At 36.1% G+C, this 115,343-nt stretch carries 104 protein-coding genes, 2 pseudogenes, 1 riboswitch and 1 other annotated feature (1 of these 108 running past the window's edge); of the genes and pseudogenes, 82 read left to right on the forward strand and 24 right to left on the reverse strand.

Annotated elements, in window-relative coordinates; genetic code table 11:
* Positions 1–453: 453 nt before the first annotated feature.
* The 6 genes from HNP81_RS11035 to HNP81_RS11060 all read left to right on the forward strand — a co-directional run bounded on the left by HNP81_RS11035 (position 454) and on the right by HNP81_RS11060 (position 6,017).
* Entirely contained in the window at positions 454–2,229 is a 1,776-nt protein-coding gene (locus HNP81_RS11035; RefSeq protein ID WP_182502662.1) for an ATP-binding protein, read from the forward strand.
* Between the two features lie 243 nt (positions 2,230–2,472).
* The gene (locus tag HNP81_RS11040; RefSeq protein ID WP_182502663.1) at positions 2,473–3,276 is read left to right on the forward strand and encodes a GDSL-type esterase/lipase family protein; all 804 of its coding nucleotides are present in this window, start codon (positions 2,473–2,475) and stop codon (positions 3,274–3,276) included.
* The gene (locus HNP81_RS11045; RefSeq protein WP_182502664.1) at positions 3,273–4,190 is read left to right on the forward strand and encodes an ABC transporter ATP-binding protein; all 918 of its coding nucleotides are present in this window, start codon (positions 3,273–3,275) and stop codon (positions 4,188–4,190) included. The genes HNP81_RS11040 and HNP81_RS11045 overlap by 4 nt, the downstream gene beginning before the upstream one ends.
* Complete coding sequence (locus tag HNP81_RS11050; protein WP_182502665.1) at positions 4,183–5,163, forward strand: ABC transporter permease; 981 nt, start codon at positions 4,183–4,185, stop codon at positions 5,161–5,163. The genes HNP81_RS11045 and HNP81_RS11050 overlap by 8 nt, the downstream gene beginning before the upstream one ends.
* A gap of 231 nt (positions 5,164–5,394) precedes the next feature.
* A complete protein-coding gene (locus HNP81_RS11055; protein WP_028391369.1) occupies positions 5,395–5,577 on the forward strand; it encodes a YozQ family protein in 183 nt (60 codons plus the stop codon).
* 11 nt (positions 5,578–5,588) lie between these two features.
* Positions 5,589–6,017, forward strand: a complete 429-nt coding sequence (locus HNP81_RS11060; RefSeq protein WP_182502666.1) for a CBS domain-containing protein — start codon at positions 5,589–5,591, stop codon at positions 6,015–6,017.
* A gap of 379 nt (positions 6,018–6,396) precedes the next feature.
* Here the strand turns inward: HNP81_RS11060 and HNP81_RS11065 are convergent, their stop codons facing one another.
* The gene (locus HNP81_RS11065; RefSeq protein ID WP_182502781.1) at positions 6,397–8,388 is read right to left on the reverse strand and encodes a S9 family peptidase; all 1,992 of its coding nucleotides are present in this window, start codon (positions 8,386–8,388) and stop codon (positions 6,397–6,399) included.
* A 205-nt stretch (positions 8,389–8,593) separates the two neighbouring features.
* Complete coding sequence (locus HNP81_RS11070; protein WP_182502667.1) at positions 8,594–8,908, reverse strand: DUF2680 domain-containing protein; 315 nt, start codon at positions 8,906–8,908, stop codon at positions 8,594–8,596.
* Positions 8,909–9,343: 435 nt separating this feature from the next.
* Here HNP81_RS11070 and HNP81_RS11075 point away from each other — a divergent pair, with 435 nt between their 5' ends.
* From HNP81_RS11075 to HNP81_RS11085, 3 genes are all read left to right on the forward strand, one after another.
* A complete protein-coding gene (locus HNP81_RS11075) occupies positions 9,344–10,264 on the forward strand; it encodes a putative sodium/potassium/calcium exchanger (RefSeq protein ID WP_182502668.1) in 921 nt (306 codons plus the stop codon).
* Positions 10,265–10,994: 730 nt separating this feature from the next.
* Positions 10,995–12,089, forward strand: a complete 1,095-nt coding sequence (locus tag HNP81_RS11080) for a CotS family spore coat protein (RefSeq protein ID WP_182502669.1) — start codon at positions 10,995–10,997, stop codon at positions 12,087–12,089.
* A 2-nt stretch (positions 12,090–12,091) separates the two neighbouring features.
* Positions 12,092–13,741: a glycosyltransferase family 4 protein gene (locus tag HNP81_RS11085; RefSeq protein WP_182502670.1), complete on the forward strand. Its 1,650-nt coding sequence runs from the start codon at positions 12,092–12,094 to the stop codon at positions 13,739–13,741.
* 491 nt (positions 13,742–14,232) lie between these two features.
* Here the strand turns inward: HNP81_RS11085 and HNP81_RS11090 are convergent, their stop codons facing one another.
* Both HNP81_RS11090 and HNP81_RS11095 read right to left on the reverse strand, forming a co-directional pair.
* Positions 14,233–15,318, reverse strand: a complete 1,086-nt coding sequence (locus tag HNP81_RS11090; protein ID WP_312859673.1) for a glycosyltransferase family 4 protein — start codon at positions 15,316–15,318, stop codon at positions 14,233–14,235.
* A gap of 187 nt (positions 15,319–15,505) precedes the next feature.
* Positions 15,506–16,315, reverse strand: coding sequence for a UTP--glucose-1-phosphate uridylyltransferase (locus tag HNP81_RS11095; protein ID WP_051404918.1), 810 nt, complete (start codon positions 16,313–16,315; stop codon positions 15,506–15,508).
* Between the two features lie 315 nt (positions 16,316–16,630).
* On the opposite strand from HNP81_RS11095, the gene HNP81_RS11100 reads away from it, so the two are divergent.
* Together HNP81_RS11100 and HNP81_RS11105 are read left to right on the forward strand one after the other, a co-directional pair.
* Positions 16,631–17,920, forward strand: a complete 1,290-nt coding sequence (locus tag HNP81_RS11100) for a UDP-glucose dehydrogenase family protein (RefSeq protein ID WP_028391363.1) — start codon at positions 16,631–16,633, stop codon at positions 17,918–17,920.
* Positions 17,917–18,864, forward strand: a complete 948-nt coding sequence (locus tag HNP81_RS11105; protein WP_028391362.1) for an NAD-dependent epimerase/dehydratase family protein — start codon at positions 17,917–17,919, stop codon at positions 18,862–18,864. The genes HNP81_RS11100 and HNP81_RS11105 overlap by 4 nt, the downstream gene beginning before the upstream one ends.
* Before the next feature lie 30 nt (positions 18,865–18,894).
* On the opposite strand, the gene HNP81_RS11110 is transcribed toward HNP81_RS11105, so the two are convergent.
* On the reverse strand, positions 18,895–19,809 hold the full coding sequence (locus HNP81_RS11110; protein WP_182502671.1) for an NAD(P)/FAD-dependent oxidoreductase: 915 nt from the start codon (positions 19,807–19,809) through the stop codon (positions 18,895–18,897).
* A 165-nt stretch (positions 19,810–19,974) separates the two neighbouring features.
* Positions 19,975–20,295 carry a winged helix-turn-helix transcriptional regulator gene (locus HNP81_RS11115; RefSeq protein WP_028391360.1) on the reverse strand — a complete coding sequence of 107 codons (321 nt, stop codon included), beginning with the start codon at positions 20,293–20,295 and terminating at the stop codon, positions 19,975–19,977.
* Positions 20,296–20,478: 183 nt separating this feature from the next.
* Between HNP81_RS11115 and HNP81_RS11120 the strand changes: the two genes are divergently transcribed.
* Complete coding sequence (locus tag HNP81_RS11120) at positions 20,479–20,751, forward strand: YbyB family protein (RefSeq protein WP_034301003.1); 273 nt, start codon at positions 20,479–20,481, stop codon at positions 20,749–20,751.
* Between the two features lie 134 nt (positions 20,752–20,885).
* Here HNP81_RS11120 and HNP81_RS11125 read toward each other — a convergent pair whose 3' ends face one another.
* The 3 genes from HNP81_RS11125 to HNP81_RS11135 all read right to left on the reverse strand — a co-directional run bounded on the left by HNP81_RS11125 (position 20,886) and on the right by HNP81_RS11135 (position 21,821).
* The gene (locus tag HNP81_RS11125) at positions 20,886–21,059 is read right to left on the reverse strand and encodes a hypothetical protein (RefSeq protein ID WP_182502672.1); all 174 of its coding nucleotides are present in this window, start codon (positions 21,057–21,059) and stop codon (positions 20,886–20,888) included.
* Between the two features lie 57 nt (positions 21,060–21,116).
* Complete coding sequence (locus HNP81_RS11130) at positions 21,117–21,251, reverse strand: YuzL family protein (RefSeq protein WP_152534766.1); 135 nt, start codon at positions 21,249–21,251, stop codon at positions 21,117–21,119.
* Positions 21,252–21,371: 120 nt separating this feature from the next.
* On the reverse strand, positions 21,372–21,821 hold the full coding sequence (locus HNP81_RS11135; protein ID WP_028391359.1) for an OsmC family protein: 450 nt from the start codon (positions 21,819–21,821) through the stop codon (positions 21,372–21,374).
* A gap of 458 nt (positions 21,822–22,279) precedes the next feature.
* Between HNP81_RS11135 and HNP81_RS11140 the strand changes: the two genes are divergently transcribed.
* From HNP81_RS11140 to HNP81_RS11150, 3 genes are read left to right on the forward strand one after another with little or no spacing between them, the layout of a single operon-like run.
* Complete coding sequence (locus HNP81_RS11140; RefSeq protein WP_182502673.1) at positions 22,280–23,227, forward strand: ring-cleaving dioxygenase; 948 nt, start codon at positions 22,280–22,282, stop codon at positions 23,225–23,227.
* Positions 23,227–23,838: an alpha/beta hydrolase gene (locus tag HNP81_RS11145; RefSeq protein WP_182502674.1), complete on the forward strand. Its 612-nt coding sequence runs from the start codon at positions 23,227–23,229 to the stop codon at positions 23,836–23,838. The genes HNP81_RS11140 and HNP81_RS11145 overlap by 1 nt, the downstream gene beginning before the upstream one ends.
* Before the next feature lie 12 nt (positions 23,839–23,850).
* Positions 23,851–24,462, forward strand: coding sequence for a flavin reductase family protein (locus tag HNP81_RS11150; protein WP_028391356.1), 612 nt, complete (start codon positions 23,851–23,853; stop codon positions 24,460–24,462).
* A 234-nt stretch (positions 24,463–24,696) separates the two neighbouring features.
* Here the strand turns inward: HNP81_RS11150 and HNP81_RS24260 are convergent, their stop codons facing one another.
* Positions 24,697–24,822, reverse strand: a complete 126-nt coding sequence (locus tag HNP81_RS24260) for a hypothetical protein (protein WP_281384496.1) — start codon at positions 24,820–24,822, stop codon at positions 24,697–24,699.
* A gap of 166 nt (positions 24,823–24,988) precedes the next feature.
* Here HNP81_RS24260 and HNP81_RS11155 point away from each other — a divergent pair, with 166 nt between their 5' ends.
* On the forward strand, positions 24,989–25,414 hold the full coding sequence (locus HNP81_RS11155; RefSeq protein WP_028391355.1) for a S1 domain-containing RNA-binding protein: 426 nt from the start codon (positions 24,989–24,991) through the stop codon (positions 25,412–25,414).
* A 314-nt stretch (positions 25,415–25,728) separates the two neighbouring features.
* On the opposite strand, the pseudogene HNP81_RS11160 reads toward HNP81_RS11155, so the two are convergent.
* Positions 25,729–25,918: pseudogene (locus HNP81_RS11160) on the reverse strand (IS1595 family transposase); the annotation flags it as partial.
* Between the two features lie 109 nt (positions 25,919–26,027).
* Between HNP81_RS11160 and HNP81_RS11165 the strand changes: the two are divergent.
* From HNP81_RS11165 to HNP81_RS11245, 17 genes are all read left to right on the forward strand, one after another.
* Entirely contained in the window at positions 26,028–26,483 is a 456-nt protein-coding gene (locus HNP81_RS11165; RefSeq protein WP_182502675.1) for an SRPBCC family protein, read from the forward strand.
* Positions 26,484–26,815: 332 nt separating this feature from the next.
* The gene (cls, locus tag HNP81_RS11170) at positions 26,816–28,273 is read left to right on the forward strand and encodes a cardiolipin synthase (protein WP_312859674.1); all 1,458 of its coding nucleotides are present in this window, start codon (positions 26,816–26,818) and stop codon (positions 28,271–28,273) included.
* Between the two features lie 296 nt (positions 28,274–28,569).
* Complete coding sequence (locus HNP81_RS11175; RefSeq protein WP_051405015.1) at positions 28,570–29,646, forward strand: AI-2E family transporter; 1,077 nt, start codon at positions 28,570–28,572, stop codon at positions 29,644–29,646.
* A 110-nt stretch (positions 29,647–29,756) separates the two neighbouring features.
* Positions 29,757–30,512: a (S)-benzoin forming benzil reductase gene (locus HNP81_RS11180; RefSeq protein ID WP_182502676.1), complete on the forward strand. Its 756-nt coding sequence runs from the start codon at positions 29,757–29,759 to the stop codon at positions 30,510–30,512.
* Positions 30,513–31,088: 576 nt separating this feature from the next.
* Positions 31,089–32,354, forward strand: a complete 1,266-nt coding sequence (locus HNP81_RS11185) for a glycosyl hydrolase family 18 protein (RefSeq protein ID WP_182502677.1) — start codon at positions 31,089–31,091, stop codon at positions 32,352–32,354.
* 1,162 nt (positions 32,355–33,516) lie between these two features.
* A complete protein-coding gene (locus HNP81_RS11190) occupies positions 33,517–34,362 on the forward strand; it encodes an MBL fold metallo-hydrolase (RefSeq protein ID WP_182502678.1) in 846 nt (281 codons plus the stop codon).
* Positions 34,363–34,615: 253 nt separating this feature from the next.
* Entirely contained in the window at positions 34,616–36,331 is a 1,716-nt protein-coding gene (locus tag HNP81_RS11195) for an ABC transporter ATP-binding protein (protein ID WP_028391347.1), read from the forward strand.
* A gap of 579 nt (positions 36,332–36,910) precedes the next feature.
* Positions 36,911–37,633, forward strand: a complete 723-nt coding sequence (locus tag HNP81_RS11200; RefSeq protein ID WP_182502679.1) for a hypothetical protein — start codon at positions 36,911–36,913, stop codon at positions 37,631–37,633.
* A gap of 457 nt (positions 37,634–38,090) precedes the next feature.
* A complete protein-coding gene (locus tag HNP81_RS11205; RefSeq protein ID WP_028391345.1) occupies positions 38,091–38,369 on the forward strand; it encodes a CC/Se motif family (seleno)protein in 279 nt (92 codons plus the stop codon).
* A 212-nt stretch (positions 38,370–38,581) separates the two neighbouring features.
* Positions 38,582–39,568, forward strand: a complete 987-nt coding sequence (locus HNP81_RS11210) for a cation diffusion facilitator family transporter (protein WP_028391344.1) — start codon at positions 38,582–38,584, stop codon at positions 39,566–39,568.
* 110 nt (positions 39,569–39,678) lie between these two features.
* On the forward strand, positions 39,679–40,455 hold the full coding sequence (locus HNP81_RS11215) for a nucleotidyltransferase domain-containing protein (RefSeq protein WP_182502680.1): 777 nt from the start codon (positions 39,679–39,681) through the stop codon (positions 40,453–40,455).
* A gap of 123 nt (positions 40,456–40,578) precedes the next feature.
* Positions 40,579–41,334: a Cof-type HAD-IIB family hydrolase gene (locus HNP81_RS11220; RefSeq protein ID WP_028391342.1), complete on the forward strand. Its 756-nt coding sequence runs from the start codon at positions 40,579–40,581 to the stop codon at positions 41,332–41,334.
* 342 nt (positions 41,335–41,676) lie between these two features.
* A complete protein-coding gene (locus HNP81_RS11225; protein WP_246399318.1) occupies positions 41,677–43,338 on the forward strand; it encodes a peptide ABC transporter substrate-binding protein in 1,662 nt (553 codons plus the stop codon).
* A gap of 106 nt (positions 43,339–43,444) precedes the next feature.
* The gene (locus tag HNP81_RS11230; RefSeq protein ID WP_028391340.1) at positions 43,445–44,374 is read left to right on the forward strand and encodes an ABC transporter permease; all 930 of its coding nucleotides are present in this window, start codon (positions 43,445–43,447) and stop codon (positions 44,372–44,374) included.
* A complete protein-coding gene (locus tag HNP81_RS11235; RefSeq protein WP_028391339.1) occupies positions 44,374–45,303 on the forward strand; it encodes an ABC transporter permease in 930 nt (309 codons plus the stop codon). Before HNP81_RS11230 ends, HNP81_RS11235 begins: the two co-directional genes overlap by 1 nt.
* 55 nt (positions 45,304–45,358) lie before the next feature.
* On the forward strand, positions 45,359–46,396 hold the full coding sequence (locus HNP81_RS11240; protein WP_182502681.1) for an ABC transporter ATP-binding protein: 1,038 nt from the start codon (positions 45,359–45,361) through the stop codon (positions 46,394–46,396).
* A complete protein-coding gene (locus HNP81_RS11245; RefSeq protein WP_281384497.1) occupies positions 46,383–47,375 on the forward strand; it encodes an ABC transporter ATP-binding protein in 993 nt (330 codons plus the stop codon). Before HNP81_RS11240 ends, HNP81_RS11245 begins: the two co-directional genes overlap by 14 nt.
* 425 nt (positions 47,376–47,800) lie before the next feature.
* On the opposite strand, the gene HNP81_RS11250 is transcribed toward HNP81_RS11245, so the two are convergent.
* The 4 genes from HNP81_RS11250 to HNP81_RS11265 all read right to left on the reverse strand — a co-directional run bounded on the left by HNP81_RS11250 (position 47,801) and on the right by HNP81_RS11265 (position 52,699).
* Entirely contained in the window at positions 47,801–49,039 is a 1,239-nt protein-coding gene (locus HNP81_RS11250) for a multidrug effflux MFS transporter (protein WP_182502682.1), read from the reverse strand.
* Positions 49,040–49,466: 427 nt separating this feature from the next.
* Positions 49,467–49,991: a DUF2179 domain-containing protein gene (locus HNP81_RS11255; RefSeq protein ID WP_028391336.1), complete on the reverse strand. Its 525-nt coding sequence runs from the start codon at positions 49,989–49,991 to the stop codon at positions 49,467–49,469.
* 459 nt (positions 49,992–50,450) lie between these two features.
* Positions 50,451–51,413, reverse strand: coding sequence for a D-2-hydroxyacid dehydrogenase (locus HNP81_RS11260; protein ID WP_182502683.1), 963 nt, complete (start codon positions 51,411–51,413; stop codon positions 50,451–50,453).
* A gap of 245 nt (positions 51,414–51,658) precedes the next feature.
* Entirely contained in the window at positions 51,659–52,699 is a 1,041-nt protein-coding gene (locus tag HNP81_RS11265) for a lactonase family protein (protein WP_182502684.1), read from the reverse strand.
* Positions 52,700–53,139: 440 nt separating this feature from the next.
* On the opposite strand from HNP81_RS11265, the gene HNP81_RS11270 reads away from it, so the two are divergent.
* From HNP81_RS11270 to HNP81_RS11305, 10 genes are all read left to right on the forward strand, one after another.
* A complete protein-coding gene (locus HNP81_RS11270) occupies positions 53,140–54,042 on the forward strand; it encodes an AEC family transporter (RefSeq protein ID WP_182502685.1) in 903 nt (300 codons plus the stop codon).
* Positions 54,043–54,421: 379 nt separating this feature from the next.
* Positions 54,422–54,832, forward strand: a complete 411-nt coding sequence (locus HNP81_RS11275; RefSeq protein ID WP_028391332.1) for a hypothetical protein — start codon at positions 54,422–54,424, stop codon at positions 54,830–54,832.
* A gap of 875 nt (positions 54,833–55,707) precedes the next feature.
* Positions 55,708–56,436, forward strand: coding sequence for an amino acid ABC transporter ATP-binding protein (locus HNP81_RS11280; protein WP_182502686.1), 729 nt, complete (start codon positions 55,708–55,710; stop codon positions 56,434–56,436).
* A 21-nt stretch (positions 56,437–56,457) separates the two neighbouring features.
* The gene (locus tag HNP81_RS11285) at positions 56,458–57,276 is read left to right on the forward strand and encodes a transporter substrate-binding domain-containing protein (RefSeq protein WP_182502687.1); all 819 of its coding nucleotides are present in this window, start codon (positions 56,458–56,460) and stop codon (positions 57,274–57,276) included.
* Positions 57,277–57,340: 64 nt separating this feature from the next.
* Positions 57,341–57,979, forward strand: a complete 639-nt coding sequence (locus HNP81_RS11290) for an amino acid ABC transporter permease (protein WP_312859675.1) — start codon at positions 57,341–57,343, stop codon at positions 57,977–57,979.
* Positions 57,980–57,992: 13 nt separating this feature from the next.
* Positions 57,993–58,643 carry an amino acid ABC transporter permease gene (locus HNP81_RS11295; RefSeq protein ID WP_182502688.1) on the forward strand — a complete coding sequence of 217 codons (651 nt, stop codon included), beginning with the start codon at positions 57,993–57,995 and terminating at the stop codon, positions 58,641–58,643.
* A gap of 289 nt (positions 58,644–58,932) precedes the next feature.
* Positions 58,933–59,061, forward strand: a complete 129-nt coding sequence (locus tag HNP81_RS24265) for a hypothetical protein (RefSeq protein ID WP_268745188.1) — start codon at positions 58,933–58,935, stop codon at positions 59,059–59,061.
* Between the two features lie 858 nt (positions 59,062–59,919).
* Positions 59,920–60,396, forward strand: coding sequence for a VanZ family protein (locus HNP81_RS24620; protein WP_051404915.1), 477 nt, complete (start codon positions 59,920–59,922; stop codon positions 60,394–60,396).
* A 149-nt stretch (positions 60,397–60,545) separates the two neighbouring features.
* Complete coding sequence (locus tag HNP81_RS24270) at positions 60,546–60,668, forward strand: hypothetical protein (protein ID WP_268745187.1); 123 nt, start codon at positions 60,546–60,548, stop codon at positions 60,666–60,668.
* Between the two features lie 248 nt (positions 60,669–60,916).
* Complete coding sequence (locus HNP81_RS11305) at positions 60,917–61,396, forward strand: metal-dependent hydrolase (protein ID WP_182502689.1); 480 nt, start codon at positions 60,917–60,919, stop codon at positions 61,394–61,396.
* Between the two features lie 594 nt (positions 61,397–61,990).
* On the opposite strand, the gene HNP81_RS11310 is transcribed toward HNP81_RS11305, so the two are convergent.
* Entirely contained in the window at positions 61,991–62,731 is a 741-nt protein-coding gene (locus tag HNP81_RS11310; RefSeq protein ID WP_182502690.1) for a L,D-transpeptidase family protein, read from the reverse strand.
* A gap of 601 nt (positions 62,732–63,332) precedes the next feature.
* Between HNP81_RS11310 and HNP81_RS11315 the strand changes: the two genes are divergently transcribed.
* The 3 genes from HNP81_RS11315 to HNP81_RS11325 all read left to right on the forward strand — a co-directional run bounded on the left by HNP81_RS11315 (position 63,333) and on the right by HNP81_RS11325 (position 66,117).
* The gene (locus HNP81_RS11315) at positions 63,333–63,809 is read left to right on the forward strand and encodes a YueI family protein (protein ID WP_182502691.1); all 477 of its coding nucleotides are present in this window, start codon (positions 63,333–63,335) and stop codon (positions 63,807–63,809) included.
* Between the two features lie 341 nt (positions 63,810–64,150).
* A complete protein-coding gene (locus HNP81_RS11320) occupies positions 64,151–65,242 on the forward strand; it encodes a branched-chain amino acid aminotransferase (RefSeq protein WP_028391324.1) in 1,092 nt (363 codons plus the stop codon).
* A gap of 131 nt (positions 65,243–65,373) precedes the next feature.
* A complete protein-coding gene (locus HNP81_RS11325) occupies positions 65,374–66,117 on the forward strand; it encodes a YqcI/YcgG family protein (RefSeq protein WP_182502692.1) in 744 nt (247 codons plus the stop codon).
* Positions 66,118–66,285: 168 nt separating this feature from the next.
* Here the strand turns inward: HNP81_RS11325 and HNP81_RS11330 are convergent, their stop codons facing one another.
* Together HNP81_RS11330 and HNP81_RS11335 are read right to left on the reverse strand one after the other, a co-directional pair.
* The gene (locus tag HNP81_RS11330; RefSeq protein ID WP_182502693.1) at positions 66,286–66,837 is read right to left on the reverse strand and encodes an MFS transporter; all 552 of its coding nucleotides are present in this window, start codon (positions 66,835–66,837) and stop codon (positions 66,286–66,288) included.
* Positions 66,834–68,156, reverse strand: coding sequence for an FAD-binding oxidoreductase (locus HNP81_RS11335; RefSeq protein ID WP_246399319.1), 1,323 nt, complete (start codon positions 68,154–68,156; stop codon positions 66,834–66,836). Before HNP81_RS11335 ends, HNP81_RS11330 begins: the two co-directional genes overlap by 4 nt.
* Positions 68,157–68,423: 267 nt before the next feature.
* On the opposite strand from HNP81_RS11335, the gene pepF reads away from it, so the two are divergent.
* The 8 genes from pepF to HNP81_RS11375 all read left to right on the forward strand — a co-directional run bounded on the left by pepF (position 68,424) and on the right by HNP81_RS11375 (position 80,270).
* Entirely contained in the window at positions 68,424–70,220 is a 1,797-nt protein-coding gene (gene pepF / locus HNP81_RS11340) for an oligoendopeptidase F (protein WP_182502694.1), read from the forward strand.
* Between the two features lie 143 nt (positions 70,221–70,363).
* Positions 70,364–72,610, forward strand: a complete 2,247-nt coding sequence (locus tag HNP81_RS11345) for an AAA domain-containing protein (RefSeq protein ID WP_182502695.1) — start codon at positions 70,364–70,366, stop codon at positions 72,608–72,610.
* Positions 72,611–73,016: 406 nt separating this feature from the next.
* A riboswitch (SAM riboswitch) is annotated at positions 73,017–73,121 on the forward strand.
* Between the two features lie 45 nt (positions 73,122–73,166).
* Positions 73,167–73,766 carry an NADPH-dependent FMN reductase gene (gene ssuE, locus HNP81_RS11350; protein ID WP_246399320.1) on the forward strand — a complete coding sequence of 200 codons (600 nt, stop codon included), beginning with the start codon at positions 73,167–73,169 and terminating at the stop codon, positions 73,764–73,766.
* Between the two features lie 53 nt (positions 73,767–73,819).
* Positions 73,820–75,187: an LLM class flavin-dependent oxidoreductase gene (locus tag HNP81_RS11355; RefSeq protein WP_028391317.1), complete on the forward strand. Its 1,368-nt coding sequence runs from the start codon at positions 73,820–73,822 to the stop codon at positions 75,185–75,187.
* Positions 75,188–75,600: 413 nt separating this feature from the next.
* Entirely contained in the window at positions 75,601–76,623 is a 1,023-nt protein-coding gene (locus HNP81_RS11360; protein WP_182502696.1) for an LLM class flavin-dependent oxidoreductase, read from the forward strand.
* A 335-nt stretch (positions 76,624–76,958) separates the two neighbouring features.
* The gene (locus HNP81_RS11365; RefSeq protein WP_028391315.1) at positions 76,959–77,525 is read left to right on the forward strand and encodes an anthranilate synthase component II; all 567 of its coding nucleotides are present in this window, start codon (positions 76,959–76,961) and stop codon (positions 77,523–77,525) included.
* Positions 77,526–77,697: 172 nt separating this feature from the next.
* Complete coding sequence (pabB, locus tag HNP81_RS11370; protein ID WP_182502697.1) at positions 77,698–79,431, forward strand: aminodeoxychorismate synthase component I; 1,734 nt, start codon at positions 77,698–77,700, stop codon at positions 79,429–79,431.
* Between the two features lie 68 nt (positions 79,432–79,499).
* Positions 79,500–80,270, forward strand: coding sequence for a sporulation protein (locus tag HNP81_RS11375; RefSeq protein WP_182502698.1), 771 nt, complete (start codon positions 79,500–79,502; stop codon positions 80,268–80,270).
* 1,334 nt (positions 80,271–81,604) lie between these two features.
* On the opposite strand, the gene pdxR is transcribed toward HNP81_RS11375, so the two are convergent.
* Positions 81,605–83,005 carry a MocR-like pyridoxine biosynthesis transcription factor PdxR gene (gene pdxR / locus HNP81_RS11380; protein ID WP_182502699.1) on the reverse strand — a complete coding sequence of 467 codons (1,401 nt, stop codon included), beginning with the start codon at positions 83,003–83,005 and terminating at the stop codon, positions 81,605–81,607.
* A 122-nt stretch (positions 83,006–83,127) separates the two neighbouring features.
* Here pdxR and pdxS point away from each other — a divergent pair, with 122 nt between their 5' ends.
* Positions 83,128–84,015: a pyridoxal 5'-phosphate synthase lyase subunit PdxS gene (gene pdxS, locus HNP81_RS11385; protein ID WP_028391311.1), complete on the forward strand. Its 888-nt coding sequence runs from the start codon at positions 83,128–83,130 to the stop codon at positions 84,013–84,015.
* Positions 84,015–84,608, forward strand: a complete 594-nt coding sequence (pdxT, locus tag HNP81_RS11390) for a pyridoxal 5'-phosphate synthase glutaminase subunit PdxT (RefSeq protein WP_246399321.1) — start codon at positions 84,015–84,017, stop codon at positions 84,606–84,608. The genes pdxS and pdxT overlap by 1 nt, the downstream gene beginning before the upstream one ends.
* A gap of 491 nt (positions 84,609–85,099) precedes the next feature.
* Here the strand turns inward: pdxT and HNP81_RS11395 are convergent, their stop codons facing one another.
* Positions 85,100–86,434, reverse strand: coding sequence for a uracil-xanthine permease family protein (locus HNP81_RS11395; protein WP_182502700.1), 1,335 nt, complete (start codon positions 86,432–86,434; stop codon positions 85,100–85,102).
* A gap of 191 nt (positions 86,435–86,625) precedes the next feature.
* On the opposite strand from HNP81_RS11395, the gene HNP81_RS11400 reads away from it, so the two are divergent.
* The 19 genes from HNP81_RS11400 (at position 86,626) to HNP81_RS11490 (ending at position 105,870) form a co-directional block, all read left to right on the forward strand.
* Positions 86,626–87,603: a Rieske 2Fe-2S domain-containing protein gene (locus HNP81_RS11400; RefSeq protein ID WP_182502701.1), complete on the forward strand. Its 978-nt coding sequence runs from the start codon at positions 86,626–86,628 to the stop codon at positions 87,601–87,603.
* Positions 87,604–87,940: 337 nt separating this feature from the next.
* Positions 87,941–89,122, forward strand: a complete 1,182-nt coding sequence (locus tag HNP81_RS11405; RefSeq protein ID WP_182502702.1) for a GTP-binding protein — start codon at positions 87,941–87,943, stop codon at positions 89,120–89,122.
* Between the two features lie 30 nt (positions 89,123–89,152).
* Complete coding sequence (gene rpmG, locus HNP81_RS11410; protein WP_028391306.1) at positions 89,153–89,302, forward strand: 50S ribosomal protein L33; 150 nt, start codon at positions 89,153–89,155, stop codon at positions 89,300–89,302.
* Positions 89,303–89,361: 59 nt separating this feature from the next.
* On the forward strand, positions 89,362–89,631 hold the full coding sequence (rpsN, locus tag HNP81_RS11415; protein ID WP_182502703.1) for a 30S ribosomal protein S14: 270 nt from the start codon (positions 89,362–89,364) through the stop codon (positions 89,629–89,631).
* A gap of 219 nt (positions 89,632–89,850) precedes the next feature.
* The gene (locus tag HNP81_RS11420; RefSeq protein WP_182502704.1) at positions 89,851–90,576 is read left to right on the forward strand and encodes an ABC transporter ATP-binding protein; all 726 of its coding nucleotides are present in this window, start codon (positions 89,851–89,853) and stop codon (positions 90,574–90,576) included.
* Positions 90,573–91,628, forward strand: coding sequence for an ABC transporter permease (locus HNP81_RS11425; RefSeq protein WP_182502705.1), 1,056 nt, complete (start codon positions 90,573–90,575; stop codon positions 91,626–91,628). Before HNP81_RS11420 ends, HNP81_RS11425 begins: the two co-directional genes overlap by 4 nt.
* 31 nt (positions 91,629–91,659) lie before the next feature.
* Complete coding sequence (locus tag HNP81_RS11430) at positions 91,660–92,316, forward strand: TetR/AcrR family transcriptional regulator (protein ID WP_182502706.1); 657 nt, start codon at positions 91,660–91,662, stop codon at positions 92,314–92,316.
* A 193-nt stretch (positions 92,317–92,509) separates the two neighbouring features.
* The gene (gene mug, locus HNP81_RS11435) at positions 92,510–93,034 is read left to right on the forward strand and encodes a G/U mismatch-specific DNA glycosylase (protein ID WP_182502707.1); all 525 of its coding nucleotides are present in this window, start codon (positions 92,510–92,512) and stop codon (positions 93,032–93,034) included.
* 228 nt (positions 93,035–93,262) lie between these two features.
* Positions 93,263–93,994, forward strand: a complete 732-nt coding sequence (locus HNP81_RS11440) for an AzlC family ABC transporter permease (RefSeq protein ID WP_028391300.1) — start codon at positions 93,263–93,265, stop codon at positions 93,992–93,994.
* A complete protein-coding gene (locus tag HNP81_RS11445; RefSeq protein WP_182502708.1) occupies positions 93,985–94,311 on the forward strand; it encodes a branched-chain amino acid transport AzlD family protein in 327 nt (108 codons plus the stop codon). Before HNP81_RS11440 ends, HNP81_RS11445 begins: the two co-directional genes overlap by 10 nt.
* A 392-nt stretch (positions 94,312–94,703) precedes the next feature.
* Positions 94,704–95,717 (forward strand): glycoside hydrolase family 15 protein, encoded by a 1,014-nt coding sequence (locus HNP81_RS11450; protein ID WP_028391298.1) that lies wholly within the window; start codon positions 94,704–94,706, stop codon positions 95,715–95,717.
* Between the two features lie 364 nt (positions 95,718–96,081).
* Complete coding sequence (gene glgB / locus HNP81_RS11455; protein ID WP_312859672.1) at positions 96,082–98,031, forward strand: 1,4-alpha-glucan branching protein GlgB; 1,950 nt, start codon at positions 96,082–96,084, stop codon at positions 98,029–98,031.
* On the forward strand, positions 98,021–99,190 hold the full coding sequence (locus HNP81_RS11460) for a glucose-1-phosphate adenylyltransferase (RefSeq protein ID WP_220478560.1): 1,170 nt from the start codon (positions 98,021–98,023) through the stop codon (positions 99,188–99,190). Before glgB ends, HNP81_RS11460 begins: the two co-directional genes overlap by 11 nt.
* A gap of 28 nt (positions 99,191–99,218) precedes the next feature.
* Positions 99,219–100,325 (forward strand): glucose-1-phosphate adenylyltransferase subunit GlgD, encoded by a 1,107-nt coding sequence (glgD, locus tag HNP81_RS11465; RefSeq protein ID WP_182502710.1) that lies wholly within the window; start codon positions 99,219–99,221, stop codon positions 100,323–100,325.
* A 13-nt stretch (positions 100,326–100,338) separates the two neighbouring features.
* Entirely contained in the window at positions 100,339–101,763 is a 1,425-nt protein-coding gene (gene glgA / locus HNP81_RS11470) for a glycogen synthase GlgA (protein ID WP_182502711.1), read from the forward strand.
* Between the two features lie 611 nt (positions 101,764–102,374).
* Positions 102,375–103,877 (forward strand): cardiolipin synthase, encoded by a 1,503-nt coding sequence (cls, locus tag HNP81_RS11475; RefSeq protein ID WP_182502712.1) that lies wholly within the window; start codon positions 102,375–102,377, stop codon positions 103,875–103,877.
* 70 nt (positions 103,878–103,947) lie between these two features.
* On the forward strand, positions 103,948–104,706 hold the full coding sequence (locus HNP81_RS11480) for an exodeoxyribonuclease III (protein ID WP_182502713.1): 759 nt from the start codon (positions 103,948–103,950) through the stop codon (positions 104,704–104,706).
* Between the two features lie 54 nt (positions 104,707–104,760).
* Entirely contained in the window at positions 104,761–105,159 is a 399-nt protein-coding gene (locus HNP81_RS11485) for a cytosolic protein (protein WP_182502790.1), read from the forward strand.
* 261 nt (positions 105,160–105,420) lie between these two features.
* Positions 105,421–105,870, forward strand: coding sequence for a GNAT family N-acetyltransferase (locus HNP81_RS11490; RefSeq protein ID WP_182502714.1), 450 nt, complete (start codon positions 105,421–105,423; stop codon positions 105,868–105,870).
* Between the two features lie 40 nt (positions 105,871–105,910).
* On the opposite strand, the gene HNP81_RS11495 is transcribed toward HNP81_RS11490, so the two are convergent.
* Complete coding sequence (locus HNP81_RS11495) at positions 105,911–106,105, reverse strand: YwbE family protein (RefSeq protein ID WP_028391290.1); 195 nt, start codon at positions 106,103–106,105, stop codon at positions 105,911–105,913.
* Positions 106,105–106,308 (reverse strand): hypothetical protein, encoded by a 204-nt coding sequence (locus tag HNP81_RS11500; protein ID WP_182502715.1) that lies wholly within the window; start codon positions 106,306–106,308, stop codon positions 106,105–106,107. Before HNP81_RS11500 ends, HNP81_RS11495 begins: the two co-directional genes overlap by 1 nt.
* Positions 106,309–106,889: 581 nt before the next feature.
* Here HNP81_RS11500 and HNP81_RS11505 point away from each other — a divergent pair.
* The 5 genes from HNP81_RS11505 (at position 106,890) to HNP81_RS11525 (ending at position 110,975) form a co-directional block, all read left to right on the forward strand.
* Positions 106,890–107,102: a hypothetical protein gene (locus tag HNP81_RS11505; protein WP_182502716.1), complete on the forward strand. Its 213-nt coding sequence runs from the start codon at positions 106,890–106,892 to the stop codon at positions 107,100–107,102.
* 530 nt (positions 107,103–107,632) lie between these two features.
* A complete protein-coding gene (speD, locus tag HNP81_RS11510) occupies positions 107,633–108,442 on the forward strand; it encodes an adenosylmethionine decarboxylase (protein WP_028391287.1) in 810 nt (269 codons plus the stop codon).
* Positions 108,443–108,541: 99 nt separating this feature from the next.
* Entirely contained in the window at positions 108,542–109,111 is a 570-nt protein-coding gene (locus tag HNP81_RS11515) for a thioredoxin family protein (RefSeq protein ID WP_051404911.1), read from the forward strand.
* Positions 109,112–109,855: 744 nt separating this feature from the next.
* The gene (locus HNP81_RS11520; RefSeq protein WP_182502717.1) at positions 109,856–110,611 is read left to right on the forward strand and encodes a DUF2087 domain-containing protein; all 756 of its coding nucleotides are present in this window, start codon (positions 109,856–109,858) and stop codon (positions 110,609–110,611) included.
* A 22-nt stretch (positions 110,612–110,633) separates the two neighbouring features.
* Positions 110,634–110,975: a GIY-YIG nuclease family protein gene (locus tag HNP81_RS11525; protein WP_182502718.1), complete on the forward strand. Its 342-nt coding sequence runs from the start codon at positions 110,634–110,636 to the stop codon at positions 110,973–110,975.
* A 937-nt stretch (positions 110,976–111,912) separates the two neighbouring features.
* Here the strand turns inward: HNP81_RS11525 and HNP81_RS11530 are convergent.
* Positions 111,913–112,131, reverse strand: a complete 219-nt coding sequence (locus tag HNP81_RS11530) for a hypothetical protein (RefSeq protein WP_034300987.1) — start codon at positions 112,129–112,131, stop codon at positions 111,913–111,915.
* A gap of 472 nt (positions 112,132–112,603) precedes the next feature.
* Here HNP81_RS11530 and HNP81_RS11535 point away from each other — a divergent pair, with 472 nt between their 5' ends.
* Entirely contained in the window at positions 112,604–112,852 is a 249-nt protein-coding gene (locus HNP81_RS11535; protein ID WP_182502719.1) for a hypothetical protein, read from the forward strand.
* Between the two features lie 600 nt (positions 112,853–113,452).
* Here the strand turns inward: HNP81_RS11535 and HNP81_RS11540 are convergent.
* A complete protein-coding gene (locus HNP81_RS11540) occupies positions 113,453–113,593 on the reverse strand; it encodes a hypothetical protein (RefSeq protein ID WP_182502720.1) in 141 nt (46 codons plus the stop codon).
* Between the two features lie 241 nt (positions 113,594–113,834).
* Positions 113,835–114,073, forward strand: a binding site (T-box leader).
* A gap of 68 nt (positions 114,074–114,141) precedes the next feature.
* On the opposite strand from HNP81_RS11540, the pseudogene HNP81_RS11545 reads away from it, so the two are divergent.
* Positions 114,142–115,343 (forward strand): annotated as a pseudogene (locus HNP81_RS11545) (2-isopropylmalate synthase); it runs 351 nt beyond the window's last position.

The raw sequence follows: 115,343 nt of genomic DNA on the forward strand, positions 1-115,343 counted from the left end.
TCGGTACATCGGACTATCAAAAGTTGTTCAAAGAGCAATCTCGAACAAAAGACTAAAGCAGAGGGGATTTCCCTCTGCTTTAGAACGTTATCTAAAAGTACACACTGTAATATAAATTGAACCGCCGTATACGGAACCGTACGTACGGTGGTGTGAGAGGGGCGAAAATATATAAATTATCTTCCCCCTACTCGATTGTTAGTCCCGTTCTAGTGTCGCTAATAGCTCCGAGCAGTAAAGATAAAGAGACACTACGAGCTCGATTTCAGCTAATCCTCTGCGTAAGTCTCGGTAAGTTTCACTGTATCTGACCTATCGAATCTTTATGGGCAGTTGATCCCTAACTAATGTAATTTTGCATGTTCAGAATCTTGAGATGGGTTCTCGCTCCCTGTTAAGAGTGAGATAAATACATAACTAAGATTACTTTTTCTAGATAAGGAAGTGCATGGATTGGAGCAATATTTAGTATCATCAAATCCGATTCTTTTATTAGTCGCATTAATATTGACTTTTATGGCAGCTTATACGAGTTTAGATTTACTAGCATTGCTTAGAAGCTCTGCAAACCACAAAAAGTTTTTGTTATTCGGCGGAAGCTTTTCAATGGGGATTGCGATATGGACGTTTAATTTTTTTGGTATTTTGGCTTTTGAGAAGAACAGCGTAGTTACTTACAATTTATCTGTGATGGTGCTCTCAATCGTTCTTGGAGTGGCACTTGCATCGATGGGATTTCTTGCATTAACGATTAAGAAGCTCTCATTTATTAACATTGTTCATTGCAGCACACTTTTGACCGTCTCCTTATTATCTAACTATATAATTGGCTTATATGCCTTGAATCTTTCAATTAAGATTCATACAGTTTTGTTAATCGTTACTGTAATGATTACTTTAGTTATTTTTGTTATCGCATTTTTGTTATTTTTTTATTCGAATTATCGGCAAAAAGAAACACTCATCTGGTTAAAGCCGACGAGTACATTTATCGTCTCTGCTGCGATTATCCAAGGTCACTTCATGTTAGTGCGTGCACTGCCTGTTAAACAATCGGTTGAAAATGTAAATGAACTGGTCTATGATACTTCCTTTGTACCTTTTCTTGTATTGTTTGTATTTTTATTAATTGTTGGTGGCCTGATTACTTCAAGCTCCATTATTACGAAACGTTTGCAAAATAGTGATAAATATTTACAAGACTATCGATATGCACTGGATCAAGCTTCCATAGTGGCAGTTACGGATTCAAAAGGAAAGATCATTTATGTGAACGAGAATTTTACGGAAATATCGCAGTATACGGAAGAGGAACTACTAGGGAAGAATCATACAATCGTTAATTCTGGCTATCATTCTAAAGAGTTTTTTCAGGATTTGTGGCATACGATCCTATCAGGAAAGACATGGAAAGGAGAAATATGTAATCAAGCGAAGGATGGAAGCTTGTATTGGGTTTCAACGACAATTGTACCTTTTATTAATAAAAAAGGAAAACCTTACCAGTTTGTCTCCATCCGAAATGATATTACAGAGCGAAAACAATCTGAGCAGTTACTTCATCGTCAGGATAAACTAGCTGCGGTTGGTCAATTAGCTGCAGGTGTTGCTCATGAAATTCGAAATCCGTTAACATCAATCAGAGGTTTTGCAGAATTTCTTCAATTGGATGAGACGGACCCAGAAAGATTGGAATACTTTGATATTGTTTTGGATGAAATAGAACGAGTGAATGCGATTGTAGAAGAGTTTATGGTATTAGCGAAACCGCAAACAGTTCATCTTGAATTGAAAAACATCATCCCGATCGTCCAAGATGTACTTTCTTTAATTGGTTTCGAAGCAAAAAATAAAAATGTACAAGTTCATTTTGAAAATAATAATCAAGAAATTTTAGTGAAATGTGATGAAAATCGTTTGAAGCAAGTGATTTTAAACTTCGCGAAAAACGGAATAGAAGCCATGCCATCTGGAGGAGACTTGTATGTGAATGTTATGCAGCGAGGTGGCAAAGTAATTATTCGCATTAGAGATACTGGAATAGGAATTCCTGCTGATAAGCTGGCTCACCTAGGAGAGCCATTTTTTACAACGAAAGAAAAGGGGAATGGATTGGGATTGATGGTGAGCTATCAGATTATTGAAGGTCATAAAGGAAAAATTGAAGTAGATAGTGAAGTGAATAAAGGTTCAACATTTATCATAAAGCTTCCCGCTATTACTGTTTAAATTTGAATTTATTTTTCGGAATTTGACTTGAATCGGTGTTCTATTCACCAATCGACTCATTGTCGATGAAGAAATAAATTAAAACAGCCTAATTATTAATAAAGAAAGCTTGGTTTCTATAATAAAAAAGAAACCAAGCTTTTTTGAATGTTTTAGGTAAGTGTAATTATTCTTTAATATTGAATCTTCTGATTTTTAAAAGAACAAAGAGTGTGATTTAATAGAAAGAAAAAGAGAAGGAGTGTGATTGTACTGGGCAAAAAAAGTGTACGTTACATAACGATTATTGCTACGACCTTTTCAATTCTTTGGTTATTAAGTTTTGGGTGGGCCATTCAAAATTATTATGCGGGTGCATCAAACAATGAAATAAAAAAACAGGTCAATCCTAAAACAATAGAAAATAAAGATCAGGCTTTTACAATAGTTGCACTAGGTGATTCTTTAACAAGGGGGACCGGCGATGATTCTGGCAAAGGCTATGTAGGCTATGTAATCGATGATTTGAAACAGCGATTTAATGGTCATGTCATTGTCCATAATTTAGCCATTAATGGGCAAGTATCAAGTCAATTGAAAGAACAAGTTAAACAACAGAATATACAAAGACAGCTTGCTTTTGCAGATACCATTTTCTTAACGATTGGTGCAAATGATTTATTTCAGCAAGGGAGAACATTGGAGAATTTTGATTCAGCTGCTATAAAAATCATTAAACAGAATTTTATTGACAACATGAGAATAATTTTTGCCGATATTCGTAAGGTGAATTCGGATGCACCTATCTTTTTTGTCGGGCTTTATAATCCTTTTTTTGAAGCTGATCATACAGGGGTTACGAGTCCAACTGTACATGACTGGAACCGAACTGCTGAGGATATGAGCTCAAGCGATCCTAGAATTGTCTTTGTACCTACCTTTGACATCTTTCAGTTATTTGTAAATGATTATTTATATAGTGATAAATTCCATCCAAATCAACAGGGGTATCGATTAATAGCGAATAGAATTTCTCCGTTCATTAAATGGGAGGGGGAAGGCAAATGAGTGCTACGACTCTTTCTGTCAGAAATTTAACGAAGACGATAAAAAGACACAAAATCATAAAAGGAATTAGCTTTGATTTAAAGGAGGGAGAGGTTTTTGGCTTTCTAGGACCAAATGGAGCAGGCAAGACTACGACGATTCGGATGCTAGTAGGCCTAATAAGACCGACTTCTGGGACGATTGAAATATGTGGCTATGATGTGAAGAAAAATTTCACCAAAGCGATGGAGAAACTTGGGTGTATTGTTGAAAATCCTGAGTTATATCCTTATTTAAGCGGCAGAGAAAATTTACTTCATTTTGCAAGAATGCTTCCATCGATTGATGCCAAACGAATTGCGGAAGTTGTTGAAATGGTAAAGTTAACAGAACGAATTGATGATAAGGTGAAAACATATTCGCTCGGTATGAGACAAAGGCTTGGCATTGCTCAAGCTTTACTGAATCGACCAAAGGTACTTGTTTTAGACGAACCGACAAACGGACTAGATCCTGCAGGAATTCGCGAAATGAGGGTCTTTATTCGTGAACTTGCCGAAAATGAAGGATTAAGTGTACTTGTATCGAGTCATTTATTAAGTGAAATTCAGTTATTATGCGATCGAGTTGCTATTATTACAAAAGGAAACATCATTACTGTTGATACAGTCGAATCTTTGCTGTCGAGTCAGGAGCAAGCCATTTGGCAACTCGAGCCGTCCGTTAAAGGAAAAGAAATCTTGGAAAGTCTAACTGAAGTAACTACACTAGATGATGGTTGTATCGTAACAGTATATGATTCCTTCCAGATTCCTAAGTGGAATGCTGCTTTGGTTCATGCAGGAGTACAAGTGCTTCAACTAAATAGAAAGACCCCTGTACTGGAGGATTTATTCCTGCAATTGACGGATACAGGAGGTGCCCATATTGAATAAACTAATTGCTAACGAAATGATGAAGCTTGTTGCGAGAAAGCGATTGATAGTAATTGGGGCAATTGTGGGAATCTTAGTGATCTTGTTTACTTTTGCACAGTATAAGGAAGTGCAAACACAGCGGGAAAGGTTAGGGACGGATGATTGGCGCGATTCTCTTCAACAGCAAATTATTGATATGCAAAACAGGCTTGGGTCAAACCGAATATCAGATGAATGGCGTGAACAGATTCAAGTAAGTGTTCAGCAATTGCAATTCTATCTAGATCAAGATATTAACCCAAACGAACCAGGGGCCGTTTCTTTTGTTCGAATGTTCATCGAAAATTCTACTGATTTGTTCATTCCACTGCTAATCATGATTGTAGCAAGCGATCTTGTTTCTTCTGAGCACACTTTAGGTTCGGTAAAATTACTTTTAACAAGGCCTGTAAAACGATGGAGGATATTACTAAGCAAATATATAACTTTACTGTTGGCCACTTCATTTATTGTTGCGATGACCGGTCTGATATCGTACGTTTTATCAGGGATTGTCTTCGGCTATCATGGTTGGAAGGCACCAATAATTACAGGCTTTGTTGTAGAAGGAAGCAATGTAGATACAAGTCGAATTAAATTAATTAGTCAATGGAAGTTTTTGTTGATGGATTTTGGACTTGTTTGGTTTGTAGCTGTTGTAGTTGGAACTTTAACGTTTATGCTCTCTGTATTAATAAGAAGTACGGCTCAAAGTATGGGAGTTATGCTTGCTTCGCTTATATCAGGAGCTATTTTAAACAATATGGTGTCTTCATGGGAATCGGCCAAATATTTGTTTATGGTTAACTTAAAATTGACTAATTATTTAAATGGTATTTCACCACCGATACAAGGTATGACTTTACTTTCTTCTATGCTAGTTCTCCTCGTCTGGTGGGCTGTAGCGTTAATACTCTCGTTCATTGTTTTTACCCGTCAAGATGTTTATTAAAAGAATACCGATTTAAACCAGCAAGCGAGCTTGTTGGTTTTTTTGGACTGCAGAAAAAACTAGATCGATATTCGGTGGCATAATTCATTGTGTGGTGTAAATACTAACCAATAGAAGTGTGAAGCTTGGATGATTATTCTAATAAAAAAAATGTTTTCCAAGCCGTTAGTCTTATATTTAAAGGAGTTACAAATCTTATTTTTGGGTAATAAGAATATAGGGAGGGTACACATGATGACAAACGAAAATAAAAAACAATCAGAAATTGCCGGTAGACATTATCAAGTTGAAGATATGGAGAAGAATGATCAAATTTCATCCGGCTTTGCAGAAACCCATGAACAAGTGAGTGACCATTTCTTTTCCGGAACGGTAGATCAGCTGATCAATCATCAAGAAAACAAAACAGAGTAAGGGGGATTGTTTTGAAATCTATTAGAGAAATCATGACAACTAATGTAGATTACTGTACAACCCTTGACAATGTGTATGAAGCAGCTGTCAAAATGGCTGAAGGGGATGTCGGGGCTATCCCGATTTGCCAGGAAAGTAAATTAGTCGGTGTTCTGACTGATCGAGATATTGCAATCCGTTGTGTTGCTGGGAAGAAACCAGGTTCCACGAAAATTACCGATGTGATGACAAAAGTACCAATTACGATATCACCAGAAACTTCAGTCACAGAAGCAGAGGATTTGATGGCAGAAAAACAGATTCGTCGTCTATTCGTTGTTGAACAAGATTCTCTCATCGGAGTTGTTTCCTTAGGAGATCTAGCCGTTCATAAAGACACAAATATGGCTGCTGCACATGCACTTACTGAAATATCGGAAAATCAACATATTCAACATTGAAGTATTCAAAGGTAAGGATCAATGTCAAAATAAAAGATTTTTTTCGTAAAGATTGTTGTTTTTAGCTAGAAACCATTTCGAGCAGATGTTGATTGTAGTGGAAGGTGAGACTCCTGCTTAGAGAAGTGCGTTGAGAGAGATACCGTACGTGCTAAGCACTGAAGTGGCTCCTGAGACCGCCCGCTAATAGTGAGTACCTGTAACGGAATTAGCCCAAGATAGTAGTGTGAATTATTTAAAAGCAGCAAAGTATAAGAAAACAGACAAATAAAAAGACTATTAAATGAAAGGGTCAAAGCTGTCATACTCTATACTATTAATATTCGGTATAGAGTATGACGGTTTGATCTTTTTGCACATTCTGATTTTTGCTCTTTTCTTAATTAATATGTTTGGCAAACCAATTGCATATTTGCTCTGTATGCTGCATGCGCAGCCTTGGAGCTCCGCTTCTTGATACTTCATGGGTCTGGTTTGGAAAGACAACAAGTACGGCTTCTTTTTTCTGCCGTTTTAATGCAACGAATAATTGTTCTGCTTGTTCAATTGGACAACGATAATCTTTATCTCCATGCAATAACAACAAAGGTGTTGTAATATTCTTTACATATTTAAGAGGAGAGTGCTCCCACAGTTTTTCAGGGGATTCAATAATGTTGCCGCCTAATTCCCATTCAGTAAAGGAATAGCCAATATCGCTCACACCATAGAAGCTGAGCCAATTTGAAATACAGCGCTGTGTAACAGCTGCTTTAAAACGATCTGTATGCCCAATAATCCAGTTCGTCATAAAACCGCCGTAGCTTCCACCTGTTACACCTAAACGCTGTTTATCAACGAAATCAAACTCTAAAAGAACGTAATCAACTGCGGCCATTAAATCCTCATAATCCATGCCTCCATAATCGCCTCGTACAGAGTTGGCGAATTCTTGCCCATAGCCTGCACTTCCTCGTGGATTTGTGAATAGGATTGAATATCCTTGTGCAACAAGTGTTTGAAACTCATGAACATACGTATTAGCATACATTGCATGTGGTCCGCCATGAATTTCAAGAACCAATGGATATTTTTTACCTAGTTCAAGATTTATTGGTTTCATAATCCAACCATGTATTTCGAGATCATCTTTGGAGGAAAAAGTAATCGATTCAGCTTTAGATAAGGTTTTCTCATTTAGAAATTCATCATTTACAAATGTAATTTGCTCAATTTCGCCATTTGTTAAATTAAAGGAGTATAAGTCTCCAGGATGAGTAGGTGTACTGATCGCTACAATAGCCATATGTGTTTGGGGATCAATAGTTAATCCATAAACATGCTGTTTTTCAAGAAGTGACGGATACATAGCCCCTTCAATAGTTCCGTAATATACACCAGTGTTACCATGGTCACTTATTAAAAAATAAAAACCTTGACTGTCATTTGTCCAAAGGATCCCCGGATTGACCGCTTCAATATGAAAATCGCTTGCTACTACATCACCAACTTCAACATCCCAATCTGCAGTTAGGCATGTAAGGGAATTGGTTGCTAGTGTGTATAACCAGATTTTTGATATTGTTGCCCCTTCATATTCACGTTCATGCCCTATTAAGGTTAAATAATTGCCATCAGGCGACCATTTAGGAAGATAAAAAAGCCCATTAGTTGCCGTTATTTTTCTTGATGATCGAGCTTCTAATTGGAAAATAAACACATCGGAAGCGAGGTTATAATCAGCAGCCTCTATGTTATTGCTTACATATGCAAATTCTTTGCTGTTAGGTGCCCATGATGAGGGGATATAGGACTGTTCCCCTGAAGTCAATTGTTCAGCCCTACCGGAGGGTAAATCTAAGAGTATGAGCTGAGAAAATGACTGATCTAAATAGCCGCTTCCGTCTGATTTATATTTAATTCGGTCATATTCAATTGCTTCTTCGCGTTTTTTTACCAGCTCGTTTTCTTTCTCATCTATAGTGTATCCAGCTTTTATACGTGTTGATGTAAGTATTTTACGTGAATCAGGCGCCCATATAGGCGTTGTAGCCCCTTGAGCAAAATCTGTTAGCTGATTTGCTTCGCCACCAGTTGTATTCATTATGTATATTTGATTTTTTCCAGAACGGTTTGATAAAAACGCAAGATGGAGTCCGTCAGGTGACCATCTAGGTGAAAACTGGCGATGAAGTCCGTATGTCCATTGAATAGTTTGTTTCGATATAAAATTATATATAAATATATTTGAAATGTATCTCTCATCTTCCTTATCCACAGAGGTCTCGATATAGGCGACCATACTACCATCAGGCGAAAGCTGAGGATCGGTGACAGATTTTAAGTCAAATAAATCTCCTGCTAAGATACCTTTATTACCCAATATATTCATCCTTTCTTTTTGCACTACGAAACTAATTCTAACAAGCGATTGTTGATTCGACAAATATCAAGGAAACTTTTTCTTAATCGTTTGTTAGTTAAAATATCAATTGTAACTGAAGTGGAAAATGAATTAGGACGTCTTGAAGAAAGCCTTGCCGCTTTATTAGAGATAAAACCCTAAAAGTGGCAAGACATAATATGATGCTATTGTATTATTCTGCTGGTTTTTTTTTGTGATGAGGTTGGAATGGTTGAAATTTGTTTTCTTCAATTTTTTGATAATGTCTCTCCATATGTTTAACAATCATTGCCGCTTTTTCTTTAGAAATTACCCCATATTCTACATACTTTTGTACAATTTCTTTTTTCTTTTCCAGTATTTCCTTATGCAAGACTGCAAGTTCTTCTTGCTGTTTCTCGGTAAACACTATTTGTGGTTCTTGTTTATCGGTCTCAGCTAATGCCGTGATTTCAAAGTTAAAGGTTACGAAAGTAATGGTCAAAACAGCAATGAGTAATTTATTCATGATACATTCTCCTTTATGTTTTTTTAAAATGCTAAATAATCCTTTCTATTAAATTTAAGATACTGTTAGTTTTTTGTTAATTGAACCAGATTATGCATGTATATAAAATATTAATAGTTTTATGGGGAAGCTCGTTCATCAAATTGAGAATGTTGGAAAAGAGTATGTTACGTGAATATAGAGGAAGTAGCTTTAATGTGGACAAATCATGGTCAATTACTTGCTGTTTATATTTATGGAATAGTAATTGAGATAGTAACCTCAATGATTCAATTCTTGTTCTCTGATGTAGTATTTATTCGTAGGTAAAATAAACTATAAATAGGAAATTATCGTACTTTTATGTAAGGTCAACTAACTTTGTAAATATCCACTATTTCATTATAACAAGAAGTCAATTTTTGAATACTTTGTAATACAGAAGGAGGGATGAGTATGAATGCTGAAAGGAAAGAAATAATAAAAAGATTTCTCGAACAAAGGATTACTATAGATAATAATTTATTTAACGAAGGAGCACTTTCGCAACTAATAAATATATTTAAAAGTAAAGCTGAAGCACAAGAGTTAGATGCAGAAGATTCTGTCCTTGAAGACGAAATCTTAGACGAGATCTTAAACGAAAGTGGAGATGAAGGACTAGACGATAAAGGGGATGAAGGTACCGAGGATAGTGGAGATGATGGTGCCGACGAAAGCGGAGACGAAAGTGCTGACGAAAGTGCTGACGAAAGTGCTGACGAAAGCGGAGACGAAAGTGCCGACGAAAGCGGAGACGAAAGTGCCGACGAAGGTGCTGACGAAAGCGGAGACGAAAGTGCTGACGAAAGCGGAGACGAAAGTGCCGACGAAAGCGGAGACGAAAGTGAAGACGAAAGTGGGGATGAAGGTTTGAACGAGAGCGTGTATGAAAGTGCCGACGAAAGTGAGTATGAAAGTGCCGATGAGAGCGAGTATGAAGGTGCCGAAGAAAGTGTAGATGAAAGTGCCGAAGAAAGCGCCGACGAGGGCGAATATGAAGGTGCCGAAGAAAGTGCCGATGAAAGCGCTGACGAGGGCGAGTATGAAGGTGCCGAAGAAAGTGTAGATGAAAGCGCTGACGAGGGCGAATATGAAGGTGCCGAAGAAAGTGCCGATGAAAGCGCTGACGAGGGCGAATATGAAGGTGCCGAAGAAAGTGCCGAAGAAAGTGCTGACGAGGGCGAATATGAAGGTGCCGAAGAAAGTGCCGATGAAAGCGCTGACGAGGGCGAATATGAAGGTGCCGAAGAAAGTGCCGATGAGAGCGCTGACGAAGGCGAATATGAAGGTGTCGAAGAAAGTGTAGATGAGAGTTCAGACGAGAGTGCGGACTAAGACGAATAAAAAAATGTAGTTATTTTGAAAAACTAAAAAAATATTAGGGGGGTCAACTTAAAGTGATCCCCCTAATATTTTTATTCCGCATTAGTAAGACCCCCGCCTCATGGCTTAGATGAATTCTAAGAAGTGTTGGTGGGATACAACTGACGGTAAATACCTTGTTGATTCAATTAAAATAAGTGGGGGTTGAAGCACCCCTCTCACTGATTGAAATTTCACTTTATTAAATTGTCTAAAAATACTTTTGCCAAATGGACAAGCGTTCAAATAAGCTGGTAATTTCATTTCTTGTTAAATAAGTAAGAATTTCAACTATCCAATTAAGTTGAGACAACGATAGCTTGTTGAAAGATGAATTATTCAAATTTGCCTTATGCTTCTATGCAACTGTCCTATACAAATATTTGATTAGTGCATAATTTAGTTAAGAGTATTTAATTCTGCAAATGGGTCCTTGAAAAAATGATAAACAAATACCAATTTCCCTAACATTACAAATAGCCGAATACACTTAGACTTCTTATATTAATAACTTGGAGAAACATCATCTATTACCTGAATTTTATTAGGATCCATGGGAATAATTCTTCGAATCAATTACAGGTGCATATGAAGAAATATATTTTTTAGTAAAGCGTTGATAAACCTATATGGTTTCCATCGTAAATAATTGACAGCGCTTATTTCTTGCAGAAACTACGATTTAATTCATAGGAGGGATATGATGGATAATTTAATAATTGAACCATGGGAAACCGATGATTTAACTGATGAATTTTTTGTACCTGATTATATTGAGCAAATAGCACAGGAAGTTCTTAAGAGTTACGATCTTTCTGTTAATAGCAAACAAGTCATAACTACAAAAGCAGATAAAGGCGGTGCGATTTGGAAACTTGAAACATCTTCTGGTCCCAAAAGTTTAAAGCTGTTACACAGAAGGCCAACGAGAAGCATGTTTAGCTTAGGAGCTCAGGAGTATTTAGTTAAAGTACAAGAAGCGAGAGTTCCGCCAATTGTGAAAACAAAGGATGAAAAGGATTATGTCGAAGCAGGAGGGAAGTTATGGTTCGTTGCAGAGTGGATTGAACCGTTAGTACCTGTTACGAAAGATTTAGAAGGTGCGAAACATTTATGTTATGCTCTCGGTGAATTTCATCGTTTAAGTAAGGGGTATGAGCCACCGCAACAATCTGAAGTAGCTTCACGACTGCGTAAATGGCCATCTAGTTATGAAAAGATGATCAAAAAAATGGATTGGTTCCGAAACATTGCTAACGTCTATCGTGAATTACCAGCAAGTACACATTTATTGAATGTAGTTGATCTGTTTGAAGAGCAAGCGAGAAATAGTTTAACAAGGCTTAATCAATCGAGTTATTCCGAATTGATAAAAAAAGGAAATGCTTTTTGGGGACTTGTTCATCAAGACTATGGCTGGTCAAATGGGCAAATGGGTAGTAATGGAATGTGGATTATTGACCTAGATGGGGTTGCGTTTGATCTTCCGCTTCGCGATTTAAGAAAGCTGATAAGTGGCACAATGGCAGATTTATATAGATGGGATGTACATTGGGTTCGGGAAATGATTAAGTCATATCATGAATCAAATCCCCTAACAACTGAATTATATGAGATTTTAATGATTGATTTGTCACTCCCAAATGAATTTTATAAAAATATTAAAGAGGTTGTCTATGATCCTGAATTATTTTTAAATGATCAAACAACACAGTTAATCCAAACGATTGTCGATACTGATCAGACTAAATGGCCAGTGCTTGAAGAAATCGCAGGCGATTGGAGGGGGATGGAATAACTATGAAAATATTAATGATTTGTACAGAAAAACTACCAGTGCCTCCGGTGTTAGGTGGGGCGATTCAAACGTATATTTCGGGGAACCTCCCTTATTTATCCCAATTTCATGAAATTACAGTTTTAGGGATTAGTGAACCATCACTTCCAAATCTAGAAACTATAAATGGTGTTCATTATGTACGCGTACCTGGTCAAATATTAGAAATCTATCGAGAAGGCGTCATCAAGTATCTAGAATCGACATCCTTTGACTTAATTCATATTTTCAATCGGCCGCGTTTGATACTACCAGTTCGGAAAGCAGCTCCTGAAGCCAAAATTACTCTAAGTATGCATAATGATATGTTCAATCCTGACAAAATAAGTACAGAAGAAGCAACTGCTGCGTTAGAAGAAGTATCTAATATTGTAACGGTAAGTGACTATGTTGGTAATGTAATAAAGAATCTTTATCCACAAGCAACAGCGAAAATTACCACAATTTATTCTGGAGTAGATACTGAGCAATTCTTACCTGGAAATCATCCTAAAATGCAAAAAATACGCAATGAAATTCGTAAAGAACATGGCTTAGAAAACAAAACTGTCATATTGTTTGCAGGTAGACTTTCACACAATAAAGGCGTAGATCGATTAATTCGGGCATTGCCAGAGCTTTCGAAAAAATTTAAAGATTTAGCAGTAGTAATAGTAGGGAGTAGTTGGTTTAGCAAAGATGAGGTAACTGATTATGTTGCCTATGTAAGAGCAATGACAAATAAACTTACAATACCAGTAGTAACAACAGGTTTTGTATCTCCAAGTGCCATTCAAAACTGGTTTGCAGCGGCTGATTTATTTGTATGCACGTCTCAATGGAACGAGCCATTGGCACGAGTACATTACGAAGCGATGGCAGCAGGTCTACCTATTATAACGACTGCAAGAGGTGGAAATGCAGAAGTCATTCAACTTAATGAAAATGGTCTAGTTGTAGAAAATCCAGATAATCCAGTTGGTTTTGTCGATAAGATTACAGAAATTTTAGCTGACAAGTCAAAAATGCAAAATATGGGTAAGAAAGGGAGGGAACTTGCAGTATCTCTTTATAAGTGGGACAGAGTTGCTTCGGAGATACTTGGAGTATGGGATAAGGCGATTCATACGTCATCTTCATCAGTACCGCAAGCTCTAACCAATAATGATGAACAATTAATCAGCAATGCTTTGGTGATGAGCCCTGATCCTATTGAAGTTAAGTCATCTGGAATTAAATCCCAAAATGAGCAGAATTATAAAATGGAGACTAATTCTGAAGATGAAGTAATAGAAGAATCAATAATACTCTTAGATAATAAACCAGAACCAGAACTAGTACCAGAACTAGTACCAGAACCAGAACTAGAACCAGAACTAGAACCAGAACCAGAACCAGAACCAGAACCAGAACTAGTACTAGTACCAGAACCAAAAAAAGAAAAAGAAATTAAAAATAATAGAACTAAAAGTAAATTGAGAACTCTTACTGTTAGAGATTTGATTAAAGAGTCTCTTAGAGATTCTTTAAGAATGATGGTTATAGAACAAACCATTTCTGATATGAGTAAAATTTCGTCTGAAAATTCGATAAAAAATTTGATTAGAGAGCTTCAAAAAAGAAAAATTGATTGAGTAAACTTTAACATCACAAATATAGACCCGTTTTTTAAGAAGCGGGTCTATATTTGTGAAAAGTATTTCGTAAAAAATTATAGAGTGTGTTCCAAAAGAGTTGACTTAAATATCTATATACATAAAACGGAATAATACAATTAAAGTTTTTTACAATATGTACGTTGGCAATAGTCTCTTCTCATTTTCTTAAATGAAAATGCATTAAACTCTTCCGTAATGTGTTCCATTAGAGCTTACGAAATTGACATAAGGATTAATAGATAATAAAACGATTTTTTCTTATAAATCGAACTTCTTACCCAATTTTATTCATACTACATAAAAAGACCCTGTAGAGCAGTCTTTTATTAGAGTCTACTCTACAGGTACAATTCGCAATTCATTTTTTACCTTTAAAGGATAATAAATGTTCTTCACTTTTAGAGGATCGTGTGAGTGTATGCTTATTTTACAACTTCTGCAATATCGTGTCATGTAAAGGCATCTTTCTATGATTTCATTCTTTTCAGGGAAGTTGCATATAAATGTTCCAAACGTTGAGATACATGCTCAAATCCATGATTTGATTCAACGAATAACCGGCCTGTTCTGGCAATCGAGTCGGCCACTTTTTCATTGGATAATAAATAGGTAATGGCGTCTGCAAATGATTCTGAATTTGTATAATCATCTATGACGATACCGTTTTCTAGATGTTTAATAATTTCCGCATTTCCTCCTCGGTTCGTAGTAATGATCGGTAACCCGGCACCCATCGCTTCGTAATGTACTCGGGCAAGGGGTTCTTGCCATTGGGAACTGCAGACGAATAAATCCCCTACTAGGAAATGAGCAGGAATTTCGCTTGGGGGTATAAAACCTGTAAATACAACTTTATTCTTTCCTAACGCATCAGCAAGTTTTCGCAAATATAATCCAAATTCATCAATTCTATCGTCACTAAACCATTTACTACCTACAATGACTAATACCGCATCAGGCTGGTCTTGAATAACTTGCTTCATGGCTTTTAAAAGTATATCAGGTCCTTTTACGGCACTTAAGCGCCCAACATATAAGACAACTTTCTTATCCTTAACTCCATACTTTTTCCGAAGTTCGTTCCTTTGAGGATGTGCAATTTGATCCCAAATAGGTTTATATCTTTGCAAATCAATTCCGGAATAAATAACCTTAACCTTGCTTTTGGCTAAAGGAAAACGAGATAAGATTGTTTCTCCGATATATTCACTGATAGTCATGATCCTGTCCACAGCTTTAATGACCAAATTTCCCATTTCTGTAGAGATTCTTTCTTTCCCAAACATTTCATTATGAAGACTCAACACAAAACGGCTTGCAGGCATAGCGTTTTTATAGAATAAGAGATCACGAGGACGGTTGAATACATGGATTACATCGTAGTATTCCTTGTTTGCCATTTTTTCTGCCAGTTTTTTTCCTACATTAAATGGGTAATTATCACGGGGAACACGAATATATTTGACACCATTTACTTCTTCCATGTCGGGAAGATCCGGATCTGTAATGCAATAAATTGTTACATGATGTTTTTTGTTAATATAAGGTGTCACTCCATCGATTAAAACTTGAATAGCACCACCTCTAATAGAAGGAACGGTGAGTTTTTCTGTGCAAATCAATGCGATATTTATTGGTTACACTCCCTTTCATTGAAGAATTGGTCAAAGTGGTATTAAACCACTTGTTTTAAATCCACATATGGAACATTCCTTTTCAAATTCTATACTTATATATGCACTACTCCATAAATGGTTGAATGTATTGATTGGCAGCTAGAAACTCCTCAAATCTACTAATATCAAAGCGATCTCCAACAATCGTCGTACCAAAGAAACTTTCTGCCTTCATCATTTCATTAATGGCATCAGTTAATTGAATTTCTTTTCCTACTCCAGGTGTTAATCCTTCTATATAGGAAAAAATTGATGGATTGAAGATGTATCTGCCAATGACAGCTAAATTTGACGGTGGATTTTTTTGTGGTTTTTCAACAATATTAACTATTTTACTAATTTTCTTCTCAATTTTTCGACTTTCGACAACACCATAATTTGACAACAGGTGCTTTTCTACTTCATATAGACCAAGTACACTTTTCTTTTGTTTTTCATAAACCTTTATTAACTGTTTTAATCCGTTTGTTTTATTATTAAAAATAACTTCATCCGGTAATAAAACAGCAAATGGATCATTACCAACAAAGTTTTTCCCTAAGAGGATTGCATCACCAAGCCCTCTAGCATATGGTTGGCGAATATATTGGATATGAATATCAGGAATTTTGTTTTTTTCTAATAAATGAGTAGATTGTTTTTTTTCAAGAAATGCTTCAAGTTCAAGTGAGCGATCAAAATAGTTTGCAATCAGATTTTTTGATTGTGAAACTACGAATAAGATCTCCTCAATTCCAGAGGCTAAAGCCTCTTCTACGACATAATGAATAGCAGGTTTTACACCGATCGGAAATAATTCTTTCGGAACAACTTTTGTTATTGGTAAACCCCTCGTTCCATATCCTGCTGCAGGGATAATTGCCTTTTTGATCATTTCTTAAATCACCTCGAATGCTATTTATTATTTTATGAAACAGTAGAGATTTATGACAATGTTAAAATTATGTTAACTTTAGTATTAAATGATTTTTTCTTTGTTATTGGAAGTGCAATAGTCTAATTTCTAAGTATTTTTTAAATTTGAATTATTGTTTTTGTCAAAAGTAGCTGAGATAAATGGGGTTATTCTTGGTTAAACAGATCCTATATAAAGGAAATTTTTATTGTATATAGGCATTTGTTAAGTCACAGAAATTTGTCCATTAATATGATATAGAACTTTAGATATATAGAGAGGGGACTATGTGGTATGGAAATCTGTGTGATAGGGGCGGGCTATGTAGGCTTAACGACCGCAGCCGTTCTGGCAGATCTCGGACACTCTATCTGTTGTGTTGACACAAATATTGAAAAAATTAAACAACTAAAACGCGGTGAAGTTCCAATTTACGAACCTGGATTATCTGAATTAATAAGTAAAAACAAAGATCAATTGACATTTAGCTCGATGATTGTTGAAAACATTCAAAAAGCAGCGGTAATTTTCATCGCTGTTGGCACTCCATCATTATCGGATGGGAGAACCGATTTAACATATATTCAATCAGTAGTAGATGAAATTGCTAAAGCGATAAGCTCTTATAAAACGATTATTACAAAGAGTACGGTGCCACCTGGGACCAATGAAAATATAGATAAAATGTTAAAAGAAAAAGGAGTGGATCCAAAGCTATTCAACGTCGTATCTAATCCAGAATTTCTTCGAGAGGGTACTGCCATTTCAGATATGATAAAACCAGACAAAATTGTCATAGGCAAACAGCAAGACGATCAAAAATCCCTTTCAATCTTAAAAGAAATATATAAAAGCATTACAGCACCTTTCATAGTCACAAGCCTTAACGGTGCAGAAATGATTAAATATACGTCCAATGCTTTTTTAGCGACAAAAATCTCATTCATCAATGAAATAGCAAGAATCTGTGATAAATATAATGTGAATATTGAAGATGTTACAAAGGGAATAGGTACTGATCCGAGAATAAGTCCCCATTTTCTTTCGTCGGGAATTGGGTACGGCGGTTCCTGTTTTCCAAAGGATGTTCGTTCATTAGAATACAGTGCATTAGATAAAAATGTAACTCCACTGTTGTTACAAGCTGTTCAGGCAGTAAATCAATCACAAGTTAATCTATATATAGAGAAACTAAGTGCTTTCATAGATGACTTTTCAAGGAAAACAATTGCTGTATTAGGTGTTGCTTTCAAACCAAATACGGATGATACAAGATATTCGCCAGCTGTTTCATTAATTGAAAAATTAAGTTCACTAGGCTGCATTGTACAAACGTATGATCCTAAAGCTCAACTTCCTTTCGAAAAGGTGGAAACGGTCAGCCAGCATGCCAAATTAGAAACGGCAATTATGAATGCTGATTGTGTGATTATCGCAACAGATTGGGATGAATTTAAACAGTTAAATTGGTTGAAAATAAAAGCGCTAATGAAAGGTGATTTCATTTTGGACGCACGTAACTGTATTGATCCACAAGTAGTCAGGGAAACAGGTTTAACATATATCGGAGTTGCCCGTTCATGAAAATATTGGTCACAGGGGCGGCGGGATTTATTGGTTCACATCTTTGCGAGAAGCTTTTAACAGACATGAATAATGAAATAGTTGGAGTTGACATATTTACTGGTCCAACACCTAATAAACTGAAGAGAGTGAATCTGGATAACTTGCTCTTAAACAAACGTTTTAAGTTAATTGAAGCGGATATATTGACAGCTAACCTAGAAAAATTACTTGAAGATATTGATGTTATTTATCATTTAGCAGGAATACCTGGTGTTCGTTCGAGTTGGGGAAAAGATTTTGATCCTTATGTAAAAAATAATATATCCGGAACACAGCGTCTTTTAGAAGCCGTTAAGAATAAAAAATTAGTTAAGTTTATTTATGCCTCCACTTCATCTGTTTATGGAGAAGTAGATGGAAAAGTCGCTGAAAATGCCTATCTCACTCCACTCTCCCCATATGGAATCACAAAATTAACAGGTGAACATTTATGTTATGTTTATCATAAAAGCTTCAACATCCCGATTGTAACTGTAAGGTTTTTTACTGTTTACGGGCCAAGACAGAGACCAGATATGGCGTTTCACCGCTTCATTACACAGATTTTGAAAGAAGAAACACTTTCCATATTTGGTGATGGGACACAGACGAGAGATTTCACCTATGTAACGGATTGTGTTGAAGCTATAGCGTCGATTATTTACAAGGACAATGTGATTGGCGAGACCATCAATATTGGAGGAAAAGAACGTGCCTCGATTAATGAAATACTTACAATCATAGAAACACTTACAGGAAAAAAAGCAATAGTTGATTACTTGCCAAAACTACTTGGAGAGCCAAGGCACACTTGGGCAGATATCTCAAAAGCAAAAAAATTGCTGAACTACAATCCAAAAATTTCTTTAAGAGAGGGAATTACAAAGGAAATAGAATATATCCAATCTATATTTACGATATAGGAGGGATAAAATCGGGTTCGTATTGTCATTTTATTCAGCCCTAGATTCGCCGAGCAACTGCTTATGCATCCATATCGCAGCTTGTGAGCCATCACCCATTGAAATGGTCACTTGTTCGGAATGAGAAATTAAGTCACCACCTGCAAAAATCCCTTTGATATTCGTTTCTTTTGTCCGCGGATTAACGACAACATGATTGCTTTCATTTAATTGTACGCCAATTTGTTTAGCTAAATTGTTGTTTATTTGATTGCCATTAAAGCCGCAAAATCCGCGGTCAGCTTTAAGCATATCACCATTATGTAGGAAAAAACCAATAAGTTCTTTGTTTTTATTTAATACAATTTCACTAATTGGTTCATCAATAATTGGAATTTCTAAAGCTTTTAATTTTGAGCGGTTCTCTTCACTAATTTCACTTTTATCATGATTGATTATTGTTAGTTGTTTAGACCAATATGTAAGGGTAATCGCCATCTTAGCAACAGTGTTTCCGCTTCCAAAAACAATCGTCTTTTTATCAGTTATTTCATAGCCATCGCAATCAGGGCATATAAAGATTGAACCACCAAGGCATTGTTGGAGATTGGGTAAGTCTGGTAAACGATCCTTCAATCCTGTGGCTAAAAATACGGTGTTTGCTGAAAAGGTTTGCTTTTGTAAAGTGCGTATAGTAAATGTATTGTTATATTTTTCAAGTGTAATTACTTTGTCATTGATAAATGATACACCGTACTTCTCTGCTTGCTGTTTACCGAGACTTCTTAATTTGGGTCCACTAATTCCATCCGGCCAGCCGAGAATATTATGATATCCCCGGGTAATTGTGGATCTGCCTTGATTTGAATCGATTACGAGAACGGAATGTTTGTATCTCCCCATTTGAATGGCGGCTTGTAACCCAGCGATACCGCCACCAATAATGATACAATCTACTACCTTCATATGCTTCACCACCTGTAAAAAAATCAAATAATAGTTCCTAGTTTTAAAAAATGTACCCATATTACTCTAAAACTATTCCTAGAAAATAGTTATAAAAAATAAAAAAGCAACCCAACTCAAATGTATTGGGTTACTTTCATTGTTATTTATACTCAAACTTCTTCACTACTCATTTTCGATCCATTCTTGAGACCATTTTTGGATTTCTCTGACAGCAGGTGCAAGGGCATTTCCTTTATCAGTTAGAGAATATTCAATACGTACTGGTGTTTCAGCGAAGACTTCGCGTTTAATGATGCCTATTTGCTCTAGGTCCTTTAGTCGTTCTGATAAAATACGTCCGCTAATTGGAAAGGCAGATTCTATTTGGCAAAATCGTTGAGGTCCGTTTAATAATTGATTGACGATCAGTACCGTCCAGCGTTTTCCGAGTATTTGCGTACCCTTTTCAAAACGAGGGCATAACAAATCTTCAGTTTTATTCATATAATATCACCCCATAACAGTAGTATAACTCTTTACTCATAATGTAACAACATAACAGTTTAGTATTTAGTGTCATATAGTAATTATGAAAAGTTTTTCTTTTGTTAGGAATAAGATGGAGTCGTTGTTTAGAAGTTTTCAGATAGTGGTATAAAGAAGTAATTTAAAAGGAGGTTGGTAGTGATGGGATTAGTGAAATCTGTACGTGGATGTATCATACTTAGCGTAGGAATTGCGGGTGTTTCTTTAGTATCAACGAAAAACAGTCGGGAGAAATTGGTACATGCATGTTCTAAAATAAAAACGAAAACACTGAATTATTGGAAAAAACAACCAAGTGAAGTAGTTCTACTATTAGAAAAAGCAGGTCATCCTAATCCATACGATATCGGAGATTCAAGAATGATTGATGAAGGTAGTCTGACGGGTATTCAATATTACAATAAAATACAGTAAAAATGGTGTTCTAATCGTACGTGTTACGTATACGTATAGGAATGATTATACATGCTAAGTAGAATATCAGCCTGGCCATTCAGATAAAGAGGATATCCAAAAGGGTCTGACCCTTTTGGATATCCTCAATATGTTTACTTATTAAAAAAATTTTCAATTTCTTGCTTACTAATTCCTTCTTTTTGTGCTAAATATGGATTTTCTTCGTCGGAATTTTGGTCCAAATTCGTTGAGATCACAAGTTTAGGACTGTCTGAAGGTTCAATATAAAGTCTTGTATGTTGTTTTGTATTCCTTTTTTTAGTCATCTGAGTCACCATTTCTTAATTAGTTAGTTCTTTAGAATATAAGGGTATGATAGGTGATTAACTGCGTTTTTGTTTCTTGTTTGATGAAGGTACTTGAATCGAACCTGTTTCATGAGTGGTGGTACCTTGACCTTCTACTTGTGAAGAACGTAGGCTTGCTTTGGAATGATCCTTTTTAATTTTACTCATTATGTTCACCTCCAACGTTACTTTTTGCTAAGAGGTGAGAAACTATACAAGACTAAAAATGATTTACAGAGTGGAGGTAGAGTTTCTAAATAGGAATTTGAAGGGCTATTTAGTTTTCTTTCTCTAGCTTGCAGATGTGATCTCTACTTCTAAAGAAATTTCTACATTCCCTTTAAGGGCTCGTGAAATCATACACGATGTCTCAGCTTTTTCGGCGAGCTTTCTTGCTAAATGATGCTCACTTTCATTGGCAACTTGTTTAAGAACGATTGTAGGTCGATGAATAATTTTTTTATATGTAAACACACCGTTAGTAACATCAACAATGCCTTCTGAATGAAGGGTGATTTTTTCTTTTTCCAGCTTACTTCTTTCCATCATTGCCGCTAACGTTATGATGTAGCAAGTTGCTGCTGCTCCAAGAAGCATTTCATCTGGATTTGTTCCGATACCTGGTCCATCCATTTCAGGAGGAATACTTATTTTTGTTTTAAGATTGCCAGCCTCTATTATCCCAGTATCGTTTCGACCACCTTCCCAAATAGCGTGTAAATGAAATTGATGTTCAGCCATATTTATAGCCTCCTTGATTAGTCTTTACTACTATTGTATAGGAAATGACGAGTAATTCCTTGGATTTTGTTTTGAAAAACGGGAAACCTTATAATATTCTTTATTCAAAACGAAAACGGTGTTAAAACGCCACTTTTTACCCTAAAGGAAATTTCATGAAGCACGCTACACTCGCCTAATCTCAACGGTGGCGGTGCGGAGCCGGAATTTTTGGACGAATTCAATAAAAATAGTATACCTGATAAATTGATTGGCTATTATACTAAGTCGTTAAGCCCCGACCCCATGTCCTTCATACAAAAAAAGTATAAGGAGTATTGACAACATAAAAAAAAAGAGTTATCTTTAATTCAAGATATTTGAACGAAGATAATTATGGATGAGTTTGTCGCTCAAAATAAATTGAGGCAAAATAAAAACCATTGAATAAAAAAATAACAAGTAAAGGTAGTATCAATATGCAAAAGCACACGTCAGGAATACACCATATTTCTGCTATTGTCGGTAATCCGCAAGAAAACGTCGACTTTTATGCGGGTGTCCTTGGTTTAAGAATGGTTAAGAAAACTGTAAACTATGATGATCCAGGCACGTATCATTTATATTTTGGTAATGACACTGGTTCTCCTGGGTCAATTATTACTTTTTTCCCTTGGCCAAATGCTTATCGCGGTCGTTTAGGGTCTGGACAAGTTGGGATTACTTCCTATGTAGTACCTGAAGATACATTGGGATTCTGGGAGGAGCGTTTAACAAAATTCAAAATTACCTTTAAAAAACGTAGAAGATTTGACGAGGATTATCTTCAGTTTCAAGATTCTCATGGTTTACATGTAGAACTTGTAGCCCGTAAAGCTGGAGCGAATAGCGAGTGGGGGTTTGGAGGCGTACCTTCTAATAAAGCCATTAAAGGGTTTGGTGGCGCTGTCCTACTAACGGCTGCTCCAGAAAAAACAATGAAAACTTTAGTAGAAGTCATGGGACTAGAAAAAGTAGGAGAAGAACGAGAGTTTGTTAGATTTCAATCAACTTCTGATATTGGAAATGTGATTGATGTGAAAAAAGTCGCTTTACCAATGGGCTCGATAGGTGTAGGAACAGTTCATCATATTGCTTGGCGTGCCAATGATTTTGCTGACCATCACGAATGGAGTAAGCATATAAGTCGCTTTGGCTTTGGGGTAACGCCGATTAAGAATCGGCAATATTTTGATGCGATTTACTTTAGAGAACATGGTGGCATATTATTTGAAATTGCCACTGATCCACCAGGGTTTGCTTATGATGAATCATATGAAACGATGGGGAGTAATTTAATGCTCCCGTCATGGTTGGAAGAGAAACGAGAATCAATGGAAACAACTTTATTACCGGCAATTCCGAGAGTATTGGAGGAAGATAAGTAATGATGAAACATATTTTTCAAAAAGGAAGTAATTTAGAGGCACCTGTTTTATTGCTTTTACATGGGACGGGAGGGACTGAAACCGATTTACTAGGAATAGCAGAGATGGTATCGCCTGAATCATCTGTTTTAAGTGTTCGCGGAAATGTGTTAGAAAATGGAATGCCTCGTTTTTTCCGCCGCCTTGCTGAAGGTGTTTTTGATGAAGAAGATTTGGTGTTTCGCACACAGGAATTAAATGAATTTATTGATCATGCAGCTAAAGAATACGAATTCGATTGCAAAAATATCGTTGCGCTTGGCTATTCAAATGGTGCCAATATTGCTGCAAGTTTGCTATTCCATTATGAGAAAGCGTTGAAAGGGGCCATCCTTCATCATCCGATGGTGCCAAGACGAGGAATTGAATTATCGAATAATAGCGGGATCCCTGTCTTTATTGCAGCAGGTGTGAATGATCCAATATGCCCAGCGAGAGAAACCGAAGATTTAAGTCAATTGCTTCAATCGGCTGGCGCGATGGTTGAAGTGAAGTGGGAAAACTTTGGCCACCAGCTGACACGTTCTGAAGTAGAAGAGGCAGGGGTTTGGTTTCAAAAACATTTTGGTTAAAAGGGTGATCAGATGATTTCTTTGAATCCAGAAACGATGAGTGAGCGGGATAATTACAAATTTCTGGTTGGGAGCATTATTCCGAGACCGATTGCTTTAGTGACTACTTTATCTAATGAGGGCGTCATTAACGCAGCTCCATTCAGCTATTTCAATATTGTTAGTTCAAATCCACCATTGCTTTCTGTGTCGGTACAGCGTAAAGCTGGCATTCAAAAAGATACTGCACGAAATGCTCTCGAAAAAGGTGAATTGGTTATTCATATTATCGATGGTGATCTTGTAGCCGGTGCAAATGAAACAGCCGCAGAATTACCACTAGATAAAAGTGAATTGGAAAGAACGAATTTTACCATTATTGAAAGTGAACAAATTACTGTACCAGGAATTAATGAAGCAAAAGTTCGCTTTGAATGTAAACTTGAACGGGCAATTTCATTAGGTGGTAATGATTTGGAATTGGGTTGTGACTTATTGATTGGAAGAGTAGTTCGTTATCATATCGAGGAATCTCTTTATCATGAAGGCCGGATAGATGCGCTAGGGTTAAATCCAGTAGCGAGACTTGCAGGTAATAATTATTCCAAGCTTGGTGAACAATTTTCGATTGAACGTCCCAAATAAGCGAGCAATCGTTGCTTGATGACAAATAGTTCGTTAAAAATGGGTGTCTGATAAGGGCAGGACAATATATTAATTACTAAATTTGCAACCAATTGAATGCAACTGCGCAAATATATTTTTTTAATTGTTATAGGAAATGAAAAAATGTATTATATTATTCTCATAGCAGGAGCTTTAATAGTTCTATTTGCTGTAGTTTTCATTATTTATAAGTATGTTGATAAAGTATTTACATTAATAAATGTAGTTAAGACCATTATCAACATGTTCGTCTAATTCACCATACCCGGTAATGTTGTCAGCTTTAACTTCGTGATATTCAGTTCCTGAGATATCAGTCTTAAGTGATTCTTTTTTCATAATATTCACCGCCTATGAGGTATAATTTGTTTAAATCAGAAATTTATTCTTTATTGAAATTACAATAGCCATAAGTTATGATGTTATTTTATAGAATATAGATGTAAAAAATCACAGTAATTTGTTATAATTGTGTTATTGATACATTTAGGAGGAAATTATTTTAATGTCAATCGAAATAGGCAGCAAGACACAAGGTAAAGTTACAGGAATTACAAATTTTGGTGCATTTATAGAATTGCCGGGGAACATAACGGGGCTTGTTCATATTAGCGAAGTAGCAGACAGTTATGTAAAAGATGTTAATGATCACCTTAAAATAGGAGATCAAGTTGAAGTAAAAGTACTAAGTGAAAAAGAAGGTAAAATAGCATTATCAATTAAAAAAGCTATTGATAAACCTGAGGGACAAACGCCGTCTTACAATAAGCGTCCGTTCCGTAAGAATGATAGTCATAAAAGTAATTTTCAACCAAGAGAAACCTTTGAAGATAAAATGTCTAAATTTTTAAAGGCTAGCGAAGATAACTTATCATCTCTTAAACGCAGCACCGAATCTAAACGCGGCGGTAGAGGCGGAAGACGAGGATAAACCTTTAAAATAAATAGATACTTGCTTTTAGCCCTTGTACAAGGGCTTTTTTTATTGAATCAATCAGATAAAACATGGAATTTATTTTGAATGATCCTAAGTAGAAGCACGAAAACTTAGTGTGTTTTCCCTGTAGGCTATTTTTTTTAGGCTCGTTTCTAAAAAAAATTTGCTATTGAAAATGAATAACAAATTGTTATTCATAAAATCGATTTGAAAAAAGAATTTGTCCAATGCTGTTCCATACAGGTTTGTCTGATAGTGTATTTTTATCAGTCATCCAAGCCTCTATCGCATTTTTTCATAAATATCCATTTCATTACTTCAAACATCATATAATTTGTTGCAGTATCAGTGCATACAAAGAGATGGATCTATATGATATCCTAATACCTCGTCTAATGTTGTAAAGGAAATACGATCTATCCCTACTACTTGCAAAAGGATTTGACCGTTTCTATCGTGTGCTACGACAACGCAAATTTGTTCTATGGAGATGCCTCTTATTTGTTAGAAAGGATAAGGAGAAATAGCTAATATTTGAGGATTTTTGTTCTAATTAGCTTGTCTACATATATACAGTAAAGTAAGAAATTTGTGAGGAGATGAGCTAATGGCGAGTGGTGTACATAGTGTAATAATACCATTATCTATTGAAAATATTTGGAAATTTGTTAGTGTGATTGATAATTGGGCTCCACTAGTACCAGGATATATTACACATACGGTTATGGCAAAGAACCAGTCTACATGGGAATTCATAAGTGATCTTGGGTTGCTTAAGAAAAAGGTAAAGCTGCTAGTGGATATAACAGAATGGTCGGGACCAGAGATTGTCAAATTCCACCTAACAGGAATGAATGAAAATTTCTTAGGCAGTGGATATTTCAAAGCTGAAATGATTGATGAGAACAAAACGAAAATGACTGGGCATTTGGATATTATTGCAAAAGGATTGAAAGCACCTATGGCTAATTCGTTGTTAAAATCATACGTTCCTGAAACTGCTAAAGCACTTGCAGAAGCGGTTGCAGTGAAGTTACTAGAAATTCATCATGTAGCAGGATAAGATACGTACTTTGTACAAAAAAATAGAAATAACTATTGTCATTATGAACAATAGTTATTTGTAATTGGATACATTCAAAATTGTTGAAGGGAATATGATTAAAAAAGAAAACTAACCATTATTGATGGCGGAGCGAGTAAATTTGTTAAAATTTACAGAGCCCGTCTCCTTTTCTTTTATAGAACAGAATAAAAATTGAAACTTTTACTAGATGATTATCGTATATGCTACTATATCGGTAAAATATAAGATACAAGCAGATACACTTTTCTTATCCGTACTTGCATGGTATTGTTAATAATACTAAGAAATATTTGAAGGTGTTGATTGAGATAGAGGCGCAAATAACTTCAATATTATTTAATTTTGTGCTGGGATTAAATATTCTTTTTGCTTTGTTTGTTATTTTTTGGGAAAGGAGAGATGCAGGAGCTTCTTGGGCTTGGTTACTTGTGTTATTCTTTCTTCCTGTGGCTGGTTTTATCCTATATTTAATTTTCGGCAGGACATTACGACGTGCTCATCACTTTGAATGGGAAGGTCGCGAGAAAATCGGGATTGATGCTATTCTAAAAAATCAACAGGAGCAATTGAATTTAAATCAATTTGATTTTAGGAATCAGATCACCGAAGACAATAAAGAATTGATTTATATGCATTTACGAACGAATGATGCAGTACTAACAGAAGACAATTCTGTTGATATCTTTATAGATGGCAAAGAAAAATTTGCTCAATTGTTTGAAGATATTAAAGCGGCAAAAGATCATATACATATTCAATATTATATCCTTAAAAAGGACGAACTAGGTAAAAGGTTTATTGATCTGTTGACGTTGAAAGCAAAGGAAGGCGTCACAGTACGCATACTCTATGATGAGCTAGGTTCCCGTGGATTAACGAAGCGTTTTTTTAAGGAGTTTCGGAAAGCAGGAGGTTTAGTTGAAGTTTTCTTCCCTAGTCGTTTGCCCTTTATTAATTTGCGCCTTAACTTCCGTAATCATCGTAAGTTGGTCATTATTGATGGTAGGATCGGCTATATCGGTGGCTTTAATGTTGGTGATGAATACATAGGATTAAATCCGAAATTTGGCTATTGGCGTGATACCCATCTGCGAATTCAAGGATCGGCTGTTTATGCTATTCAGACGGTGTTTATTCTTGACTGGAACGAGGCGTCTAAGCACCATGATATTGGCTTTGTTCCTGAGCACTTTCCAGAAATAGAATCTCCTCTTGATTCCATTGGGATGCAAATTGTTACAAGTGGTCCAGATTCCAAATGGGAACAAATAAAAAATGGTTATATCAAGTTAATTATGTCGGCTAAACACTCCATTTTGATTCAAACTCCTTATTTTGTTCCTGATGCAAGCTTGTTAGATGCCCTCCGTATTGCAGCATTGTCGGGTATTAAAGTAAGCATAATGATACCAAATAAACCAGATCATATATTCGTATATTGGGCTACTTATTCATATATTGGGGAGTTGCTTGAGGCAGGAGCATCGATTTATATTTACGATAATGGCTTTATACACGCAAAGACGATTATCGTAGACAATGAAACTGCTTCAGTAGGTACATCGAACATTGATATGAGAAGCTTCAAATTAAATTTCGAAGTAAACGCCTTTATTTACAATTGCAAATTCGCCAATACACTTACAAATGCTTTTAATGAAGACATTAAAGTTTCAAAGCAACTTACTCTTGAAGACTATCATAAGCGCTCATTATGGCTTCGCTTTAAAGAATCTATATCGAGATTATTGGCACCAATTTTATAACCGGAAGCTCTATTAGAATAAAAATTTCAATAAAAAGTGAAACTTCAATCAGTAGTGGAGGCTTCAGCCCCCACCTACGAATCCTCGAAGACATGAGGTGGGAAGGGCACTGCTTGTTAATGTGGAAAAAAATACGAATTCCTTTAGCGAGACCGCTTGTATTACACCCCGTGTATTCCGTAGTCTGGTAGATAGGTAAATGTTGCAACTAAAATTATTTTGTAAGTGGGAGTGGAGGGAACAACTTGTTTAAATCGAAGTCAAAATTACAGTTTTGGACTTTACAGTTATTATTGATGGCTCTTTTGATTTTCGTTTCAACAAAAATCTCTTTTTTGTTTGAGCCGATCGTAATCTTTACTACTACATTGTTTTTTCCAGTCTTAATCGCTGGCTTTCTTTACTTTATTTTCAATCCAGTAGTCATTTTTTTGACGAATCAAAGAGTACCCAAAGGCTTAGCGATCTTATTGATTTTTGTCTTATTTGTAGGAATCATTGCCATTCTTGGCAGTCTAATTGGACCAGCATTAACCAAACAAATCACGGACTTGGTGAATAATTTTCCTGAATATATTGGGCAAGGTCGAGAATTTTTAAATAATTTCCTTGCTTCTAAGCAATATCAATGGTTATTGAATCAAAATTATGTATCACTTGATAAGATGGAAACAACATTGGTAAATTTTGTGAAAGACTTACCTAGTTACTTAAACACAAGTTTATCTTCGGTATTTAGTGTGGTAACGAATATTACATTAATAATTGTTACGGTGCCATTCGTTCTATTCTATATGTTGAAGGATGGACATAAATTGCCCCATGCGATCGCAAAATTCATTCCAGCTCATTATCGAAGTGAAGGTATTACATTATTAAGTGAAACAGCAGCAACATTGTCCACTTATATTCAAGGTCAGTTCTTAGTTTGTCTGTTTGTCGGAGTAGCAACATTTATCGGCTATTTAATCATTGATCTCCCATATGCCATTGTCTTGGCATTAATAGGGGCATTTACAAACATTATTCCCTATGTTGGCCCATTTTTAGGAGCAGCACCTGCTGTCATAGTTGGATTAATAAATTCACCTTTACAAGCTGGCCTGGTCATAATCGTTGTTGTTATTGTTCAACAGCTTGATAGTAATCTTATTTCTCCGCTAGTAATTGGAAAGAAATTAAATACACATCCATTAACGATTATCTTTGTGTTACTCGTAGCGGGTAATTTATCAGGAATTTTAGGGATGATTCTTGCGATCCCTACATATTCCGTTATCAAGACGATTGTGTTAAATATCGTTAAGTTTATTCGACTAAAAAGACGTTCTGAAATTGAAAATCCAGATTCCGCTCCACCTTTTGTTGAATAAATTTTTTAAGACGCCTGGTTTTCGTAAAGATTTCCAGGTGCTTTTTTAGATAGTCCATAAACATGAAGATGATGCACATTTTCATACAAAATAAGGAGATGCGGGAAAATATGAAAACATTTATTATAACAGGAGCTTCTAACGGACTAGGTGCTGCATTGGCAAAGTTATGTCTTGATCGAGGCTTCCGATGTATACTAGTTGCAAGAACCATTAATCAAGAGCTTTATCATAAAACCACGCAAACGAGTGGGAGACTTACATTTGTTAGCGCAGATTTAACGGAAACAAATCAATTGGAAAGTGTTATGGATGAAATTATTTCTCATTTGAAAAATGATGTAGATGAGCTATATTTCATTAATAACGCTGGTATGGTTGAACCGATAAAACGAATTGGAGAACTAGATATAGACACATTTGTTTTACAAGCAAAACTGAACTATTTGGCTCCGGCGATTTTAACTGATTCATTTATAAAAAGAACACAAGGGTACAATAATAAGAAAATAGTTGTCAATATTTCAAGCGGGGCAGCTAAGAATCATTATGAAGGCTGGGGCGCATATTGTAGTTCGAAAGCGGGTCTTGAAATGTTTACAAGAGTCGCTGGAATTGAACAACAAAGAGAGGAAAATCCCGCGTACGTCATTTCGTTTTCCCCAGGTGTAATGGATACAAATATGCAAAAAGTGATCAGGTCGGCAAATGAGACTGATTTTGCAGATTCTGCGAGATTTCATACGTATAAGGAGAAAGGAATGCTACGGTCACCTGAATTTGTTGCAAATATCTTGATCGAGTTGCTGCTTGAACCAGAATTGGATAATGGGAAATTTTATGATATTAAAGAGTTAATCAAATAAGCAATAATCAATATTAATAGACCCTTGCTTTACTAATATAGCGATTAAACGCTTTATTCTTGAAAGTCCATAATCATAGAATGAAGCGTTTCTGCTTCGCAGTATGTATGTAAATTGTTCACCTCAAATAAATGATCGAAGATATTCACCTTACTTCTACATAAGATGTAATGGGTTCCTCTGTGATCCCCGACATCCCGTACAATTGAAAACGTCGACTTTCCTACATCATTACTAGTATACCCTTCCATTTTGTTTAAAGAAGATTTTGCATCTATGAAAGCTATTATGCAAGTCAGAAGAAGGGGAATTAGGCTTATAACCCTTAAATTACGCATTTTTAATCCTCCAATTAAGTGAGTCTTCTTATAATATTAGACGTTTTATTCTTGGAATAGGTTTCAACAAAATATAATTTTTATAATAGACATAACTAAACGAAAGAGATCCATAAACTTATAGAAAGGAAAATTACAATAACGTAAGGGGAAATCCAGCCTTTTGGAGCCAAAAAATGCGCGATTTTAATTTGTAAAGTTAAAAATCAAACATGGAGATATGGAATGAGGTGGAGAAATGGCAATTCATGTGGTGAATACCGGTGATACACTCTGGTCAATTTCACTCATGTATAAGATTGATATGACAAGACTTATGACTATAAATGGTTTAAATTCAAGCAAGGCAATCGTACCTGGACTTGCGCTTTATATCCCAGATCATACATTAAGAAATCGGTTGTATTATATAAAACCTGGAGATACACTATTTGAAATTGCGAACGTTTACGGAACGAATGTGCAAGCAATCCAGCAAGCAAATCCGGGTATGGAACTGAATAACCTTCAAATCAATCAAAAGATTAGCGTGCCCTCACCGTACAAAAATCAGCTAATTACACTCGGTTTTGCATTTCCCGTTAGCGGAGGAACGGTATTTAATAACCTTGAAAAGCATTCCTACCAGCTGACTTATTTGGCAATCGTAGCTTACTCCTTTACTAATGAAGGAATTGCATATGTGGATGGAGACGACCGTCCGCTCTTAGAGAAATCCAAACAAGTCGGAGTGAAACCACTATTGATGATTCGAAATTTTCAAGACGGAGACTTTAATGCTGAATTGGTTGGAATTGTATTAGCCAATCCTGTCTATCGTAACAATTTAGTAAGATCGATGATGAATTTCATCGAAGAAAAAGGGTATAGCGGTGTAAGTATGGACATTGAATTTATCCCGCCAGCAAGACGAGGAGATTATGTATTATTACTTAGAGAATTAAAAAATGCACTTGGGAATCGCATTCTTCATGTGAATCTTCATTCAAAAACAAATGATAATTTTACCAATCGAATTGTTGGAGGGCATGATTATCGTGCGATTGGGCAAGTGGCTGATCTTGTTGCGATAATGACAATTGATTACGGTTATCCAACGGGACCACCGAATCCCATTTCTCCCCTTTGGTGGATGGCTCAAGTAATACGGTATGCGCTTGCCAATATCCCATCAAATAAGCTTCAGATAGCTATGCCATTATATGCATATGACTGGATGATTCCAAGTAATACTACAACAGCTACTTCAGTTAATAATGCCCAAAATCAAGCCATTGTAAAATGGAGTGAAATTGAGTACGATCAGGCTGCAGCATCGCCTTGGTATACATATTGGGAAGCTGGAATTCAGCATATCGTTTGGTTTGAGGATATTCGGAGTATAACAGCAAAATATGAAATGATTGACGGCTATCGATTAGCTGGGATCACATTTTGGCATATCGGCCTGTCATTTCCACAAAATTGGATGTACATGAATGATAATATACTTGTGTTGAAATAAAAGTAGCCCCAATGTGAAGTCTGACCTCACATTCGATATCTCGTTTAATATGTCAATTAGTAATAGAAAAAAGATAGTTAGAAATGTGGATCTGATCCAATCGGTATAAAGTAGCTTAGCTATTGAAAAATGAAATCATTGTTATTTCCATTAATTTAAATGGAAAGTATAGGGTATGTTAAAAATAAAGGCTGTTTTCACATACTTTGTTGCTTTTCAATCATTTTTACACTAATATCCCGGGTTGATTTCCGTTGCAGGTACTCGCTTTCCGCGGGCGGTCTCAGAAGCCTCCACAGTGCTTTGCACTTGCGGGGTCTCCCTCAACACGCTTTTCCCGCAGGAGTCTCGTACCTTCCACTACAATCAACATCTGTTCAAATTGGTTTCTTGCTAAAAACAACAATCTTTACGAAAAAAAGCCAAAATAAAAGATATATTTATCCCGCAAAAACGAGCAGTAAAACCTCTCAAGGCTTAGATGAGAGGAATCATAGATGCGTAATGGGGGGACAACTGCCTAGCCTATTTGCGGCTACTAGCCCTTCTTCAAGTCATAAGCTGTTATGCTCTGTGGCAAACTACGCCGCGGTATTCATCTTATGTTTGTCTGACTAGGATCGAATGTGATGGCGTATACGTTGCTCAAAGGCGTCGCTTTTTGGTATTAAAGGACAACTAATAAGATAAAGTGAAACTTACCGAGAGTTATGCATAGGTAAAGTTTGCGCCCATAGGATGTGGATCACACAGATGAAAGACTAAAGGACACGTCATACTTAGTCTGTGATTCGTTGAACCTTAGTTCGTAGTGGAGATTTATCGAAGATTTAGCGAAAGTAGAACTGGACTAACATCAGTGGTGGATGACGAACTCCCCACTAATTGATATCACTTTATTACAAAGAGGAATATACTTATGTCTTGACACCTACAAGTTAGGTTGGAATTTTATTTTAAGTTTGCAAGTTGAATAAATTAAAGTAAATCATAAGATCATTTTTTTCAAAATCGAGATGATTACCACCTTTAGTTGTTGTACAATAAATTAAGAATAAGCACTTTAGAGAATAAGTAAATGTTAATAAAACGAATTCTTTTAAGAGAAATTGATTATTCAATTTACTTTGATCTATGTTTTTAACATCGAGGAGTGAGCAACATGCAAACATTAGTAAAAATTTCGGAACGTTTATTTTATTTAACGCCTGTTCAAAAAACGGATCGCCCTGTATTAGCTGCGGTTGTCGGAGATGATCACACGCTATTGATTGATGCAGGAAATTCTGTGAACCATACAAAATTGTTTCGAGAGCAATTGGCAAAACACGCAGTAAAAGGTGATTATCTTGTACTTACCCATTCAGATTGGGATCATGTTTTTGGATTAAGTGAAATCAAAGTTCCTGTCATTGCTCAACAAAAAACTGCTGAAAATCTTAAGCATATGCAAACATTATCTTGGGAAGATTCTTTTTTGGACGAGCGTGTAGAGGCTGGAATTGAAATTCCATTTTGTGCTGACGCAATTAAGCTTGAATTAGGGAATGAACGGGAGATCGTTCTTTCACTACCTCAGATTATTTTTAATAAAACACTCCAAATTAATCTTGGCGGTGTTACATGTATGATTGAGCATGTAGGCGGAGATCATGCTGAAGATTCGACTATTATTTATCTGCCAGAAGAGAAGATATTATTTCTAGGGGATTGTTTATATGCCAATCTATATGCGGAAAAATGGAACTATACGGTGGAAAAATCATTACAGCTAATACAGAAATTAGAATCCTTTGAGGCAGAGACAGTTTTTCTCTCCCATCATCAATCTCCATTAACTAAGGATGAATTCCAAAAGCAATTGTCCTTCATGAAGCTATCAGCACAGCTTACTAAAAAACACGAAGGAAATAAAGAAAACATTGAACAAGAACTTGCACAATTGCTTGCTAGAGCGTTAACTGATGAAGAAATAGAAACTGTAGAATTTTATATGAACGGTTTTTAAATTGTAGCAGGTTGATACTGAAAAAATGTCCCTAAGAAGAATAATTTTCTTAGGGGCATTTATATTTATCTACATCGTTATTACTTCAAACAGAAATGAAACTAGCTTATTTTCTGACAAAAGAAGCCGATCTAAAGGTGGAAAAGCAAAGACTCCATTAGCAGTAATAGTGTTAGTCCAGATCTTTGGAGTACTTGTTTATTTCCTGCGCTGGTTCTATAATTCTAGTATTATATGAAAGGGGATATGATAAATGATTCAACGATTTTATTCTTATTATAAACCACATCGACGTTTGTTTATAGTTGATTTTAGCTGTGCTGTTATTGTGGCTTTGCTTGAATTGGCCTTTCCACTTGCTGTACAATGGTTCATCGATAGTTTGCTACCTGGGGAAGATTGGCCAACAATTGCAACTGTGAGTGTTGGATTGTTAGTGCTATACATAATCAGTACATTATTGCAGTATATCGTGAACTATTGGGGTCATATGCTCGGAATCAATATTGAAACCGACATGCGTCAGCAGTTGTTTCAACATGTACAGAAGCAATCTTTTAAATTTTTCGATAATACGAAAACAGGTCATATTATGAGTCGAATTACGAATGATTTGTTTGATATCGGTGAGCTTGCCCACCATGGACCAGAGGATTTATTTATTGCTGTTATGACATTCTTTGGTGCTTTTTGGATTATGATGACAATTAATATCCAACTTGCTCTAGTGACAGTTTGTATTTTACCGTTTCTTGTAGTACTTATAATATTCAGTAATATGAAAATGAACAAAGCTTGGAAGCAAATGTATACAGAAGTAGCAGATGTGAATGCACGTGTGGAAGACAGTGTTTCAGGTGTGCGAGTAGTCCAATCTTTTACAAATGAAAATTATGAAATGGATCGCTTCTCTGGCAATAACAAGAAATTTAGAAAAGCAAAGCTACGCGGCTATAAAGTGATGTCCTTCAGTTCATCAGGAATTTACATGATGACTCGCTTTATGACTCTTGCCGTATTAGTAGTTGGTGCTTGGTTAGTCTATGAAAATCGTTTATCGTACGGGGAAATGGTAGGATTTGTTTTATATGTGAATGTGTTATTTAAACCAGTTGATAAAATTAGCGCCTTGATGGAGTTGTATCCAAAAGGGATGGCTGGCTTTAAGCGGTTTACTGAACTTCTTGATGTCGACCCAGACGTACAAGATAAACCAGGGGCTGAGATAGTTGAATCGTTACTAGGTGACATCTCGTTTTCTAAAGTAAGCTTTGGTTATGACGATAAAAGAACGGTTTTGAACGAGATAGATCTGACAATTCATGCAGGTGAAACAGTTGCCTTTGTCGGTCCATCGGGAGCTGGAAAAACAACAATCTGCTCCTTAATTCCAAGGTTCTACGATGTAACTAATGGTAGCATTAAAATCGACGGGATTGATGTTCGAGAGATGACAAAGCAATCACTTCGATCACAAATTGGCATTGTGCAGCAAGATGTGTTTTTATTTACAGGAACTTTGAAAGAAAACATTGCATATGGAATGCTAGGTGCAACAGACGAACAAATTTATGATGCCGCAAAAAAAGCTCATCTTGAAAGCTTTATTGCTGGCCTTCCAGATGGATACGAAACCCAAATTGGAGAACGAGGTCTAAAATTATCAGGTGGACAGAAACAGCGGATCGCTATTGCACGGATGTTTTTGAAAAATCCGCCAATTTTAATTCTCGATGAAGCCACGTCGGCATTGGATACAGAAACTGAGATGATTATTCAAGAAGCGTTGACTGAGCTTGCTGTGAATAGAACGACTTTAGTTATTGCTCACAGGCTAGCGACGATTCGAAACGCTGATCGGATCGTAGTTGTTACTGAAGAAGGAATTGCTGAGCAAGGGAAGCATGATGAGTTGATTGATCAGGGTGGAATATTCGCGAATTTGCATCGCGTACAGTTCCAAAGATAAAGTGAAACTTCAATCAGTGGGAGCTTCATCGCCTACTGATTGTTAGCCCCGCTCTAGTGTCGCGCTTTATTTACTTTCACGCAGCGAAGGTAAATAAAGCGCGACACTAGGAACCCGATTCAGCGAACTTAGACTAAGTACGCCGAGCCCTGCGACAACGTCTGAGTGACCGACATCCTGTGGGTCTCAACTTAACCTTTGAAGACCACAAAGGTAAGTTTCACTGTATCTCACCAATCGGTCTTTTATGGGCAGTTGCCCCACTTACGCATCTTTGATTCCTGTAAACCTTGAGGTGGGGGTCTTACTGCCCGTTAATGCGGGATAAAACAAAAGAGTGAGGATGTCCTTAAAGGGTCTGATTCAGCACGCCAGACAGTTTATAGTGTTACTTACACTTTTACTAAACTGTATGTACTAGTTGCGGAGTCTGGCCACTAAACTTCTGGGCTATCCTCATTTTTTTGTATAAGAAGCTTTAAAGCATTAACACATTGTTATACCAATGATAACCACTGTTGTTAAATGTTCTGAGATTTTGATAAACTGATAAAAAGAAGATTTAGAGGAGTGTTTTGTTTGGCAAATGCTGTATATAAAATTCCGCCTGTTGGCGAATTTTTAACATTTGAAAATAGAGAAGAATATATTGAAAAAGGCATAGAATGGAGTTTGTTTACCGCCAGATCGGTTAAAGATGATCTATGGTATAAAACGCCCTATTATCAAGGGAAAGTAAAACTTGCAGGCTACCAAGCATACTCGAACGGATTTAATACAATTGTTGTTGAATTTGAAGATGGTTCACTAAGCTGTATCCATCCAGCCTTTTTGAAGGAAATGCAAAGTAACAACTTCGGCAAAGAATTATTGAGTGGTACTGTTTTTGATGCAACATCTGAGGTTACTAATGACACCATTGAAATGCCAGTTGAAGATATTGTAGCAAAAAAAGAAGAGAAGCCTAAAGAAAAAAAACCAAAGAAAGAAAAGAAACCTAAATTAGCGCTGCCTGAAGATAAAGTTCACTTCACCGCAAAAATTAAAGAATTTACCGCGAAAATGAACCATTTCACTGGTGAAGAAGATGAAGTGATTTTGTTGGAAAATGTCCAGATTACGGGAGAAGCAGAATTGTTTATTGGCGATGCGTGGTGTGCCTACAGCAAGACTTTAAAAAAACTTGAGTTAGAAGAACAAGATCAGCTTGAATTTGACGGAAAAATTGTTGATAAGAAATTCAACAAAGAGATCTTGTATAAGGTAAATAATCCGTCAAAATTAAAAAAAATAGTTGACTAATCATGTGAATTATCTAAATTGGAGTCAAAACGACTACTAAACATTACAAAATAAGCATTGTTTTTAGTTGGCTCTTTTCCAAAAGTTTGTTGTTTTAGCAAGAAACCAATTCGAACAGTTGGAGCGGATGGCAAGATTCCTGCTTAGAGAAGCCTGTTTTAGGGATACCCCATAAGTGCAAAGTACGGAGGAGGCTTCGTTAGACCGCCCGCAAATAAGCGAGTACTTCCAACAGAAATCAACCTATGTTGTTTGTATACATATAATAGAAAAACAACAAGGTATGTGAAAAAAACTTTTAATTATATAAAACAGGTAGGAACCCTAAAATCAGAAATCAATTTTGTTTTTTAGGGTTCCTTTATTTTTGAGGCAATTAGATGAAGCAGTTACCATTACTCAAAAGGAAGTTACACTTTATTGAAATAGCTATTAGAAAATGAAAGGGTGAATGGGCTTGATTATTGAAATCGAAGAACAAGCGAAAAAGTGGATTGAAGCGAAAGGGAATACAATAACTGTAAAAAACTTAGTAGTGAATGGTTGCTGTTCGGTAGGTATACAAGAAATAGTCGCTGTTCCTGGTAAGCCAAAATATTTAGAACAATACAGGGAAATGAGAATGGATCATCTATCTGTATATGTGCAAAATAACATTACTGTGCAGAATAAACTTCTGTTAAAACTTTCAGGCATTAGTTTCTTGAAATCCATTTCCGTAACTGCTCTACAATAATCAGGAAAATTTTCTTGCTGTATTGTTAATTGAAAAGTTAGATGGAATAATTTCAAAACATTAGAGGTAGTTTACTAAAATAAAATGGTTCATATATATAAAGAATTTAGAATAAAAGAATAAGGGCATATTTCTTCAAAGTATAAAAGTAATATGACTGTTTTCAACCATCTTTAGGCTTTAACAATACAAAAAGAAAGAGGAATCTGCCTATGAGTGAATTACTTAGATTATTAAAACAAGGTAATAAATCAGCAATTATCGCTGCATGTGTTAATGCAATTATTGCCATCTTAAAAGCTGTTGCTTATTTTATTACCGGAAATGTCGCGATGTTTGCAGAAATGTTACATAGTATAGGAGATGCGGCCAATCAATTTTTTGTATTCATCGGCTCAGCACTTAGTAAGAAAGCACCTACAGACCGTTTTCCTGAAGGATTTGGTCGACTTGTCAACCTTGTTTTATTAGGAGCTGTATTGATCGTAGGCATCATGTCATATGAAACCGTTAAAGAAGGAATTCACCATATCATTCATCCAGCTCATTCAGCTGGGATTGTGATTAATCTTACAGTTCTTATTGCAGCAGTCATTCTTGAAGCGTTTGTATTATTTAAAGCGATGAAAGAAGTACTTCATGAAACAGGTGTGGAGGCATCCGGGATTCAAATTGCTACGAAAAGCTTTGGAGCTTATAAAAAAGCGAAACCAGCAACAAAACTCGTTTTTTTAGAAGACTTCGTTGCTACTGCTGGAGGAGTCCTCGCAATTGTGGCTATTCTGCTGTCACACTACACTATGTTTGCTCAAGCAGAAGGGGTTGCCTCTGTCATGATTGGGGGGATGATGTTCTTTGTAGTTGGGAGGGTCTTCCTTGATAATGCAGCAGGTGTACTTGGAGAATCTGATACAGAAATTCGTAATAAAATTGGCGATATGGTCATTAAAGATCCCGATGTGAAAGATATTCAAGAAATCACTGTATTAAAAGAAGGGGAGCATCTTCATGTCGAACTAGAAGTAGAATTGGATGCATCAATTACGATTGCCGAAGCAGATGATATAAAAGACCGTTTAGTTGAAGCAATCAGCAATGAAAGAGGTGTTACGGACGTCATCGTCGAATTCGATGAAGATGATGGGGTTCAGACATGGAAGGAGAATTCCTTACAAACAAATGACCCTAAGGGAAAATGATGGAATCATTGCTTAAAAAAGCCTGCTTATGGCTTTTTTTGTTGAATAAATTAGCACTTTCCAGTATGGTTTAAATGATAGTTAGCGAAATTTTCGTGTAGAGGTGGAAAATGAAACCGGTAATACTCCAAAAATTAAAGCGAATTGAACTAGAATTTGATGTGAAGATTGTTTATGCATGTGAATCAGGAAGTAGGGCATGGGGCTTCCCGTCTAAAGATAGTGACTATGATGTTCGTTTTATTTACGTTCATAAACCAGAATGGTATTTATCCATTGATAACAACAAGCGAGATGTGATTGAACATCCTATTCATAATTTACTTGATATAAATGGATGGGAAATCACGAAAGCGTTACGTTTGTTCCGCAAATCCAATCCAGCCCTTTTAGAATGGATGCATTCAAGCATACAATATTACACGGCATATTCTACGATCCATCAAATGCGCAATATGGAGAAAGATGTGTTTATCCCAAGCTCCGGCGTATATCACTATTTACATATGGCCAATGGCAATTATCGGGACTATCTGCAGCGAAATTCTGTGAAAATTAAAAAATATTTTTACGTTTTACGTCCGTTACTAGCCGCAAAATGGATTGAAACATACAATACATTCCCGCCAAATGAATTTCAGGTTTTATTAGCAGCATTAGTTCCTGATGGGAAATTGAAGGACGAAATCACAACATTGCTAGAAAGAAAAATAGCAAGTGTCGAGTTAGATTATGAGCCAAGAATACAAATCATCAATCAATTTATCGAAAGTGAAATTCCTCGACTTGAACAATATGTAAAACATTTACAAAAAGAAGCTGTTGATCCAACAACAGATTTAAACCTGCTATTTAGAAACACATTGCAAGAGGTATGGACCCATTAATAATTTATCACGGATGAACAGGTTGAATCCCCCACTGATGGAAGTTTCGCTAACAGGATTGGATGAAAGAAACGACAAAGTGAATGTGATGAAATTCAATACTTGCGAAAGGATGGTAGCGAAATGTCAGAATACATATTGAAAAATGAAATAAAATTAATTGCTTTGGATATGGACGGAACACTCTTAGATCCAGACAATAAAGTGACGGAAGAGAACCGGCAGGCAATTAAGGCGGCTGAGGGACAAGGGGTTCATGTTGTTCTAAGCACAGGACGCACCTTTGCAACCTGTAGTGACTATGCGAAATCATTAGAACTATCTTCATATTTAGTTACAGTAAATGGCAGTGAAATTTATAACGAACAGGGAAAACTAGTCGAGAGAAATATTATCCAAACCGATTTTGTGAAATGGATGCTTGACATATGTAACCAATTTAAAACAGACTACTGGGCCGTCAGTTGTGATCGAGTGTATCGAGACGATATTCCTGAAGACCTTTTCGCCTCAGAGTGGTTGAAGTTCGGATTTAATACGAGTGATAATAAAGCACGAGAAGAAATTATCCAGCTCCTTAAAGGGAATGGCCAGCTTGAAGTTAGTAATTCAAGTCCAACGAATATTGAAGTGAACGCACTTGGAATTAATAAAGCCAAAGCCATTGAAGTCGTTTGTAATCGCCTAGGTATTAACATGAACGAAGTGATGGCAGTTGGCGATAGCTTGAATGATATTATGATGATTAAGGAAGCAGGCCTTGGTGTTGCGATGGGGAATGCACAGGAAATCGTGAAGGAGACAGCGGACTGGATCACAGCAACAAATGAAGAAAATGGTGTCGCTAAAGCGATTGAAAAATGGGTTTTAAAATCATAAAAAAAGTAAGTCTGACAGAAATTTTGTTAGACTTTTTTTGGTGGCGATAAAAAGTCAGAAATCAGGATTTAATACCTAAAAAATAAAATTTACATATTAGTAAAATATTAGTGTTTTTTAAAGGGGAAATAAAGTAATTGTCGAATTTGTAATATTGAGATAATTCTGAAATAGAAAGGGTGATTCTATTTTTTATGGCTGACGATGGCTTTTGTGAGAATGGGGGGATGGATTTTTGTAAATCTAATGTTTGGCAGTCATGTGGGGTTTTTGTAATAGATTTGCAATGAAAGGCATTTCGTTTTTTTTTTTAACTATTATGAGAAATAAGGAGGAATTTATTTGAAACGAAATAAATTTTCATTTTTTGCTCTTGTTATTGGGTTAATGGTAGTAATTTCGGGATGTAATAGCTTTGGAGAAACAGAAAAAACATCGACTAAAGACTCAGGTAAAAGTGATGGGAAAAAGGAAGCGGTAGAGAAGGTTTTGAATCTAAATAACAGCTCTGAACCAGGATCACTGCATCCAGGAACAGCAGAAGGCACACATGATTCATGGATATTAGAGCATGCGTTTGAAGGATTGACGAAGAAAACGCCTGAAGGAGAAATCGTAGATGGAATGGCGTCTGTTCCAACAAGTGAAGATGGGATAAATTGGATTTTCAAAATAAAAGAAGGCATGAAATGGTCAAATGGCGATCCTGTAACAGCACATGATTTTGAATTCGCTTGGAAATATGCACTTGCTCCTGAAACCGCTTCCGAATATGCGTATCAATTGTTTTATCTTGAAGGTGCTGAAGCTTACAATGCGGGTACTGGAACAGTCGATCAAGTTGGGGTAAAAGCAAAAGACGATACAACACTTGAAGTGAAGCTTGCTCAAGCTACCCCATACTTCCTTGATTTAACTTCTTTCTATACGTACTATCCGGTGAATAAAAAAGTTCAAGAAGAAAATCCGAAATGGTTCACAGAAGCTACTAGCTACGTTTCAAATGGACCGTTCAAGTTAACAGAGTGGAAACATAAAGAAAGTGTGAAGTTAGAGAAGAATGAAAATTATTATGATAAAGATAAAATTAATTTAGATGTTGTAAACTTTGTCATTCTTGAAGATGAAAATACAGCATGGCAAATGTATCAATCTGGCGAATTGGATTTAGCGTATCCTCTACCACAAGATGTTCAAGGACAACTGGCACAGTCTAATAATAAAGAATTCCACAATGGACCAGATTTAGCTGTTTATTACTACAATTTAAATAACGATGTAAAACCATTTAACAACATAAAAGTAAGAAAAGCATTAAGTTTAGCGATTGACCGTAAAACAATTACTGAAAATGTCGCACAAGGTGGTCAACAGTCTGCTTATTCAGTAGTCCCACCAGGGATTCCAGATGTAAATGGGGACTACCAAGAAAATACCGGAAATCTTTTCACTGAAGATGTTGAAGAAGCGAAGAAGTTGCTAGCAGAAGGGTTGGCAGAGGAAGGAATGGATAAACTGCCAGAATTCTCAATTTTATATAATACGTTAGCAGGCCACCAAAAAATTGCAGAAGCAGTACAAGAGATGTGGCGTAAGAACCTTGGGGTAACTGTAACGCTAGAAAATACTGAATTCCAAGTGAAACTTGATAGAGAAAAAGCGGGTAAATATCAAGTTTCTCGTGCTGGCTGGGTTGGCGATTATGTTGATCCGATGACATTTATGGATCTATGGACTTCAGATAATTCACACAATGATGCGAATTGGAAAAATGCTGAATACGATCAATTGATTAAAGAAGCAAAGCAAACAATGGATCAACAAGTTCGGATGGACAATATGCATAAAGCTGAAAAACTTCTTATGGCTGAAATGCCGATTATCCCAATCTATTTCTATACAAAACCGCATATGGTTAAAGAATATGTGACAGGTGTTTATACACCAATCAACAGATATCCTCAATTTATTTATGCAGATGTTGATATGGATGCAAAAGAATAATTGAAGAATGTCGGAGGTGTGCTTATGTCTTGGCACGCCCCCTTTTTTCCTTTGGAAAATCACCAATCAAAAAGGTCTTCATTTAAGAGGAATGGGGTGATTGATTATGATTAGATATATTTTACATCGCTTTATGTGGGCGATCATTACGTTATGGGCGACCATTACGATTACCTTTATTATTATGCATAGTATTCCTGGTGACCCGTTCGCGAAAGAAGGAACAATGACAGAATCAATGTACGAAAACTTACAACGATACTATAATTTGGACAAACCAAAAATTGTGCAGTATGTCATTTATCTCAAGCAAGTGGCTTTGTTAGATTTTGGTCCTTCAATAAAGTCTAAGACATTAACAGTAAACGATTATATAGAAAAAGGTTTCCCGGTCTCCTTTCATCTTGGAGCTCAGGCTATGATTATTGCTATCTTCTTTGGCCTAATATTAGGAGTCATCGCTTCATTATATCGAAATCGATGGCCAGACTATACATCTATGATTATTGCAATTATTGGCATATCAGTTCCAAGTTTTGTATTGGCGACCTTACTTATTAATTTCTTGGCAGTTAAATGGTCTTTTTTTCCGGTAGCGACCTGGAAATCTTGGAGCCATACTGTATTACCGTCCATTGCACTTGCAATGATGCCGCTTGCTTATATTGCAAGATTGATGAGAACAAGCATGATTGAAGTTTTAAATCAAGATTATATTTTAACGGCTAAAGCAAAAGGATTACGAAAGAATGCAGTGATCATTAAACATGCAATTCGTAATGCTTTGATGCCTGTCGTTACGGTCTTAGGTATATTAACAGCGAATGTTGTAACGGGAAGTTTCGTAATTGAACATATATTTGGGATTCCAGGAATTGGTGAGATGTTTGTAAAAGGTATAATGAACCGTGATTATCCAGTGATTCTTGGATCAACAGTTTTTTACAGTGCGATTCTCATCTTTTTAATTTTTATCGTCGATGTGGTTTACACATGGATTGATCCTAGAATTAAAGTGACGGGGGCGAGCAAATAATGGCGGGGAAAATAGATGTAACCGAAGAAATGTTTGCTCCAGCAGAAAATAATTTTCTAGAGGCCGAAAAGATTTCTAGGCCCACGATTTCCTATTGGAACGATGTATGGCGGAGATTGCGCGCAAATAAACTAGCTATGATTGGTTTGGTGCTGATTATTCTGTTGTGTCTGATGGCAATTTTTGGTCCATATATGAACGGTTTCACATATTATGAGCAGGATTTTACGAAGAAGAACTTAGAGCCGAATGCAGAGCACTGGTTTGGTACCGATGCGTCAGGAAGGGATTTGTTTACGAGAGCGTGGTATGGCGCGCGAATTTCATTATTTATTGGTTTGATGGCAGCCTTAATTGACTTCGTTTTAGGTGTAGTATATGGCGGGATTTCGGCAATTAGTGGCGGTAGAACAGATAATGTAATGATGCGAATTGCAGAAGTAATATATTCTATTCCATATTTATTAATGGTGATTCTAATCATGGTTGTACTAAGGCCTGGTATTTTCCCAATCATTATTGCCATGACGATCACCGGTTGGATTCCGATGGCACGCCTTGTCCGTGGGCAAGTTCTACAATTAAAGGAAAATGAATATGTTCAGGCATCTAAAGCGGCTGGTGCAAAGTTAAGTTGGACATTAAGAAAACATTTAATTCCGAATTCAATGGGACCCATTCTTGTAAATGTTACTTTAACGATCCCGACAGCTATTTTCGCTGAAGCAACCTTGAGTTTCCTTGGGCTTGGTATTCAACCACCGCAAGCCAGTTGGGGAAGTCTAACAAGTGATGCGCTTGGAAGTATATTAATCGGTAATTTCTATCAGTTGGCGATTCCAGCATTTCTAATCTCTTTAACGATGTTTGCATTTAATGTTTTGGGTGATGGACTACAAGATGCATTAGATCCAAAACTGCGTGAGTAAAAAAGCCTAGTAAGAGGTCCTAAGTAGATAAAAAATAGAGAGAAGGTGGACCGAAATGAAGAGTTTATTAGAAGTGAAGAATTTACGAATTGACTTTAAAACGTATGGCGGCGAAGTTCATGCTGTAAGAGGCGTCAATTTTGAAGTTAAGCGAGGAGAGACAATCGGGATAGTAGGTGAATCTGGCTGTGGTAAAAGTGTGACAGCAAAAGCAATTATGAAACTATTAGCCTCACCACCTGCTCAATATAAAGAAGGATCGATCACGTATAATGGAATAGATTTGATTGAAGCATCTGAACGTGAAATGGAAAGAATTCGAGGAAACGAAATTAGTATGATTTTTCAAGATCCAATGACTTCCTTAAATCCAACAAGCAAAGTTGGCATGCAGATCATGGAGTCTGTATTAAAGCATAATCAAATGACTAGGAAGAAAGCATATAATCTTGCATTGGATACGTTAAAACTTGTCGGCATTCCTCAACCTGAAAAGCGAATGGAGCAGTACCCGCATGAGTTTTCTGGGGGAATGAGACAAAGAGCGATGATTGCGATGGCATTGGTCTGTCAGCCTAAATTATTAATAGCAGATGAACCGACAACAGCATTGGACGTTACGATTCAAGCCCAAATCCTAGAGTTAATGAAAGACATTCAAAAGCAATCAGAAACAGCCATTATTTTAATTACCCATGATTTAGGAGTAGTTGCGGAAATTTGTGATCGAGTCGTTGTCATGTACGCGGGGAAAGTAGTTGAATCAGGCACTGTTTTAGAGATCTTTCAAAAACCAAAGCATCCGTACACGAAAGGGTTGTTGAAATCTGTACCTCGTTTCGATATGGATAAATCCGTTCCTTTAGCTCCGATTATTGGTTCGCCACCAGATTTATTTTCGCCGCCAAAGGGCTGCTCCTTTTATCCAAGATGTGATTACGCGATGAAGATATGTATGGAACATGACCCCGATCTTGAAGATGTCGGAGATGGTCAAATTACCGCTTGCTGGTTACAGCATCCAATGGCTAAGGCGATGAATGTAAAAAAAGTAATAAATGCAGGGGGGGGACGAACCAATGACAACTATTGAGAAATACACGGACCTAAATGACGAATTAATGAAGAAAAATCCCCTCGTTCAGGTGAAAAATTTAAGCAAATACTTTTCAGTAGGAAAACAAAACCTAAAAGCAGTAGAGGGGTTAAATTTTGATATTTATGAAGGTGAAACAGTCGGTCTAGTAGGGGAATCAGGTTGCGGCAAATCGACTGCCGGTAGAACAATGATTCGTTTATATGAACCTACAGATGGTGCAGTATTGTTTCAAGGAAAGAATATTTATGATTATTCTGAAAAGCAAATGGCAAAAGTGCGTAGAGACATTCAGCTTATCTTTCAAGATCCTTATGCGTCGTTAAATCCAAGAATGACAGTAGAAGAGATTATTGGTGAGCCCTTAACAATCCATGGTGTTGTAAAGGGGAAGGCAAAAAAGAAGCGGGTGGAGGAATTATTAAAGCTTGTTGGGCTTAGTCCAGAGCATATTAATCGATTCCCACATGAATTCAGTGGCGGGCAACGTCAAAGAATTGGCATTGCACGGGCACTTGCTTTAAATCCCAAATTTATCGTCTGTGATGAACCAATTTCTGCATTGGACGTATCAATTCAGGCTCAAGTAGTGAATTTGCTCAAAAAATTACAGAAAGAATTGGGTTTAACTTATCTATTCATTGCACATGATTTGTCAATGGTAAAATATATATCTGATCGGATTCTTGTTATGTATCTCGGGAATATGATGGAATTCTCAGATAGTGATACATTATGCAATGATCCGCTTCACCCGTACACTAAAGCATTACTTTCTGCTATACCCGTTCCAGATCCTACACTGAAACGAGATCGAATTGTTTTAAAAGGGGAAGTGCCTAGTCCTATTAATCCGCCGAGTGGCTGTGTATTCCGTACACGTTGCCCCTCTGCGATGGAAATTTGTTCATCATCCACTCCAAAATGGCAGGAGCAAAAACCGGGACATTTTGTAGCATGTCACCTATACTGGTAGTTTATTTGAGGATATGATTTTTATCAAAATTTCAAAAACGCAATCTTCCAATTAAGGTAAAAGCGGGTGTTCAATAAGAATTCTAACCTTCTATACACCGTTTATTGTGTCATTAACAGGACATAAAAAAATCGAAGTAATGTTGTGGGTTTAGATCAATTCCTTAGGCTGTTTTCGTATACTTTGTTGCCCTATTATCCTGGGGTGATTTCCGTTCCAAGTACTCGCTTTCCGCGGGCGGTCTTCAGAAGCCCACACCAGTGCTTCGTACTTGCGGGGTCTCCCTCAACACGCTTCTCTAAGCAGGATTCTCGCACCTTCCACTACAAGCAACATCTACTCGAATTAGTTACTTTGTAAAAAACAACAAGCTTAACGAAAAGAGCCGTTCCATAAGAGAACGCCTCTTTTACTATTTTGATTTACTAATTCCTTGCTCGGTTTTGTTTAGATCGTCCAACTAATACAAAGTAAATGACTAAAGCACCTATTTCAGCTGTAGCAATGATAACCCCAAGAGGCAAAGCAGTATTTTCTCCTGCTATACCAACGAATGGAGCGACGATTCCTCCAAATAAAAATGTCATTAATCCAAGTAAAGCAGAGGCACTACCTGCAGAATTTGCCTGGTCTCTCATAGCAAGTGAGAAGATGGATGTATTGACAACACCGACACAAGATACAAGAATGAATAAAGGAATCAGGATGGCAATTAATCCTATGTTTAATAAAATCATAAGAAGCAAACTAGTTCCCGCTACAGCACTAAGTCCAAGTCCAATCATTAGAAGTTTTGTTTCGCCAAAGCGCCCAGCCAATTTTCCGGTTAGTTGAGTAAAAATAATAATTCCGACCCCATTAACTGCAAAGCATAAACTGAACATTTGCGGTGAAAGCTGATAAATATTTTGGAGAACAAATGGCGAACCAGCAATATATGCGAATAGTCCAGCCCCGATAAATCCTTGAGTAAGTGCGTAGCCCATAAATAAACGATTACTTATAATCTGCCTAAACGTTTGGAAGGTTTGTTTAAGCCCACCCTCGGAGCGACGTTCTTTCGGGAGTGTTTCACCTAAACTAGAAAAAACAAAGAATAATGTTATCATTCCAATTAGACTAAGAACAAAAAATATACCTCGCCAAGATGTAAACTCTAAAAATTGACCACCAGCAATCGGTGCTAAAATCGGAGCAGATCCATTCACCAGCATTAATAGCGCAAAAAACTTCGTGAGCTCCGTACCAGAGTAGAGGTCTCTCACAATAGCTCTTGAAATGACTATACCAACTGCACCCGCCCCACCTTGAATGAATCTTAAAATAACAAATATCTCGATCGAGGGTGCTACAATACATAGCAATGATGATAAAATGTAGAGAAAAAGTCCGACAAGAAGTGGTGTCCTGCGACCTTTAACATCGCTTATCGGTCCAGCGAATATTTGCCCAATGGCAAGCCCAACCATGCAAGCAGTTAAACTGAGTTGTGCATATGATGCACTTGTACTTAAATCCTCTGTAAGTACGGGTAAAGCTGGCAAGTACATATCAAGGGACAATGGTCCAAATGCAGATAATGTCCCTAGAATTAGTGCAAGCCATAACCGCTTTGATTTACTTTGAATTTTTGGTGTTTCTAAATTTACTTGTACCTGATTCATTACATATTCCTCTCCTACCTCAATCTAGAATATTCTTAAATCTATCATAAAAAGGAAAGATTTACATTAGCGAATGAAAAAAATTATTTTAATGTTGCATTTTAAAATTTCATAGCTATAACTTTATACAAAATGGATATAGTATTGTTTTTCATATAGCTACTTATAGACATATTCGAAAATTCATTAAGTTGTATAGAAGTATGGTTTATAGTTGATACAGGTCATAAGAAGTAGGAGGGGTATGTTATCAAGGATGACTGATTTGGAACATCTAGCCTGTGATCTTCTTTGGACTTTACAGTTCGACTCTCTGTTGATACGAATATTCAGCTTATTCTCAGTAAGGATTTTACTGCTAGCCAATGCGGATTAAATAAAAAAAGCAGCAATCCAATTGGCTGATCGCTACTTTTTATCTTTTCGACTAATATTTCTTATTCATTTTCATTCTTGCTAGCATAAACCCGCCTTTGAATTTAGTAGGTTCATAAGAAACAATGAATGCCTTTGGTTCGAACTTTTCGATTGTCGCATACAGTTCATTTTCTCGATTTCTTTTCGTTAAAATATCCATACGATAACGATTTCCGTCACGTCCTTCTCCGATATAAAGAGTTACACCGAAACCGAGTGTACGAAGTGTTTCAATAAGTTCCGAGTTTTTTTGCTGTGTATTCGCGATAACATTAATATAACCGATTGCTAATTTTCGTTCAATTTTTGTTCCTAAAATAATCCCAATTCCGAAACCGACTGCATAAACAATCATTGCGATTAAATTTTGATCGCCACTAAAAACGAGGGAAAGTCCAAATACATAAATTAACATTTCTACAATCCCAATGACAGAAGCTAGAGATGTGACGCCTTTTACTAAAAAGATTGTCCTTAAAGTAAGTAGCGGAACATAAGCTAATTGCAATAACAAAATGAGTAGAATTTCTTTCATCATGACCACCTCAGCTGTTTCAATTATGTGAAACGTTCATTAATAAGGGTTTATTACATCGACTTATGATTAGCCCCGTATTTGTGGTCGTTAAATCTTCAATCAACCCCTTGATAAAGCGGGCAGTAATAACCCGATTCATTGCATCATAGTGTAAATATTACAGGTGTCTTCATATCTTAATCTGTTTAACCTTAATGTTGTAGGTCTAAACTTTACTTTGTTTAAGAGAGAAAATTCACTGTTTTACACTTATCGGGCTATAGAGGGGAGTTGACCAAACATTGCTGCTTAGAAGAAAGGTAACTGCCCAATTCGGGATAAGTCCAAATCATAATATAGTATAAAAATGTGAGAATCACAATGGGATAAAATTCCTTGATCCAAATGAGTTGACCAAATGCAAATTGCTTATATCTTGATAATCTAATGGATTGTTAATTTCATAAGGAATCATTATTAGTATCCTTTGCGATAATCAACAATATTTATAGTCGGCGTTTTATTATCAACATAGCTTTTGAGATTCGGAATAAAAATATCTTCTATTACTCGTTGATCATAATATTCAGTTATACCAGAAGAATGTGGAGTAATGATAACGTTTTCTAAATTCCAAAGGGGACTGTTTTCTGGTAGAGGTTCCACTGTAAAAACATCCAGTCCTGCTCCTGCTATTTCCTTCAATTTTAATGCAGTAATCATTTCGTCCTCTCTTACAATTTGGCCACGCGCAATATTAATAAAAAATGCAGATTTTTTCATATTTTTGAATTGCTCAGTTCCGAATAAATACTTCGTTTCGTTTGTAAGTGGGAGTGTTACTACTACATAGTCACATTGTGGTAGTACTTCGTTCAGATGTTCAATCCTATACATCGTATCTACATATTCTTCTGTTTTTCCTGAATGGCGAACACCTAGTACTTTCATGCCGAATGCTTTGGCAATTTTTGCTGTTTCAAGCCCAATTGCACCTACGCCAATTATGCCGATTGTTTTTTTGTGTATTTCCAAACTAACATCTGCCTCATCCCAGATTTTGCTTTGCTGCTGTTTCACATAAGTATGTAATTTTCTAGTTAATCCTAGCATTAGGGAGAATATAGTTTCAGATATCGGATAGGCATGTACACCATTTGCACTAGTGACGATAACTTCTTTTTCTTCAAGCTGCTTTAAAGGGAAAGTGTTTACACCTGCACTCCAGGATTGAAGCCACTTCAGCTTAGATTGATCACTTAGTATCGTATCCATTATCTCATTTTTCCGAATCACGATAATCTCTGCTTCTGTTAATTGATCTTGCCATATCTGCGGATCTTTGCCAATAAGTATATTCCAGTCTGGTATCACCACTTTTATTTTTTCAATAAATTGGTTTTCTAAATCTGTGTTAATGATTAGTGTTCGTTTAGACATGTTATTCCTCCTCGCAGTGCAAAAGTTAAATCTGAATATAACTAATATTGTAGCAAATTAATAGGAAATACTCTCCCTTTTGACAATTGATACTGTGTATCGTTATGGATATGTCCGTCATTAGTATCAAGAAGTATAGGTAGTTCCTAATTTAGATAAGCATTCTACTAGAAAGTTTGAAGCGGGTGTAGATAAATAAAAGCAGAGATCATTAACAATCTCTGCTTTTACTAAAAAGGTTAATATTATAAAAATTTCACACATACTGGATATGGAACAACTACATTGGATTGTTCTAATGTTAGTTTGCCTGATTTTTCATCACGAGTATAGAGAACTAAATTGCCTGATTGTTCATTAGAAGCAACTAAGAATTTTTCGGTTGGATCTAATACGAAGTCACGCGGCCAATTCCCCTCAGTAGAAGTATGTTCAATGAACGTTAATTTTCCTGTTTCGTTATTTACACTGAAGAGGGCAATGCTGTTATGTCCACGATTCCCGGCGTATATGAAACGGCCATCAGAGGATAAATGAATAGCACTTCCTTGACTATTTTCTGTGAAATCTGCTGGAATAGCAGAAATATATTGCAGTTCTGTAAACTTCGCATCTTCACTGTTATATGACAAGACTATCACTTCATTGCTTAGCTCTGTCATAACATAAGCAAATTTGCCGTTAGGATGAAAGGCGATATGTCTTGGGCCACAGCCAGGTTTAACAGATAAACTTTGTTTCATATCAAGTGAGTCACCTTCAAGGCTATACGTTACAATTTTATCAATGCCAAGATCAACTACAACAGCATATTTCTCATCAGGTGTAAAACCTGAAAAATGAACATGTGGCTTTTCTTGTCGCTCTACGTTTGGACCAGAACCTGTATGTTGAACGAAAGCTGAAGCTGGATCTACTTTTCCTCCATCTGTCTTATATAATTCCGCTGTACCGCGATGATAATATGCAGTAAGCACCTTTTCATTATTTCGGTTCACACTTACATGACATGGAGATGAACCAGGAGAGACTTCGGTATTCAGTGGAGTAAGTTCGCCATTCTCTTTCGTTATGCGGTAAGAAGAGACGCCGCCAAACTCACTTTCTTTAACGACTGCATACAGAGTTTGACTATCTGCTGTGACTGTTAAATACGTAGGATTTTCGAGCTCTGCTGCTAGAGTGGGCGTACTTAATTCTTTTTTCTCAGTATCAAGTGTAAAAGTATAGATTCCTTTACTATCACCTTTCGTATATGTACCAACATAACCTCTAAATTTTGTCATTTTTTCGCCTCCATATAATTCTTTGAAGTTCTACTTTATCCCGCATTAACGGGCAGTAATAGACCGTTTGGTTTAACTAACAACCAGTGGGGGTGAGGAAAACCCCTACTGATTGAAGTATCACCTTCATCTTACCACAAAACCTTTATATTCAGACAATTCCATGCTCAAACAAAGCGGAATATCACAGTTAAAGAATGATCTGAACGAGACTATGCAAGCTATGTTCCAATATCCAATAATTCTTTATTAATGAATGTTAATAATGGACAAGAAGATATTTAAAAAAGTTCATTTGAATTGACAAAACACTTTCAATCTTTCTTTCTATTAATACTGAATAAAAATGTAGTATCTTATTTTGTAAGAAGCTAAGTATTTTGATTTTGATAGAAAAGTGGTACTCTTATCAGTACATAATAGTGATGAAGGTGAATCTGATGGGATTTTTAGGAGTATTACTTCCGATTTTTGCAATATTCATTTTAGGCTTTATTGGTCAAAAGAAGTTTCGCTTCGACACCAAAGTTATTTCAACAATGGCTCTCTATTTAATGAGTCCGTTTTTAGTCTTTCGGACATTCTATACAACAGAATTTGAAAAAGATTATATATATATGATTTTCTATACAGTTAGTCTTTGTTTAGTTCTAATTCTCCTTGTATATTTTGTGGCATTTTTCCGAAAGTATAGCATTAGAGAAACGTGTGCAATGATATTAGCGTCTTCGTTCATGAACAGCGGAAATTATGGTACTCCTGTTGTTTTTCTCTTGTTTGGCGCAACAGGTCTTAAATACGCGATTGTTTTGATGGTGATACAGCAAATGGTTATGTGTACGATAGGCGTATATTATGCTGCTAAAGGTAGTCCCGAAGGAAATGGGATCCAATCAGCGCTTCGTGCAGTTAGAAGAATGCCAATCGTCTATGGTGCAATAGCTGGGGTATTATTTAAATATACGGGAATCTCATTAACTGAACCGATGCTCGCAGCAGTCAGCCTTGTTGCGGATGCTGCAATTCCAACGATAATGATAACGCTTGGTATGCAGCTTGCTAATATTTCAATGAAAAAAGTAGCTGTTAATAAATTATCGCTATCACTGTTTCTTAAACTGGCTATTTCCCCCGTTATCGCGTTTGGTATCTCGTTGGCCTTACCCGTTGATGATTTAGTTAAACAAATTATGATTATTATGGCTGCGATGCCGACAGCGGCGAATACAACGATGTACGCATTGCAATATAATACAGATCCTGAGTTTGTTTCCAGTGCGACGTTTGTAAGCACGGTGTTAAGTTTAGTAACGCTGCCAGTTGTATTTTTTATTGTGATTTAGGGAGATCATTTCTGTTGTTCTCGAGCAAGTTTCACCTATACTCTTGTTGAGAAAAAGAGGAATAGTAAAATAGGTTAAGCATATACTTAATTCATTAAACCGATTAATAAGAATAAAGTGAAATATCAATCAGAGTTTTTCTCTTCCAAAATGATGGTTTGTTAAAACGGGGTAAAATTATTTCTCGGGAAAGCGCAAGTTTTGGCAATTTTTTTGAAAGTAGCAATTTATTTCACGGAAAAATACGATTGATAGCGAACTATATCGAAATATCTCTAAATTAAATCGTGAGACAAGCTTTTTTTAACATCACGTTTTAATATAGAAGTACTATATATGATCCTAGCGGCAGAAAAAAGATGATAATGGGGGAAATCATATGTTGCAAACGGCTATAGAACTAATAAATCGTGAAGAAATAGAAGATATTCTAAAAGAGATAGTTAAAGCTGAATATGAAGAAGTGAGGGAAGAAGGACTGTTGCTCTGCATGGAATGTGGTGATGTTGATTTATATATTGCCGCTTCCCATCATGAAGGTCTTCAAGAGGCGATTAACAAGAACTTTGAAACAGATGAATGTGGTGATGTGATTGATCGTAAAGTACATCAGCAACTAATGGATGATTTATTCGAATATTTTCTTGAACTTCATAAAGAAAGCGGCTTTTTCGATTTCTACGCAGCTGGATATTATCTTGTCAATGGTGAAAGACGGGAGTCTGAAACAGACATGTTAGCTCCTAAAGGCTTGTTTTATGCCCCGTTTGAAGATGCAAGAATTGATTAAATAAAGTGAAACTACAATCAGTGAGGGAAGAAGAAAACCTCAGCTGATTGTAGAACTAAGGTCCAATATTTCTCCAAGGTTGAGCTGGGAGTCTTACAAAGTTAATCGTGTAAATGAACAAATAAGGTCAGACATCGCACGCCATACACAGGTCATAGTGGTACTTGCTCTTAATTTAACCTGTATTGTAGTGGTGGTTCTGACCCTTTTTTGTTATAGGCTTTGGATTTCAATACATTGGGGTATGGAAGGATAAAGCAATTCCCTTCATTTATTGCTATGATCTTCTTTTTTTCATTCAATTCTTTAGTCCAGGTTCCGTGACTTGGTTTTTGTTGATTAGAAAGGCTAGCCGAGTTGGTTAGTAGTACATGTACAAAAGCACAACACACATCTTTAATCTCATTTATGCTGATAAACATATAAAAAGGAAGACTTCTGAAAGAAGAATATTTTATATAAAAGGAATAAACACATGGTGAAAAATGGATAATTAATTTTTGATAAATATACTCAAATGGCTGACTTCTCAAAAACTACTAAATTATTTGCATGATAAGTAGAAATAGACCTTATTAAACAGTATTTGTAATTAGAACGACATAGTGAATTATTTATATATTCTATATTATCGAGGACTATCAAAAATTTCCGGGAATCATGCAACGGAATGTATGCGCTTCCATTGAATGATAAACACTGACATTTCTAGCAAAATCAATTATAACAAGATTGTTTTTTTTTATGTTTATTATAAGAGTTGTAAATTAATTGATTATGAATATAGTTTTCTTATAGTTAGTTATTTCTGAATATTTTAAAAAGATAATAAATTCAATCGTTCTAAATCTTGCATATTATGAGGGGGGCACAATATGATTGTTTTCGATCAAGTGAATAAGTTTTATGGAAATTTTCAAGTACTGAGGAATATTAATCTGACCATCAATAAAGGAGAGGTAGTTGTTGTCATCGGTCCCTCTGGTTCTGGAAAAAGTACGTTACTTAGATGTATTAATCATTTGGAGTCCATAACCGATGGAGTATTAACGGTAAATGGGATTTCAGTGAGCGATAAGAAAACTAATATAAATAAGCTCCGCCGGGAAATTGGCATGGTGTTTCAGCATTTTCACTTATATCCTCATAAAACCGTTCTTCAAAATATCATCTTAGCACCTATGAAAGTTTTAGGACAAACTGAAGCACAGGCTAAAGAAACCGCCCTTACATATTTAGAAAAAGTAGGAATTTCTGAAAAGGCATATTCATACCCTTCACAACTTTCCGGTGGCCAGCAGCAACGTGTTGCTATTGCAAGAGGGCTTGCGATGAGTCCTGAAATCATGCTTTTTGACGAACCGACATCAGCGCTAGATCCTGAAATGATTGGGGAAGTACTTGATGTTATGAAGGCATTGGCAAATGAAGGGATGACGATGGTTGTTGTGACCCATGAGATGGGGTTTGCACGCGAAGTGGCAGACCGAATTGTATTCATGGATCAAGGTCAAATTTTAGAAGAAGCAACTCCGGCAGAGTTTTACGAGAATCCGAAAGAAGTAAGGGCTCAACTATTTCTCAGCCGTATATTAAATCATTAAAAAATTGAAGGAGGAACACAAATGATGAATCCAAAGAAGTTTTTTAAAATGGCAGTACTGCCAGCAATAGCAGCCCTGATACTAGCAGGTTGTGGAAACAGTGATACAAGCTCTAAATCAGGTAGTAGTGAAAAAACAGGTGTATTAGCAAAAATTGAAAAAGAAGACAAAATTGTATTCGGAGTTAAAAATGATACACGGCTCTTTGGTCTAAAAAATCCAGGCACAGGAGAAGTTGAAGGATTTGATATTGATATTGCAAAAGCGCTTGCCGGTGAAATTCTTGGCGATGAATCTAAAGTTGAGTTTAAAGAGGTAACCTCTAAGACTAGAATCCAACTTTTGAAAAATGGTGATATAGATGCGATTATCGCAACGATGACCATATCAGAAGAACGTAAAAAAGAAGTAGATTTTACTGATGTGTACTTTGATGCAGGACAATCGTTGCTCGTGAAAAAAGGAAGTGATGTAACAGGCATTGATAGCCTTACTGGGAAAACAGTATTGGCTGTTAAAGGATCGACTTCATCAATAAATATTCGCGAAAAAGCACCGGATGCAAACGTGTTAGAATTTGAAAACTACTCAGAAGCATTTGCAGCTCTTAAACAAGGTAAAGGTGACGCCTTAACGACAGACGACTCTATTCTTTATGGTATGGCTGACGAGGATCCGAGTTTCGAATTAGTTGGAGGTACATTTACAGAAGAACCATATGGAATCGCCGTGAATAAAGGTAATGAAGATTTTGTAAAAAAATTAAATGAAGCATTGAAGGTGCTAAAAGATTCTGGTAAATACGATGAAATCCATGATAAATGGATAAAAAAAGATTAATTATAAGGTTTAATTTGTCGGGATGGGCATTTGCTCATCCTGAGTAGTTAGAGGAGTGGTTCTTATAGTGAATTTCTCGATATTGACAAATAATATTGACATGTTTCTTGAAGGATTTAAGGTGACTTTAATGGCAAGCGTCATTGCACTTATCGCAAGTTTATTGCTCGGAGCCTTTATTGCTGTATTAAGAATTGCACCAAACAAGTTATTGAATTGGCTAGGTACGATATATGTTGAGTTCATCCGCAACATTCCACTGTTAATCATAATGCTGTTCGTTTATTTAGTGTTTAATTTTAAAGGACTTACAGCTGGAACAATAGCTTTAACAATCTACACGACTGCTTTCATTGCAGAAGCGATTCGAGCTGGTATCCTTTCAATTTCAAAAGGACAGATGGAAGCAGCACGTTCTTCAGGCCTTACATATGGGCAGGCGATGCGTTTAATCATTTTGCCACAAGCGATTAAAGTGGTAATCCCTCCGCTGGGCAATCAATTTATTAACCTAGTAAAGAATTCTTCATTAGTAGCCGTCATTGCCGGCGGTGATTTAATGTATCAAGCAGACTTAATTTCCGCAAGAACACTCGTTGTTATGGATACATATATTCTGGTTGCGATGTTTTATTTATTATTAACCATTCCCTTAAGTCTTGGCGTAGGATATTTAGAGAAACGCCTGGCTAAGAGTAATTGAAGGAGGGAGAATAATGGACTTTATTGGTGCCTATTCAGCTGATCATTTAACATTTCTTTTAAATGGGTTTTGGCTGACACTTAAAATGGCGTTTATTGCAATCATTTTAAGCTTCATTCTTGGTGGTGTTGTTGGAACACTCCGCTTTGCTAAAATACCAGTCTTATCACAAGTACTTGCAGTAATTGTTGAGATTATTAGAAATTTACCATTATTATTAATAATTTTCTTTACATTTTTCGCTTTGCCGGAAATCGGTATTAAATTCAAAGAAGTTCCAGCAGCTATTATTGCCTTAACGATTTTTGAAGCTGCTATGTTATCAGAAATTATCCGAAGTGGATTAAATTCTATTGATAAAGGTCAAATGGAAGCTGCTCGTTCATCAGGTTTAAGTTACTTTCAAGCATTATGGCATATCATCTTACCACAGGCTTTACGTAGAATGGTCCCGCCTACAGTTAGTCAGTTTATTTCGTTGCTAAAAGATACATCACTTGCTGTCGTCATTTCCGTTCCAGAACTGACACATCAAGCCCAAATTGTCTACGGACAAAAAATTGGCTACTTAGTTCCAACTTTATTAGTGGTTATGCTCATGTATTTCGTCGTAAATTTTACATTATCTATATTATCACGTCGATTAGAAGTAAAACGAACATAAAAAGAGGATGACGAAGAACGTCACACACTTCACCGTTTAGTAAATCAAATAAACGATATGTAGAAATTAGGTCTGAACCTTACGTTAGGGAACAGCCTTTTTTATTGTATTAAACTGAGATCCTTTGTAACAAATAATAATATTATGTTAACTTAATGAGATTGTGTTTATGTATATTAAGTATTTAATAACAATTATTTGCCAGCAAACATTAAAGATTGATTGAAGTTTCACTTTAATGTCACAATCCAAGCTCTAATATGAATAAGATAGTGTGAGGTGGAGACCCATGGAATCACTAGAAAAACAAAAAGATGAGAGCGTGCTTTTGGATGCAGAATGTCTAAAAGCAGTGGATTCTAAGAAGGAATATGTATTGGATGGTTCCTCAGAATATATCGAACAATTATTTAAATAAAAAATGAGGGGACCAAAGGGTCACCCTCTATTTTTTGAGCGGAAAAATAGTCTTGTGTATTTATTTTAATATCAATATCGGTAGAATATATTGTTTATACAAAACAAAATTTATTACTTCTTTTTGTAATTTTGACTATTTATTAAAGTTATGAAAAGAAAGCTAATTAACCAGCATTTGTATATTTCAATAAATATCTCGCTAGAATATATAATTGATCTAAAAAATCATTAAAGTAAGACAAAACAAATACTATATCTATTTTTTAACATAATAGTAAAGTTTACAAATACAAATATACTGATCCAACTTATTTTATCCCGCATTAACGGATAGTCAAGACCACCACATCAAGGCATAGGGTCGAAGAAACCTAGGTGGGAGATAACTGTGCTTGATCTAGTTGCGACTTGTTATTAGCTGGAATACCCTGAGGAAAACTATGCCACGCCGAATACCTATGCTTGTCGGGCTATCACAGGATGTGAGCAACGTCGATTTTCCTTAAAACAGTCACCTCGCTATTTGACAAATAAGACCGATTGGTGAGATACAGTGAAACTTACAGCTGTGATCTTCAGTGGTGTAGTAGTAGCATACAGAATGTGTGTCATACAGACGAAAGACTAAAGTACGCGGCGTACTTAGTCTAAGTTCATTGAATTGGATTCGTACTCTCGAATGATCGAAGCGATAGCGAAGATCTTAACGACAGTAACAGGATTAACCATCAGTGGGAGTTGAAGAAAACTATCATAGATGGAAGTTTCACTTTATTTTCTCCACAATAATATAGTTGATATGGTATAGTTTACCCAATGAACAGAATGTTACTGAACTTAGAAATGGAGATTATACATGATTTTGCAACTCCAAAGTGTATTGTTAAAAAGGTTTCTATATATAGTAGGAAGTTTACTTTTCATAATATATCTGCTATACCTCAGTTACCTATTATTCTTCGCCTATTATCGGCAGTCTGTAACTATCTTGAATTATAACTATGTTCCATTCAGCACTATAAATTTGTATTTTAGCATGTTAGCAAACGGCTACTTTTATGCTTGGTTTACAAATATCTGTGGAAATATATTAGCTTTCCTACCATTTGGATTTCTTGTATCATTATTATTTAAACATTTTTATCTGGTGAAAATGTTATTTACTTCATGTATGGTGTCTTTGCTCGTTGAAAGTTTGCAATCGAGTTTTCGGATTGGCAGTTTTGACGTAGATGATATTATTCTTAACACAATCGGAGGATTATGCGGGTATTTTATTGCGAGAATTTTTATAATGACGATGAAAAGAGTAGATCAGGTAAATTGTTCATAAGTATAGAAAACGGCATTTTAACTGTAATCCCAGTATTATGTTTTGTTCAACATTGGCTATTTTCTTTTTTGAAAAAATAGTTTAGAAGGTTTATTCTGTTTAAATAAGGGGTATAGATCAATAACTCAATATAAAGGGAGGCGTCCGCTGTGGTTACAATTGATATTGATTACTTATTAGAAGCAACCGAAGAGTACGCAGAAGGAGTTTTTTCTTACCCTAAGAATATAATTGATATTGATGACTTACTTGAAATTACAGATGATTGGTAATAAACCTAATTCTCAAATAGTTTTTTAGTTAAAAAAGCTGTCCCATAATGAAAGGTCAGACTACACATTTACTATATATTTATTCTACGTGCTCATAACACGAAATAAATAGTATAGAGTGTGAAGTCTGACCCTTTTTGTATACTAAAACTTCAATTAAACTCTTTTACTAGAAAACTATGACTTCATGAAAAAATGGAGTATAATGGTTTTCTATGTAAATGTTGAAAAGAGAAGGTGGAAAGAGTTTGACTGGAAAAACACATATTATGGGGGGCATTGCAGCTACTGCTGCATTTGCACAAACATCAAATTATGATCCTGCAATAATGATCATTGCTGGAGCACTTGGTGGAATGATTCCAGATATTTGTCACGGGGGAAGTAAAATTGGTAAAAAGCTGCCATGGTTATCAAAATTGATAAATGGGTTATTTGGCCATCGTACTTTAACCCACAGTATATTATTTTTAATCATTGTTAATGCCCTACTCCTATTATTTATCCCGTTTGAATCAATTCGGATTGGAATCTTGATAGGAATGGCAAGTCATCTATTGTTGGATGCAGCAACAAAAAATGGAATTAAATTATTGTATCCTTTGGACATAACGTTCCGGCTGCCATTAACGATGAAAACAGGCAGTGCCTTAGAGTCTGTCGTATTAACAGCTTTGACTCTCATTGTTCTTTATTATGGAAAAGATATCTTAGTTTATTACTTATAAAGACTTACTTAAGTTTATCAATGGCAAAGATGAATAGTTAAGTAGCTTGAACAATTAGACCATCATTTCCCGCCATTATAGGTTTTCAATCATTTGGAATTAAAAAGCCATCCTTCAAAATATGGAAGGATGGCACTTTGTTTGTATTCAGAATACGGTTGTTCCGTACCAAATCTACTCTATCCATTTTATTTGTCGTACATGAAACAATAAGCTGAATAGTTGGAGGATAAGACTGTTGCTAGTTGTCTAGGTTTATATGTAAAATAAACTTATCCTTCATTACGAATTACGCCTAAAAGAAAGAACATCCCAATCGTTCCTACTGCAAATATGATTTTGATTATCCATAATACAAGTTCATCCATTACTTAAAACCCCCTTGTCCGTTATTCGATAAAACCATATGATTGAATTATAACATATTCCGCTAAGATAAAACCAAAAATGGAACAATTAGGATTGAATTAAAGTGAGGCCATCTTAAAAGTAAATGATTAATCTATACAATCGCCTGTAGATCGTATATAAAATTGATAAAACAATTATATAAAGTGAATCGAAGTCATACTTTTAAGACGTCCTCGTTATTTTTTAGATCATACCTAATGCTTTTTTCGTCATGGATCCTACTATTCCATCTGCTTGAAGCTTTCGGTTTTTTTGAAATTCTTTAACGGCTTTTTCAGTTGCTGGACCAAATATACCATCATTGCCATTTGTAGAATAGCCTAATGAAGTTAGTTGTTTTTGTAATTTAATAACCTCTGCACCTTTACTTCCACGTTTTAAAGTATTTACCGTTGATACGGAATTGACAGGGCTACCTTTTACTTTAAAACCACTACTAGCCGCAATGGATTCAAAGTTTTTTGTAGAATTTGTAATTACGACAGGAGTATTTATAGATACAGTTTCAAATAGCCACTTCACATCAGCATTGTACATGCGAATACAGCCAGCGCTTACATAACTACCAATAGAAGCTGGATTATTATTACCGTGAATAGCATAAGTTGTTCCTTGTGTTTGTCTAGCATTCAGGCCAAGCCAACGATTACCTAAAGGGTTTTTTGGAGATCCTCCTGGGATATTACCTTTATAATAGGGACGATTGACAATTTTATTGACAATTTTGAACGTTCCTTCAGGTGTGTAATTATTCTTACTGCCAGTGGCAACACTAAATGTTTTTTTTAGTTGATTATTCTCATAATAGGCAAGCTGATTCGTGTTTTTGTTAATAATAATCAATTGAGATTTTGCAGCAGAAGTAGTTCCAACACTAAAAAATAAACAACATGCCATGATGATTACGGACAAACATTTTTTCATCCTTTTCCTTCCTTTACATATTATTTTTAATATCATCACAACATTATATGGTTTGGAATGTGATTGGATGATAAAAAGGTTAAAGGAAAAGACTAATTTGTAGGTATCAGATAATGAGGGATGGATGAATTAATTAATGTTTTTTTAAAGGCTGTTTTCACATACTTTGTTGCTATTCAATCATTTTTACACTAATAACCCGGGTTGATTTCCGTTGCAGAGGCGGTCTCAGAAGCCTCCTTAGTGCTTTGCACTTGCGGGTCTCCCTCAACACGCTTTTCCCGCAGGAGTCTCGCACCTGTAACGAAGATCAACATCTGTTCGAATTGGTTTCTTGCTAAAAACAACAATCTTTACGAAAAGAGCCTTTTTGAAAGTCTGTATTGGAAAATCAGATATAGGTAAATTTGAGCAAATATAATTGGTCCTTTCTGATTTCTAAAAAGGAAGTGAGCTTAAAGCGAAATTACTCTTTTCTTAATAATGGCTGAAAATATTAGTGATACATATGCAATTCACCAAATCTGTATCAGAAATTCTTCACAAATAAATTGTTGCTAAATACACTATTTTAGATGATCAACGCAAGGAGGGAGCCGGTTTGTCTGGCAAAAACGTAGATGAAATCATTCAACAAGGAATACATGGACAGAAGGAATTAAAACCTGAAGAAAGAAAAAGATTCCTTGGTACGATTCGAGAACGAATTATTGCTGTTTTGACACAACCACAAGTGAGGGATAAAGAGGTCTATCACGAATTTTTGAATTTGATGAAAAAGCACCCGCAGGCATTGTTATTTACAAACGGAAATATGGAGTACGCTTCTCTAAAAAAATATATTGAAGCAGCCCGAGTTAACAAAATTCCATATAAGATGGTGATTAATAAAGATTATAACACTGACATTGGCCTTGTTTTAGCTTATGAGTATGCAATTGATAAAGAAGAGATTTTTCTAGAAAAAAAAGTTACAAACCTTAAAGTCGCCAATGTAAAAGAAAAGGGCTCTTTGGCTAAATTAGCGAGTTGGTTAAGAGAAAAACGCCATGAAGTAAAGGGAAAAAGTAATTCATAAGAATTAAGGATGTCCCAAAAAGGATTTGACAAAGTCACGACACTGTATGTGACCCTATACTTACGGGGCATCCACATCTCTTAGTTTTTTAGGGAAAATTGGAAATTGAAAAATATCCCATATTACATAAACCAATCCATAGAAGCTGTACAATGAAATGGGGATAGAGTGAATTGTTATAGTATGAAGGGAAACCTACATTAAATATAGTAGAAAAAACAGTTAAGTTTATTAAAAAATTCGGAAAATTAGGTTATTAATGCTTGAACTTTGATAGCAGGAGGTAGTACAATGAAATATAGAATTTTTTATAAATTATTATCCACAAGGGAGTCTTGGTAATGAAGGAACATGACATGGAGATCACACTAACAACAACGAAGAAAGAAAAGCCGAAATCTGATCAACTAGAATTTGGGAAAGTGTTTACTGATCATATGTTTATTATGGATTATACTGAAGGAAATGGATGGCATGATCCAAGAATCGTTCCTTATCAATCGATTACACTCGAACCCTCTGCAATGATTTTTCACTATGGACAATCTGTATTTGAAGGAATGAAAGCATATTATACAGATGACAAAGATATCGTTTTATTTCGTCCGGAAAAGAATTTCCAACGGTTAAATAAATCGAATGATCGTCTTTGCATACCTGAGGTAGATATCGATTTTGCTTTGGCAGCATTGAAAAAATTAATTGTTATTGATAAAGAATGGATTCCAGATGCAGAAGGTACATCACTCTATATTCGACCATTTATTATATCTACAGAGCCGTTCTTAGGCGTATCACCTTCTTCACGCTATAAATTTATCATTATTATGTCACCTGTAGGTTCATATTATAAAGAAGGAATTCACCCTGTAAAGATTGCAGTTGAAAATGAGTTTGTGCGGGCTGTCGTAGGTGGAACCGGTACAGCGAAAACAGGCGGCAATTATGCGTCTAGTTTAAAAGCGCAAAAAGTATCTGAAGAAAATGGCTATTCTCAAGTACTTTGGCTTGATGGTGTCGAAAGAAAATATATTGAAGAAGTAGGAAGTATGAATGTATTTTTCAAAATCGACGGGGAGGTAGTAACGCCTGCACTAAATGGCAGTATTCTTGACGGTGTTACTAGATCATCGATCATCGAAATGCTTGAACATTGGAACATTCCTGTTTCACAACGGAAAATTTCCATGGAAGAGGTATATCAAGCTCATCAAGAAGGAAAATTGGAAGAAGCATTTGGTACTGGAACGGCTGCTGTCATTTCACCAATTGGTGAGTTTTTCTGGAATGATGAAAAACTCATCCTCAATGGAGGAAAAACGGGTGAATTATCAACGAAATTATACAACACGATTACTAGAATCCAAACTGGTAAAGAAGAAGATCAGTTAGGATGGGTCACACATGTTGAAGAAAAGGTTACTCAAAAATAAAAAAAGGGCAAGCAAATGGAAAATCCAGATGCTTGCCCTTTTTTAAGCATGGTAGCGCAATGAAACGTTTTATTTCTTTTTAGCTGGTAGGTAAAGAAGTAATAGACAAATAATGATAAGGGGTTGAAATAATGCAAATTACTTCTCCGAGCTTATTGACGAAAGAAGATATGCAAAATCCTGATAAAGTACCTGCGTGGTTAATTCAGGAATACCAAACCTTTCATAACATTGTAACCGATAAGACGTTTCCATGCTATTTTGGAATGAAAGCTGAAAATAAGGGTGAGCTTCGCTATGCGTACATAACTCAAGATGATTGGACCAATCTACCGAAAGCGATTGAAGAATTCCTAGAATTATTTCAGGAGCCACCATATATTCGACATGGGCTATTTGTTTTTGTTGAACCAGAAAAAGAAGAGGGGGATATTGCGCATTTTCGAAATTATTTTTGGAATGTTTTGCAATATTTGCATGAGCATGATCCGAAAGAATGGCCCAAAGACAAACCGAGAGACCCGGAACACCATCTTTGGGATTTTCATTTTGCGGGAGAACCTTTTTTCATATTCGGTAACGCACCTGCCTATAAACAGCGGAAAACTCGTGACTTAGGGAGAGGGCTTGTGCTTGGAATTCAGCCTAGAATGATTTTCAACGGACTTGAAGGAACAGAAAAAGGTGGGATTATGTCACGTGAAAAAGTAAGAGAACGCGTTGAAAAATGGGATAATCTACCTAAGCATCCGGATATTAGCCATTATGGTGACCCAGAACATAATGAATGGAAACAATTTTTTATCGGTGATGATATTGAACCTATACTAGGAAAATGCCCGTTTCACCATAAAGATTTCATGAAAGAAAATTAATTTAGGGGAGTCTAATAATCGTCTAAAACACAAAATAGGCTTCACTTTTTCAGAACAGACAGGACAAAAAATATCTTCTGTCTGTTCTTTCTGACATCCTATCTCAATAATAAAATGAATTTATATCCAATGTAGAAAACAATGGTTGAAAGTTTAAATCTGTGAATATTACCTATGAAAGGCTTCAGTTGTATCCTGTTTCATGATATAAAACCCACTCCAAGCAAATACAGCCGATGCAAGATAAAAGATACTGCCGATTGTCAGAAAATCAACTAAATAACCTGTGGTAATAACAGCAATTGCTACACCAATTGATGTCCAAATATGATAGTGGCCGATTTCTTTCCCAGCTGTTTCTGGTTTTACAGAACGAGCTATAACAGTTTTTTCCGAGTTTTTTTGTACGGCACCTAATAACCCCATTACAATCTGCAATACATAAACATGCCAAATTTCATAAGCGAGCGGATAAGCGAGTAAGATCAGTGCCATACCCCAAGAATAAAGGATCAACAATACTTTATCTCCAACACGATCAGCGAATTTTCCAATTGCAGAATAACTCAGTGCTGCTGTTAATGCGAATAAACCATAGGCCCAGCCAAACTGAGAATAGCTGCTGCCGGCATTTTTCAAAAGTAAAACATAAAACGGAAAAATCATACTAGCTGCCATACCGACAGTCCCTTGATAAATAATAAATCGTCTATAATTCATTGGTGGTACTCCTTGTAGAATAGATTCATGAACCGCCCTTTAGGATCATACTTTTTTTTCAGGGCAAAGAATTCAGCTGTTCGTGGGTACGCTTTTTCTAACTGTGCTCTCGTAGGATATTGATAATACGGAAGATAGTAACTTCCTTCGTGATCTAAGGTTATATCTATCATGTTTCGGATTACACGCTCCGTGTCTTCAATACGATCTTTACTTGTCCCTTGGTTAATAAGCATAACGAGGGCAAACATATCATCTTTTGCATAACTCATCACTGCTTCTTCATTTTTCTCCACATAGCGGACGGTGATATTCAATAAGTTAAAATCTTTTTCATTTTTAAGCGAATCCCTAAGATCATCGATATAAGCAGAAAATTGATGAACTGGAACAAAGTATTCCTGTAATACTTCTGTTTTGTTAAAACTATCATACTCCATAAATGTGGAATCGGATCGCATGGCATTATTTCTAGTAATGTATGAATCATTAATATTCTCATTGTATGTGTTTTGAGTAGTCCAAAACATATTTTTCCCCCAATCATTCAAGCGAGCAAGTCCGAGAAAGAATTTGGGTATTGCAATGATTGTTTCTCGTTTTAACGAACTATACTTCTCTAACTGTGATCGGTCATCGGTTTCGTAATAATCAGTTACATACATTTCCTTTAATAAGCTGTCAGGTGCAACCGAGATTCTAGCGAGATGCATTTTTACGGCGTCGTTTTGAAGGACTTCACGGGTAAAATACGCGCTATAATCATCATAAGCTAGTGATTTTGTTTGAATTTGATAGAGTTCATCGTCTGTCAATTGAAAAGTGACATCAAGAATTACTCCGAATAATCCATAACCTCCTATTACTGCATGGAATAACTCTGAATTCGTATCACGACTTACATTAATGATTTCACCCTGTGCGTTTAATAGGCGAAATGATTCAACAGTTTCGATCAAGGCGTGATGGCGTATGTCACGACCATGCACATTTACACTCAATGAACCGCCTACTGTAAAAATATTTTGTGACTGGCTTACTTTTAAAGCAAGACCATAGGGATTGATGAATTTTTGAATATCTGCCCAAGTTACTCCACTTTGAACCGTAATTTGCTTTTTATTTTCATCTAATTTCAAAATTTTATTATATTGTTTCATATCAAGTAGGATTCCATTTGGATATAGCGTTTGCCCACCTTGACTGTGCTGCATACCGGCAATGGATATTGGATCATGATGGGTGTTTGCGTTTAATACAATCTCTCTAAGCTTATCTTCATCATCACTAGATTTAACTGCTTTCATCCTAACAGGCAAGAGACGGCCTTTATCTTCTACTACTGGATTTGAAAGCTGAAATTGAAAGTATGATAATGAGCATATAAATATTACCAAATAGATTAAGATAGCGAAATAACGATACTTGAAAATTAGTCTCGCCTCCTTTTGGAAAAATGTAGCTATACTTTCCTATATTACACCATATTATGAAAGATGCTCGACATTTTCGAAAAAACACCTAATTATACAGATTCATACATTTTCGATATAATGGGAAAAATAATATAAAAAGGGGGATAAATTATGACCGCATATTCGAGTAGAGCTGATGTTAAAGTAGAGGAAACTTGGAAATTGGAGGATATTTACGAAAACGAGGGAAATTGGGAAAAGGATTTTCGATCAATCTTGAATAGTGTGGAAAAGTTAAAGGCATTTGACGGGAAAATTGACGATGCAGAATCATTATTTGGTTATTTATCACTTAGTGAGGAATTAGGGTATACATATAAAAAGCTATATGTATACGCCATGCTTCAAGTGGACTTAGACACAAGAGTATCCACTACACAAGGTTTGCTTGATCGCGCTAGTCAATTAGGGCAAAAAATTAGCGCCGCAACTTCGTTTTTTATGCCATTTTTATTAAGTCTTGAAGAAAGTACATTAAAAGCATACATAAATGAAGTAGAAGGACTACGCTATTTCGAGGATGATTTGCTCGATTCTTATCGTTTTAAAACGCATGTACTAAACAAAGATCAAGAAGCGATTCTTTCACAGCTTGGTGATGCCCTTTCTTCTCCGCAAAAAACATTTGGCATGATTAACAATGCTGATATTAAATTTGGAGAAGTGACAAACGACGATGGTGAAAGGGTTACTTTAACACGTGGTATGTACAGTAAATTGATTGAAGATCAAGACCGAAAAAAAAGGAGAGAGGCATACAAGTCCTACTATCAACCTTATATCCAGTTGCAAAATACAATTGCCACGACTCTTTCTTCAGCAATTCGAAACAATACGACGATGGCTAAAACAAGGAACTATCCATCTGCTCTTGAAAAATCATTATTTTCAGATCAAGTCCCAACAGAAGTATATAATAATCTTATTTCGGCAACGAAAGCGAATATTAAACCGATGTATGACTATATAAAATTACGTAAGAAGCATCTAGGTGTTGATGAATTATATCCATATGATTTAAGTGTTCCGCTTGTACAAGAGGCAAAGGAAGATATCCCATATGACGAAGCGTTTGAAATCATGATACAAGCTCTGAAGCCACTTGGCGAAGAGTATATATCGACTCTTTTGAGCTTCAAAGAAAATCGTTATTATGATGTAAGGGAAACCCCAGGTAAACGATCTGGCGCTTATAACTTAGGTTTATATGGTGTTCATCCATTTGTTCTATTAAACCATCAAGATGATTTGGACAGTTTATTTACATTAGCACATGAATCTGGTCATGCAATGCATTCGTATTTCAGTTCAAAATATCAACCACAAATCTCAGCAGGTTACTCCATCTTTGTTGCTGAAGTGGCATCAACCGTGAACGAAATCCTCTTAATTCGTTATTTAATAAACACAACGAAAGATCTGAATAAAAAGAAGCATTTACTTAACCATTTTATTGATAGTTTTAAAGGGACTTTCTTCACACAAGTCATGTTTGGAGAATTCGAAAAAATTACTCACGAAAAAGCAGAGAATGACGAACCTTTGAATGCTGAAGTATTCAATACGATCTACGAAACGATATACCGAGAATATAATGGGAAAGATATCGTTTTTGATGATGAAGTTAAATTCGGCTGGTCTAGAATTCCCCATTTTTACCGACCGTTCTACGTTTATAAATATGCTACGGGATATGCTTCTGCTATCGATATCGCAGACCGGATTTTATCTGGTGAGGCCGATGCACTAAAACAGTACTTAATGTTTCTAAAAAGCGGCAGTTCAGAGTATCCTCTTGAATTGCTAAAGAAAACTGGAGTCGATCTTACTAAACCCGAGCCGATTGAAAATGCGTTAAAGATATTTAGTGAACTAGTGAAGGAATTTGGCGAATTATTGGAGAAGTAATATTTCAAAAGAGGCTAATCTCAGCAACGGTTTAATCCTTTGCTGAGAAAGCCTTTTTTCAATCAATTATGATACTTTGACAAATCTTGTGAAATGCGTACTATTGTAAAAGAACATGAATTTATTATTAAAAGGAAGATATAATGAACTCAACGGTAAGCTATATAAAAGAATGGCAATCAGCATTAGATAATGAAATCCGCCATTTAAAAAAGTACGGAAGTACAAAATATCACGTTTTGAATGGTCATTTGATAGATCAGGTAGACGGGTTTACTTATTACTTTGAAACGGTTGGTTCACTAAGGATTCCAGTCGGATCCATAGTTCGTCTGGAATGGGGAGGGATCAAGCAAGACGGATTTGTCCTCTCCTCTGAAGGCAAAAGCATCATTTTATTATTTGAAAAAACACTTGGTGATTTGATTTCCGAAGCCTACCTTTATCATGATCCATGGGAGCTGTTGGAGCAATTAATTGAGCGCCTAGACGAAATAAAGAAAAGTAAGAAAAAGCGGCTTCGAGTCAAAAGGTTGATGGACCCGTCTATGGAGAGCAAGCATCCGATAGCTCAGGACCACAGCAGTGTTAAGGAGCTTTTTTTACGTTCTAATTTTAATCCTATCACTTATGTTTGGGGACCCCCGGGAACTGGAAAAACATATACTTTGGCCCGAACAGCAGCAAATCATTATTTTAAAGGGAAAAAACTATTAGTTCTCTCGCATAGCAATCAAGCCGTTGATGTACTAATGGCTGAAATTTCCGCTTTTACAAAAAAGAAACAACGTTTTAAAGAAGGCGATATACTTAGGTATGGTTCGCATACTGGGGAAAGTTTAGCTAATCATCTTGATATCATATCAAGCCAGTTGTTGGAAAAGATTGAACCTGATTTAGTTGAGGATAAGCAAAAATTAACTGAAGAGAAAAGGCTCTTAAAACAAGATCTATCTGGCTCATTTAGTAAGCGTGATACAGACCGATTGATTGAATTGGAAAAAAAGCTAGGTAGAATTATAGAAAAGTTTCACCGTAAAGAAATGGAGCTCGTGAAGCAAGCGAAAATTGTTGGTAGCACATTGGCTAAAGCAGCGAGCGACAGCACGATATTTGAAAAGGAATATGATGTAATTATAGTTGATGAAGCAAGCATGGCCTATGTGCCACAAGTTGCGTTTGCTGCTTCTTTAGGCAAAAACATCATCGTTTGCGGTGACTTTAAACAATTGCCGCCCATTGCTTCTGCACGTGATGAATCAGTGAATAAATGGTTAAAGGAAGATATTTTTCATCGTTCAGAAGTCGCGAATGTAGTGAATGAAGGTAAGCTCCATCCACATTTGTTTCTACTTAAAGAACAACGGAGAATGCATCCGGATATTTCCGCTTTCACGAATAAATTTATTTATCATTCCCTTGTTGGCGATCATAAGAATGTCCTTAAGAGCCGTGAAGAAATCACAGGGAGAAGGCCGTTCCCAAACCGTGCTTTAATGCTATTAGAGACGAGTGGTACAGGTGAACATTGCATAACAGAGCGTTCATCGAAATCAAGAATAAATCTTTGGCAGTTGTTCATATCGTTTCAACTACTTCATGAAGCATATTCAAGCGGCTCACGCTCTATTGGGTATGTGACACCTTATCGTGCTCAATCTTGTCTTATGGATTTATTATTACAAGATATTTATAAGAAAGAGCTTGAACTAGCAGATATTATCGCTGCAACAGTCCATCGATTTCAGGGAAGCGAACGGGATGTAATGATATTTGACACAGTTGATAGCTATCCTGAAACACGTCCTGGCATGCTTTTGACAGGAAAAAATAGTGAGCGGCTTATTAATGTTGCGATTACGAGAACAAAAGGAAAATTCATTCAAGTGAGCGATGCGGACTATATTCGAAAAAAGGTATATCTAGGCAAAACATTACGTAAACTTGTGGACCATCAAGCATCTTACGGATATACAGTAAGGCCGAAGGATATTGGGAAGTGGATTCAAAATCAACATCCGAAGCTCCAATGGATGCATGCACGTAAACTAGATGTTCTAAGTAAGGATATTAAAAAAGCACGCCATTCTATACTATTGTCAATACCTGATACAGGAATTGTTACGGAAGAATGGATAAATATGTTGAATAGTAAAGAACAACATGTCAAGATTACACTTATTTCAACTCGTCCAGTTCCCGGCTTGGCAGTAGTAGAACAAATTGAAACTAGTGTTGCATTTCCTTTCATCATTATTGATAAGCAATATTTCTGGTTAGGTGTTCCACTTGAAGCAGCGAGCAGACTTTTACCACCTTATGTGGCAGCACGCTTAGATTCAGTAGCAGTAGTTGAACATTTTCTTACACAACTACCTGGGATAGAATAGGAGTAACTAAAAGGGTCTGGACACATTAAAGATGTGTCCAGACCCTTTAATTTATCCTACATTAATAGAAAGTCAAAATCCTAAAGACTTAGCAGAATTGAAGAAGAGTAGGTAAAATACAACTGTCTGTAAAAACCCGATTGGTGAGTTCTAGTGAACCTACTCGTGCCTAATGGCACTTATATACCGTAAGTTTTTCGTTTAGCGACAGGAAAATAAGGCTTACCATCAGGGAGAAATGAAAAAATATTGATGAAATTTTCATATTATATCTTGAGCAATTAGATTACGTGCATCATAGTATGTTCTATGTGAGTAAGTATTATTCAAACAATTCCGATGAAAGATATATGAATTAATCTTGACTTTTAGTTATTAGAATATTATGATAAAAATAATTTAATAATACTTATCAAGAGAAGCCGAGGGACTGGCCCGATGAAGCTTCAGCAACCTCTACAACTAGTAGAAAGGTGCTAATTCCTGCAAGCATATGCTTGTTAGATAAGGGTGACAAATGTAAAAGTCCTCTTTCTTTCAGGAAAGAGGACTTTTTATGTTAATTCGTACAAAGGATAATTACTATTTTACTAAGAAAGAAGGTCAACAAATGCCTAATGTTGTAATTTTATCTGGAAGCCCTTCAGCACCTTCTAGGACTGATTTTGTTTTAAAATTTGTTCAATCATTGTTAGAAAAGGAGAATATAACGGTAACGTATGTTTCCGTTTTGGATATTCCTGCTGAGGATTTGCATAAAGCACGCTATAATAGCAGTGAAATTAAAGCGATTGCAAATTCAATTGAGGAAGCGGATGGTGTAATTATTGGTTCTCCTGTCTACAAAGCTTCCTACACAGGTGTGTTAAAATCTCTAATCGATTTAATTCCAGAAGGTGCGTTTAAAGGAATTCCAGTGTTACCAATAATGGTCGGTGGGAGTAAAGCACACTTATTAGCAATCGATTTTGCCTTAAAACCGCTTATAGCCACTTTAAAAGGAAGAGCCACTCAAGGGACTTATATTATAGATAACCAAATCGATAAAGAAAATAGTTTACAACCTATTACTGATCAAGATATACAAGCACGACTTAATAACGATTTAGAGGAGTTTCTCCAAATCATTAAACAAACTAAAGCAATAACCTCTTAAGCACATTTTTAGCACCATATTTCATCATAAAAAACGAATGGGTGGTAATGATTATGACTAAAAAAAGAATATATTTAAATGCATTTGATATGAACTGTGCTGGACATCAATCTCCGGGTCTTTGGACACATCCGGACGATAAATCGTCTACGTACAAGGATGCTGAATACTGGACACATCTTGCAAAAGTACTGGAAAAAGGAAAATTCGATGCCATTTTCTTGGCAGATGTTCTTGGAACATATGATGTATACCAAGGTTCTCGTGATGCAGCAGTACGTCAAGGTGCTCAAGTTCCAGTCAATGATCCTGCATTTGTTGTTCCGATCATGGCACAAGTTACAAAGCACTTAGGATTCGGTTTAACTGCGTCGACAAGCTATGAACATCCCTATCTATTTGCTCGGCGAATCTCGACATTGGATCATTTAACAAAAGGAAGAATCGGTTGGAATATCGTTACATCTTATTTAAATAGTGCTGCACGTAATCTTGGCTTAGATCAACAAATTAATCATGATAATCGTTATGATATAGCTGATGAATATTTAGATGTTGTCTATAAATTATGGGAAGCTAGTTGGGAAGATGATGCTGTCGTAGTGGATAAGAAAAAAGGGATTTATGCAGATCCAGAAAAGGTACATGATATTAATCATGACGGTGAATTCTATAAAGTTCCAGGAGCACATCTTTGTGAACCTTCACCACAACGTACTCCCGTAATATTTCAAGCGGGAGCATCACCAAAAGGAACAAAATTTGCAGCAAAACATGCAGAACTTGTTTTTGTTGGCTCAACATCAATGGAGCGCACCAAAAACACAGTAAAGGCTTTTAGAGAAGAGGCAGTGAAGGCCGGTCGAAAAGCAGATGAAATAAAGATTCTTACATTGATTACGCCAATTGTAGGTGCGACCCAAGAAGAGGCTGAAGCTAAATATTTGGATTATAAAAAGCATGCCAGTTACGAAGGCTCACTTGCATTATTCGGTGGCTGGACTGGTGTAGATATGGATGGTGTTGACCCTCAGGAAAAAATTCAATATGTTAAGAATGATGCCATCCAATCAACATTAAAATCGATGTCCGATTTTACCGTTGAAGAAGTTGCTGAGTTTATTGGAGTTGGCGGAATGGGACCTGTTGTGGTTGGCTCTCCTGAACAAGTCGCTGATTCTTTAGAAGAATGGATTGATGTAACAGGTGTAGATGGTTTTAATATTGCTTATGCGGTTACACCTGGGACTTTTGAAGAATTTGTTGAATATGTGATTCCAATTTTACAAGAGAGAGGGTTAGTCAGAAAAGAATATGAAGATGGAACCTTACGAAAGAACTTATTTGGCAGTGATTATTTGCCCGATCATCACCATGGTAGACAATTTCGTAAAAGGCTGTTACCTGTAGCTAGCGTGTAACTTATGAAATAGATATATTGTTGTACATTTATCAAAAAATACACGACTCTCTGTAGCTTTATATAAAATTAATCATGAAGGTCGAATAACAGACAATCAAATTATTGATTGTCTATTTTTTGCGATGAGAAATTTAAAGTCTAGGCATACTTTGTGCAATTTTTTTGTTTCTTTTATATGATGGCTGTAAGTAATCAGATATAAAACAAAATGGTGTTAAAAGGCTACTATTTACCATGAAGGGTCTATCATGAAGTACGCCTATCTTAATGGTGGCGGTTCGGAGCCGGGATTTCGGATGCTTTCAAGAAAAAAACAGTAGACCTGGTAAATAGATAGGCTATATTAGTAAGTCTCGAAGCCTGTTCACCTATGTCCTTCATACAAAAAGAATATAGAAAGAAGATGATTAAATGTCTCACAACAAAAAAATGCTGAGTGAAATTCCTTTATCAGTGCTGGATCTTGCAAACATTACAGAAGGTAGTACACCAGCTGAAGCTTTTAAACATACTTTAGATCTAGCGCAGCATGTAGAAAAATGGGGCTTTAATCGTTTCTGGTTAGCAGAACATCATAGTATGCCAGGAATTGCCAGCTCTGCAACGTCTGTAGTAATCGGCTATGTGGCAGCTGGAACCTCTACTCTAAGAGTAGGTTCAGGTGGGATTATGCTACCGAATCACTCCCCCCTTGTAATAGCTGAGCAGTTTGGAACTCTTGAATCTATGTATCCTGGTCGTATTGATTTGGGGCTTGGACGCGCACCGGGAAGTGATCAATTTACAGCTATGGCACTTCGTCGTGATATCAGAAATACCGGCGATGACTTCCCAGAACAATTAGAGCAACTTCAGACATATTTTGATGCCAATTCCCGTCATAATAGAGTTCGTGCAATCCCAGGTGAAGGTTTAAATGTCCCAATCTGGTTGCTTGGTTCTAGCGGATTCAGTGCAAAGCTTGCTGGAAGACTAGGTTTGCCTTTTTCTTTCGCAAGTCATTTTGCCCCGGAAAATACAATGGCCGCTCTAGAACTATACCGTAGCAACTTCCAGCCATCAGACGTCTTAGCAAAACCTTACGCAATGGTTGGAATTAATGTCTTTGCAGCAGACACAGAAGCTGAGGCCGCTTATTTAGCCACTTCTTATCAACAGCAATTCTTAAGTCTGATTCGCAATACACCTAATCAGCTCCAGCCACCAGTAGATTCAATGGATGGTCTTTGGACACCTTATGAGAAAGCATCGATTCAAAGTAAGCTGGATGCAAGTGTGATTGGGAACCCTGAACAAGTCAAGGAAAAACTGCAAGCATTCCTTGACAAAACAGGTGCTGATGAAATGATCATTAACTCTGGCATGTTTTATCATGAGTTTCGACTTCGTTCATATGAAATCATTGCTGAAATCGCTGATAAAAAACATTCATGAGTGTCTGCTATATAACCAAACGATGAAAAAAGTCAGTTTCTCAAATCGTATTACAGCCTCTGGATGAAATTTCAGGGGCTTTTTTTAGATAAAACTTATGAAAATCCGGAAATATTAAAGAGTATAGTACATTTCCCAACAAGAATACCAATAAATCGACGAACCCTATCAAAGTTGAAAATAATATCTAGCAAGCATTTTGAAGATATTTTTGCTAAAATAAATACATAGGGATATAGAAGCTTAGCAGGTATTAAATATGTTTTGGCTACTATGTGTCGATATTTTCATTTCTTTATTCGTGTAACGTTAAATCAAAAATATGGAGAACAACAATGATTTTACTAATCGATAATTATGATTCTTTTACTTACAACTTATATCAGTATACTCTTCAGGCTGGTAAAGAAGTCACAGTCCGGCGCAACAACGAAATCTCGTTAGATGAAATTAGAGAAATGAATCCTGAATCTATCATTCTCTCCCCAGGGCCTGGAAATCCAAAAGGAGCTGGGATCTGTCTTGAAGTAGTAGCGAAATTTCATCAAAGCACCCCCATTCTGGGGATTTGTCTTGGGCATCAAGTGATTGCCGATGCGTTTGGAGGTCGAGTTGAAAAGGCCGAACAACCTATGCATGGGAAAACATCGATGATCACCCATGATGGAAAAGGAGTCTTTAATGGGATTCAGGACTCATTTTTGGTTACCCGCTACCATTCCTTAGTGGTCAACGAGTCGACGCTTCCTGAATGTATCGAGGTAAGTGCAAGAACAAAAGACAATGTTGTTATGGGGCTTCGACATACAAAATATCAAATTGAAGGACTGCAATTCCATCCTGAGTCAATATTAACGGAACATGGTCATACTCTAATTGGCAACTTTCTTAATAAACAATAAAGTGAAACTTCAAACAGCGGTGGGCTTCTTCCACCCTGCTTGTTAGTTGAACCAATCGGGCTTATATGGGCAGTTAACCCCCCTATGCTTCTTCGATTCTTCTAAGCTTTGGGTGGGGGGATTACTGTCCGTTAATGCGGGATAAATACGTTATGTAAACGGGGTAGCTATCATGAATAAACGCGCTGAGAATATTCATATTCTATTAGAATTTAATAAAGAATGTAGGTTTTTTCAAAATCCATTAAAGATTATTGAAGCACATACAATAGATGAGGTGTTAAAAGCCTTAGAAAATATTCAAAAAGAAGTCAATGCAGGCTATTATGCAGCTGGATATCTGTCATACGAAGCAGCTCCTGCATTTGACCCTGCCTATCAAGTGGCAGAAGAAAATAAAATGCCACTGCTTTGGTTTGGAATTTTTGAAAAATTTGACAATCGGCAATTAACAGAAACACCGGCTGATTTCACTCTTTCCGATTGGCAATCTAAGACAACTTATGAAACATATAAGGCTTCGATTCAAAAGATTAAACAGCAGATTGAAGAGGGCAATACATATCAAGTTAATTATACGATGAGACTGAATTCCTCATTTATCGGCGATGAATTTTCCTTTTATCGTCAGCTAGCTAAAGCACAAAGTTCCAATTATAGTGCTTATTTGAATACGGGTAGATATAAAATATTATCTGCTTCACCTGAACTTTTTTTTGATTGGCGAAAGGATACCTTGACAACTCGACCGATGAAAGGAACGGCGAAAAGAGGGTACTCCATAGAACAGGATTTGAACCAACAGCAATGGCTACAAGATTCTGAGAAAAATCGTGCAGAAAATTTAATGATTGTTGATCTTTTGCGAAATGATTTAGGGCAAATTGCAGAAGCAGGAAGTGTTGTTGTTGATCGCTTATTTGAAATCGAACAATATCCGACAGTTTGGCAGATGACCTCGACCATTACGGCAAAAACAAAACCGGAAACTACAATAATTGATCTTTTCAAAGCTTTGTTTCCATGCGGTTCAATTACGGGTGCTCCAAAGATTAGTACGATGAAAATAATATCAGAATTGGAACAATCGCCACGTGAGGTATATTGTGGCGCCATTGGCTATATTACTCCTAATCACGAAGCAACTTTTAATGTACCGATTCGAACAGTTGTAATTGATTCGCATGAAGGACTTGCTCAATACGGAGTTGGCGGAGGTATTACTTGGGATTCGAATCTTACCGAAGAATATGACGAAGCATTTCTGAAAGCAGCTTTGCTTACAGCAGAAACACCAGACTTTGAGTTGCTTGAATCTCTAAAGCTTGAGAATGGTCAATATGTTTTGCTGGAAAATCATTTGAAACGACTTTCAGAATCGGCAAGGTACTTTGATTTCAATCTTTCAATCCCAACTATTAAGGGAGCGCTAGAAGAGTTGGCTGTAAAACATAAAACTAAAGATAAAAAAGTCCGATTACTTGTTTCAAAAACAGGTAAATACGCAATAGAAGCTGAAGAAATTAAATTATATCCAGACGTACTGCATGTTACCTTGGCTAAAAAACCTATATCAAGTAATGATGTGTTTTTATATCATAAAACTACCAATCGTACTGTCTATCAATTACATAAAGACCAGCACCCTAATTATTTTGATGTTTTACTTATGAACGAAAAGGGAGAAATAACTGAATTTACAAACGGAAATATTGTTTTGAAAATTGATGATGAGCTAATAACTCCCGCTCTTCATTCTGGACTACTTGCTGGAACATTTCGTGAAGAACTAATACGAAATGGAACAGTCAAAGAAAGAGTTGTCCACCTTACAGATCTTGAATCAGTCAACGATATTTGGTTCATTAATAGTGTCAGGGGATGGGTAAAAGTGAACCTTTTATAAAAATTTAATTGCATACTAGAAGTTAGCCTTTCATAAATATGAAGGTACATTTCAATGGGGGAATAACTATGTCGTTGTTTAATAAAGTTTTAGCGAGTGTGGGAATCGGAGCGGCTAAAGTTGATACAAAATTATTTAATAGTCAGGTCATTGTGGGGGATCAGATTACTGGAATTGTTGAAATAAGAGGCGGAAATGTAGAGCAGGAAATTGCTGATATTTATGTATCATTGATCACAACATATATAAGGGAATCAGATGATAAAAAATATACCAAGCAAGGCGTAATCGGCCAATATCGAATCTCTGAAAAGTTTACGATTTCACCAAATGAAGTGAAGGAATTTCCTTTATCCATTACAGTTCCAATTGATACGCCGATTAGTGGCGGAAAAACAAAGATATGGATAGAAACGGGACTTGATATTAAAAATTCCGTCGATCCATCGGATAAGGATTATATTGATATTCTACCATCAAAACTTATGCAAGAAGTTCTAAATGCTGTTCAAGATCTCGGCTTCCGTCTACGAGAAGTTGAATGTGAAGCTGCACCGAGTAGATTAAGAGCAGGATTGCCATTCATTCAAGAATTTGAATTCGTAGCAATCAGTGGCCCTTTCCGAGGCAAACTTGACGAGCTTGAAATTGTATTTTTACAACAACAGGTAAATACGCTAGATATCATGATGCAAATCGACAGACGAGCAAGAGGAATAGGTAGTTTTTTAGCAGAAAGACTGTCCATGGATGAAACAAATCTTCGTTTAACCGTTACAACTGGAGATCTCCCTAATTTAAATAATAAACTGTTTGAAATCATCCAACGTTATTCTTGAATTTTATCCCGTATTAACGGGCAGTAAAGCCCCCACCTCAATGCTTAAAGGAATTGAAGAAGTATATGTGAGGGAAATGGCCTGTAAATACCCAATCGGTGAGATACCGTAAAACTTACCTTTGTGCTTTTCAAAAATATAGTTAAGGCCCACGGGATGTGGATCACAACAGACAAAGACATGAGGAAGCGGCGTGCTTAGTCTGTGATTCAATGAATCGTGTTCGTAGAGTCGATTTATCGAAGCAGAGCGGAGATATAGCGACTCTAGAACCGGACTATCAATCAGTGGGCATGTAGAATCTCCCACTGATTGATGTTTCACTCTATAGTGTTTGGCTATGTTAAACGTTAAACCTCATTATTGATTTTGGCACTATGTTGATTGGAGCGGAAAGAGAACGCCTTTCGTTTCATTCAACAAGCAAGTTTAACAGAGGCCTAGAGTTTAAAAAACTGAGTGCAGCTCACAATCTGTACTCAGTTTTTTAATATTCTTACTAAATTCAATCCTTACATTGGAAATGATTGAATTTATAGAACTGTAATCAATCACCTACAGTAGAACGGCACTAATTGAGAAGGAGGTGAATATCCTTCAAAAATAAGAAGAAATCGTTTAGTTAAAAGGGAAAAACACTACCCTTGGATAGGGTAGGTACATGAATATTTAGCCGTTCAAGGGATTATCCATGATAGTGATATCGCAGTAACACATTTACCGCTTACTTACGATACGAATCGTAACTTGAATATATTTGAAAAAATGCTATCAGTTGAAATTGATTTTTATCAACGCTTTTACAAACCAAAAAAGGGTGGATGGAAGATAACATTCGTGCTTGCAACAAATTAGCCAATTGTTATCACAAACTCAATCTAAAAGAACAAGAAGCGCACTGGGTTTTACAAGCTCTCTTATATGGAATGCCTCAACCGGAAACATGTTGTAGATTAGGCTTTTTATTTTTAGAAAAGAATGATATCTATCCCAGCCGCTATTTATTGGTATGAAAAAAGTTTAGAAAACAATATGGAAATATTGTGTTTCCAAAACTACGTATGTTCTACATGGCTACCCCATCTGCAACTAGCTGTTTGTTATGATCGATTAGGCGATTACCAATTAGCTTCAAAACATAATGAATCGGCTCTGAAATTTAAGCTGAAAGATCCAAGAATGTTAGCAATGAAAAATACTTTGATCAGTTGATTCAAAATGGCAACTACGTCCATTTTCGTTTTTTTGATTGGAATATATAAATGCAACAAGTTAGATGGTAAAGCAGTAATTAGAGAATTTTTAAATCAGTTGGAACAAAAGTTACGATGATATTAACCAGAGAAGCCCCAAGCGTGGATTAATAACTGAATCGCATCTTCTAATTTTGCTTCAGGAATGCCGGCAAAACCAAGAATAATTTCCGGAAGTGCATCAATTTTCTTCTCTATGGAATAAGCTGACATCGGATAAATTTTAATACTCTCCTTTGCAGCTTGATCAATAAGTGTTGTTTCATCCATACCGTTATTAACGACTAACACGATATGCAAGCCAGATCTTTCACCGATAATCGATATTTTGTCTTGATAAGGCTTTAATAGCGTCAAGACACTATCTAATTTGCGACGATATAGCTTTCTCATTTTATTCAAATGCTTTTCAAAGTCTCCTTGAATCATAAAGTCAGTCAAAATTTGCTGGTCGATTCGAGATACTGTTGAATGATAAAATGAGAATTTCTCCTTATATTGATTCATCAGCGATTTAGGAAGCACCATATAGCTGATTCTAAGGGATGGGATAAGTGATTTAGAAAAAGAACCTAAGTAAATCACTTTTTCAAATTGATCCATACTTTGTAAAGAAGGAATTGATTTTCCTGTATAACGAAATTCACTATCATAATCATCTTCAATAATAAATCGATGTTTAGAGCTTGATGCCCAGTTAAGTAATTTTGTTCTTCTGTTGATGGAAAGGACGGACCCGTATGGAAAATGATGGGATGGTGTCACATAGACAACATCAATCTTGTTTTTTTCAATGCTTTCAACCTTGATGCCATCTTCATCAACTTCAAGTGGGAAGGCAGGATTGCCGTAGCTTCGGATAATTTTTTGAAATAAATGATATCCAGGGTCTTCCACACCATAAACAGAATTTCTTTCGAATAAAAGTACAAGCTGCTGAAGAAGAATCTCGATACCTGCTCCAACAACAATCTGTTCAGGTTCACAAATTACACCTCGTGCGTGATATAAATATGTAGCAATTTCTCGACGAAGTGAGTATTCGCCTTGGGCATCTCCTAGTAATAATAACTCCTGATTGGCAACATCCATCGCATTTTTTGCATTCTTTCTCCATTGTGCGAAAGGAAAATGTTCAGTATCAATTTGACTTGGATGAAAATGATAGTCATATGATTTTTTTAATTCATGGATGGGCAGAATATCACTTTTTACGCCGGCATATTCTAAGTCCTCCAAGTCCATGACATAATATCCTTTTCTAGGTTTAACCTCTAAGTAGCCCTCAGCTGCAAGTTGTTCATAAGCCGTCTCTACTGTGTTACCACTAATATGTAGGTGTTGCGCCAATTTTCGCTTTGACGGTAGCTTTGTCTGGAATTCTAGACGACCCTCAATGATCTCTGTTTTAATATAATCATATAATTGCTCATATAACGGGACAGTAATTTCCCTATTTAACACACATGATAGCATATTCATAATTAATAACCTCTATTCTGACCCTATTAATTAATATAAAACTGACACTTTTAATGATGCCACTTTCTTTTATACTAAGGAATATAAATGAAAATTGCAAATATTATTTAGGGGGATTAAGAATGGAGAAATTAATAGCAACAGACGCAGTTAAAAGAGGAATGGCTCAAATGCAAAAGGGTGGAGTCATTATGGACGTTGTCAATGCGGAACAAGCGAGAATTGCGGAAGCAGCAGGAGCTGTTGCGGTAATGGCACTTGAGCGGGTACCTTCTGATATACGTGCAGCAGGTGGAGTGGCTAGAATGGCTGACCCTAGAATTGTAGAAGAAGTCATGAACGCGGTAACTATCCCAGTCATGGCGAAAGCTAGAATTGGCCACATTGTTGAAGCGAGAGTACTAGAAGCGATGGGCGTGGACTATATTGATGAAAGTGAAGTATTGACACCTGCAGATGAAGAGTTTCATCTATTAAAAAGCAGCTTTACAATTCCATTTGTTTGCGGATGTCGGGATCTAGGGGAAGCAGCACGCCGAATTGGTGAAGGAGCATCGATGTTACGGACAAAAGGAGAGCCTGGTACTGGGAATATTGTAGAAGCTGTTCGTCATATGCGAAAAGTCCAGGCACAGGTTCGAAAGCTGACGTTAATGAATGATGACGAAATCATGACTGAAGCAAAAATTCTTGGTGCTCCTTATGAGATTTTGAAGCAAATTAAAGAAGCAGGCAAATTACCGGTTGTTAACTTTGCAGCTGGAGGTGTAGCTACACCTGCTGATGCAGCGTTAATGATGGAGCTTGGGGCAGATGGCGTATTTGTCGGTTCAGGAATATTTAAATCAGAAGATCCGGAAAAATTTGCAAATGCTATCGTTCAAGCAACAACTTATTTCACTGATTATGATTTAATTGGAAAACTTTCAAAAGAATTAGGATCCGCTATGAAAGGAATCGATATTTCAAGATTACCGCAAGCAGAAAGAATGCAGGAGCGTGGCTGGTAATGGCAACGATTGGTGTTTTGGGCTTACAAGGTGCCATTAGTGAGCATGTGAGCCAGATAGAAGCAACAGGACAAACAGCCGTAATTGTTAAGCATGCTGACCAATTAGCAGAGATAGATGGCCTTGTACTTCCCGGTGGTGAAAGTACAACGATGCAGAAGCTGATGGATCGTTATGATTTTATAGAACCGATTTTGCAATTTGCAAAACAAGGTAAGCCAATCTTTGGAACATGTGCGGGTATGGTTTTACTTGCGAAAAAAGTGAGTGGTTCTGACAATCCTCACCTGCAATTAATTGATATAGAAGTTTGCCGCAATGCGTTTGGCCGTCAGCGGGAGAGCTTTGAGGCAGCTATTACCATTAATGGACTTGTAAAAGAGTTCAATGCGATTTTTATACGCGCTCCTTATGCAGAAAATGCTGGTGTTGAGGTGGAGATACTTGCTACATATGAAGGGAAAATTGTTGTAGCAAAGCAAGGGAATATACTTGTCAGCGCTTTTCATCCAGAGTTAACAGATGATACTCGGCTGATGCAGTATTTTAATGCAATGGTCGAACAAACTATAAAGACGAAGGTAGAGGTTTAAAGTCCTCAGAATTTAAAAGTGGGTCAGAGTATCGCACTAGTTAGATGTGAGCTCTGACCCTCTTGATATGGAACAGGAATATTATTTAGTTGGGCAAAGATAAAATGTTTTATGGTAAGAAACTAATTTTGCAAAAGTCCCGAAATATTGACACTTGACCATGTAGTGAAGTATAAGACACATTGGTCAAGTGAATTTTTTTTAACGTTTAAACTGGTATTAGTGCTAAATTACGTAATGTTCGATAAAGTAGAAGAAATCGTGCTAAATAGATAAGATGTGCGGCGTTTTGTTCCTGAAATTTACATAAAAGAGTTTTAGAATTTGGCTCTGTTTACCTTGCCTGTTTATTGAAACGAAAGGCGTTCGCCTTCTGCTCCAATAAACATAGAGCCAAAATCAACAATGAGCTTTAATATAGTCAATAATTTAGGAAATACGAATTAAAAAACCTTCTGTCATTATATGAACAGAAGGTTTTTTGAGAACAATTAAGCTGTTTCCTGTAAATCCTTTTGAGGCTTTTCATGAGGAATAATCAAATTTAAAACAACAGCGGAAATGGCACCTATACCAATTCCAGAAGAAAGAATATAATTAGCGAAATCAGGTAATGAATAGAGAATATCCTTCGGAAGTACCGTGACGCCGATTGCTAATAAAATAGGGATCCCGATTACCATCATGTTGCGATCATCGACTACAATATGTTGGATAACTTTGAATCCATTCATAACAATGGCAACACAGACGATTCCGAAAATTCCGTTGATTACAGGTTCAGGAATCGATATAATTAAAGCTGAAAGTTTCGGGATTAATCCTAAAGCAATCAAGATTCCACCTGCTGCGAGAATCGCCATTCGACTAGCAACACCTGTGATGGCAATAATTCCAGCATTTGAGGAGTATCCTGTCATTGGAGTTCCTCCAAACAATGTTCCAACGAAACATCCAAGACCTTCACCAAAAGACGCTCTGTTTAACTTTTTTTCTGTTAACTCACTATCCGTCACTTTTGAGACAACGAACCATGTACCAGTCGTTTCAATTAAAATAATTAAATAGATAAAAACAATTGTTAAAATAGCACTTAAATCAAATACAGGTGCTCCGAAAGGAAAGAATTTTGGTAAGGAAAACCAAGCTGCATCGGAGACAGCTGAAAAATCAATTTGACCAAATAGACGCGCTGTTATCGTGCCAGCAATGATTGCTAGAATAACGGAGATCAGTCTGAAAATCGTTCCAAATTTCTTTGCTTGTTTACCAAGAATCATACAAGTAACTAATACGCCAGCTGATACGGCTGCAACGATCACATTATGACCTAAGTGTCCAGGCGCTGCGTAAATACTATTAAATGCATTTGGCATTAAAGAAATTCCAACAATTACAATTACGGTTCCGCCAACAAGCGGTGGGATAATTTTCACTACTGTTTTAGCAAAAATTTTCAATGGATATCCAATCAACGCGATTAAAAGTGCTCCGGGAATCAAGCTTCCATAAATAGCTCCAAGACCTAGCTTTCCACCAATTGCCGCAAGTGCACCGATAGGAACATAGGAGGGACCTTGTACAACTGGAAGTTTAATTCCAAATCCAGTTTGGATGATGGTCGCAACACCAGCTGTTAAAAAACACATTTGTACAAAAAAAGTTGTATTACTCGTATCAAGCGCCAATAAGCCGGCGATGATGATTGGTGCGATGTAAAGATCCATTGCAAGTACATGTTGCAAACCAAGCAAAATGGCTCTCCCAACGCTGATTTTTTCATCAATACCTACTAATACTTCTGAATTATTCTTTTGTTGTTCCACCTGATACTTTCCCCCTCGGAAATATGTTTGTGAAAGTTATAACCGTTATTATAGGAGAAAAAGGGCATTTCGTAAACAAAAAACGAACATTTTTTTTATTAAATTTAAAATTATTCGGTTTCCGTTGACAAATTCTTAAAATATTTCTAAAATAATAACGAATAAGTGAACTGGCTAGAGGGGGAACTATTTTGTTGATACAAGATGAAGTTTTACGAAATGATTGGATTGTTGCTAGTAGGTCGATAGATATTAAAGAGAAACCTGTTCAAGTTATCGTAATGGGAGAGCGTCTTGTTCTGTACCGCAATGAAGAAGGGATTCATGCTTTTAAAGATTTGTGTATCCACCGGGGAGCAGCTTTGTCATTAGGATGTGTAAAAGATGGAAAGTTGGTATGTCCATACCATGGCTGGGAATATGAATCGAATGGGGAATGCTCTCATATCCCTCAGCTTCCTGAAGGTCGAGCGATACCAAAGAAAGCAAAAGCTTTTAAATATGGTTGTATCGAAAAATATGGACTAGTTTGGGTTAATCTTGAAAATTCAGGAACGGAGTTATTTAATCTTCCTGAATATAATGATGAGAAGTTTCGCAGCGTGATATGGGGGCCGGTTGAAGCCTTAGCGAATCCGCCAAGAATCGTGGAAAATTTTCTTGATGTCGGTCATTTATCTATTTTACATGAAGGTTTTCTTGGTGTCCCAGAACATTCGGTTATTGGTGATTATGATATTCATTGGGAGGATGAAAGTATTCGTTCTGATGAAATTGCGATCTATCAACCAGATCCAGATGGTTCAGGACAACCTAAGCATGTTTACTATACGTACGAAATTCTTCGTCCATTAACAGTTCGTTTTACGAAAAAAGATCATGAAACAAATCAAGAGATGGTGATTCTTTTAACGATATTACCTGTTGAAGAGAAGAAGTCAGTTGCATTTGGTGTCATGTTATTCAATTATGATTCAGGACAATCAGATCAGGAAATTATTGAGTTTCAGGATATGATATTTTCTCAAGACAAACCAATTGTTGAAAACCAAAAACCTGAAGATTTACCATTGGATCTACAAGTTGAATTATCACTAAAGAGTGATCGGGTAAGTATTGCCTATCGTCAGTATTTAAAGAAATTAGGGGTAGAATTAGGAACAGCATAAGAATTGCCTAACTAATTCAATTAAATAGGGTAACTCATAAGGGTCTGACCTTGCATTCTAAATCAGTATGTAGTGTTTGATACACATATCTTATACTGAATTTAGTTATAGCGGGGTCAGACTCTTTGCTTTCGGACATTCTCCTTTCATTATTAAATGGAATGTTATACATGCCTGATATACTCTATTTTTATACCTTCAAATAAATATTAAAATTTTTTGTGAAAATCGATTGCAAATAGTAATGATTTCGGTTTATAATCTAACAGAAGTAATCGGAAGTTAAAATATTTGCATTAAATCGTAATGTTTACGATTTATCTTAAGGAGATGTGTAATGAATAATAAGAAAGTGCCTGTAACGGTATTAAGTGGTTATTTAGGCTCTGGTAAAACTACTTTATTAAATCATATTTTACATAACCGGGAAGAAAAGAAAATCGCCGTTATTGTGAATGATATGAGTGAAGTGAATATTGATGCAGCACTGATTAAGTCGGGTGGGTTTTCGAGAACAGAAGAAAAGCTTGTGGAATTGCAGAATGGCTGCATATGCTGTACATTACGCGAAGATTTGCTTTTGGAAGTGGAAAAACTAGCCCTTCAAGGAAACATTGATTATATTGTGATTGAATCAACAGGAATTAGTGAGCCAGTACCTGTGGCACAAACATTCACCTATGCATTCGAGGATTTAGGTATAGATTTAACGGCCCTTTGCCAGCTAGATACGATGGTTACTGTCGTTGATGCCAATCGTTTCTGGCATGATTTTTCTACAGGGGAGACGTTATTAGAGCGTAAACAAGGTGCAAGTGAACAAGATGAACGTGAAGTAGCAGACCTTCTCATTGAGCAAATTGAATTTGCGAATGTAATTGTTCTTAACAAGATAGATTTGGTAACAAAAAAACATGTAGCAGAACTTAAAGGAGTTCTTCAAACTTTAAATCCTGATGCACGATTAATTGAAACGATTCATGCTCAAATACCTGTAGAGGAAGTACTCGGAACACAAAGTTTTGACTTTGAAAAGTCAAGCCAGAGCGCAGGTTGGATTAAAGAATTAAATGAAGAACATGTTCCTGAAACGGAAGAGTATAACATTGCATCCTTCGTCTATCGCAGAAAACGGCCATTCCATCCGGTTCGACTTTCACATTGGCTTGAACAATGGCCAGTGGAAATTATCCGTGCAAAAGGGTTTCTGTGGCTCGCTACAAGAAATAATCTTGCAACTCTTTTATCACAGGCAGGTCCATCATTAACGATTGAACAAGCTGGACTTTGGATTGCTGCTTATCCAGAAAAGGAAAAACAAAAGATGTTAGCAGCAGAGCCTGAATTGCTCGAACAATGGGACAAGGAATATGGCGATCGTATGACTGAGCTTGTGTTAATAGGAATCCATATGGATCAAGAAAAGATCATTAATACTTTGGATCAGTGCTTGTTAACAGAAGAGGAATTGAATCAAGATTGGGCTCAAATGAATGACCCGCTGCCAGCTTTTTCATAAGCAATACTTAAAAACTAGGAGGAAAAAATAATGAGAGTATCAATAACGCTTGCATGTATAGAAACTGGTGACCGTAATTATATTACGACAAAAAATAAACGAAACAATCCAGACAGAATTGAATTGAAAAAGTATTGCCCGCGTTTAAAGAGAGTCACGTTGCATCGCGAAACTAAATAAAGTAGTGTAAAAATTCATGTGATAAATCGTAATCATTAAGATTTAAGGAGTGGTATAGAATGGCCAAAAAGTCAAAAGTAGCAAAAGCTAAAAAACAGCAAAAAACTGTAGAAAAATATGCAGATATAAGAAAGCAACTAATCTTAAATAAGGATTATGAAGGCCTTATGAAATTACCTAGAGACGCTTCACCAACAAGACTGCATAATCGTTGTGGAGTAACGGGTAGACCAAGAGGGTATATGCGTAAATTTAATATGTCTCGTATCGTATTTAGAGAGCTAGCCCATAAAGGGCAAATTCCTGGCGTGAAAAAAGCTAGCTGGTAACAAGATGAAATTGTCTTTCTTGGTTCACTTAAGTTAATTTGAAAAGTACAAACAATGCTAAAAGCAGTGGGTTTCAGTAAAGAACTCTCACTGCTTTTAGCATTGTTTTTAATAATAAAATTTAAAAAGTAATCACTCACTTTTTATTGACATAAGAATAAAAAAAGGGAAATAATAAGTGAGTAATTACTCACTTATTATTTAGAGGAGGTAAGATAAATGAATTACAGTATTGCTATTAACCAAGTGAGCAAAAGCTTTGGAAAAAAGGTGGTTTTAAATCAGATCGATTTAACGATCGAAGAAGGTCAAATATACGGGTTTATTGGTCCTTCAGGTGCTGGTAAGACAACATTAGTAAAAATGATTGTTGGCATGGATACGACAGATACTGGAACAATTCATGTATTAAATAAAAAAATGCCTAATTTAGGATTACTCCAAGCGATTGGTTACATGGCTCAATCTGATGCCCTATATTCCGAGTTAACAGGCATGGAAAACCTTAAATTTTTTGCTTCACTTTACAAATTAAATAAAACAGAAATAAAGGAACGAATTTCTTATGCAGCTGATTTAGTACATCTAACCAACGAACTAAATAAAAGAGTTAAAGCATACTCCGGTGGGATGAAACGTCGATTATCACTTGCGATTGCTTTAATCCAAAACCCAAAAATCTTAATATTAGACGAACCAACTGTAGGGATTGATCCTGAATTGAGATTAAGTATTTGGAATGAATTGTTACGTTTGAAAAATGAGGAAGGGAAAACAATCATTGTGACAACACATGTTATGGATGAAGCAGAAAGATGTGATTTTGTAGCGATGATAAGAGATGGTGTCATCTTAACTAGAGGTACACCAAAAGAATTGAAGGAGCAATACCAAGTTGATAATTTTGATGAAGTGTTCTTAAAAGCGGGGAGGAATGATTCATGAGAACAGTAGCGGTAATCAAAAGAATCTGTCAGGAAATGTTACGGGACAAAAGGACATTAGCACTCTTGTTTGTTGCACCGTTAATCATTCTTACTTTAATGTATTTCTTATTCAATGGAAATACAGTTGACCCCAAATTAGGTGTAGTGAATATTGATAATAACCTGGTTAAAATTTTAGAGGAAACAAAAATAAATGTGAAGCATTATGACCAGGCGGGTAGGGAATTAATAGTAGAAGAAGAACTTGACGGTTTATTGGAACTAAAGGATGAAAAATTGGTACTAACATTACAAAATAGTGATCCATCAATAGCAAAAGCGTTGCAAATGAAGGTAAACCAATCTGTATCCTTCCAGGCACAATCAAAAGTTTTAAACTCAAATGCTGCCCCATTAGCAATACAGAAAAACGACATTGATACGCAGTATGTATATGGAAATAGTGAAACATCATTTTTTGATGTGTTAAGTCCTGTATTAGTTGGTTTTTTTGTATTCTTTTTTGTATTTCTCATCTCAGGAATTGGATTATTAAAGGAGCGAACTACTGGTACATTAGAACGGTTAATGTCAACACCGATACGCAGAGGAGAAATCGTTACCGCATACTTGGTTGGCTTTGGTATCTTTGCTGTAATTCAAACTGTTATTGTCGTATTATTTTCAATAAATGTGTTAGATATGGTCTTGGTAGGTTCCGTTTGGCATGTTATCCTTATTAATTTACTGTTAGCGTTAGTCGCCCTTTCTTTAGGTACACTATTGTCTACCTTTGCTGCTTCTGAATTTCAAATGGTACAATTTATTCCGATCGCAGTTATACCACAAGTATTCTTTGCTGGGATTTTCCCACTTGAAGGAATGGCGAATTGGTTACAATCCATTGGTAAAATCATGCCAATCTATTATGCAGCTGACGCTTTGAAAGGTGTCATGTATAAAGGACTAGGTTTGAAGGATATAAGTGGCGATCTTTTCGTATTGGTTGTATTTGCGACATTCTTTATTATACTAAATATATTCGCATTGAAAAAGTACCGTAGGTTATAAGTAGTTCAGAGTTTAAAGGAAGTGGTCTTCATTGTCTGATGACAAACTATTAGATGCAATCATAGCTCAAACAAAATTAACAAAGAAACAAACGGATAAGCAACAAAAAATAGTCGAAACGGCTATTAAATTGTTTGCCGAAAAAGGATACGCAAATACTTCAACAAGTGAAATAGCAAAAGCTGCGATGGTTGCCGAAGGAACCATTTTTCGTCATTATGGTACGAAAGATAATTTATTACTATCAGTTATTCTTCCGTTTATAAAAGATTCTATCCCTACGATGGCTGAAGAAGTTTTCACTGAAATTATGTCAAAAAATGTGGGATGTTTTGAGGATTTTTTGAGAGCCTTACTAAAAAATCGGCTTCATTTTATAAATGAAAATAGAGAAATATTTCAAATAGTTGTTAAAGAACTTTTATATAATGACGAATTAAGAAAAGAGTTGCTACCTTTTTTTGCTGACAACATTTTACATCGAATCACAAAAGTGATTAATACGTATAAAGATCGTGGTGAGCTGATCGATATCCCAAGCCATACGATTCAAAGAATGATTTTTACTTTGATTGGAGGTTATTTCGTATCGCGGTTTGTATTACAATTAGATAATTGCGATATAGATGAAGAGGCTGAAATTGAAAATTTAATTCGATTTATAATGGATGGATTAAGAAAACAATGAGAGCCTGACCGCGCGCATTATACACGGTTCATGTGGTACTAAATGTGAACTGGATATTGTAGTCGCGAGGTCTGACCTTTCATTTATACCGCTTTAACCGGAAGTAATTCGCACGGACAATAATGATAAATAAAGGTAGAAAATTCTTTAAGTAGATGTAAAATAGAAAATATATATGAGAAGAGGGAGCACAATGGAAGGCATCTTAGATCATCTTAAGGAAGATTTGGACTTGCTTTTTGTCGGCTTTAACCCTAGCGTCCGCTCTGGAGAAACCGGTCATCATTATGCAAATCCGAACAATCGCTTTTGGCGCATTATTCATGAAGCGGGATTAACGCCAAGAAAATATCAACCTATAGAAGATCACACACTACTAGAGTTAGGATATGGATTTACGAATATTGTTTCACGCCCCACTAAAGCGGCAGATGAAATTACGAAAGAAGAATACATACAAGGCAGGAAAGAATTGAAGCAAAAAATTAAAACTTTCAAGCCAAAGGTAGTTTGTTTTGTAGGCAAGGGAGTGTATCAGCAATACAGCCAGAAAAGAAATATATTCTGGGGTGTACAAGACGAAAGGGTAATTCCAGAAACGATTGAATTTGTGGCTCCTTCTTCTAGTGGATTGGTCAGAATGAAAATAGAAGAAGTTATAAACATATACAGCGAGCTACCTTCTATTATTGAGGAAACACAACGAAGATGGCAATAAAGCGCCACCATTTACCATGAAGGATCCATTAGCACACAACAATCGCTTAATCACTATGGTGGCGGTGCGGAGCAAGGATTATGAAATACTCTCTTAATAAAGCATGTATATCTGCAAAGTAGATTTGGCTAGAAGAGTAAGTCGCGTAGCCCCGTCCCCATGTCCTTCATACAAAAAATGATAATTGTTGAACATTGAACAAAGCCACGCAGAACAGGGGTATAACATATGAGGGAACTAAGTACTGATTTGAACAAAAACGTAGTGGAAGCAGATGATAGCTTTTGGCAAGGTGTTAAAGATTGCATACCTACATTATTAGGCTATCTTAGTATTGGATTTGCAGCAGGAGTTGTTGAGAAGACTGCGGGCTTGAACATGTTTGAAATTGCACTAATGAGCCTGCTTCTTTATGCCGGCTCTGGTCAATTTATTGCTGCGGGAATGATTGCAGCAAGTCATCCTGTATCTGCGATTATCGTCACCATTTTCTTCATCAATAGTCGACATCTTCTGTTGAGTGCAGCAATTGCTCCATACTTTAGAAATAATACGACATCGAAAAATCTTATCACGGGTGCATTATTAACCGATGAAACATTCGGAGTAGCTATTACGCATGCCCAGTCTAAAAAACAATTAGATTATAAATGGATGCTCGGCTTAAATATCGCCGCCTATTTAAATTGGGTACTCGCTACAATTGCTGGAGGAATTTTCGGCCAGTGGATACCAGATCCCGAACGATTTGGACTTGATTTCGCTTTACCTGCGATGTTTATCGGCTTGCTTGTTTTACAAATTCTTAGCCAGAAAAAATACTTCACAGATATAATCGTTGCAGTAAGCTCAAGTATCATCGTTATAGTGGCAAGCTTTTTCGTACCAGGGAGTGCTGGGGTCATTCTGGCGACGATTCTTTCAGCTACAATCGGGTTGGTGATTTCGAAGTGGAAATAAATTGGTATATTATTAGCGTTATTATTGGATCTGCCATTGTTACATTTATACCTAGAGTATTACCATTAGTTGTACTCAGTAAACTTGAAATACCAGAATGGGGAATAAATTGGCTCAAACACGTACCGGTTGCTGTAATGGCAGCTCTATTGGCATCGGAATTACTCTTACATGATAATAAAATTGCACTTCAAGCAAACAGCTTAAGCATAATAACTGCTATTCCAACGTTATTAGTAGCTATTTACACAAAGAGTTTACTCGGTACAGTACTAGTAGGCGTATCGACATTAATGATTTTTCGATATTTACTATAATTGGTTGGATGGAAGGAGGCGTCCCAAAAGCATAGGGGCGCCCCCTTACCAACTAAGTACAGTATAAAATAATTGTATGAGACACTACATACTGATATAAAGTGCGAGTTAAGAACCTAATCGGACACCTCTATTTTGAATTTTATATATTTAGTCAGGAAGTACGATATAAAATATGCTAAGATCACCAACGAACAATATTAATTACGTAGGCAGATGCTGAATTTTAGATGTTGATAATCAAATCATATATTTCAACATAGATTATAAGTAACAATAATTGTAAGCGTTATCTTTCGGTGCTTGTCGAGAATCTTTTTCTTGATATGTTTAGAAATTGAATCTCTGTCAACAATGGTGAAGAAAGCAAATAGCTATGGGGGTGTTATTAAATGAATACAAATGAAGCCATTAAAGTTCTAGATCGGATGCGTTTATCGAATGGAGCTTATACGGCAAGTTTGTCGCAAGATTATAGTTTTGTTTGGATTCGGGATATTGTTTATACGGTTCTTCCTTTTATGCAAAAACCATCAGAACGTTATGAAAAAGCATATCATGCCTTATTCGATCTATTTAAAACATACGAGTGGAAAATTGATATCCATCGACAAAAGCGACCTGTATATTTGTTTGAGTATATTCACTCGCGCTATTCAACCGATTTAAAAGAAATACCTGTAGAATGGGGTCATGCACAAAATGATGCCATTGGTGCATTCTTATGGGGAGTAGGGGAAGGGTATCGTTTAGGGCAAAAAGTGATTCGTGATGAAAAAGATTTAGAAATTGTTCAAAAGCTTGTTGATTACCTAGACTGTCTTCAATACTGGCAAGCAAAAGACAATGGAATGTGGGAAGAAAATATGGAGCTGCACACATCAAGTATCGGAGCATGTGTAGCAGGATTAAACGCAGTTAAAATGCTCGTGAATGTGAAAGAAGAATCGATTAAAAAAGGTGAAGAAACATTAAGATTCCTACTTCCAAGAGAAAGTGAATCAAAGGACACGGATCTTGCGTTGCTTTCACTTGTCTACCCTTATCGTATATTGGATCGTAAAACCGCATTGAAAGTTGTAGAAAATGTATCTACCAAATTGGAACGAAAATATGGCGTAATTCGTTACGAAAATGATCAGTATTATAATCAGGGCAGTGAGGCTGAATGGTGTTTTGGACTCCCGTGGCTCGGCCTTTGTTATTTAGAATTAGGTCTATTTAATAAAGCAATTGGTTATTTAGGAAAAACAGAAGCGATTATTCCAGAAAATTGGGAAGTGCCTGAGTTGTATATCGGCGGAACAAACATCCCAAATGGTAATACGCCGCTAGCCTGGTCAGTTGCGTTATCATATCTATTCATTGACCGCATTGGAAAAGTCAGTGATGAAAAAGCGACATAGATTTTTTGAAATGAGGCTGCTCAAACAGTCTCGTTTTTTTATGTATAAATATTTTATAAAAAATAGAAACGTAATTATTCAATAATAATATATAAATTTAAAATAAATATAAAAATCCAAACGATATTATAATAAAAAATTCCAATAACATGAATAAAAAGGAAGTTTATCCCTTTAACTTGAAAACGTTTTCTCTTATGTAAAAATATCCCTCAGTTTGTAAAATATTAATTTTTTTGTAAATTTCCCATTAAACGACAATAAAAAACAAGTTTCGCTAAAGGAATAAAGTTATAAATAGCGAATCTAATTAATTACAAGAAGCATGTTTAGTAACCATTTTTTAAAATTGGAGGTGGATCAAGTGAATAGCATAGCGAGTCAGAATACAGATATAGCTCCTAGTGAATTAGAATTACATTTATTTCACGAAGGAACTCTATTTGAAAGTTATAAGATGTTAGGTGCTCATGTCAGTACATATAAAGGGATTGACGGTGTTCGCTTTTCCGTTTGGGCTCCGCATGCAAAACGAGTAGCAGTTGTTGGAGATTTTAATAACTGGAATGGGAACGAAAACCAAATGCTGCAAGTGAAACATTCTGGAATTTGGGTTTCTTTCATCCCTGGTCTCGAAGAAGGAGAAATATATAAGTATGAGATTGAAACCGTAAATGGGGAGAGAAAATTAAAAGCAGATCCCTACGCGTTTTTCTCTGAATTACGGCCAAACACAGCATCTGTAGTAAAGCGTTTGGACCAATATCAATGGAAGGATAAAAAATGGCTAATCAAGCGAGACAAAGAAAAATCTTACCATAAACCGCTTCTTGTGTACGAATTACATATGGCATCTTGGAAAAAGAAAGAAAATGGAGATCTGTACTCCTATCGAGAACTTGCAGATGAGCTTATCGACTATGTGGTCGAACATGGATTCACACATATTGAAGTAATGCCAGTAATGGAACATCCATTAGATTTATCTTGGGGCTATCAGCTTACTGGATTTTATTCAATAACAAGCAGACATGGAAGTCCAGAAGATTTTATGTATTTCGTTGACCAATGTCATCAAAAAGAGATAGGAGTTATCCTTGATTGGGTGCCGGCACATTTTTGCAGAGATGAACATGGATTAGGCCGTTTTGATGGAACGCCACTTTATGAACCTCATGATTCACGGAAAGCAGATCGTCCTCTCTGGGGAACCTATAGTTTTGATTTTAGCAAACCGGAGATTCATAGTTTTCTAATCTCTAACATATTGTTTTGGATGGAGATTTATCATATAGATGGTTTCCGTGCAGATGCGGTTTCCTCAATGATTTATCTGAATCACGATAATCCTCAATCAGAGAAGTTAACGAACCAATTTGGCGGTGAGGAGAATGTTGAAGCCATATCATTTTTGAAAAAAATGAATGAAGCCGTATTTGCCAAATACCCTGGAGTTTTAATGATGGCAGAGGAGGCGACAGATCATCCGTTAGTAAGTGCACCAACTTCCATTGGCGGATTAGGCTTTAATTACAAATGGAATATGGGATGGGCTAATGATCTTCTAAAATATATGAAACTCCATCCTTCTGAAAGACCATATCATCATAATCTTTTGACATTTTCTTTTTTTTATGCGTTTTCTGAAAATTTTATACTTCCTTTTTCACATGACGATGTAGTTCATGGGAAACTGTCTTTATTGAATAAAATGCCAGGCGATTATTGGCAGAAATTTGCTAATTATCGGCTGCTTTATGGCTATTTAATGACACATCCGGGTAAAAAACTTGTATTCATGGGGGCTGAATTTGGCCAATTTGCTGAATGGAAAGAGTTAGAAGAGTTAGACTGGCTTCTACTCGATTATGAGTCACATGCTAATCTGAATCGTTATATTAAAACGATTCAGCATTTTTATAAAAATACATCCAGCTTATGGAGATTAGATCATGAGCAGGATGGATTTGAATGGATTGACGCTGATAATCGTGATCAAAGTGTCATTACCTTCATGAGGCATGGAAAACGGAAAGGAGACTATTGCATTATTGTCTGCAATTTTTCAACAGCTGTTTATCATGATTATCGAATTGGAGTACCATCTACTGGAAAATACATCGAGGTATTAAATAGCGATGAGGAAATCTTTGGTGGTTCAGGCCAACTTAATGAGAAAGTAATTACAGTAGACAAACAGCCTCACCATAACCAGCCATACAGCATGAACATTAAAGTTCCGCCACTTGGCATAGCAATCTTCATGAAACAAACTAAAAAGCGGCAGGGGAGAGTAATTCATAATGAAATCTAAAAAATGGATCGCAATGTTATTAGCAGGAGGGCAAGGATCAAGGCTTGGCGAATTAACGACTGGACTTGCAAAACCGGCTGTTCCGTTTGGCGGAAAATACCGTATCATTGATTTCCCCTTAAGTAACTGTACTCATTCTGGAATTGATACAGTTGGTGTGTTAACTCAATATCAACCACTTGTCTTGAATCATTATGTTGGTAATGGTAGACCATGGGATTTGGACCGGAACTTTGGCGGAGTTTCCGTTCTTCCACCATATCAAGGAAAAGATGGCGGGGAGTGGTACGCGGGTACAGCGAATGCAGTCTATCAAAACATTCAATATATTGACCATTATGACCCAGAATATGTACTTGTATTATCTGGAGATCATATTTACAAAATGGACTATAGCAAGATGTTTAAATACCATGTTGAAAAGAATGCCCAAGCAACTATAGCGGTCATAGAAGTACCTTGGTCAGAAGCAAGTCGATTCGGCCTTATGAATACAGACGATGAAGATAAGATCTCTGAGTTTGAAGAAAAACCCGCGGATCCAAAAAGCAATTTAGCATCAATGGGCGTTTATTTATTTGACTGGAAACTATTGAAACAGTATCTAATCGAGGATGAGCACGATCCATTTTCCACAAAAGATTTTGGTAAGGATATTATCCCAAAAATTCTAGGGGACGGTAAGAATTTATATGCATATCGATTCGAAGGCTATTGGAAGGACGTAGGGACAGTCGAAAGTTTATGGGAAGCTCATATGGATCTATTGAATGATATACCTGGTTTTGATTTAAATGATCCGCATTGGAAGTTCTATGCTGGTAACGCAAATCATGCGCCACAATATATTTCATCTGAAGCTAATATCACACAATCTCTAGTAAATGAAGGCTGTATCGTTCACGGTACAATTAATCATTCTGTTCTTTCATACAATGTTCATGTAGGGAAAAATACAACAATAAAAGACTCAGTTATTATGCCTAATGTGAAAATCGGAAACAATGTTACGATTAATAATGCAATCATTGCGAGTGACATCTGTATTGAAGATGGTGCAGAAATTGGTTCAAGTTCACCTGCTGCTGAAATTACTGTCATTGGAGATGCCGAGAATATTTCATACGTTGCAACTAACGAGAAAAGTAGGATTAAATAAGAATATGCATATAGGGGAGTCGCTGTATTTGGATAATGTAATTGGAGTTATTAATCTCGTAAACGAAAAACAATATTTAAAAGAATTAACATCACATCGCTGTCTTTCAGCAGTACCATTTGGTGGAAGATACAGGCTTATTGATTTTATTATGTCGAATTTTATTCATGCAGATATAACCAAAGTTGCAGTGTTTACGAAAGAAAAATACCGGTCAATTATGGATCATCTTGGCTCAGGGAAGGAATGGGATTTAGATAGACGTAATGGAGGCTTGTTCATACTGCCTCCTACTCATCCGGATGAACTTATAAAAGGAGATTTACAGCAATTTCACGATCACATCGAGTTTTTTCTCCGTTCTCCTGAAGATACGGTTGTTATCTCACCTGGCCATCATGTCTGTAAAATGGATTTTCAAGAAATTGTTGAATATCATAAAGAAAGTTGCGCGGATATTACCGTTATCTATAAAGATTTTGATGGCGAACCTGTAGACAAGCCCATTTATCATAAATATTCGATTCAGAATGATGGAAGGGTCAAGAATATCGAACTCTATACATCTCCTGAACAGGGGGAATCTGTAGGTCTTGAGACTTTTGTCATTAAAAAGGACTTGCTCATCGAGATCATAAAAACTTGCTGTGAAAATGGCGAATATGATTTCTTAAAAGATGGCGTGAAGGCAAATTTACACCATTTAAAAGTAAATAGCTATCATTATAAAGGATATTTTCCATTTATTCATTCTATTTCTAGCTTCTATAAAAGCAATATGGATTTCCTAAATCCGGAGCTCGCACAAGCCTTCTTTTATGATACATGGGATATATATACAAAGATCAAGCACGAAGCACCTGTGAAATATTCTATTTCTTCTAAAGTATCAAATTCTTTAGTTGCGAATGGCTGTGACATTGAAGGTACGGTTGAAAACAGTATTATATTCCGTGGAGTGAAAATTCGAAAAGGAGCCGTTGTAAAAAATAGTATCATCATGCAAAAAGGAGAAATCAATGAAGGAACGTATGTCGAAAATGTGATAACGGATAAACAAGTAAAAATTACATCAGAACAAGTTGTCATAGGTGATTCTATACCACGTATCGTAAAAAAAGCAGATGTAGTGTGACGGGGGATTTGAAATGAATATTTTATATGCAGCATCCGAGTGTGCGCCATTCATCAAAACTGGAGGTCTAGGAGATGTAATCGGTGCATTGCCAAAAGCTTTGCAACAACAAGGTGTCAGTGTGACGGTTGTTTTACCTAAATACAGTGACCTTGCAGAAGAATATAAGAATCAATTAGAACTCATTAAAATCATTGATGTACCTGTCGGCTGGAGAGAACAATATTGTGGAATCGAAAGACTAGTGCATGAAGGGATCAACATCTATTTTCTAGATAACGAATACTACTTCAAACGGCATGGAAGTTATGGCTATTACGATGATGGGGAACGGTTCGCCTTTTTTTCGAGGGCAGTGCTTGAAGCAATTCCTCATCTTGACTGCAAACCTGATATTATCCATTGCCATGATTGGCAGACAGGCCCTATCCCTGTTTTATTAAAGGCACATTATCGTAATCATCCATTTTATCAGGGGATCAAGACTATCTTCACGATCCATAATCTACGATATCAAGGAGTATTTTCTAAGAGTGTTTTAGCAGAGCTACTTGATTTAAGTGAGTTATATTTCCATATGGACGGTCTGGAATTTCAAGGAAGCGTTAGCTATATGAAAGCAGGTCTGGCATATGCAGATTATTTGACTACCGTTAGTCCGACTTATGCAAATGAAATTCAAATGTCGTATTATGGAGAAAACTTAGATGGATTCTTGCGAAAGCGAAGTGAAAATCTACGTGGAATTATCAATGGAATTGATCTTGACTCTTATAACCCAGCACTAGATCAAGCTCTTTTCACAGGCTATAAATCATATGAAGGAAAAATGGAGAACAAACGACTGCTCCAAGAACAATTAGGTCTTCCAGTGAATGAAAGTATTCCAGTCATTTCAATGGTAACAAGGCTAGTTGATCAAAAAGGGATCGATTTAGTTCTTCATGTTGTAGAAGGTATTCTCAAGCAAAATGTTCAGATAATCGTACTTGGAACAGGCGAGGAACATTATGAATGGGCCTTTAAAGATTTAGCACATCGCTACCCTGAACAAGTTTCAGCACAGATCTATTTTGATGAAGGATTATCAAGAAAAATCTATGCGGGTTCTGACCTTTTCTTGATGCCTTCCCAGTTTGAGCCTTGTGGAATCGGGCAGCTGCTTGCACTGCGCTATGGTACACTTCCACTGGTAAGAGAAACTGGAGGTCTAAAAGATACTGTCGTTCCTTATAATGAGTTGAACGATCAAGGGAATGGATTCAGCTTCTCGAATTTCAATGCTCATGATATGTTATACACGATTGAAAGGGCGGTTTGGTTATATCGCTATCAACCGAAGAAATGGAAACAACTTGTTGAACGAGCGATGAATATTGATTATAGCTGGGATACGTCTTCTAAGGAATACAAAGAACTATATGAAATGTTAGTATAAAGTGAAACTTCAATCAGTGGGGGTTTCATCCTCCACTGATTGTTAGTCCCTTTCTAATGTTTGTTTTGGTAAAGCGACATTTACGAACACGATTTCAATGAATCAAAGACTAAGTACGCCCGGTCATTTAGTCTTTCGTCTGTGTGACTTACATCCTTGTGTGATTCAAATAAACCATTGAAGACCACAAAGGTAAGAGTTAACTGAATCTCACCAATCGGGCTTTTACTGCCCGTTAATGTGGGATTAAATAAGGAGCACTTCCATAAAATTTGGGAGTGCTTTTTACCTTTTATTTTTTTCTTATATAATCATAATTTAAAAGATGGGAGCCAATGTTTTGTTTTTCAAAGCGAATATTGATTTGATATACAATGTTCATTCAACAATTGTTTTTGGTTAATCATTTATTTATCCACATTAACAGAAAGTCAATACCTGTAATTTAATATAAGAGGAATCGAAGAATCGTAGATGGAGGATGAAGAAAACACCCAGTATTTGAAGTTTCACTTAATATGTTCTGTCAATATGCTTACAAGGTTTTCTTTATTCTAATAATCGGGTATAAAGAAGAGAGAGAATAATTTATTTAGATGAGGATGAGCCTTATGAAAAGACGGAGCATAGAGTTTGTATTTTTATTTATCTTAATGTGTGCCGTTTATATTGTTCTTTTCAGTAACTTTAGTTTAAACTTGAAACTTTTTTCGATTGGATTATATGTATTAATTATTCTAATTACAATGTATTCCTTGATGTTAGAATACCGTTCTTCACACCACACTTTGCTTTGGATGTATGTATTGCTGTTTATACCTTTGTTTGGCTATATGTTTTATCTATATTCAGGACAGCTTTACTTAAAGGGTTATTTGTTTAGGACGAAACGCCAGCAAAATCGCGAAGAATGGAAGAGATTAGTTAATGAAGCGACTTCACCTAATTTATCCTTTCTAAACGACCATCAAAGAGTATTTTCAACGTTTGCAAGAAATGCATCACAAACTACATTTAGCACGAACTCAAATACGTATGTTTTAAAAAATGGGAAAGAAACATTTAGTGAAATTATAAAGAACCTAAAAGAAGCAAAGCAGTTTATTCATATTGAATATTATATTTTCAGATCAGATAGGCTTGGAAAAGAGATCATACATATTTTAATAGAAAAGGCTAAAGAAGGAGTGGAAGTTTTATTCATTTTTGATGCTGCTGGTAGCTTTAGCTTAGCTAAGTCCGATATTAAGAAATTGGTTTTAGCAGGGGTAAAGGTACAACCATTCTCACCATTGAAAAGTGGTTTTTTTAATCAAAAATTCAATTTTAGAAATCATAGGAAAATCATTGTAATTGATGGACACACAGGTTTCGTCGGTGGGTTGAATGTTGGGGAAGAGTATTTAGGAAGAAATAAAAAAATTGGCTTCTGGAGAGATACTCATCTAAAAATAGAAGGTGAAGCTGTTTATACGTTACATACGGTATTTTTAATGGATTGGGAGTATGTAAGCGGGGAACAGGTGCTTAGTGAAAGAGCAAAAATGAAGCGAACTAACAGAGGTGACGGTGCGGTTCAGATTGTAGCAAGCGGGCCAGATACTCAGCAAGGCATCATGAGTGATTTTTATTATTCGCTTATTTCGTGTGCTACGAAATCGATATGGATTGCAACTCCTTATTTCGTTCCTGATGAGGCAATTCGTGCAGCCATGAAATCTGCTGCACTAAAAGGGGTTCAAGTACGGTTAATGATTCCAGAAATAAATGATGGATTTCTGACTCAATATGCAAGTCGTTCCTATTTCAATGAACTCTTGGAATGCAATGTTGAGATATTTTTGTATAAAAAGGGATTTTTACATCAGAAAGTAATAATTGTAGATCATGATATGGCGACGATAGGAACAGCTAATATGGACAAACGCAGTTTTCATTTGAATTTCGAAGTAAATGTTTTTTTACTCGGAACACAATCTATTAATGAGCTTGTGGAGGACTATGAAGGAGATATACTAGATAGTGATAAGGTAGAAATGGACTCTTATCGTAAACGCGGATTTGTTGTGAAATCGAAGGAAGCATTCAGCCGTTTGTTTTCAGATGTTCTTTAATAGGAATAAGAGTATGAACAATGTATAGTAGAAAAAGATGATTAGCAAAAGTATTGGGGAGAGTAGAAAAATGAAATTAGTTTCTTGGAATGTAAACGGAATTCGAGCCTGTGTTAAGAAAGGTTTTCTTGATTATTTTCACGAAGTAGACGTAGATATCTTCTGTCTACAGGAAACAAAGCTGCAAGAAGGGCAAATTGAATTGGAGCTTAATGGCTACAATCAATATTGGAATTATGCATTGAAAAAAGGCTACTCAGGAACGGCTATTTTTACAAAACAAAAACCATTATCTGTTTCATATGGTGTCGGAGAGCGAGAAGAAGAAGCTGAAGGACGTATTATTACGTTAGAGTTCGAGGATTTTTATCTTGTAAATGTGTATGTGCCAAATGCGAAACGTGATTTAACGAGACTTGAATATCGACTAGAATGGGAAGATGAAATTCGAGCCTATTTAACTGAACTCGATCAGAAGAAGCCTGTTCTATTTTGCGGTGATTTAAACGTTGCTCACCAGGAGATTGATATACGAAATGCAAAATCAAATATTGGCAATTCTGGATTTACTGTTGAAGAGCGTGAGAAAATGACAGAATTGCTTAAAATGGGATTTATTGACACATTTCGTTATTTTCACCCAGACATGGAAGGGGCTTACACTTGGTGGTCCTATATGAGTAAAGTGAGGGAACGAAACATTGGCTGGCGGATTGACTATTTCCTAGCCTCAAAACGTCTTGATTCCAATTTAAAGGATGCTGGCATTCATCCTCACGTTCTTGGAAGTGATCATTGCCCGATTTATCTGGAAATAGATTTTATATAATCTCCAATAATCGGTTATAGTACTAACACAGTCACCAAATTAAAGGAGGATATGATGAAATCATTTACTGTAACATTTCACAAAGAAGACGATGTAGATACAATGCTTGTCCAAAAACTGACGGAGCAGGAATTCGAACAAGCAACTATTGGGGGAACACGACGATTTTTTGAACTTGATACGAATGTCGGATTTTTCGTATTTTTTGATGGACAAGACAAAGATGGGGATCTTAACTATTTGATGCTTCAATATGAAGAAGACAATGATGATCCACAAGCATGTTATGCTTTTGCAATAAAAGACTTTTATGAGTTTATGACACTTTATTTACAAGGAGTTGATGACTTCCCAGAGGATGATGAAGAAGATGATTCGTATGGACCTATTCATCACTTGGCACATCTTTTATTCCACGTGGTAGAAGAAGGGAATTCGATTAATCTGGACTAATCGCCATTAAGGGTGTCCCCAAATGTCTTATCTCGTACTTTTAACACAGTAAATTGTCGTAAAATACGAACTATAATCTGAATTTAGCTGTAGTGGGGTCTGATCCTTTCGTTAAGTGACAGCCCTTCCGTTTTGGTTTAAGAATAAAAAGAGAGGCTATAGGAAATAGGTGAATGATTAATGTCACAAGTATATTTGTTTTTTATAGATGATAAATCATTGGAACACCCAAAAAAAGTAATTTAGCTAAGGGGATTTATTTTGATCAAGGCAATAAATGTAAAACTAAAGAAAACAGCACGTGAAGTATTACAGATCCAACTACCAGCTTATCAAATTGAAGCACAGTTAATTAATTTTTATGAAATACCTCCTCTCAAAGATACTGTAGAGACGATACAGGCTAGTGAAGAGCAATTTTTCGGTTATTTCATTGAAAATCAACTTGTTGGGTTCATATCCCTAGAAGAAACAGAAAAAAATATCAATATTTGCCGTATGGTTGTTCATCCTAGCTTTTTCAGGAAAGGAATAGCAAAAAAACTTGTTCACTATGTTTTACATGCAATCAAAGGTTCAAAAAAAATAACGGTGATGACTGGTGAGAAAAACTATCCAGCAAAAAATCTATATTTGTCACTAGGGTTTGTAGAAGTAAAAATTATTGAAGTTGCTGATGGTATCTTCCTAACAAGTTTTGAAAAGAAGTAAAAAGCATCAGAGAATATTTCTCGATGCTTTTTTATAAAAATCATGAACGGATATTTTTCACTCTGCCAATTTGTCCGTCGGTTAATCTTACTTTTATTCCATGAGGATGAGAACTTGATTTCGTTAAAATATCCTTTACAATTCCACTTGTTAATTTTCCGGTACGTTGGTCCGCTTTTAGAACTATTTCAACGGCAGCGCCAGGTGTAATATCTTTTCTAGTTTGACCGTTCATCACACACCCATTTTTCTGCGGGTATTGCTAACTTTTTTCGTTTGCTGGCTCTTCATCTTTTGACCTGTCTGCAACCCATTCTTATTTGTTTGACCTTTAGTACCTTGATTTTTTTTAGCTTCTAGCTGTTGCTTGATAGCGTCTTGAAGGCTCATTTTCTTTTTTTGTGTTTCTTCTGTGCTATCTTGATTATTGTCTATCATGTAAATTCCTCCTGATCAGGTATGACGTGTACGTATAGTATAAACCATCTTATTGTATAAAAGCTACGAATTGATGTAGGTTAAAATTATTAATATAATATTAATATAAGGATCTTTTCGTAAAGATTGTTGTTTTTCACAAGTAACAAATTCGAGCAGCTGTTGATTTTAGTTGATATGTAAGACTCCTGTGTAAGGCCGTGTTGAGGGACCCCCCGCAAATCAAGGCTCTAAGGATGCTTTTGAGTCCGCCTGTGGATAGCGAGAACCTTTTAACGGAAGTCAACCCAGGATAGTAGTGTAAATATAATTTAAAAGCAACAATATACTAAAACAGCTTTTTATAATAACTCTATTTTAGTAAATAAATGAAACCGGATTACATTCGTAATAATTCTAAGATATATGTTGGTAGCAATTGGGCAGGGAATAGGAAAAATAGCTTTGTAAAATCTTTTGTACACGTTAAGTAATCAAAGTTTTCAAAATTTAAACAGAGAATTCTCTATCTTATGACTTGCATTAAGCTATCCTGATTATGTATGATTGTACTATATTTACCAAATACAAGGAGGTTCGTAATGAGTACATTTGTAAAATCTAATCTAACAGCACCGATTTCTGGGAATTATGTAGAGGTTGGGCAAGGTGGAGGCAAAATCAAAAGAGCACAAATTTTTGAAGCAAAAGAAGGAACTGAACTACCTGAATTAAAGGCCTATACGATTAAATTACTACATAAAGGGAAAGAAAAATCGGTAGAAAGACAGCATCAGTGGAAGCTAATAAAGTAAGGCTCTTTTCGTAAAGATTGTTGTTTTTAGCAAAAAACCAATTCGAACAGATGTTGATTGTAGTGGAAGGTGCGAGACTCCTGCGGGAAAAGCGTGTTGAGGGAGACCCCGCAAGAACCCCGCAAGTGCAAAGCACTGAGGAGGCTTCTGAGACCGCCCGCGGAAAGCGAGGACCTGCAACGGAAATCAACCCGGGTTATTAGTGTAAAAATGATTGAAAAGCAACAAAGTATGTGAAAACAGCCTTAAGTAAAAACCATTGGGTGTCCCAAAAGGGTCAGACCTCGCACTTTATATATAGACTATAGTAGTCAAATACATACTATAGTCTGTATATAGTCGTTGCGGAGCCAGACCCTTTCGTTATGAGAAAGCCTCTGATTTATTAACGACTTCTCCTATTTCCTTTAATTAATATTCAGTTATGACCTGCTTGATTAATCTGTCTATCTGCTTCAATTTCTCGTTTTTTATCGAAGAGGTTGGGTAATGATAATAGATAACTGACTTTTCAATAGGGGGAATCATAAATGAAGCTTACACCAGAACAGCGTGTCGAACTGCATGGCTTTAATAACTTAACAAAATCGCTTAGCTTTAATATGTATGATGTTTGCTATACAAAAACGAAAGAAGAGCGCGAGGCATATTTGGAATATATCGATGAACAATATAATGCTGAACGGTTAACGGCCATTTTAGAAGCGGTTTCAGATATGATTGGTGCACATGTATTAAATGTGGCCAGACAAGATTATTTTCCACAAGGAGCAAGTGTTACAATGCTAGTGTCAGAAGGGCCAATTATTGCGCCTTCAGAATCTCTAGAGAAGTCTCCGGGTCCTTTGCCAGAGGCACTGGTTATGCACCTTGATAAAAGTCATATAACCGTGCATACATACCCCGAATATCATCCAGATGAAGGGATTAGTACATTTAGAGCAGATATTGATGTTTCAACTTGTGGTGAAATTTCCCCGCTCAAAGCATTAAATTATTTAATCCATTCATTCGACACCGACATTATGACTATGGATTTCCGTGTCCGTGGCTTCACACGCGACAAGTTTGGTCATAAACTATTCATAGATCAAGACATTAACTCCATTCAAAATTACATTCCTGAAAATGTGAAAGAACAATATGACATGATTGATGTCAATGTGTATCAAGAAAATATTTTCCACACAAAATGCAAATTAAGAGAATTTGACCTAAATAATTATTTATTCGGCTATACAAAAGATAAAATTTCACAAAGCGAAGTCGAAGAAATCACGAGGAGACTTAAGCGAGAAATGGATGAAATCTTTTTTGGTAGAAATATGAAGGAGCAGTGAAATAGTTATAAAAGGAACAAGGACTACAGACCATGTCGAAATCGAGATTAATTTCTTCCAAAATTATTGCAAATCTTTTATTATGGAGATATTACCAATATGAAAGAAGTGATGATGTTGTCATTGAGTACATGGTTTGAAAAAGGAATGACGTTTGAAGAATATAGAAAGAGCATGGAAGTAAATCGTGATGAACTGTCTCGTGTTTATGAAAATGTGGCATTTTCTAATGGAGATTTACAATTTTTTTCAGATTTAGCTAATAAGAAGTGGAGAGGTATCGTACTTACCGCTGATTGGTGTGGCGACGCGTCATTCTGTGTTCCGATTATTCAACGAATCGCTGAAAAAAGTAGTATGGAATTGAAGTTTTTAATTCGAGATGAAAATTTAGAATTGATGGATCAATATTTAACGAACGGAACAGCACGCTCTATTCCAATTTTTATCTTTATTGATGAAGCTGGAAATGAGCAAAAAGTATGGGGACCTCGGGCAGAAAAAGTTCAGGAGTTTTTACAATCATTGTTGGTCCAACTTCCTGATAAAGAAGCTGCAAATTTCAAAGACAAACAACAAGAAGTATTTGCTCAATTTAAAGAAAGAGTTACGACAGATCCAGACATGTGGCGTGTTGTTATAGACAGTGTAATAACAAGACTGAAATAAAAATGCTGCTCTTCCTTAAATGGGAGGGCAGTATTTTTTTGCTTCCATTTTGAATGAAAAAATAATTACCTATAAAATTATTATGTTAACTAAATTCAAACAAAAAAGATGCCATTCACATTTTATTGGTGTCTTTTTTAGTTTACTTTATTGATAAAGTATTAAGAACATGTAAAAATAGCAAGATTTATCAACTGTTTCATTCTGTTTGTACTATTTAATAATACAGATTATAAAACTAAAATGTAACAGTTACTTTATAAAATTAGTACAGAATGAAATGATAATATTTCACTATACTTCTAATCTTATTTAAAGATGCTATTTTTTCATAAGGCCCTTTTCGTAAAGATTTGATTGTAGTGGAAGATGCGAAACCCCTTCTTAGAGAAGCGTTTTGAGGGAAAATCCTCAAGTGCAAAGCACTGAAGAGGCTCCTGAGACTGCTCCCAGAATGCGAGTACCTGTAACGGGAATCAGCCCAGAGTAGTAGTGTACAAATAAATGAAAAGCAACAAATTATGCGAAAACAGCCTTTCATAAACACCAATCGTTTGATTTACACGTTTGCGCGAATAGTTACTAAAGGGGATAGTCCAAATCTAAAATCGTAGGTTGGTTCTGCCATATCAATTTGATTGTCATTAAAATAAACAAACTTTCATTAAAAATGTTTGACATTAAATAAACAAATTAATAAAATGTTTATTAATTAATAAAATGATTGAGGAAGTGACTATTAAAATGCAACTGTCTGATTTATTTTGGAATGCTTCGCTAACAGAACTTAAACATGGATATATCGAAGAAACGACTAATTATATATGCCTTCTATGCGGAAAATCGGTTGAAAAAGGAATTGTCTACCAAGATAATGGTGTTTTTTACGAAGCTGAAAGGTTTATGCGCCATCATATTGAGAACACTCATCAGTCAGTGTTTGAATACATGATTAATCTGGATAAAAAGCTTACTGGGCTAACGGATCACCAAAACCGACTTCTCCGTCTTTTCTATGAAGGGAATAGCGATACAGAAGTACAAAAAGAAATGGGGATTGGAAGTGCTTCTACGATTAGGAACCATCGCTTTGTATTAAAAGAGAAAGAGCGTCAGGCTAAGATCTTTTTGACAATGATGGAATTATTAAAGGAGAGAGACGATCATGCTCCTGCTTTTATTGACTATCATAGTACAGCAAGGCTGGTCGATGACCGCTACAACATAACTGAAGAAGAGAATAAGAAAATCTTAAATAAGTATTTTCCTGAAGGGATTAAAGGCCCCTTGAAATCCTTCCCACCGAAGGAAAAGCAGAGACTTATTGTACTTCGGGCGCTAACTGAACGTTTTGTAGATGAACATCTTTATGAAGAAAAGGAAATAAATCAACTTCTGAAGGATGTTTATCACGACTATGTTTTGTTAAGAAGATATTTAATTGAATATGGCTTTTTAGATCGAAAAGCCGATGGGAGCCAGTATTGGTTGAAAAAATAATGTTGGAGAGTAGGTTGCAAATATGGAACGTAGAAAAGAACTAAAACAGATTTATAAAGAAACAGCGATAGAAGCAGGAGTCTATCAGATAAAAAACATTATGAACGAAAGGATTTTTATTGGAGGTACTCCCAACTTGAAGACATTAAATGGAACAAAATTCATGCTAGAAACAGGTGGACATAAAAATAAAATGCTTCAGGAAGACTGGAATCATTTCGGGAAAAATGCTTTTAATTTTGAAGTTTTAGAAATTCTAAAAAAGAAAAAAGAGGGCTATTTTGATGTGAAAAAAGAGTTGAAAAAGCTTGAAGAGAAGTGGTTAAATGACCTTCAACCATTTGGTGAACGAGGGTATAACTAGAAAATCTCAATTTTAAAGAAGAAATGTAATGAAATAATCACAAAGTATGAATGCATGATGGATAAGCCATCAACTAGTCGACAAAGCGTCCCCTGATGATGATTCTTATCCCATTGATTTTTAGCAATTACAATATTGCAAGATCAATAATTGTGGAAGAATCGAATTGCTTCACTTAATTAAATATGTAACCAGAAACATCTCCAAAATACCGGAGATGTTTTTATTCTTTTTCCTCACGTATTACGCCATTAAAACCCCACTGATTGAAGTTTGATTATTATGTAACAGGGACATGAAAACTAAGACTTAGAGCTTAGTGAAATTACTTTTCAAGGTCATGTTTAGAATTTCCTCTTTCTTGTATCGTTAATGGTGTTATATGTAAGGTGTGTTAATTATTAATATTTGCATTTTTTATTCAGTAGGAAAGTTTATATTGGTTAGATACAGTGAAACTTTCCAAGAGTTACTGCTCAGAGGTAAAGTTTGCGCTCAAAGGATGTGGGTCACACAGACGAAAGACTAAAGGACGCGGCGCACTTAGGCTGTGATTCATTGAACCTTAGTAACTTTAGTTCGTACTTCTGTCGATTGATCTAAGCGAAAGTAGTTTAGGACTAACAATCAGTGGGGGACGTAGAACCCCCACTGGTGTAAGCTTCACTTTTTTTAAACATGATACGTTGAATCAGCCAGAATAAGTTTTTAAACAAACAACTATTGGCGCACCATTATTGTAAACATAAGACATTCATCTCATTTTTTTGATAATGCTTTATACTTGCTAGGACCAAAAGCCTTCGAAATCAAAATAATGTTGTCCCAAAATGGTTAGGATATCACAATCTACGCCTATTACTAACACGATCAATAAACTGGAAAATGTAGATGTCGGGTTTAAGCCATTCGGAATTAGGACAACTGCGATATTACTTTATTCTGATTTTTGTGTGATTAATGCACTATGAACTTGACTAACAGCTGTTTGGGCTTGAGCGATTTCATTCGCAGCTTGTTTGATTGCTTCCTCAGCTAAGGTTGGATCTGAAGCAGACTTTTCGATTGCTTGACTTAATAATGTTTGAGTAAGAGTAACATTTGCTTTAGCTTGGTTAAGTTGATTCACATCAATTGGTTGATTATTTGGGCTCATTCTAATCCTCTCCTATTCAAATTGAAATACCTTTATAGCTTGACCTAGCTTAATTGTTTTATTGGTGGGAAAAAATTCTATTTTACATTTGATTAAGTGATACTTAAATCAATGGGGAGCTTAAAAGGAAATACGGTCGTCATTCATTTGTTTTAAAAAATCTTATTGATGTTGTAAAACAAAATTCTTAAAAAATAATTTTTTGACAAGGTTAAGACTGAAAATACACATATTTTCTTAGCATAACTGAATGTTGAAAATGGTCGCTATTTTTATTATAAATTCTCAATTCTTGCAAGTATTTCACTCATAACTTTTTTATACGTGTTAATATTACTGCCTCGCCGCATACAATTTGGGCGGTTTACCAGATTTTTTTGTGCTTTGAAGGCTGCTAGGTATGAACTATTTTGGTATATAAAAGGAAGATAGAAGGTAATTTGAAACTATAGTAAATTGTGGTGCATTTAACATGATAGAAAGGTTTATCTCCTATCTCCTATTTACTGATACAGGAACGAATTTATCGAAGCTTATTAAACTATTTACAACGCAGCCATTTAATCATGTTACAATCTCATTCGAAGCTGAATTAAGTGAAATTTTCAGTTTTGGTCGTAAAAAACATAATAATCCTTTTATCGGAGGATTTGTAAGGGAAGAAATAGCAGTAGGATTATTTAAGAATGCTAAATGTGAAATATATAGTTATAAAATTTGATGGGTAAAGTGAAACAAATTGAAGCTGAGAAAGAAATTTATAAATATAATTTACTAGGCTTTTTTTCTAATCTACTAAATACAAATTGAGAACAGTGAAAATATTTTTCTCTGTTCTCAATTTGTAGCAACGATATTAAATGAAAAAAACATGTAATTGATAAATCACAAATATGGTGACACCGCAAAATTTATTGGCTCTGAAAAGACTTCAATTAGTATATAAAGGAGAACTTCATTTTTTTCCATATCAGACTGATGAAATAGAGGTGGAAAACGATTTAGAATTAAGTTTAAACGATATCAATTGTCATACAGCTGATTTTAGCTAAATTAGCGGGGGAAGTCTGTCTATAGAAAGACTTTCCCGCTTATTGCGCTTTGTAAATCATGGCATACTATGTATGTCATATATCAATCTTTTACTTATTAAGACGAGAGCTGGTACATTACGATATTAAGTTAGTCGGCGTACTAGTCTGTGTTCATTCATTCGATTTTGTGTGTTGCTTTATTAATTGTGAGATTGCGACTTAGCGACAGGAGAACGGGACTACCTAACAGGAAGGATGAGAAAAATCCACCGATTTGAAATAGTACTTTATTGAGAATTTTCATCCTTTTGCTCTGAAGGTTCTTCTGTTGGATCTGGTTCATTTTCGTCCACACCATTACAACCGTATAAGAAGCCCATAGATAAAATGGTGGACATTAATGCAAGAATATATTTTTTCTTTTTCATTTTTACTCCTCCTTTATTATTTTTACGTTACCCTGTAATAAGTAAATTTAATCAAAATAATTTTCGCTATATTTCATTTTTGTTAAAAAAAATAAGGTTCGTAAACCGATCTTATTAAGATAGGTTTCTATACCAAGACAGTTGTCGATAACCCCTAAATCAGCGAATAATATTTATTTTCTGATAATTTATTCTTTACCACTTAATTTTATCAAGTTAGAATTATGTAAAACTAAATAATCTATAAGCAATGATTGGAAATAGTAAAAGATTGAATAAGCTTACAGAGAGCCGATGGGTGGTGAAAATCGGCAGTTATTTGCCTTTGAACTCGTCTATGAGCTACTCCGTGAACTAATAGTAGGGGATGTCGGTTTTCTACCGTTATTAGGATAGGTGGTAAACGCCACCGAATTGAGTGGGTTAATTATGTGAATTAATCAATTAGAGTGGTACCGCGAGCAAAGCCTCGTCTCTATAGTTTCTATAGAGGCGAGGCTTTTTTATACTTTATTATTGATTAGGAGTGAATTTGAAATGACAAGAAAATTTGGGTGTTTGATACGACTTTACGGGATGGTGAGCAAGTTCCTGGAGCAAAACTTAATTTGTATGAAAAACTCGAAGTAGCACGTCAATTAAGGAAACTACAAGTCGATATTATTGAGGCTGGTTTCCCTGCATCTTCAGTTGGTGATTTTAATGCTGTGAAAGAAATTGCAACGAAAGTGGGAAATACAGATGATATCATGATCACAGCGTTAGCACGAGCGGTAAAAGCAGATATTGACTCTGTTTATAATGTGTGAAATATGCTGAAAAACCATTAATTCATATGGTGCTTGGAACTTCAGATATTCATGTAGAGAAAAAATTCGGTAAATCCAAAAATCAAATTTTAGACATTGGTGTGGAAGCTGTGAATTATGCAAAAACACTACTCCCTGATGTGCAATATTCTACAGAAGATGCGTCTCGATCAGATTTTGAGTAATTATGGACAACAATTGAAGCTGTTGTGAAAGCGGGAGCTACGATTATTAATGTACCTGACACAGTTGGTTATGCCGTTCCTGAAGAGTTTGGTGAGTTAATTTTCAAATTAAATGACCGCTTGAAAAATCTAAATGATAAGGCACTTTTAAGTGTACATTGTCACAATGACCTTGGAATGGCAACTTCAAACACGAGGGCAGCTATTAAAAATGGCGCTGATAAAGTTGAATGTACAATTAATGGCATTGGTGAACGTGCAGGTAATGCTGCACTAGAAGAGGTTGTAATGGCTCTTAATACGCGCCAAGCATTCTATAACGTTCACTCAAACATCAATACGAAAGAAATAATGAATACATCAAAACTTGTCAGTAGTTTAATGGGGCTTGATGTTCAAGTAAATAAAGCGATTACAGGTGATAATGCCTTTGCACATTCTTCTGGTATCCATCAAGATGGGGTGTTGAAGTCAAGAGATGCTTATAAGATTATTAGCCCGACAGAAGTCGGTTTAACCGATATGGAACTCGTGTTAACGGCTCGTTCTGGTCGTCATGCAGTGAAAAACGCACTTGGAAAATTAGGCTTTAATCAATTAACAGATCCACAATTTGAAGATATAATTACTCATTTTCTTGAGTTAGCAGATGTTAAAAAAGAAGTGTATAACCATGATTTATATGTCATAACCGAAAACTATTACTCCAAACATGATATGAATAATCAGGATATCAAATATTATAGCGACAATTTC

Origin of the sequence: Peribacillus huizhouensis, from assembly GCF_014138605.1 — a bacterium.
Lineage (GTDB): Bacteria > Bacillota > Bacilli > Bacillales > DSM-1321 > Peribacillus > Peribacillus huizhouensis.

Bases quoted from the DNA above. Each gene is read 5' to 3' on its own strand.
- HNP81_RS11120 (WP_034301003.1), top strand. From the start codon at position 20,479: ATGGGATTAGTGAAATCTGTACGTGGATGTATCATACTTAGCGTAGGA.
- HNP81_RS11135 (WP_028391359.1), bottom strand. From the start codon at position 21,821: ATGGCTGAACATCAATTTCATTTACACGCTATTTGGGAAGGTGGTCGA.
- mug (WP_182502707.1), top strand. From the start codon at position 92,510: ATGGAAGGCATCTTAGATCATCTTAAGGAAGATTTGGACTTGCTTTTT.
- HNP81_RS11375 (WP_182502698.1), top strand. From the start codon at position 79,500: ATGTCGTTGTTTAATAAAGTTTTAGCGAGTGTGGGAATCGGAGCGGCT.
- HNP81_RS11070 (WP_182502667.1), bottom strand. From the start codon at position 8,908: ATGAATAAATTACTCATTGCTGTTTTGACCATTACTTTCGTAACCTTT.
- pepF (WP_182502694.1), top strand. From the start codon at position 68,424: ATGACCGCATATTCGAGTAGAGCTGATGTTAAAGTAGAGGAAACTTGG.
- HNP81_RS11280 (WP_182502686.1), top strand. From the start codon at position 55,708: ATGATTGTTTTCGATCAAGTGAATAAGTTTTATGGAAATTTTCAAGTA.
- rpsN (WP_182502703.1), top strand. From the start codon at position 89,362: ATGGCCAAAAAGTCAAAAGTAGCAAAAGCTAAAAAACAGCAAAAAACT.
- HNP81_RS11285 (WP_182502687.1), top strand. From the start codon at position 56,458: ATGATGAATCCAAAGAAGTTTTTTAAAATGGCAGTACTGCCAGCAATA.
- pdxT (WP_246399321.1), top strand. From the start codon at position 84,015: ATGGCAACGATTGGTGTTTTGGGCTTACAAGGTGCCATTAGTGAGCAT.
- HNP81_RS11105 (WP_028391362.1), top strand. From the start codon at position 17,917: ATGAAAATATTGGTCACAGGGGCGGCGGGATTTATTGGTTCACATCTT.
- HNP81_RS11185 (WP_182502677.1), top strand. From the start codon at position 31,089: ATGGCAATTCATGTGGTGAATACCGGTGATACACTCTGGTCAATTTCA.
- HNP81_RS11220 (WP_028391342.1), top strand. From the start codon at position 40,579: ATGTCAGAATACATATTGAAAAATGAAATAAAATTAATTGCTTTGGAT.
- HNP81_RS11325 (WP_182502692.1), top strand. From the start codon at position 65,374: ATGCAAATTACTTCTCCGAGCTTATTGACGAAAGAAGATATGCAAAAT.
- HNP81_RS11165 (WP_182502675.1), top strand. From the start codon at position 26,028: ATGGCGAGTGGTGTACATAGTGTAATAATACCATTATCTATTGAAAAT.
- HNP81_RS11110 (WP_182502671.1), bottom strand. From the start codon at position 19,809: ATGAAGGTAGTAGATTGTATCATTATTGGTGGCGGTATCGCTGGGTTA.
- HNP81_RS11180 (WP_182502676.1), top strand. From the start codon at position 29,757: ATGAAAACATTTATTATAACAGGAGCTTCTAACGGACTAGGTGCTGCA.
- HNP81_RS11235 (WP_028391339.1), top strand. From the start codon at position 44,374: ATGGCGGGGAAAATAGATGTAACCGAAGAAATGTTTGCTCCAGCAGAA.
- rpmG (WP_028391306.1), top strand. From the start codon at position 89,153: ATGAGAGTATCAATAACGCTTGCATGTATAGAAACTGGTGACCGTAAT.
- HNP81_RS11210 (WP_028391344.1), top strand. From the start codon at position 38,582: ATGAGTGAATTACTTAGATTATTAAAACAAGGTAATAAATCAGCAATT.
- HNP81_RS11055 (WP_028391369.1), top strand. From the start codon at position 5,395: ATGATGACAAACGAAAATAAAAAACAATCAGAAATTGCCGGTAGACAT.
- HNP81_RS11535 (WP_182502719.1), top strand. From the start codon at position 112,604: ATGATAGAAAGGTTTATCTCCTATCTCCTATTTACTGATACAGGAACG.
- HNP81_RS11145 (WP_182502674.1), top strand. From the start codon at position 23,227: ATGATGAAACATATTTTTCAAAAAGGAAGTAATTTAGAGGCACCTGTT.
- HNP81_RS11115 (WP_028391360.1), bottom strand. From the start codon at position 20,295: ATGAATAAAACTGAAGATTTGTTATGCCCTCGTTTTGAAAAGGGTACG.
- pdxR (WP_182502699.1), bottom strand. From the start codon at position 83,005: ATGAATATGCTATCATGTGTGTTAAATAGGGAAATTACTGTCCCGTTA.
- HNP81_RS11275 (WP_028391332.1), top strand. From the start codon at position 54,422: ATGTTGCAAACGGCTATAGAACTAATAAATCGTGAAGAAATAGAAGAT.
- speD (WP_028391287.1), top strand. From the start codon at position 107,633: ATGAAGCTTACACCAGAACAGCGTGTCGAACTGCATGGCTTTAATAAC.
- pabB (WP_182502697.1), top strand. From the start codon at position 77,698: ATGAATAAACGCGCTGAGAATATTCATATTCTATTAGAATTTAATAAA.
- HNP81_RS11440 (WP_028391300.1), top strand. From the start codon at position 93,263: ATGAGGGAACTAAGTACTGATTTGAACAAAAACGTAGTGGAAGCAGAT.
- HNP81_RS11215 (WP_182502680.1), top strand. From the start codon at position 39,679: ATGAAACCGGTAATACTCCAAAAATTAAAGCGAATTGAACTAGAATTT.
- HNP81_RS11420 (WP_182502704.1), top strand. From the start codon at position 89,851: ATGAATTACAGTATTGCTATTAACCAAGTGAGCAAAAGCTTTGGAAAA.
- HNP81_RS11485 (WP_182502790.1), top strand. From the start codon at position 104,761: ATGAAATCATTTACTGTAACATTTCACAAAGAAGACGATGTAGATACA.
- HNP81_RS11405 (WP_182502702.1), top strand. From the start codon at position 87,941: ATGAATAATAAGAAAGTGCCTGTAACGGTATTAAGTGGTTATTTAGGC.
- HNP81_RS11365 (WP_028391315.1), top strand. From the start codon at position 76,959: ATGATTTTACTAATCGATAATTATGATTCTTTTACTTACAACTTATAT.
- HNP81_RS11240 (WP_182502681.1), top strand. From the start codon at position 45,359: ATGAAGAGTTTATTAGAAGTGAAGAATTTACGAATTGACTTTAAAACG.
- HNP81_RS11520 (WP_182502717.1), top strand. From the start codon at position 109,856: ATGCAACTGTCTGATTTATTTTGGAATGCTTCGCTAACAGAACTTAAA.
- HNP81_RS24265 (WP_268745188.1), top strand. From the start codon at position 58,933: ATGGAATCACTAGAAAAACAAAAAGATGAGAGCGTGCTTTTGGATGCA.
- HNP81_RS24620 (WP_051404915.1), top strand. From the start codon at position 59,920: ATGATTTTGCAACTCCAAAGTGTATTGTTAAAAAGGTTTCTATATATA.
- HNP81_RS11525 (WP_182502718.1), top strand. From the start codon at position 110,634: ATGGAACGTAGAAAAGAACTAAAACAGATTTATAAAGAAACAGCGATA.
- HNP81_RS11085 (WP_182502670.1), top strand. From the start codon at position 12,092: ATGAAAATATTAATGATTTGTACAGAAAAACTACCAGTGCCTCCGGTG.
- HNP81_RS11270 (WP_182502685.1), top strand. From the start codon at position 53,140: ATGGGATTTTTAGGAGTATTACTTCCGATTTTTGCAATATTCATTTTA.
- HNP81_RS11500 (WP_182502715.1), bottom strand. From the start codon at position 106,308: ATGATAGACAATAATCAAGATAGCACAGAAGAAACACAAAAAAAGAAA.
- HNP81_RS11140 (WP_182502673.1), top strand. From the start codon at position 22,280: ATGCAAAAGCACACGTCAGGAATACACCATATTTCTGCTATTGTCGGT.
- HNP81_RS11065 (WP_182502781.1), bottom strand. From the start codon at position 8,388: ATGAATATATTGGGTAATAAAGGTATCTTAGCAGGAGATTTATTTGAC.
- HNP81_RS11265 (WP_182502684.1), bottom strand. From the start codon at position 52,699: ATGACAAAATTTAGAGGTTATGTTGGTACATATACGAAAGGTGATAGT.
- HNP81_RS11480 (WP_182502713.1), top strand. From the start codon at position 103,948: ATGAAATTAGTTTCTTGGAATGTAAACGGAATTCGAGCCTGTGTTAAG.
- HNP81_RS11195 (WP_028391347.1), top strand. From the start codon at position 34,616: ATGATTCAACGATTTTATTCTTATTATAAACCACATCGACGTTTGTTT.
- HNP81_RS11175 (WP_051405015.1), top strand. From the start codon at position 28,570: ATGGCTCTTTTGATTTTCGTTTCAACAAAAATCTCTTTTTTGTTTGAG.
- HNP81_RS11255 (WP_028391336.1), bottom strand. From the start codon at position 49,991: ATGAAAGAAATTCTACTCATTTTGTTATTGCAATTAGCTTATGTTCCG.
- HNP81_RS11075 (WP_182502668.1), top strand. From the start codon at position 9,344: ATGAATGCTGAAAGGAAAGAAATAATAAAAAGATTTCTCGAACAAAGG.
- HNP81_RS11425 (WP_182502705.1), top strand. From the start codon at position 90,573: ATGAGAACAGTAGCGGTAATCAAAAGAATCTGTCAGGAAATGTTACGG.
- HNP81_RS11250 (WP_182502682.1), bottom strand. From the start codon at position 49,039: ATGAATCAGGTACAAGTAAATTTAGAAACACCAAAAATTCAAAGTAAA.
- HNP81_RS11345 (WP_182502695.1), top strand. From the start codon at position 70,364: ATGAACTCAACGGTAAGCTATATAAAAGAATGGCAATCAGCATTAGAT.
- HNP81_RS11245 (WP_281384497.1), top strand. From the start codon at position 46,383: ATGACAACTATTGAGAAATACACGGACCTAAATGACGAATTAATGAAG.
- HNP81_RS11450 (WP_028391298.1), top strand. From the start codon at position 94,704: ATGAATACAAATGAAGCCATTAAAGTTCTAGATCGGATGCGTTTATCG.
- HNP81_RS11095 (WP_051404918.1), bottom strand. From the start codon at position 16,315: ATGATCAAAAAGGCAATTATCCCTGCAGCAGGATATGGAACGAGGGGT.
- pdxS (WP_028391311.1), top strand. From the start codon at position 83,128: ATGGAGAAATTAATAGCAACAGACGCAGTTAAAAGAGGAATGGCTCAA.
- HNP81_RS11150 (WP_028391356.1), top strand. From the start codon at position 23,851: ATGATTTCTTTGAATCCAGAAACGATGAGTGAGCGGGATAATTACAAA.
- cls (WP_182502712.1), top strand. From the start codon at position 102,375: ATGAAAAGACGGAGCATAGAGTTTGTATTTTTATTTATCTTAATGTGT.
- HNP81_RS11505 (WP_182502716.1), top strand. From the start codon at position 106,890: ATGAGTACATTTGTAAAATCTAATCTAACAGCACCGATTTCTGGGAAT.
- HNP81_RS11330 (WP_182502693.1), bottom strand. From the start codon at position 66,837: ATGAATTATAGACGATTTATTATTTATCAAGGGACTGTCGGTATGGCA.
- HNP81_RS11100 (WP_028391363.1), top strand. From the start codon at position 16,631: ATGGAAATCTGTGTGATAGGGGCGGGCTATGTAGGCTTAACGACCGCA.
- HNP81_RS11295 (WP_182502688.1), top strand. From the start codon at position 57,993: ATGGACTTTATTGGTGCCTATTCAGCTGATCATTTAACATTTCTTTTA.
- HNP81_RS11155 (WP_028391355.1), top strand. From the start codon at position 24,989: ATGTCAATCGAAATAGGCAGCAAGACACAAGGTAAAGTTACAGGAATT.
- glgA (WP_182502711.1), top strand. From the start codon at position 100,339: ATGAATATTTTATATGCAGCATCCGAGTGTGCGCCATTCATCAAAACT.
- HNP81_RS11360 (WP_182502696.1), top strand. From the start codon at position 75,601: ATGTCTCACAACAAAAAAATGCTGAGTGAAATTCCTTTATCAGTGCTG.
- HNP81_RS11515 (WP_051404911.1), top strand. From the start codon at position 108,542: ATGAAAGAAGTGATGATGTTGTCATTGAGTACATGGTTTGAAAAAGGA.
- HNP81_RS11125 (WP_182502672.1), bottom strand. From the start codon at position 21,059: ATGACTAAAAAAAGGAATACAAAACAACATACAAGACTTTATATTGAA.
- HNP81_RS24260 (WP_281384496.1), bottom strand. From the start codon at position 24,822: ATGAAAAAAGAATCACTTAAGACTGATATCTCAGGAACTGAATATCAC.
- HNP81_RS11260 (WP_182502683.1), bottom strand. From the start codon at position 51,413: ATGTCTAAACGAACACTAATCATTAACACAGATTTAGAAAACCAATTT.
- HNP81_RS11080 (WP_182502669.1), top strand. From the start codon at position 10,995: ATGGATAATTTAATAATTGAACCATGGGAAACCGATGATTTAACTGAT.
- HNP81_RS11355 (WP_028391317.1), top strand. From the start codon at position 73,820: ATGACTAAAAAAAGAATATATTTAAATGCATTTGATATGAACTGTGCT.
- HNP81_RS11460 (WP_220478560.1), top strand. From the start codon at position 98,021: ATGAAATCTAAAAAATGGATCGCAATGTTATTAGCAGGAGGGCAAGGA.
- HNP81_RS11530 (WP_034300987.1), bottom strand. From the start codon at position 112,131: ATGAGCCCAAATAATCAACCAATTGATGTGAATCAACTTAACCAAGCT.
- ssuE (WP_246399320.1), top strand. From the start codon at position 73,167: ATGTTAATTCGTACAAAGGATAATTACTATTTTACTAAGAAAGAAGGT.
- HNP81_RS11320 (WP_028391324.1), top strand. From the start codon at position 64,151: ATGAAGGAACATGACATGGAGATCACACTAACAACAACGAAGAAAGAA.
- HNP81_RS11540 (WP_182502720.1), bottom strand. From the start codon at position 113,593: ATGAAAAAGAAAAAATATATTCTTGCATTAATGTCCACCATTTTATCT.
- HNP81_RS11190 (WP_182502678.1), top strand. From the start codon at position 33,517: ATGCAAACATTAGTAAAAATTTCGGAACGTTTATTTTATTTAACGCCT.
- HNP81_RS11045 (WP_182502664.1), top strand. From the start codon at position 3,273: ATGAGTGCTACGACTCTTTCTGTCAGAAATTTAACGAAGACGATAAAA.
- HNP81_RS11495 (WP_028391290.1), bottom strand. From the start codon at position 106,105: ATGAACGGTCAAACTAGAAAAGATATTACACCTGGCGCTGCCGTTGAA.
- HNP81_RS11310 (WP_182502690.1), bottom strand. From the start codon at position 62,731: ATGAAAAAATGTTTGTCCGTAATCATCATGGCATGTTGTTTATTTTTT.
- HNP81_RS11230 (WP_028391340.1), top strand. From the start codon at position 43,445: ATGATTAGATATATTTTACATCGCTTTATGTGGGCGATCATTACGTTA.